Here is a 112,423-nt window from a genome sequence, read left to right on the forward strand (position 1 = left end):
GGCCGCCCCGTGACCGCGCTGCGCATCCTCGCCGAGGCCCACTGGCCGGACCCCGACCGGACCGCACCGGGCCGGCCCGACGCACTGCCCCCCGTACCGGGCTTCTCCGCCTCCTCGTTCAATCCCCTGGTGGCCGAGACCGCCGAACGCTGCCTGCGCGCCCACCACGGCACCGCCCCCGCCCCGGGCCGGACCGCACTGCTGCTGGCCAGCGCGGGCGGCGACCGCGCCACCGCGCGCGCCATCGACGAGGCCGCCGCCTCCGGGCGCCGGGTGCCGCCGCTGCTCTTCTTCCAGTCCAACCCCAACGCCGTCCTCGGCCACATCGCGGCCCGCTGGGGCCTCACCGGCCCCGTGGTGGCGATCAGTCCGGCCGGGTCGTCGCCCGGGCGGGTGCCCCAGGACGCCCTGGACCTGGCGGCGCTGCTCCTGACGGACGGCGACGCCGACCACGTCCTGGTCATCGCCGCCGAACAGGGCGAACCCGCCGGGGGGCCCGCGGCGGGCACCCCACCGGCGCCCGGGGCCGACAGCGGCACCGGCGCCGACCGTGCCCGGGACGCCGGGCCCACCACCGGGACCGGCCGGACCGGCGCCGACCGGGCCGTGGCCGTCCTGGTCACCACGGGCTGACCGCCCGGACCCGCGCCCCCACCGACCACCCGCACACCCCGCCACCCGCCGCACCCAGGCGCGAGCGGCCCCACACGCCGCGTCCCACCGCAGCACGCCCAGCACCATGGGAGGGATCAACCACCGTGAACAACCGCAGTATCCGCACCCTTCTCGCGGACGACCCGGACGTCGGCGCCGGCAACGTCCTGACCGGCCGACTGGCCCTGGGCCTCGGACTGGACGAACCACTGCTGACCTTCGACACCCCGGTGGACGACCACCCCGCCTGGCAGCCCTTCACCCTGCGCGAGCTCGACCGCTCCGTCAGGGCCCGGGCCGCGGCCCTGCACGCGCTCGGCATCACCCGCCGCGACCCGGTGGCGGTCTACGCCACGGACGCCGCCGACCACGTGCTGACCTTCCTCGCGCTCGCCCGGCTCGGCGCCGTCCCGGCGCTGCTCAACCCCAACGTCGACGGCGAGCGCGCCGCCCGCTACGTCGCCGGGCTCCGCCCGGTCGGCATCCTCGCCGACGCCGCGCACCTGGCCGCGCTGGCCGACCACGACCCCGGCGCCCCCGTCCTCCCGGAGATCTCCTCCCTCGGCGCGGGCGACCCGGACGGCGCCCCGGCGCCCTACCGGCACTGGTCCGGCGACCCGGTGGCGATCACCCATTCCTCCGGCACCACCGGCATGCCCAAGGCCGTGGTCCACTCGCACGCAAGCCTGTACGCGGCGATCCGCCACCGGCTGCGGCTGCCCCGCCCGCAGGGCCAGCAGCGGATGCTCAGCGCCCTGCCCGCCCCGCACGCCGCCACCCTGATCGCGGTCAACCTGGCCCTCAGCTCCCACACCGAACTCGCCGTGCTGTCGGCGCAGTCGGGAGCCGGCGTCCTGGACGCGATCGAGAGCTGGCGGCCCAGCGGCGTGGTCGGTTTCGCCGCCACCTGGGCCGAGCTGGCCCACCACGACCTCTCCAGGCGGGAGTTGGAATCCGTCGCGCTCTGGTGGAACACGGGCGACTGCGCCCACGAGGCGCACATCCGCCGCCTGATCGCCACCGGCAGCCGGGAGTCCGTCACCCGCCAGGGCCGGGTCCGCGCGCCCGGTTCGCTCTTCGTCGACGGCCTCGGCTCCACCGAGATGGGCCACTCGCACTTCTTCATCACCCACGGCCCCGGCACCGAGCGGTACGGCCGCTGCGTGGGCCGCCCGCACGCCTTCGTCGACTGCGAGGTGGTCGGCCCGGACGGCGAACCGCTCGGTCCCGGCGAGGTCGGCGAACTCGCCACCGCCTCCCCCACCCTGGCACTCGGCTACTGGAACGACTCGGTCACCACCTTCCGGACCAGGATCCGCGGCCGCTTCCTCACCGGCGACCTGATGTACCGGGACGAGGAGGGCTACTACTACCACGTCGACCGCGCCGTGGACTCGGTCGAACTCGGAGACGGCAAAAGGCTGTTCACCGCCATGTCGGAGGAGCGCGTGCTGACCGCCTGCCCCGACGTGGCCGACTGCACGGTCGTGGCGGTGCGTGACGGCGAGCAGGTCGTCACCGATGTGCTGCTGGTCCTGAGCGCGGACGCCGACCCGGCGGCCGACCGCACCGAGGCCGTCACCGCCGCCGTCGACGCGGCCGTCGCGGCCACCGTCCGCCGGGTGCTGGTGGTGGGCGGCGACGACATTCCGCTCGGACCGACCGGCAAGGTCCGCAAGGTGCTGCTGCGCCGGCGCCACCTCGACGCGGCGGCGGCCGCCCGATGACCGGCCTGCACGCGAGCACCCGTGCACGCACCACCGGGCGGCCGGGCGCCGTCGTCACCGGCATCGGCCTGGTCACGCCGGTCGGCCGCAAGCCGGCCGAGGTCTTCGAAGCCCTCGCCGCCGGCCGCTCCGGCATCCGCGCGCTGCCCGAGGAGCACGCCGCACACGGGTGGCTCACCGCCGCCGGCATCGCGCCGCCGGTGGACGGCCGCGAGGTGCTGCCGCCGACCGAGGCCCGGTGCGTGGACCGCTTCGTGCTGCTCGCCCTGGCCGCGGCCGACGACGCGCTCGCCGACGCCGGACTGGTGGTGGGCCGCGACGCCGACCCGCACCGCACCGCGGTGGTCCTGGCCACCGGCGGGGGCGGGCTGGAGACCTTCGAGCAGCAGTCGCACCGTCGGCTGGAGCGCGGCCGCCCCGGCGTCAGCCCGTACCTGCTGCCCGGCATGCTCTCGAACATGGCCACCGCCCGGGTCGCCATCAAACACGGTATCCGCGGCTTCAGTTCGGCGATCGTGACCGCCTGTGCGGCCGGAGCCCAAGCCGTCGCGGAGGGCCTGCGGCTGGTCCGGGCCGGCGACGCCGACGTGGTGGTGTGCGGCGGAAGCGAGTCCTCGCTGCACCCGACCGTCGCCGCCGCTTTCACCAACGCCCGTGCACTCTCCTCGGGTTGGGCGGATCCGGCGCAGGCCAGCCGCCCCTTCGACGCCCGCCGCAACGGCTTCGTGCTCGGTGAGGGCAGCGCCGTACTGGTACTGGAACGCGCCGGGCACGCCGACGCCCGCGGCGCGGCCGGCTACGCCGACCTGACCGGATGGGGCGCCTCCACCGACGCCCACCACCCCACCATGCCCCGTCCGGACGGGGCGGGCGCGGCCGACGCGATGCGGGCCGCCCTCGCCAACGCGGGTCTGACACCCGCCGACATCGGCTACGTCAACGCCCACGGCACCGGCACCAGGCTCGGCGACAGCGCCGAGACCGCCGCGCTACGCGCCGTCTTCGGGGAGCACGGCCCCGCGGTCAGCTCCACCAAGGGCGCCACCGGTCATCTGCTCGGCGCCGCAGGGGCGTTGGAGGCAGCGGTCACCGCACTGGCGGTGGCCCGGGGGACGCTGCCGCCCACGGTCAACCTCACCGACCCCGACCCGGCCTGCGCACTCGACCACGTGCGCGGCGCAGCCCGGTCCGCGCCGCTGCGGGCCGCGCTCAGCAACGCCTTCGCCTTCGGCGGCCACAACCTCAGCCTGGTCTTCGGCCCGGCGTCCACCCGGTCCGACCGCTAGGGCCTTCCGACGCCCCTGCCGGGCCCGGATCCCGCGCCGGTCCGGCGCCGCCACACCCGGCCACCCGTCCCACGCCACCCGGGGAGATCCCGTTGTCCATCCAGTCCATCACCCATGTCGAGTTCCACTGCGCGGACGCCGACCTGACCGCGGCCGGCCTCGGTGCCGACCACGGCTTCACCGTGGAGCCCGGCGTCCCGCAGCCGGACGGCCTGCGCACCGTCCGGCTGCGCCAGGGTTCCATCCGGCTGCACTTCCACTCGGCCGCCGACCCGGCCCACCCGGTGGCCCGGTACGCGGCCCGGCACGGCGACGGCGTCGCGGTGATCGCCCTCGGCTGCACCGACCCGCGGGCCTCGCTGGAGCGCGCGGAGCGGCACGGCGCCGTCGTGCTGGACCGGGCCGGCGGGCTGGTGGCCGGCTTCGGCGACCTGGCCCTGCGGTTCGTCTCCCAGCCGGAGCGGGCCGCCGCGGGAGCCGGAGCACGGGCCGGAGCAGCGGCCGCCCCCGGGTCGACCGCCGGGAAGGCGGCGGGACGGGCCACCGCCCCCCAGCCCGCCGGCGCGCTGCTGGAGGCCCTTGACCACGCGGCGATCTGCGTCCCGGCCGGCGAGCTGGCCCCCGCCGTCAGATTCTGCGAGGCGGCCCTCGGCCTGCACCGGATCTTCGGCGAGTACATCGAGGTCGGCGAGCAGGCGATGGACTCAAGCGTGGTCCAGAGCGCCTCCGGGGAGGTCACCTTCACGCTCATCGAGCCGGACACCACCCGCCGGCCCGGCCAGATCGACACCTTCCTGGCCGACCACGACGGCGCCGGCGTCCAGCACCTGGCCTTCCGCACCGCCGACATCGCCGCCGCCGTCCGGGCCGGCCGCGCCCGCGGCGTCGAGTTCCTCACCACACCGGGCGCCTACTACGACGCGCTGGCCGAACGGCTCGGCGGCACCGCCATCCCGGTCGGGACGCTGCGTGAGCTGGACGTCCTGGTCGACCAGGACCACGGTGGCCAGCTCTTCCAGATCTTCGCCCGCTCCACCCACCCGCGCCGGACGTTCTTCCTGGAGCTGATCGAGCGCCAGGGCGCGGGCACCTTCGGGACCGCCAACATCAAGGCCCTCTACGAGGCCGTCGAACGGCAGCGCGCCGCCGCCTCCGTCTGACCACCCCGACCACGACCCGACCAGTGACTCCGGTCCGCACCGCCGACCGGACGCCGCGACCAGAACAGGAGGCCCCACCCGTGACCACCGCGACCGCGTTCCACCTCACCGAGGCCGAGCACGCGCTGCTACCCACCCCCGAGGAGGTGGCCGGCTACCAGGAGCACGGCTGGTACCTCTCCGGCCGGCTCTTCGGTGACGAGGAACTGGACACCCTGCAGGCCGCCACCGAGAGGTACTACGAGGGCCACCGCGACCGCGAGCTGCCCGTCCGCCCGCCGAACCTCGCCTCCTGGGAGCCCGCGCACGGGTCCGTCCAGCGGCACAACGACTACGTGCACTACGAGAGCGACGCGATCGGCGCGATCCTGCGCAAGCCGCTGCTCGGGGCGGTCGCCGCGCTGCTCTCCGGCGCGGCGGAGATCCGGGTGTTCCAGGCCACCCTGATCTACAAGCCCCCGGTGCCCGAGGAGCCCACCAACCGGGTGCCCTGGCACTTCGACAAGCACTACTGGCAGACCTCCAGCTCCGAGCGGATGCTCACCGCGTTCCTGCCGTTCCACGACTGCCGCGAGGAGAACGGCACCATCACCATGGTCGACGGCAGCCACCGCTGGCGGGAGCTGGACTCCGGCGAGGACTCCACCCGGCACTTCGCCCGTCGCGACCGCTCCGAGCTGGAGGAGATCCTTGCGGCGAACGCCCGCTTCAACGGCCAGGAGGTCCGCAAGGTCCCGATGCTGATCCCGCGTGGGCACGTCAGCTTCCACCACTGCCGGACGTACCACGGCAGCGGCCCCAACCTCGCCGCCGCCCCGCGCCGCGCCGTCTCGCTGCACCTGCAGGACGGCGGCAACGAGTACCGCGGCCACACCCGGCCGGACGGCAGCCCGGTGGTCTACAACCACGACGTGGTGGTCCGGCGCACACCCGACGGCCGGCCCGACTACGCCGACCCGGAGATCTGCCCGACGGTCTGGCGGGGAGCCCTGTGACGACCGCGGAGTCGGCGGCCGGCCCCGCGCAGCCGGCCGCGATCGCACCCCTCGGTACCCCCGGGCAGCGGTACCGGATGCTGCGCCTGATCCGCGGCTTCGAGGAGTCGGCACTCGGTCTGGTCCGGAGCGGGGTGATCACCGGCGGCATCCACCCGTACATCGGGCAGGAGGCCGTCGCGGTCGGCGTCTGCGCCGCGCTCGGGCCTGCAGACCGGCTCACCTCCACCCACCGCGGCCACGGTCACGTCCTCGCCAGGGGCGCCGCACCGCACCGACTGCTCGCCGAACTGGCTGGCCGGGTAGGCGGGTTGAACAAGGGCCGGGGCGGCTCGATGCACGCCGCCGACCTCTCCCTGGGCATCCTGGGCGCCAACGGCATCGTCGGCGCCGGCGCGCCGATCGCGGTCGGCGCCGCCTGGGCGGCCCGGCAGGCCCGCGACGACGGGGTGGCGGTCTCCTTCTTCGGCGACGGCGCGCTCAACCAGGGCGTGCTGCTGGAGTCGTTGAACCTGGCCGCGATGTGGCGGCTGCCGGTGGTGTTCGTCTGCGAGAACAACGGCTACGCCACCACCCTGCCCGCCGCGAGCGCGGTCGCCGGCAGCGCTCTGGGCCGGGCCGCCGCCTTCGGGATCCCGGCGGTCGCGGTCGACGGGATGGACACCGAGGCCGTCCGGGCCGCCGCCGAGGAGGCGGTGGCCCGGGCCCGCGCCGGCGGGGGCCCCGGTTTCCTGGAGTGCCGCACCTACCGCTTCGAGGGCCACCACACCATGGAGCGCCGGATGAAGCTGCACTACCGCACCGCGGAGGAGGTGGCCGCCTGGCGCGAGCGCGACCCGCTGCCGCGCGCCGCCGCCGCGATCGGGCCGGCCGAGGCCGGTGCACTGGACACCGAGGTGGCGGCCGAGCTCGCGGCGGCCGAGCGGTTCGCACTCGCCTCCGACCACCCGGACCCGGACGGCGCGTCCGCGTACCTGTACGCGGACGGGCTGTGCCCGCGGGCGGGGGCGGGCGCATGAGCGAGCGCAGCGAGCGAGTCGTCGGAAGGGGCGGCTGGGCGCATGCCCCTGCCGAGCGAAGCGAGGCGGGCGCATGAGCGAGCGCAGCGAGCGAGTCATCGGAAGGGGCGGCTGGGCGCATGCCCCTGCCGAGCGAAGCGAGGCGGGCGCATGAGGCTCTCCTACACCAAGGCGCTCAACCGGGCGCTCGCCGACGAGCTCGCGGCGGACCCCGCGGTGTGCGTCTTCGGCGAGGACGTCGGTGCCGGGATGGCCGGCCCGACCCTCGGCCTGCTGGAGCGCTTCGGGCCCGGGCGGATCGTGGACACCCCGCTCTCCGAACAGGCCTTCACCTCGATGGCGATCGGCGCCGCCCTGTCCGGCCGCCGCCCGGTGCTGGAGTTCCAGATCCCCTCGCTGCTCTTCCTCGTCTTCGAGCAACTCGTCAACCAGGCACACAAGTTCTCGCTGATGACCGGCGGTCAGGCGGGCGTCCCGCTGACCTGCCTGGTCCCGGGCTCGGGCTCCCGGGACGGCTGGGCGGGCCAGCACTCGGACCACCCGTACAGCCTGTTCGCACACGCCGGGGTGAAGACCGTGGTGCCCGCCACCCCGACGGACGCCTACGGCCTGCTCCGGTCGGCCGTCCGCGACCCCGACCCGGTGGTGCTGTTCGCCCCGGCCGCCGCCCTGGCGGTGCGCGAGACCGTCACCTGGGAGCTCGCGCCGGTCCCGCTCGGCTCGGCCCGGGTGCACCGGTCGGGCACCGACGTCACGCTGGTCGCGGTCGGTCACCTGGTACACGACGCGCTGGCGGCGGCCGAGGATCTCGCCGACGAGATCTCGGTCGAGGTGTTCGACCCGCGCACCCTGCACCCGTTCGACTGGGCGGCCCTCGCCGCCTCGCTGGAGCGCACCGGCCGCCTGGTGGTGGTCGACGACTCGAACCGCAGCTGCGGCATCGGCGCCGAGGTGCTGGCCACCGCGGCCGAGGGGATGCGGCTCATCGCCCCTCCCCGCCGGGTCACCCGCCCGGACGGTGCGGTACTGCCGTTCGCCCCGTTGCTCGACCGCGCCCTCCAACCCGGCCGGGAGCAGTTGCGCCGAGCCCTTCGGGCCGTCGTGAAGTAACTCGGTTACTACGCAACCCCTTTGCTTCATGTGTATCTCGTGTCAGAATCCGGTTCCCCACGTGAAGGAGCTTCACATGTCCACCAACCGTTACCACTGGGACCGTTCGCACCCCGGCCTGACCGGCCTGCAACAGGCGATCGAACCGCTCCGCCGCGAAGTCGTTACCCACACCGTGTACGGCGGGCTCACCAGCATCGAGCGCGTGCGCACCTTCCTGGACCGGCACGTCTTCGCCGTCTGGGACTTCATGTCACTGCTGAAGAGCCTGCAGCGCGAACTGACCTGCGTCGACGTCCCGTGGGTTCCGAACGGGCCGACCGCCAGCCGCCGGCTGATCAACGAGATCGTGCTGGTCGAGGAGAGCGACGAGCTGGGCGAGGGGTTCACCAGCCACTTCGAGCTCTACGTCGAGGGCATGCGGCAGGCCGGTGCCGATCCGGGCCCGGTCGAGGAGTTCCTCGCACTGCTGGGCGCGGGCACATCGGTGCCGGAGGCACTGAAGGCCGCCGGGGTGCCGCAGGCCGCCGTCGACTTCACCGCCACCACCTGGGAGATCATCGAGAACGCACCGGTGCACTGCCGCGCGGCCGCCTTCGCGTTCGGCCGCGAGGACCTCATCCCGGACATGTTCGCCCAGGTGATCCGGATCGAGGACCCGGACGGCGCGCTCACCGTCTTCAAGGACTACCTGGCCCGGCACATCGAGGTCGACGGTGAGCAGCACACCCCGATGGCGATGCAGATGCTGATCGACCTCAACGGCGAGGACGAGGCCAAGTGGGCGGCCTGCGCGGAGACCGTCCGGCTCGCCCTGCAGGCCCGGGTGCGGCTCTGGACGGCGATCGAGGAGGCCTTCCCGGCCTGACCCCCGCCCCTGACCCCCGCCCCTGACGCCCGGCCCTGACGCCTTGGCGGGAACGGCGAGGGGGTGGCCGCACCGGCCGCCCCCTCCCGTGTGCCCGGCCCGCCGTCAGACCCGAATCCGCAGGTAGTGCGGCGTACGTCGGGCTGATACGGCGACAGGTGCCCGTGCTGGTTTGAGATGATCGAGGTTCTCTACGCCTAACCACTCAACCTGCAAGGACACCTGTCTGGTGAAGAAGATATCGCGTCGTCGTACCGCCTCCCGCACCTCCGGCGGGCGCTGGACCAGGTTGGACGCTCGGGTGGGTGGGGTGGACGGGTCGCTGACCGAGAACGGCGGCCTGGTGCTGGTGGCCGAGCTGGACCGGGTGCTGGGGGTCACGGCCGCTCTTGACGCCGGGATCGGGCCGGTCAAGGTACGTGATCGGGGCCTGTCGGGTGGGGAGTTTGCGCTGGCAACGGCGGTGGTTCAGCTGACCGGCGAGGACCACCTGGTCGGCTTCGACCGGCTGCGCGCGGACGTGGTGGGCGAGGGGCTGCTGCCCGCGCCACTCCCGGCCGCGACCACCGCCGCCACCTTGGCGGCACGCTTCGGCCAGGTGCAGCGCGAGGGCATCGAGACCGCGTGCGCCAAGGTCACCGCCCGCGCGCTCGCCGCGCTGCCGGCCAGGGATCGGGCCCCGATCCTGTCCGGGTCGGTCACTATCGACCTGGACGCCAAGGACGTCGAGGTGTTCTCCACCCGCAAGGAACGGGTCGTCCGCTCCTACAAGGGCGAGGTCTCGGGGCGGGTGCACGCCGCGCACTGGGCCCAGGCCGGCACCGTCCTGGCCGCCGATCTCCTCGACGGCCGCTCGGACGGCCGCACCGTCGCCCCTGCCCAGATCGACCGGGCCGTGGACGCCGTGCGCACGGCCGGAGCCACCGGGCAGATCCTGATCCAGGGCGATACGGGCTACTACGCGGGGAGGGTCGCCGAGAAGATCGTCGCCCGCCGGGCGCTGTTCAGGCTTGCCGTACCGCGAAGCCGACCGCTGTGGCGGGCGGTGGCCGCCGTGCACGTCGACGACTGGATCGACGCCCTGGACTACCCGGCCGCGCAGGTCGCACTGTTGGACTACGCGCCACCCGGCTGGCCCGAAGGCACCCGGGTGATCGCGCGACGGGTGCGCTACGACGCCGCCGAACTGTCCGCCGACCCGCGCTCGCGCCGCTCGCGCACCGTCGGCAAGGACCAGCTCGCCCTGGTCCTGGAAGGCCTGGAGGAACAGGCATACGCCTACTCGTTCATCGCCACCAACGAGCCGTTGGACCTGGACGAGGAGGTCGCGGTGGCGGAGTGGGAGTTCCGCCGCCGCACCAGGATCGAGGAACTGTTCCGCGACACCGCGCACGGAGCCGGACTCAACCACCTGCCGTCCGGCTCCCACGCCGTCAACAGCATGTGGATGTGGGGCGCGCTGCTGGCCTACAACCTCACCGCCTGGCTGCAGACGCTCGCCCCGATCGGCCGGGCCCGCCGCCGCATCGCCACCGTGCGACGGCTGCTGATCCGCCGCGCCGCCCGCTGGACCACGACCGCCCGCCGCCACGAACTCCACTTCACCGCCGAAGCCCGCGAGCTGATCGCCAACACGCTGGCCCGGATTCGAGCCCACCGGCACCTGACGGCCACCTGACCTACCGCCCCTACCGGCCCGAACCACCCATCCCCGCCCTGGAAAGCCGTCCACCCGGCACGACAGCCGGACCGTCGGCCTACCCGGAAACCCTGAACCCGGGCCAACGGCCAGCACAGAGATCAACTGACGGACCGTCGGCCACTACCTGCGGATTCGGGTCAGAGCACCTTCGGCACGGCGGCGGCCACGGCGGGCAGGCGGTCCGCCGCATCCCGGAAGCGGTGCAGCGCCGCGCGCCCCGCGGCGCCGCGCAGCCGGGCGGCCAGCCGCGCCGGCAGTACCACCGTGGTGAGCAGCCCGGCGCCGTGGAAGCCCTCGACGGTCCAGGACACCCATGGCAGCGGGTAGTTGGCGGCGGGGCTGAAGAACACCGGGCGCCACCCCTGGAAGGCCACCCGGTAGGCGCCGAACCGGCTCCAGTTGGAGAAGCTGAACCGCTTGCGCTCCGGGTCGAATCCCAGCGGCACGCACGCGCCGAGCCGGTCCCGGCCAAGGGCCTCCAGGAAGCTCAGGTTGGCACGGAGGTTGAGGTGGTCGGCGGTGAACTCCTCAACCGCAGAACGCAGTTCGGCGGCCAGCGCGGCCGGTCCGGCCTCGGGGCGCTGGGTGAGGTGGATCTCGCTGAGCAGATTGCCGACCAGGGCCGGGGGAAGGCCGAGCGGGCGGCGGACGTTGACCGGGACGGTCAGCCCGCGCGCCTCCGTGTCGCCGTCCAACTCCCTTATGGTGTGGACGACATGGGCGCAGAGTGCGTCACCGGTGGAGATCCGCCGGCCCGCCTCGGCGGTGAACCGCTCTCGCATCCTCGCGAGTTCGGCGTCACCGAAGTGGATCTGGACGGTCCGGTTGGCGCGCGGTCCGGCCGCCACCTCCCGGGCCAGCGCGGCGGCCTCGGCCGGGCCGGGCAACCGGAACCCGGGGCGGCCGCAGTCCCCGGCGGGAAGCACCTTGTCCAGCAGGGCGTCCTGGTCCGCGACCAGTTCGGCCTCGGGCAGCTCCTCGCCCTCCACGGCGGCGGACCAGGCGCGCAGCAGCAGCATGAAGCTGTGCAGGTCGCCGACGGCGTGGTGCCAGGAGCAGCCGAGCACCGTACCGCCGGCCGAGGGGCGGGTGATGCGGACGGTGAGCAGCGGCGCCCCGCCGGTCCGGGCAGCCGGGGCGTCCACCGGGTCGACCAGCTGCGCACCGGCCGCGCCGACCCGACCCATCGCCTCGGCGAGCGTGCCGTCGACGTCGTAACTGTTCATCGGCACACCGGAGTCGTCGCAGACGGCGGTCAGCGCGCCGGCCTCGGTGCAGAGCCGGCCGCCGAACACCGGGACCCGTTCCAGCGCGCGGGCGAGGCCGGCGGCGAGCCGGTCCTCGTCCAGCGTCTGTTCGTAGCAGAGGACGACGGAGACCGAGAGGTCGGCGAGCATGGTGTCCATCAGCCCGCAACGCAGCACCGCCCCGGAGGCCCGGCCGGCCCGGACGAGCCGGGATTCGCGCAACTGCGGCCAGAGGCTCATGGGTCCGTCCCGGGGGCTCGCGGTGAGTGGTGCGCAGCTCCCCTCGTCCCGGGGGCGGCACCCCGAACGATAGGGCAGCACGCCGAGCCGGATCCAGTGGTCCAGTCCAATTTCCTTACCCGCCCGGGCAGCCGACCCACCCGGTCCCGGTCCGTCGGACCGGCCAGGTCTGCCCGGCCGGACTAGAATCCGAGGCATGGGAGACCGCGCAGGCGCGTCGACCGCGCCGCCCCTGGTTCTCGTCACCGACACGGACTCGCAGCTGATCGATCCGCGCCGGGCGTACCACGTCGGCCGCGACCCGACGAGCGAGATCGTCCTCGACGACCCCCGGGTCTCCTGGCACCACGCCGTGCTCCGCGCCGACGACGGCCACTGGCTGCTCGACGACGTCGGCAGCACCAACGGCACCTTCACCGACGGCCGCCGGATCCAGCACGAGGACGTCGGCCCCGGCACCCGGCTGCGGTTCGGCGACGCGGCCGACGGACCGTCCGCGACCTTCGCCGGCCTGCCGGCCCCCGCGCCCGGCGAGCGGCCCTCGCTGATCGCCCCGCAGGCCTCCGGGGTCTTCCGCCAGCCCAGCGCCGTGATCCGGCTCCCGGGCCGCACGGTGCGCATCGGCCGGGCCGGCGACAACGACCTCGTCCTGGACGACCTGGTGGTCTCCCGCCACCACGCCGAGCTGCGCACCCTGCCGGACGGCGGCCACGAGATCGTCGACCTGTCCAGCCACAACGGCACCTACCTCAACGGTCGGCCGGTGGAGCGGGCGGCGGTCGGCCCCGCCGACATCATCGGCATCGGCCACGCCGCCCTCTGCCTGTCCGGCGACGAGCTGGTCGAGTACACCGACACCGGCGAGATCTCCCTGCACGTCCAAGGCCTGGTGGTCCGGGTCGGCCCCGACCACCGGGTGCTGCTGGACGACGTGGGCTTCCCGCTCGCCGAGAAGGCCCTGCTCGCGGTCGCCGGCCCCAGCGGCGCGGGCAAGTCCACCCTGCTCAACGCGCTCACCGGGCTGCGCCCCGCCGACGAGGGCACCGTCCTGTACGACGGGCGCGACCTCTACCGCGACTACGCCGAGCTGCGCCGCCGGATCGGACTGGTGCCGCAGGACGACATCCTCCACAAGGAGCTCACCGTCCGCCGCGCGCTCTCCTACGCCGCCGAGCTGAGGTTCCCCGGCGACACCGCCCGGGAGGAGCGCGAGGCCCGGGTCAACGAGGTGATCCACGAACTCGGCCTGGACGCCCGCACCGACCAGGTGATCTCCAGCCTCTCCGGCGGCCAGCGCAAGCGCGTCAGCGTGGCGCTGGAGCTCCTCACCAAGCCGTCGCTGCTCTTCCTCGACGAGCCCACCTCCGGCCTGGACCCGGGCATGGAGCGCTCGGTGATGCAGATGCTGCGCGGCCTCGCCGACGACGGCCGGACGGTGGTCGTGGTCACCCACAGCGTGCTGAGCCTGGACGTCTGCGACCGGCTGCTGGTGCTGGCGCCCGGCGGCCGGGTCGCCTACTACGGCCCACCGGACGAGGCCCTGCCGTTCTTCGGCTTCTCCGAGTGGCCCGAGGCCTTCGAGGCGTTCGAGAACGAGGACCACGCCGGCTGGCAGCGGCGGTTCCGCGAGTCCCCGCTCCACGAGCGGTACGTGGCCGGCGCCGCGCTGCCGCCCGCAGCGGTCCCGGCGCCCGTCCCCGCGGTGGGACCGGCCCGGGCCGCCCGCAGCCCGATCGGCCCGGAGAAGCCGCAGGGCTGGTTCGCCCAGCTCACCACCCTGGTGCGGCGGTACACCTCCGTGCTGGCCGCCGACCGGCTCTTCCTCACCGTGATGATCGCCCTGCCGTTCATCATCGGCATCATGTGCCGGGCCATGGCCGGCTCCCGGATCTCCTCCGAGAACGCGATCAACGTCGTCCTCACCCTCTGCATCGGCGGTCTGCTCACCGGCTCCGCCAACGCGGTGCGCGAGATCGTCAAGGAGCGGGCGATCTACCAGCGCGAGCGGGTGGTCGGCCTGTCCAGATCCGCGTACCTGGTCTCCAAGGTGGTGGTGCTGGGCACGATCACGGTGGTCCAGGCCGCCGTGCTGACCACCGTCGGCCTGGCCGGGGTTCAGCTGAGCCCGGTCCTGGCCAACGGGGTGCGGCTGCAGAGCGGGGTGGTGCTGCCGCCGCTGGTCGAGCTGATCATCGCCGTCGCGGCACTCTCCTTCTCGGCGATGATGCTGGGCCTGCTGGTCTCGGCACTGGTGCGCAAGGAGGAGGCCACCATGCCGATGCTGGTGCTCCTCGCGGTGGTGCAGATCGTCTTCAGCGGCGCCATGCTGAAGCTGTACGGAGTGCCCGGCCTGGAGCAGTTCGCCTGGCTGGTGCCGTCCCGCTGGGGCCTGGCGGCCATGGCCCAGAGCATCGACCTGCACACGGTCTTCCCGACCACCATCACCGCCGACCCGCTGTTCCGCCCGGACCGCACCACCTGGCTGCGCTGTCTGGGCCTGCTGGTGGCCCTGTCGGCGGCCCTGGGCCTCGCCGTGCTGGCCCTGCTGCGCCGGCAGGAGCCCGCGATCATGCGGAAGTGACGGAGTACGCGGAAGCGACGGAGGCGGCCCGGCGAGCGGCGGGCCCCGCCGAAGCAGTCAGGAGACAGGCAGCCGCCCATGGACGAGTTCGCGTTCCGCCCGACCCACGTCGCCGCGCCGGACGGGATGGCCACCTGGTCGGCGCCGGACCCGTCGCAGCCGTCGACGCCGCTGGACCCGCTGCTGCCGGTCCGGCTGATCGACCGCCGGGGCGACTGGGCGTACGTGCTCTGCTCCAACGGCTGGTCCACCTGGGTGGACGGCCGGCTGCTGGTCGCCCTCCCGGACACCCCGCCGGCCGCCGGCGCGCCCCCCGCCCGCACCGCCGACCCCCGGCCGACACTGGCCGAGGCCGAGGGCGCCCTCACCCGCTACCGCTCGCTGCTGGAGGACCTCGCGGCCGGCCAGGTCGACCTGGAGACCTTCCGGGAACGGGCCCGCGGCCTGCGGATCGGGCTGGTCGTCGACGGCGAGGCGCTCTGGGTGTTCGACGCGGCCCACGACCGCTGGTGCTACTGCGACGGGCTGCAGCTGCAGACCTACGCCGCCGCCGGCCGGCCGCGCTCCAACCCGAGCTCGGCCGGCGGCCCCGCCACCCCGCGCCCGCCCGTCGCCCCGGCGGCCCCGCACCCGCCGCCCGCCGGACCCGCAGGCCCGCCGGGCGGGTACGAACCGACCCGGACGGGTGAACCGTGAGCCCCCCGGAACCGCCGCCCGCCGCCTCCGGACCGCCGCCCCGCCCGCAGCGCGCCACCGAGGACGTCCCCAGCCTGCCCGCCGGCAAGGTGGGCCGCCGGGTGGCCGGCTACCGGCTGGAGTCCGAGATCGGCCGCGGCGGCATGGCCGTCGTCTACCGGGCCAAGGACCTGCGGCTGGGCCGGACCGTCGCGGTCAAGCTGCTGGCCCCCGAGCTGGCCCGCAACGAGGTGTTCCGCAAGCGCTTCATCCACGAGTCCGAGGCGGCCGCCGCGATCGACCACCCGCACATCATCCCGGTCTTCGAGGCGGGCGAGGCCGACGGCATCCTGTTCATCGCGATGCGCTACGTCGAAGGCGGCGACCTGCGCGGCCTGATCAGGCGGGACGGCCCGTTCCAGGTCGAGCGGGCGGCGCAGCTCGCCCTGCAGATCGCCTCCGCGCTGGACGCCGCGCACGCCCACGACCTGGTCCACCGGGACGTCAAGCCCGGCAACGTGCTGGTCGCCGCCGGCACCGACAGCGAGCACCCCGAACACCTCTACCTGGCCGACTTCGGCCTCACCAAGAAGTCGCTCTCGCTCAGCGGGCTGACCAACGTCGGCCAGATCGTCGGCACGCTCGACTACGCGGCGCCGGAGCAGATCTCCGGCCGCCCGCTGGACGGCCGCTGCGACCAGTACAGCCTCGCCTGCGTGGTCTTCGAGATGCTGGCCGGGGAGCCGCCGTTCCGCCGGGAGAGCGACCTCGCGTTGCTCTGGGCCCATCTCAACGACCCGCCGCCCAGCCTGCGCGAGCGCCGCCCCGACCTGTCCGACGCCGTGGACGAGGCGGTGGCCCGTGCGCTCGCCAAGTCACCCGAACAGCGGTACGAAGGCTGCCTGCCGTTCGTCGCCGGGCTGCGCGCCGCGATCGTCGCCTCGGCTGGCGAGGGGCGCGCTCCCGCCGAGCCCTGGCAGTGGGGCGGACCGCGGACCGAGGTGGTCGCGGCCCACGGCCCGACCGCGCCACCGGACGTCCCCGAGCCACCGTCCTGGGCGGCCCCGGTGGTCAGCCCGCCGACGCGCTGACCCGAGGACCCGAACCCCTCCCCCTGCCCTCACATCCCTTCCCCCTCCCGCCCTCCGGCCCTTCCGAACGCGGAGCCCCCATGAACGCCGTCAGCCAGGTCTTCGCCCTGATCGCCGCCGGAGTCCACGTGATCGTCTGGCCGCTGGAGAGCTTCCTCTACGGGCACCCGCGGGTGCGCTACCTGCTCACCGGCAGCACCGCGGACGCGCCCGAAGTCCGGCTCTGGCGCTTCAACGTGGGCTTCTACAACCTGTACCTGGCGCTCGGCCTCGGCGCGGGGGTGGCGGCGCTGCACACGGACGAAGTGGCCACGGGCCGCGCGCTGGTCCTGTTCGTGAGCGCCTTCATGATCGCGGCCGGAATCACTCTCTTCGCCTCCGAGCACCGGGTCTGGCGGGGGGCGCTCGCCCAGGCCGTGCCGCCGGCGGTGGTCATCATCGCCCACCTCGTGGCTTCCTAATGTCGTTGTCAAGCCGCTTCAGTTACCGGGAGTGCGACCTGGTAGCACCGCCGGTCACGGATGAGGGCCCACAGGACGTTGACGCGTCGGCGGGCCAGGGCCATCACGGCCTGGACGTGCTTCTTCCCCTCGGCGCGCTTGCGGTCGTAGAACGCTCGCGAGTTCGGATCGCAACGAATGCTCACCAACGCCGAGGTGTAGAAGACGCGTTGGAGCCTGCGGTGGTAGGCGGTCGGCCGGTGCAGGTTGCCGCTGACCTTGCCCGAGTCGCGGGGCGCGGGGGCAACGCCGGCGAACGCCGCCAGGGCGTCCGGGGACGCGAAGCTGTCGAGGCTGCCGCCGACCCCCGCCAGGAACTCGGCACCGAGCACCGTGCCGATGCCGGGGACGCTCTCGACTACCTCGGCGAGTTCGTGCTCGCGAAACCGGCCCTCGATGAGCTTGTCCATCTCGGCGATCTGCTCGTTGAGGGCCATCACCCCCTCGGCCAGGGTGTGGACCAGCCTGGCGATGGTCTTCTCCCCGGGGACGGAGGTGTGCTGGCGCTGGGCGGCCTCGACGGCCGTCTCGGCCAGGGCCCTGGCGTTGCGAACCTTGCGGTTGGCCAGCCACTTCGTGAGCCGCGTGACGCCGACGCGGCGGATCGCGGCCGGGGTCTGGTACTCGGTCAGCAGCTTGAGTGGTCCGGTGTTGGTCAGCTCCAGGGCCCTTTCGAGGGCGGGGAACATGCTCAGCAGGGTGCCGCGCAGACGGTTGACGGCGCGGGTGCGGTCCTCGACCAGGTCGGCCCGGCGGCCGGTCAACAGCTTGAGCTCGATCGCGGCCTCGTCGCCGGGGCGAATGGGCTGCAGGTCGCGGCGCATCCTGGCCTGGTCGGCGATCACGTAGGCGTCGCGGGCGTCGGTCTTGCCCTCGCCGCGGTAGCCGTCGGATGCCCGGTTCACCAGCCGGCCGGGGATGTACAGGACCTCCTGGCCGTGGGCGACGAGCAGGCTCAGCAGCAGGGCCGGCTCGCCGCCGGTCATGTCGATCGCCCAGGTCACCTCACGGCCGTCGGCCAGGGCGAGGACGTCACCGATCAGCTGCAGCAGCTCGGGCTCGTCGTTGGCGACCCGCCGCGACAGCAGGGTCTTGCCCTCGGTGTCCAGGGCCAGGCCGTGGTGGTGGCCCTTGCCACTGTCGATCCCCGCCCATATCCGGCTCATCGTGCTCCTGACGTGCGTGTTCGTTCTGTTCGTACCACGGACGACCTCGCCGGCATTGCTCTACTCAGCGACTTGCTCGCACTTCCTAATCGGCGGCCGAGTCGTCGTGGGGTGCCGGGCGGCGAAGCCTCGAAAGCCACGAGACGGCAGCCGACTGATAGCCACACCCAGCACCCCTGGGCGACCCAACCTTACGAGTGGCTCGATCAACCCAGCTCAGAAGGTAGAGCCGACTGAGCGGCCGCCCGCGGACGGGGCCGCCGTGGGCGCCGCACGGGCGCCGCCCCGCCCGCGCACGGCGGTCCCGGCCGCTCACGGGCCGGCGGGCGGCTCCACCTCGCCGCGCCGGCCGAGCCGGGCCGCCACCAGCCCGCCCAGGAAACCCGTCACCAGGCCCCAGCCCGCCGCCAGCGGGACGGCCACCCAGAGCTGCGGCTCCAGCACGAGCGTGCCGCCGCCCACGCCGGCCAGCGGGTTGGTCCCGCCGAGGACCGAGCCGAGCAGGTCGCCCAGACCGCCCTCGCCCACCCCGACGCCCAGCACCGAGAGCCCGTACTCGGCGTGGACCCTGGTCCAGACGCCCACCAGCAGCATCGCCACGGCCGCGGCGGCCGCCAGCCGGACGGCGTGCTGCCACGGCCGCACCCCGCGCGGCGCGCGGTAGGCGGCGAGGACGCCGGCGGCGAGCAGCAGGACGGCCGCCAGCGGGAGCAGCCACCAGGCCCGGCCGTCCTGCTCGGCGAGGGTGCCGAGGCTGACGGTGGCCTCCCGGCCGTCCGGAGCCCGCAGCACCTCGGCGAGCGGCTTGGGTACCGGCAGGCCGACCGCGCCCACCAGGTGGCCGTGCCACTCCGCGCCCGTGCCGACCCCGAAGGCGAGCCAGACCAGGTTCGGCAGCGCCAGGAGCAGGACCGCCGCCGTCTCCCGGGCGTTGCCGTGGACGGCGGCGGTGACCAGGCCGACGACCAGCCCGATCGCCACGTACGCGAGCAGCACCAGCAGCATCGCGAAGGCCGCCGGACGGACGGCCTGCTGGAACGGCACCAGGGAGCGCGGCAGCGGCGCCCGGCGGGAGACCGCGAAGGCGGCCGCCAGGACGACCAGCAGCCAGAGCAGTCCGAGGCCGATCGTGGTGGCCGCCTCGGCGTGGAAACCGACCTCGGGGGCGACCCCGAGGAGCCCGCCGATCTGTTCGGCGAGGTCGTTGCCGAGCGGGACGGCGAAGGTGTGCTCGGCGCCGACCGTCAGAAGGACGAGGGCGACCACCCAGACGGCCGCCGTCCGGCCCACCCGGCCGAGCAGTTCGCCGCCGTGCGCGACCGCGCGGAAGCGCAGCTGGCGCAGGAACACCTCCACCATGACCAGCGCCCCGACCAGCCCGACCGACAGCGGCATCGCAGTGATCCCGGCGTCCACCTGGGCGAAGAACCCGGCCCCGCCGTCGAGGCTCACCGTACCGCCGACCGCGAGGGCCAGCGTGGCGGCCAGCACGAAGGGGAAACCCCCCTCCGGCAGCGCGTCGGCGCCGGCCGCCCAGAGCCCGAGCGCGGCCACCGCGGCCATCGTGACGAGCCCGGCGAGGACGACCGCGAGCGCGTCCAGCCAGCCGCGCAGGAAGCCGGGCGGGCCCGGCACCGGGGTGGGGGGCTCCGGGTGCATGGGGGCTCCTTCCTGACGGGTTGGGCCGGTGGTCGGCGCAGCACGACGGGTACGTGATCGGCCCGCGAGCGGGGTGGGCCCGGGTGCGCCGCCTGTGCCCCGCTCACCGGGCTTCCGGCCACCGCGGGCCGCGCGTCCGCAACCAGGTTCACACCCGGGACCGACGGCCGCGCGCTGCGTGCGCCACCGCCACGCCCCTCGGGGGCGGGAGGCGAAGCGGGCCCGGGGCCGGACCCGGTGCCGAACCGGGCACGGCGCGCTCGCACGGACCGACTGACGGACGGACGGACGGCGGCAGGGGTGTGACCTGCTGTTGCGGCCCGCACACGGCGGGGGCAGAAATGGAAGCCAGTGGCAGGAGCCTTCTGTGCCGGCCGTTTCGCCGGCCGCCTGCGAAACGGAGCGTCGATGAGTTCCCAACCGCCCCCGTCCGGTCCGCCGTTCGGTCCGCCCTCCGGTCCCCCGTCCGGCCCGCTCTCCGGTCCCCCGTCCGGTGGACGCTCGGGCCCGCCCGGTCCCCCGTCCGGCCCATCCGGTCCGGGCAGCGCCGGCGGCGCCCCGGGCGGCCCGTCCGGTGGACGACCGACGCCCTGGTGGCGTTCCGGCCCCAAGCTGGCCCTGGTCGCCGGGACGGCGGTGCTGGCCGTGGTCGCGACGGTGCTGATCGTCAACAGCAACAGCGGTTCGTCCCCGAGCGACGCCATCCCGGCCGCCAACGAGGTGGCGCTGCAGCAGCCGAGCGATCCCGGTCCGGCACCGTTCACCCCCTCGGTGGAGACCGCCGCCGTCTCGGCCCCGCAGCCGACCACCGGCGCCACGACCACCACCGCCGCGGCGTCTCCGACCGGCATCCACAGCGTGCAGGGCTCCTCGGCCGGGCTCTACGCGGGGACGATGTCCAAGCCGAGCTGCGACGTAGAGAAGCTGATCTCCATGACGTCCACCGGCGACTCCGGCCGGGCCTGGGCCTCCGCCCAGGGGATCCAGCAGTCCGCCATCCCGAGCTACATGCGCTCGCTCACCTCGGCCTACCTGAGGGTGGACACCCGGGTGACCAACCACGGGTACAAGGGCGGCGCGGCGGTCGCCTACCAGTCCGTCCTCCAGGCCGGCACCTCCGTACTTGTGGACGCGCAGGGCGTGCCGCGGGTGCGCTGTGGCTGCGGCAACCCGCTGAAGCCGCCGGAGCTGGTCTCCGACGCCAAGTACACGGGCAAGTCCTGGACGGGTTTCCAGCCGTCCCAGGTGATCATCGTGGTCGCGGCGCCGCAGCCGGTGCGGGAGATCGTGCTGGTGAACGTCGAGACGGGCGGCTGGTTCGCCCGGGTGACCGGGCAGATCAAGGTGGAGGACACGCCGGTGAAGGCGCCCAAGGAGCTGGCGCCCGGCATCCCGCCGGCCGAGCCCATGGAGGTGGTCTCGCCCTCGGCCTCGGTCTCCGGCTCCCCGTCGGGCTCGACCTCGGTCTCCAGCACCTCGGGTTCGCCGTCCGGGCCGTCCTCCCCCGCCAGCACCGCCACCAAGGGCCCCACCACGGGTGGCACCTCGACGCCGCCGGCCTCCTCGGGCCCGCCGACGACGGCGACCGCCACGGCGACGGCGACGGTCACCTCGACCGCGACGGCCCCGACGACGGCGACGGCGACCGGCACCGCCACCACCACCGCCACCGCCACCGCCACGGCGACCACCACGGTGAGCAGCGGGTCGGCGACCGCCACGACGACGGCGACCGGCACCACCGGCACCACCCCCGCCACGGCGACCTGCGCCACCATCTCTCCGTCCACGCTGCCGCCCTGCAGGACGGCGTCGGGGACCGCGGCCAGCTGAGGCGGCCCCGTGACGTGACACGGCGGAGGGGGCCCGGACCCGTGTCCGGGCCCCCTCCGCCGTTCCCTGCCGCCGACCCTCCGTGCCCGCCCGGCCGCCCTGCCCACGGCCCCGTCCACCGGCCTGTGCCGTCCCCCGGGGGACGCACGCAACCCGTTCGGCTCAGCCCGAATCGTGGTTGTGCGCCGGTCTTCACAGACTCGTAAGGCGGGGGTGGACCCAACGGGGGTGGACTCATACTGGAGAGGCATCCCATGAGCATCGGTCTTCGCCGCGTCGTCGCGGCGACCGCAGTCGTTACCCTCGGTCTCGGTCTGGCGTCGTGCGGCAGCGCCAAGCAGTCCACCGGGACCACGTCGACGGGCGGCAGTGCGAGCGGAACCGCGGTGGGCGCGGTCCGGATCGGTCTGCTGCTCCCCGAGACCAAGACCACCCGGTACGAGCAGTTCGACCGCCCGCTGATCGAGCAGAAGATCAAGGAGCTGGCGCCGGACGCCCAGATCGACTACTACAACGCCAACGAGAACGCGACCACCCAGCAGACCCAGGTCGACACCGCCCTGACCAAGGGCGACAAGGTGCTGATCCTGGACGCGGTGGACTCCAAGGCGATCCAGTCCTCCGTCCAGAAGGCACACGACGCGGGCGTGAAGGTGATCGCCTACGACCGCCTGGCGCAGGGCCCGGTCGACTCCTACGTGTCGTTCGACAACAGGAAGGTCGGCGAGCTGCAGGGCAAGGCCCTCGTCGACGCCGTCGGCGACAAGGCGGACGCCGGCTCGATCATCATGATCAACGGCTCTCCCACCGACCCCAACGCGGCCGACTTCAAGGCCGGCGCGCACAGCGCGATCGACGGCAAGCTCAAGATCGGCAAGGAGTACGACACTCCCAACTGGGACCCGAACAACGCCAACCAGGAGGCCGCCGCCGCGATCACCGCGATCGGCGCCCCCAACGTGGTCGGCGTCTACTCGGCCAACGACGGCATGGCCGCCGGTATCTCCACCGCGCTCAAGGCCGCCAACCTCAGCGTCCCGCTGACCGGCCAGGACGCCCAGCTGGACGCCGTCCAGCGGATCCTCGCCGGCACCCAGACGATGTCGATCTACAAGCCCTTCAAGCCGGAGACGGACGCGGCGGCCACCATGGCGGTCACCTTCGCCCAGGGCAAGCCCCTCGACGAGAAGCTGGTGCCGGTGACGGTCACCAACGGCAGCGGCAACAAGGTGCCGGCCGACCTCATCACCCCGATCGTCCTGACCAAGGACAACATCAAGACCACCGTGGTCGCCGACGGCCTCTACACCGTTCCGCAGATCTGCACGCCCGACTACGCCGCCGCCTGCGCCGCGGCCGGCCTGTCGTAGCCGCGGGCGCTCCGCCCCGGAACACCCCAGGCCGTACCCGTAGCCGACGAAGCCCCGCCTTCCCGGGAAGGCGGGGCGAGGGAGTTGATCACTGTGGCAGGTGAGACCGTCCTGGCCCTGCGCGGGGTCTCCAAACGGTTCGGCGCCGTGCAGGCGCTCACCGACATCGAACTCGAAGTGCACGCGGGCGAGGTGGTGGCCCTGGTCGGCGACAACGGCGCCGGCAAGTCCACCCTGGTCAAGGCGATCGCCGGCGTTCACCAACCGGACGAGGGCGTCATCGAGTGGCACGGCAGGGCGGTGACCATCCACCGCCCGCAGGACGCCCAGCACCTCGGCGTCGCCACCGTCTACCAGGACCTCGCGCTCTGCGACAACCTCGACGTGGTCGGCAACCTCTTCCTCGGCCGCGAGATCCGGCGCTTCACCGTGCTCGACGAGGTCGAGATGGAGAAGCGCTCCCGCGAACTGCTCGACACGCTCTCGATCCGCATCCCGAGCGTGCGGATCCCCATCGCCTCGCTCTCCGGCGGCCAGCGTCAGGTGGTGGCCATCGCCCGCGCGCTGATCGGCGAGCCCAAGGTCGTGATGCTGGACGAGCCGACCGCCGCCCTCGGCGTAGAACAGACCGCGCAGGTCCTCGACCTGGTGGAGCGGCTGCGCGAACGCGGCCTCGGCGTGATCCTCATCAGCCACAACATGGCCGACGTCATGGCCGTGGCCGACACCGTCGCCGTGCTGCGCCTCGGGCGCAACAACGGCGTCTTCGACAAGCGCTACACCAACCAGGAACAGATCATCTCGGCCATCACCGGCGCCACCGACAACGCGGTGACCCGCCGACAGGCCCGCGGCACGGAGGGCTCCCAGTGAGCGAGAACACCCCGCCCGGGGGCGAGCCGGGACGCCACGTCCCGCTGCCCGAGGACAGCATGCCCAAGGGAGGCGTCAACGCCCCCGTCCCGGTGGCCGCCGAGGCCACCCCCGCCGTGGACCCCCGGCTGATCGTCCGCCAGGAGGGCATCAAGGGCTACCTCGGCGAGTTCCGCCGGCGGCTGAGCAGCGGCGAACTCGGCTCCCTGCCGGTCGTCCTGGCACTGATCGTGATCTGGGCCGTCTTCGGCAGCCTGAACAGCAGCTTCCTCTCCGCGCAGAACCTCTCCAACCTGTCCCAGCAGATCGTCGGCACCGGCATGATCGCGATCGGCGTGGTCTTCGTCCTGCTGCTCGGCGAGATCGACCTCTCGGTCGGCTCGGTCAGCGGCCTCTGCGCGGCGATCTACGCGGTGATGAGCGTGACGCACGGCGTCAACCAGTACGCCGCCCTCGTCTGCGCCCTCCTCGGCGGTGCCGTCGTCGGCCTGATCCAGGGCGTGTTCTTCGCCAAGGTCGGCGTACCGGCCTTCGTCGTCACCCTCGCCGGGAACCTCGGCTGGAACGGCGCGATGCTGCAGATCCTCGGCTCCAGCGGCACCGTCAACCTCCCCGGCAACGACATCGTCTCGCGCCTCTACAGCACCATCTACAGCCAGCAGATCGCCGCGTACGGCGCGGCCACGATCGGGGTGCTGCTCTTCCTGGCCGCCTCCCTCGCCGACACCCGACGGCGCCGGAGCGCGGGGGTCCCGTACCGGCCGGCGGCGGACATCGCGCTGCGCACGGTCGTCCTGGCGATCATCGCCTTCCTCGCCGCGTACACCCTCAACCAGTACAAGGGCCTGCCGCTGGCCCTGCTGATCTTCCTGATCTTCATCGTGGTGCTCGACTTCGTCCTGCGGCGGACCACCTACGGCCGTCAGGTGTTCGCGCTCGGCGGCAACATCGAGGGCGCCCGACGGGCCGGCATCAACATCTCCTGGACCCGGATCAGCGTCTTCATGATCTGCTCCACCATGGCGGCGACCGGCGGCCTCTTCCTGGCCGCCCAGATCCAGTCCGCCAGCCAGACCTCCGGCGGCGGCAACCTGCTGATGAACGCCATCGCGGCCGCCGTCATCGGCGGGACCAGCCTCTTCGGCGGCCGCGGCTCGACCTGGTCCGCGCTGCTCGGCGCGCTGGTGATCGGCTCGATCCAGTCCGGCATGAACATCGAGGGCCTGAGCAACGCGATCCAGTTCATGATCACGGGTGCGGTCCTGCTCGCCGCGGTGGTCGTCGACTCCCTCGCCCGCCGCACCCAGAAGGCCGCCGGCCGCGTCTGACGGCCCGTGCCTGCTGGATTCCGGACGGAGCCCCGACCGCTGCGGCAAGGTCACCACACCTGGCCCGCGGGCTTGGCGGGGCTCCGGAAGGGCGGCGTCGATGCTCGCGAAGGACCACGGGGCCGACTGGTTCCGACCGTCCGCCGTCCGTAGTCGTACGGAACACCCGGGTCGGCCGGGGCCTGCCGACGAACCCCGTTCACCCCACGTGCTCCAGGCTCGCGGGTGGGCGGGGGGCCCCGTGGAAGACCTGGCGTTCGTGCCATCGGCGGTGGCGGTCGGCGACCGGGGGGAGGCCGCGCTGCGGGCCGATGACGGGGCGGCCGGCGAGGGCGAGGACGTGCTGCCGGCTCGCCTCGCTGCGGCCGACGAAGCGCTGGGAGACGAGGATGCGGCGGTCCTCCCCCAGCCCCAGCACTCCCTTGTCGAACAGCTTGTGGTGCAGCGAGCAGAGGCAGAGGCCGTTGTCGACCTCGTCCGGCCCGTCGAGGGACCACCAGCGCACGTGGGCGGCCTCCAGGCCGACCGCGGTCGCGCCCATGGTGCCGTCGTAACCGCAGAACGCGCACTGGAACTCGTAGGCCGTGAGTATGAGATCACGCATCCGCCGGTCCCGCTGGCGCCGGGCCGCCCGGTCGGCCCCGCTCCCGGAACCGGTCTCCGCGAGTTCCAGGTCCAGGCCGACGGCTGCACAGAGCTCGCCGTGCAGGGACGACGGGAAGTGCGTGTCCAGCAGCACCCGGACCAGCCGCCCCAGCAACGTCGGCTCCTCGGCGAGGGCCGACCGCAGGCCGGGTGCGAGCCTGCCGGTCGCGCCGCTGGAACGCAGTACCCGGACCCCGTTCCCCGGGCTCCCGGCACCGTCGTCGGTCCTGACCTCCCACACACCATCGCTGACCAGGTGATGGAAGGGGTAGGCGGGCGTCGTCGGATGCGGCGGCCCGTACTCGGCGAGCAGCCGCTTGAGCTCCTCCTCGATCACGCTGTAGCGCAGCCCGCCCTGGGCGTCCCGCTGGTAGCTGCCGAAGGCGTACAGCAGCAACAGCGGCTTGTGCGGTGCCCGGACGTCGTTGTTCGTCCACCGCCGCAGCTTCGCCACCCGATCGAGCCAATCCATGGCCGTCAGGGTAGACGGCGGTGGGGACAGCGCCGGGTCAGGGGTCACCCGGTGAGGGCGAGTTCGGCGACGACGGCGCGGTGGTCGGTGCCCTGGAGGCGGTGTTCGGCGACCGAGACGGCGGTCAGGGCGTCGCCGTGCAGGACGTGGTCGATCTGGATCACCGGCGGGAGGTAGGGGAAGTCGTCGTTCTCCTCGGGCCACGTCGGCGAGACGCCACGGCCGAGCTCGGCGTGGGTGTCGGTGAGGCCGGTGGCCAGCAGGTCCCGCATCGGCGCGTGGTCGAGGGTCGCGTTGAAGTCGCCCAGGAAGACGGCGTTGTGGGTGCCGCCCGCGGAGGCCGCCGCCCGCAGCTCGGCGAAGTCGGCCGACCAGGCCGCGGCGTCGCCGAGCGGGTAGTAGGTGTGCACGGCGGTCAGCCGGACGGTCCGCCCGCCGACCGCGGCATCGGCGGTGACCTGCGCCCGCGCCGCCGCCGGGGCGGAGGCGTCCAACGGGGTCAGCGGGAACCGCGAGTAGAGGACGGTGTCGCGCCCCTCCGGCAGCTGGCGGTAGGGGAGCAACTCGGCGATCCCCGCACGCTCCAGTGCGGCCCGCGCGGGGCCCCAGAACTCTTCCAGAGCGAGGACGTCCACCCGCTGCTCGCGCACCAGGCGGATCAGCTCGGCGGCGTCGACCCGGCCCATGTACGCGTTGCTGGTGGCCACCCGCAGGCGTGGCGCGCCGGCCGCGACCGTGCCGCCCTCGGGTATGAACCGTGGTATAAGCCAGCAGAGTTGGAGCACGGCGAGCAGCCCGGCCACGCCCGCCACCCACCACGAGCGGAGCGCCAGCAGCGCGCCCAGCAGGACGAGGGTGCCCAGCGCCGCGTACGGCAGCGGCACCATGGGCACCGCCAGCGCCGTGCCGTCGTCCCAGCCGCCGAGGCGGACGACCGACAGCGCGGCCGGCAGGGCCAGCCCGAGTACGCAGATCCCGATCAGGACCCGCCTGGTCCACCCCCACCAGCCCGGCTTCGCCACGCCCACCGCCCGCTTCCCCACCCGTCACTCCTGTCGCCCACCCGTTCGACCTGCGACGGAAGACGCGGGGCGCCGCTCCACGGTTCCCGCAGGCACAAGGCGCGTGGGCAGGCCTGCGCGCGGAGCCGGCGGGCCCGCACTCCCCTCGTGCGCGGGCCCGCCGGCAGGGCCGGGAAGCCGGATCCCCGATGTCAGGCGGCGCCGAGGTGGGCGGCCCACTTGGCCCGCCAGGCGAGCGCGTCCGCGACGCCCTGGGCGATGTTGCGCTGCGCCGTCCAGCCGAGCAGCTCCCGCGCGGAGTCGACGGCGGCGTAGCAGCCGATGACGTCGCCCGGACGCGGGTCGGCCTCGCGGACGTCGAGCCGGGCGCCGACGGCCTGCTCGAAGGCGGCGACCAGTTCGCGGACGGTGGTGCCCTCGCCGGTGCCGATGTTGATCACGCGGTAGCGGTCGTCCGCGGACGGCTCGACCACCTCGTCGAACCGGGTGAGCGCGGCGACGTGGGCGTCCGCGACGTCCTGGACGTGGATGTAGTCGCGGATGCCGGAGCCGTCCCGGGTCTCCCAGTCGACGCCGGTGACGGTGAACGGCGTGCCGTCCGTGTAGGCCTCGATGAGCTTGCCGAGCGCGTGGGTGGGGTTGAGGTTCTGCAGGCCGGTGCGCAGCTGCGGGTCGGCACCGATCGGGTTGAAGTACCGCAGCGCGACGACGCGGATCCGCTCGGCGCCGTCGCCCTTGGTCCAGTCCTGGAGGACCTGCTCCATCATCTGCTTGGTGCGCGCGTAGGGGCTGTTGGCGGCGACCGCACAGGTCTCGTCCACCCGGGCGTCGGGCGTCGGCGCGTAGATCGAGGCGGAGCTGCTGAAGACCACCCGGGTACAGCCGTTGCGCTGCAGGGACTCCAGCAGCTCGACCGTCTTGCCGACGTTCTCGCGGTAGTAGAAGAGCGGCTCGGAGACGGACTCCGGGACGACGATGCGCGCCGCACAGTGCAGGGTGGCCGCGATGTCCGGGTGGTCGGCGAAGATGCGGTCGAGCAGTCCGGCGTCGGCGATGTCGCCCTGGAAGAACACGCGGCCCTCGACGAACTCGGCCCGGCCCTTGGAGAGGTCGTCGAGGATGACCGGCGTGATGCCCTGGTCGAGCAGTGCGGACGCGACGGTACTGCCGATGTAGCCCGCGCCACCAGTGATCAGGACCTTCTTCATACGCGGACGCTCCTAGCCTGGTCGGCCCTCCCGGTGACGGCCGTTACCTGCCTGGACGGTGGTTCGGGCGCGTCGGTTCCCGTGCGGACCCGGCGGGTGGATACGCGCGGCGGTCCGCGGAACACCACGGCCGGGGCCCTGAAGACCGACGCCCAGGACGCGCCCGGCGGTGGCCGGGCACGTCCTGGGCTCAGGAGCCGATCCGGACCGGGTTCGGAATCAGGGTCGGCAGCGGGATCGGAATCGGATCAAGAGGCCTTCTGGAGCGACCAGGACTGGTACGCCTGGCCGTTCGGCTTCTGCAGCTCCAGCAGCCAACCGCCGTAGTACCAACGGTTGCTGACGCCGAGCACCAGGTTGGAGCCCTCGGCGGTCAGCGTGACCCCGCCACCGGCGGTGGTCACCCGGAACTTCTGGCCGGCGGCGTCGGAGCAGGGCCGCTGCGCCAGGTACTGGCCGGCCACCGGGTTGCCACCGAGCTGCATGCACTTGTCCGAGCGAACGGACTTCATCCGGACGGTGCCGGAACCGGCGTCCTCGAAGGTCCACTTCTGGTTCGCGTAGCCGGTGCGCTGGTAGGCGATCGCCACCGTACCGTCGTTCATCGAGCTGCCCCAGAGGTCCGCGGCCTGGCCGGTGAGACCGTTCACCATGGTGTAGCGGGTCCCGGGCTGCGGCTGGCCCGCGTCCGAGAGGGTGCGGAAGCTGGCCGCGCGGCCGGGCTTCGAGACGGCACCCGCAGCGTCGCGGACGGCGATCGCGACGGTGTAGGCGGTGTTGGGAGCGAGGCGGACCAGTCCGACCACGGTGCCGCGGACGGTGCCGAGGGTCTGGCCGTTGAGCACCACGTCATAGCCGGTGGCGCCCTGGACGGCGGGCCAGCTCAGCATGGCGGAGATCTGGGTGACCTGGCTGGCCGTCACATCGGGTCCGGTGGTGCCGCCGCCGGTGGGCGAGGCGGTCGGCGAGGGCGAGCCGGTACGCGTGGGCGTGCCGGTCGGCGACGGGGTGGTGGTACCGGTGGGCGAGGGCGAGCGGGTCGGGGTCGGCGTGGTGGACCCGGTGGCGGTCGGGGACGGCGTCGGGGTCTGGGTGCGGGTCGGCGAAGCCGTCGCGGTGGGGCTCGGGTTCGGGTTCGGACCGGTGCCGCCGCCGGCGATCAGGAAGCGGTTGTTGGCGACGTTCCAGTGCGTGGCCAGGTAACTGCCGGGCGCAGGGGACGTGTTGTAGTAGTCGTCGTGGCGGCAGTCCAGGCGCGAGTCGCTGGCGTTGTCCGGGCAGACGGTCTTCATCGCCGGGTGGTACGGGGTGTCCGAGTAGCACATCAGGTCCCACTCGTCGACGCAGTGGCCGCCCTTGCTGGAGTTGGGCGCGCTGTTGCTCACCGCGCCCAGGTTGTGCCCGAGTTCGTGCGCGGCGGTGTGGCCGCCCCAGCAGCCGGAGTCGGTCCGCCCGTACGAGGGGCCGAAGTTGCTCAGGTTGTCCTGGCCCGGACGCTCGTCACCCGCGAAGGTGCCGATGCCGCAGTACACCTTGGCATCGGTGAACATCATGTACTTGCGGTCCTTGCGGTTGAACCCCTGCGCGGCGAGGGCCCGGTTGGTCGCGTTGAAGTCGGCGATCTCGGAGTCCGAGACCTGCACGTTCAGCACCGAGGCGGTGCAGTCGGACTCGGTGACGAAGCGGACGTGCCGGACACCGCCGGTCTCCTGGGCGCTGGCGTTGTAGATGACGTCGACGTCCGCGGCCCACTTCTTGAACGAGGCCAGGTACTGGGCGAAACGGTCGTTGCCCGGGGCGTGGACGTACACCACCTGCACCCGGTTGCCGGTGCTGCCGTCGCCGTCACAGACGACCGCGGACCCGCCGGCGGCGGGAGTGGTCTGCTGGGGCGCCGAGCCCGCGGCGGGCTCGGCGGCGGCCGCGGCAGTGGGCGCCTCGCCGACCACGGCCTTCTGGCCGACGTCGAGGACCTGCGCCGAGCCCTTGACCAGGTCGGCCGCGGCCGGCGGCTGGGCGTCGGCGGGCGGCGTCAGGCTCGCGGGCTGAACGGCCGTCGCCGTCACCGGCGCGACGTCCTTGCGGATGTCCACGTCCTTCGGCGGGGCGTCCGGCCCGTGGCTGCACTGCTGGCCGCCCGAGACCTCCAGCGAACCGGCGCACCGGTCACCGGTCGGCAGGGTGAGACCGGCGTAGACCAGACCACGATCCGGCTGGTCCTTGGGTATCTCGCGGATCGGCGTGGCCTTCTGGTCCCGGTGCGGGGCCGGCGCCTGGGTGGCGCCTTCGGCGGTGCCCGTCTCGCCCGCCCCGCCGTCGTCGGCGACCGACCCGGCCGCGACCGCCTCCGCCCGGTCGGCCGAACCCGCCACCGCCGCGACGTCGCTCTTGCCGGACGGCTCCAGAACAGTCTGGATCCCCAGCACGCCGGCGACCAGACCGGCCGTCACGGCGACCGCCACCAGCGCCGTGCGGCGCCCTGACCGGCGCCGCTTCCTGCGGCGGAGCTCCGAACTCCGGTGTCCCATGCCGCTCTCCTCTCCTCGTGCGACGGCCCGCGTGCCGCGTGGGCGGCTGCTGGGCCTTCCGACACTCCGGAGACCAGGAGGGGCGGGAGGGGATAACAGAAACATCTTTCGATTTTCGGGAAGAGTGGCGAGAAGCCGAACAGATGGGGGTGGTGAGTGCACGCCCGGTTCGCACACCGGCGCGTTCCAGGCCAGTTCGGGCCAGTTCGGGCCAGTCCAGGCCGGTCCGGTTCGCTCTGCGGCGAGTTGACGGCGGATCGGGGGGAGGGGACGGCTGCGGCGGAACCGGCCGGCCGACAGCAGGGGCACCAGGCACGGAAGCGCGGCGTGCGGAGGCGACTGCGCGCCGGCTCGGCCGTGGCCTCCGGGACGGGGCGGCCTCCGGGACGGGGTGGCGGGCGCGCGGGGGTCCGGCGGGCGCCCGAACCGGGGACGGCGGAACCTCCGGGCGCACGGCGGTGCCGGGGAGCGCGCTCGGGGGGTACGCGCTCCCCGGCATGGGGTGGCGACGGCCACCCGGCCGGGCTCTCCGGGGGTTCGGAATCCGGCTGCCGTGTCCGGAATGCTAGACCCGCCGGAGGACCGTGACCAGAGTCCTGACCAGCCAATATCCCGCCCAGGACATGCCATCCGGGCCGCCGCGCGGACCCCCTCGGCCCCACGCCGTTGCAGCCGTCACTGCGGATCCGGCGCGTCGGCCCCCGATCCCCCGAACCGGTGCACCGAAGGACACCGCCGACCTGGCCCGGGCCGTCCGTGCGACCCGAAACGGCCGGATCGGGTCGGTCAGGCCGCGACGCCCAACGGGCGGGGGCCCGACCGGGCGGCCGGCGCGTGCATGGCGGTGAGGGAGGCGGCCAGGCGGGCCGGATCGCCGGCCAGCCAGAGCCGCAGTGCGGCGGACAGCGCGCCGCTGGCCGGGCCGACCCGCACCCCGCTGAGCCGGGTCACGTGGTCGCCCACCAGCGGCAGGAGGTCGACCATCGGGGCCGGCAGCCAGAACGTCACCGCGCACGGCGCGGGACGGGCGAGGACCCGCACCAACCGGAGCGCGTGAGTGTCTCCGGTCAGCGCCGGGATGACGTCGAGCAGGCCGTCCACCGCGACCTCGGACACGTCGCTGCCGTGACCGTGCGCCAGCGCACGCAGCAGGGCCCGCTCGGCCGCGGTGATCCGGACGGTCAGCATGACGTCCTCGCAGTCCATGGTCCCTACTCCCGTCTTCCGCCCGGCGGTGTTCCGCCGGGCGCGCTTCGGTGGTGGTGCTTCGGTGGTGGTGCTTCGGTGGTGGCGCGCGGTGGTGGCGCGCGGTGGTGGCGCGCGGTGTGTCTCGGGTCGGTACCCGGGTGGCGCCGCCCCGCAGTTGCACGGCGGCGGTGGCCTTGCACCGGCGGTGGCTCGACCCCGCGCGGCCTCCGTCAGGCTTCCGGCCCGGCCGGTGCCTGCGGCCCTTCCGGTCCGGCCGCCCCCTCCGCTCGCAGCAGGCCGTAGTGCCCGTCGTAGCGGCGGTAGAGGACGCGGCCGCGGCCGTCGTCCGGGTCGGTGTGGAACACGAACGGCCAACAGGTGAGCCAGAGCCGCCGGGCCGCCTCGGCAGGGTCGAGCCGCGGCGCGGGGTAGGGGCTCTCGGTGAGCGGGCGTTCGCCGCCCCCGAACCGGGCCGCCGAGTGCGCCCGCACCAGCCGGAGCCCGCCGTCGACCGGCGCGCGGTGGACGACGCTGTCCTGGCCCGTGAAGGCGTCGACGAAGAGGTGGAACGTGTGGTCCAGGGCGAGCAGTTCGCGGACGGCCTGGTCGGGGGTGCGCAGCGCGGGCACCACCGTCTTGTACCGGACGATCTGCCGCTCGGCGAGCGGGCGCGGGGCGTACTGCGGGCAGTAGGCGCTCTGGTAGGCCACGGCGAGGCCGATGTGCCCCTGTTCGCGCAGCCGCGCGGCCCGGCCGGCCAGCGTGCCGAGGGCGACGTCCACCGCCTCGCGGACACTCGCGGCCGCCAACTGGACCCGGACGCGCCCGACCCCGTCCAGTTCCACCGAGCCCTGCGCCACGGCCGGCCGGGTCAGGGCCCGGTGCCGCAGCCGGGTGACCCGGACCCGGGCCGTGTGCGTGTCCGGGCCGAGTGCCGAGATCAGCTCCACCGCCTGGGTCCGGGCGTACTCGGCGTCCTCCCGGGGCAGTTCGCCACGGATCTCCACCCGCACGTCGGGAGCGGGCCGGTGGCGCAGACGGGTCATCAGGGTCCTCCTTGGTCAGGCACCATGCTGGACCCGGAGGAGGTCTCCGGCCGAGGGCCGAAAGACCCTCTTGTCCGGCCCGCCCTCCCCCGGACCGGTTCCCCGGACGCTCGACCCGGCCGTTCCGAGGCCTCGCCGGCTCCACGCCACCGGCCGCCCCGCGGAGCACCCGCCTCCACCGGCCACGGTCACCGCTCGCCACCACTCGCCGCCGCCGCCAGCGCCACCACCGCCACCGCCGCCACCCGCCGACGCGCCGACGGTGTCCGCCAAAGGAGTGATCCCCCAGAGTGCGGCGCAACGCCCTCCCGACCGGCGCGTTTCCTAAGGCGTGCGCCCCTCTGATGGTGGCATGCGCGGGGGTCAGCGTCAGCGCTGTCCGGCCCCCGGATACCGCCTGTCGCGGCGGCGGCTCCGGCGGTCCCGCCGCGCCGGTTCAATTTGGTGAGAGGCAGTGTCATGACCCTGACGACCGAGCTCCGCAGACCGGCCGTCCCGTCCGGGAGCACACCCCGCCCCGCCCCCTCGGGCCCTCCCCCGCTCGCGCCCGGCGCCGTCCCCGGCCTCGGCCACGCCCCCGTGCTGCTGCGCGACCCGCTCGGCTTCCTCGGCTCGCTGGCCCGCCACGGCGGCGTGGTCCGGATCCGGCTCGGACCGCGCACCGTCTGCGTGGTCACCGACGCGCGCCTGGTCCACACCCTGCTGGTCGCGTTGGCGCACGACTGCCCGCGCGGGGCCGTGCAGGACACCCTCCGGACGGCCTTCGGCGACGGCCTGCTGATGTCCGAGGGCCAGGCGCACCGCGACCGCCGCCGGATCGTCCAACCCGCCTTCGGCCAGGACCGGATGGCCGACTACCTCGCGGTGATGCACCGGGTGGCCGAGGAGCGCGCCGCGAGCTGGCGACCGGGCCAGGTGCTGGACGTCGCGAAGGAGATGAACCACCTCGCCCTCGACATCGTCACCAGGACGCTGTTCGACTCGCGGCTGAGCCAGGAGGCCGCGCTAGCCTTCCACCGGGCGCTGCCCGACATGGTGAAGGGCCAGATCGTCCAGTCGCTCTACCCGCACCCGGCGCTGGCGCGCCTGCCCCTGCCGGTCAACCGGCGCTTCGACGCCGCCGTCCGCGTCCTCAACCGGGTGGTCGACCAGGCGGTCAACGGCTCGGCCCGGCCGACGGGTCCGGGCGGAGCGGGCGACCGCGACGGCACCGGCGGCCGTCCGTTCGGCGGCGGGCCGGACCGGACCCTGCCCGGCCTGCTGCGCGCCGCCACGGACCCGGCCACCGGACACCCGCTCACCGAGGCGGACGTGCGCTCCGAGGCGATCACGATGTTCGGCGCGGGCACCGAGACCGTCTCCACCACGCTCACCTGGCTGATCGACGAACTGCTGCGCCATCCCCGGGTGGAGGCGAGGGTCCTGGCCGAGCTGGACGAGCACCTCCCCCCGGGAACCGTGCCCACACCGGAGACGCTCGCCCGGCTCACGTACACCCGCAGCGTCACCCAGGAGGTCGTCCGCCTCCACGCCCCGAACGCCTTCCTCATGCGGACCGCACGCGTGGCGGTGCAGCTCGGCCCGTACCGGATCCCGGCCGGCACCGAGCTGCTCTACAGCCTGACGGCCGTGCACCGCGACCCGCGGCTCCACCCCGAGCCGCTGCGGTTCCGCCCGGAACGCTGGCGGTCGGACGGCGACGCGGTCGGCAGCGGTCCGGCGACCGACGGGGGGCCGGCCGGTGGCGGACGGCAGGCGTTCCTGCCGTTCGGCGCGGGCAAGCACAAGTGCATCGGCGAGGCCTTCGCCTGGGCCGAGCTGACGGTGGCGGCCGCCGCGATCCTGCGCCGCTGGCGACCGACGGCGGTGGCGGGCGCCCGGGCCCGCGAGGTCGTGTGGACCACCGTCCAGGCCCAGGGCCTGCGCGTCCGGCTCGCCCCGCGTGCCGGCCGGCCCCCGCAGGGCACCCCCGCCCCGGGCAGCGGGGCCGGGGCGGAGGGACACGACACCCCGGGCACGCGCCGTACGCACCCCCGCGTCGCTCCCCCGGCGCTCGCCGCCCGCGCCGCACGAACCGCCGCCGTCCCCCGACCGGCCGGCCCCGCGGCACCCACCGCCGGGCCTCCGCCACGTGCGGCCGTCCGCCGCGCCCCCGACGAGCTGCGCGCCGCCGCCGCCCGGCACGACGACTGGATGCTCGGCCACGGCCTGGTCACCCCCGCCGACCTGCCGCGCTACCACGCCAACACGCTCCCCGAGCTGATCGGCCACGCCTACCCCCGCGCGCGCGGCGCCGAACTGGAACTCCTGATCGACGTCCTCGGCTGGTTCACCCTCCTCGACGACCGGTTCGACGGACCCCCCGGCCGCCGCCCGGCCGAGGCCCGCAGCCTGATCGAGCCACTGCTCGCGGTACCGACCGGCGACCGGGCCCCGTCGGCCGCCCCGGACGACCCCCCGCTACTGCGCTCCTGGCAGGAGCTCTGGCAGCGCCAGTGCGCGAGGATGTCCCCGGCCTGGCGCGAGCGGAGTGCCGTCGAGTGGCGGGCCTGCCTGGAGACGTTCCTCGCCGAGTCGCAGCACCGCGCCGCCCGCACCACCCCCGACCTGCCCGAGACCGTGCGGCTGCGCCGCCACGCCAGCTGCCTCTACCCGTTCATGAACATACTGGAGCGCGTCGAGGGCGCCGAGGCGCCGGCCCGGCTGCACGCCGATCCCGGCCTCCACACGCTGCGCGCCCACACCGCCGACGCGGCGACGCTCATCAACGACCTCCACTCACTCGAACGCGAGGAACGCCAGCCCGTGGCCGCCTTCAACACCGTCCTCACGCTGCAACGCGTCCGCGGCTGCACCCGCCGCGCGGCGATCCGGGCCGTCCGCGCCCGGATCGCCCGGCTGCGGGAGGAGAGCACGGAGCTGCGTCACCGCCTGCGGTCGCGGCACCCGGCCGGCCATTGGTACCTCGACGGCACCCGGGAGCTGGTCGACGGCGTCCAGGTCTGGGCCGGCACCAGCCGCCGCTACCGCCCCGGCGATCGGTGACGGGAGCCCGGCGACGGGCACTCGGCGCCGGACGCCGCGCTCGACGGTCTTGCCCGGCCGCCGCTCAGTACCGGTCGCCGAGCGCGGACGGCAACGGCACGAGGCCGGCGAAGAGGTGCGTGGCGAAGAGGTAGATGCCCGCGCGGACGAGCATGGCCTTGCGCCTGCGCCGCTCCTCCGCGGTGCCGTCGGAGCTGGCGCTGTCGGACATCGCCTGGGTCTCCTTCGGGCGGCGGGACCGCCGGGCGCCCGGAGCGGAGGGCGGCCCGGGCCCCCTTCCAGGGCCCGGGCCGCGCCGTACTGCGGAGGCGCCCGTTTCGTGCTGCGGACGCCTCCTCAGCAGATGACCGCCATCAGCAGGGGACGACGACGTCCAGGGTCACCGGAGCCGGGTTCCACGGGAACTTCGCAACGCTGAAAGCGGCGTGAACGGTCGAGCCGCAGGCCACGGCGCCGCCGACGCCCCGCACCTGCACGGTGCTGGCGGTGAACTGCGTGTAGCCGTTCACCGAACCGAGCGAGGCACCCCCGACCACCTGGCCGGACAGGCCGGTGATCAGCTCCTGAGGCTGCGGAGCCGGGCTGCCCGGGCTCGGCGGGCCCGCGAGGGAGATCTGACCGTACAGCTGGACCTGGTCACCGGCGATCTCGGCACAGACCTTGGTGGACAGCCCGGCCTGCAGGCCGGAGGCACCGCAGGTGACGGTGGTGGCGGCGGTGGCGGTCGCAGCACCGGCCTGGGGGGCGGCCAGCAGCGTCGCCGCACCGGCGACGCCGGCCGCGATCAGAGCGATTCGGTTCATCTGACTCTCCGTTCATCTCGCTAGGAAACCCAACCTGCCACATGTGACATTGCACAAACGGCAGGCCTCAACCCTGGCATGTGAATCGAATGTCCGAGTGGCGATCAGATCGAGAAATCACCCGACAGACCGGAAAACGACCTTGGATGGCGCGAATGCCGCCACCCGCTCCGCCCCCGTCGCGGGCCTGACGCCGCACGGCCCCCAACCGCCCCACCAGTCTTCACCGAGCCGTCACCTCACCGCCGGACGACCCGCTTCACCTGGCGCGGCGCACGTTCGCACCGGCTTCGACCCGCCCGCAGCGGCCACGGCCGGGGCCGGGCGGCCCGGCCCCGGCCCCGGCCCCGCAGACCGAATCGGTCACCGTGTCAGGGAGGAGCGGAGGTCGTCCACGCGGCGCAGGGCGGCGAGGAAGGCGGAGCGGTCGAGGCGACCGCTGTCGAGGGCGGCGGCGAGGGCCGCGGCCGCCTCGTCGCCCTGGGTGACGTCGCGGGCGGAGCAGAGCAGGAGGTCCATCCCGGCGTCCGCGGCGGCGACGGCGCGGGCCGAGGTGTCACCGTAGGGGGTGAGGGCGCCGGCCTCCAGGGCGTCGGTGACGGTGACGCCGGTGAAGCCCAGGCGGTCACGGAGCTCGCCCTGGATGGCGGCGGGCGAGAGGCCGGCCGGGCGCGCCGGGTCGAGGGCGGGGTAGACGGCCCAGGAGGCCATGACGAGGCGGACACCGGCGGCGACGGCCGCCCGGTACGGCTCCTCGCCGCGGGCGCGCAGCTCGTCGAGGGACACGGACAGCGTGACCGGGCCTTCGTCGGTGTTCTGGTCGCGCGGTGCGGCGCCGAGTCCGGGGAAGTGCTTGGCGGTGGCGGCCACGCCGAGGCCCTGGTGGGCGGCGAGGAAGGCGGAGCCCAACTTCCCGACCACAGAGGGGTCCTGGCTGTAGGAGCGCTCGCGGTGGTCGATGAAGTTGTCCGGCGTGTCGTAGACGTCGAGGACCGGGGCGAGGTTGACGTTGAGACCGGCGCCCGCGAGGTTGCGGGCGGCGCCGACGCCCGAACGGGCGGCCTCGCCGACCGGATCGGCCGCCAGGCCCGTACGGCGCGCGGAGAGCTCCGGTGCGCCGGGCAGTCGGCGGACCCGGCCGCCCTCCTGATCGGTCATCAGCAGAAGCGGCCGCGGTTCCGCCGCCTCGGCGGCGGCCCGACGCAACTGCTCCACTGCGGCGTGGAGCTGAGTGGGCGAGGTGATGTTCTCGCCGAACAGGATGACGCCGGCCGCGCGGCCCTCGCGAATGGCTCGGAGGAGGGCGGGCGGCGGGGTGGGGCCGGGGTAGGAGTAGACGATCCGACGACCGGCGAGCCGGCTGGAGTCCTCGGGCGGCACGACGGGCATCTCCTCCGTGACGGGTGGCACCGGCCGGTGCGACCCGCGTGCGGTGCCGGCCGGGGCCGGCGCCGGGCTCAGTGCGGTCAGCAGCAGTACGAGTGCCGCGACGTGTGCGGCCCGCCGAGGCGACGGCATGGTGACTCCCGGAAGGGGTGCGGGGCGGAACGATGGGAGAAGAGAAGGGACGGACGGGACGGGCCGGGGAACGCGGGCGTGGTCGATCCGGTCGGCCAGGGTATCGGCGCAGGGACCGCCGCCGCCCGCGCGCCGCGCCGGTGCCCCTGTCGGCCACCGCTCCCGCGGCCGCCTCACCCCCACCCGGGCTACCCGATCCGGCGAAGGAGCCGGCCCAGGATCGCGATTCCTTCCGTGATCCCACTCGCCGAGCCGGCCGCGTAGCCGAGGACGAGACCGGGCGGGTGCGGCAGACGGGCGTGCCAGGAGAGCGGCTGCACCTTGACGCCGTGGGCGAGCGCGGCTGTCGCGAGGTCGGTGTCGGAGCAGTCGAGGCCGGCCGGGAAGGTCACCATCAGATGCAGCCCGGCCGCCGCGCCGTGCACGACAGCACCCGGCAGATGGGCGTCGATCGCCGCGATCATCGCATCACGGCGGCGCCGGTGGCGCGGGCGCAACAGACGCAGGTGTCGCTCCAGCTCACCGGTCTCCATCAACCGGGCGAGGACGAGTTGGGGCAGGGCGGCGTTGCCGAGGTCGGCGAAGCGCTTGGCGGACAGCACGGCCTCGCGGTACCGGGTCGGGGTGAGCAGCCAGCCGGTGCGCAGGGCGGGGGCGAGCAGCTTGGAGACGCTGCCGGTGTAACAGACCTGTTCGGGGTGGACCGCGCGCAGCGCGGGCACGGGCGGGCGGTCGTAGCGGTGTTCCGCGTCGTAGTCGTCCTCCAGGACGAGACCGCCCTCGCCGGCCCAGCGGAGCAGTTCGCGGCGCCGCCCGCCGCCGAGCACCACGCCGGTCGGGAACTGGTGGGCGGGGGTGAGCAGAACAGCCGGGGCACCGGTGGCGCGCAGGGCGTCGACCCGGATGCCCTCGGCGTCGACCGGGACGGGTGGGGTGGCGGTGAGCCAGTGGCCCAGGTGCTGGCGGGTGCCGAGCGAGCCGGGGTCCTCGACGGCCACTTCGGTGACGCCGTCCCGGGAGAGGACCTGGCCGAGCAGGGTGAGGGCCTGGGCGGCCCCGGCGACGATCAGCACCTCGTCCGGGTCGGCGCGGATGCCCCGGTTGCGGGCCAGCCAGTGGGCGACGGCCCGGCGGAGTGCCGGTGTGCCGCGCGGGTCGCCGTAGCCGAGATCCTGGGCGGGCAGGTCGTCGAGGACCGCGCGTTCGGCCCGCAGCCAGGCCGCGCGGGGGAAGGCGGCGAGGTCGGGAACGCCCGGGGCGAGGTTGATCCGGGCGGGGGCGGCGCGCAGCACGTCGAAGCTCTCGGGGGCGGGCACGGTGTCGAACGGTGCGGGCGGCGCCGGGGCGGGTGGTGCGGGTGGCGGGGGCAGCGGTGCGGGGGCGGCCAGCACCACGGTGCCGCCCCTCCCCCGGCCGGCGATCTGGCCCTCCTCGGCGAGCCGCCGGTAGGCGTCGGTGACGACCCCTCGGGAGACCCGCAGCTCCACGGCGAGCACCCGGGTGGCGGGTAGTCGGCTGCCGGCGGGGAGGCTGCCGTCCGCGATGGCGGCGCGGAGCCGGGTGGCCAGCCAGTCGGCGAGTCCGCCGGGCGGGGCGGCGGCCGGGTCGAGTTGGAGGAAGTCGGTCCCGGCAGGTCCGGACGTCACGGCTTCGGCGGTGGTGGCGGCGGTGGCGTCGGCAGCGGGTCCGGCGGCGGGTTCGGCGGCGGGTTCGGCGCGACCTTTGGTCCTGTCCGCAGGCATCTCATTGGACCTGTTCACCGGTCCATTGTGCGGGCCAGGCTGGGGACATGACGACGACTACGACGACTACGACGGCGACCACGGCGACGGCGGACATGGTGACGGCCGCGGGCCGGGCGGGAACCACCGGGCCGACGGCCTCGCCGACCGGCGCTCCGGCCGGCACCGCGGCCGGCTCGCTCCGGGACACGACCGACCGCCCGACCGGCTACGTGCACGGCTATTCGGAGGCGGAGGCCGTGCGCCTCGGCGACCAGGCGAACACCCTCGTCGAGCTGCTGCACGCCGGCACGGCCTACCCGCCGGGAAGCCGGGTGCTGGAGGTGGGCTGCGGCGTCGGGGCGCAGACCGTCCACCTGCTCGCCGCCAACCCGGGAATGCACCTCACCGCGGTCGACGTCTCGGCCGACTCGCTCGCGCAGGCACGCGCCCGCGTGGCGGCGCTCGCTCCGGGCGCGCGGGTGGACTGGCACCACGGCGATCTGCACCGGCTGCCGTTCGTCGACGGCAGCTTCGACCACCTCTTCGTCTGCTTCGTCCTGGAGCACCTGGCCGACCCACCGGCGGCCCTGGCGGCGCTGCGCCGGGTGCTGAGGCCGGGCGGCACCATCACGGTCGTCGAGGGCGACCACGGCTCGACGTTCTTCCACCCGGAGAGCGGGGCGGCCCGGGCCACGGTGGACCACCTGGTCCGGCTGCAGACCCTCGCGGGCGGTGACGGCCTGATCGGCCGCCGGCTGCACCCGCTGCTGACCGGGGCCGGCTTCCGGGACGTCACCGTCCGCCCGCGCGCCGTGTACGCGGACGGGAGCCGCCCGGAGCTGGTGCAGGGGTTCACCCGGCGCACGTTCCTCGCGATGGTCGAGTCCGTCCGGGCCGAGGCGCTCGCAGCAGACCTCACCACGGCCGAAGCGTTCGACCGGGGCATCGCCGACCTGCGCCGGACGGCCGAGGAGGGCGGCACGTTCCACTACACCTTCTTCAAGGCACTGGCCGTCCGGCCCTGACCCGCCACGGTGCACACCGACCGCACCCGGCCTCCGGCGCGGACGGCGGTCACTCCGGGGCGGGGCCGCCGCGCCGGCTGGTGTCGCCGAGGTGGGTGAGCAGGGTGCGCAGGGCGTCCACCAGGGCCTCGGTCTGCGACTCGTCGAGGCCGGCGAGGACACGGTGCTCGGTGGCGAGGTGGTCGGGGAGGGCCCGGTCGATCAGCGCGTGTCCCTCGGGGGTGAGGGCGACGTCGCGGCTGCGGCCGTCGGAGCCGCTGGGGGTGCGGGTGACCAGGCCGCGCGCCTCCAGCCGGTCGAGGCGCTGGCTGATCGCCCCCGAGGTGACCATCGAGGACTCCAGCAGGCCGGTGGGGGTGAGGCGGTAGGGCGGGCCGCTGCGGCGCAGGGTGGCGAGCACGTCGAAGGAGGCCGCGTCGAGGTCGTGCTCGGCGAAGGTCTTCTTCAGCTCGGCGTCGACGAGACGGGTGAGTCGTTTGAGCCGTCCGATCACCTCCATCGGCGAGACGTCGAGGTCGGGGCGCTCCGCGCCCCACTGCCGCACCGCTCGGTCCACGTGATCTGCCACGCCGCCCACCCTAAACGATTGCTTAGCGGTGAGATACCTCACACCCCGCCAGCATGCCCGACCACCCTATTTGCCTTAGCGCTGAGATACATTGGCTTAGTGCTAAGGAATCGACTCGGAATCGTGCTCTTGACCGCTCTCGCCCCCGTCATCTGGGGGTCGACCTACCTCGTCACCACGGAACTGCTGCCGCCCGGTCGCCCGCTGCTCGCCGGGGTGCTCCGCGCCCTGCCCGCCGGGCTGCTCCTCGTCGCCGTCACCCGCCGCCTGCCGAAGGGGAGTTGGTGGTGGCGCTCGGCGGTCCTGGGCGCACTCAACATCGGCGTCTTCTTCGCCCTCCTCTTCGTCTCCGCGTACCGCCTGCCCGGCGGCGTCGCCGCCACCGTCGGCGCCGTCCAGCCGCTGATCGCCGCAGGTCTGTCGGCCGCACTGCTCGGCGACCGGCTCACGCTGCGGACCCTGCTCTCCGGCATCGCCGGCGTGGCGGGCGTCAGCCTGCTGGTCCTGCGGGCCGACGCCCAGCTCGACGCACTCGGCGTCGCGGCCGCACTCGGCGGTGCGGTCGTGATGGCCACCGGCGTCGTGCTCTCCAAGCGGTGGACCTCGCCGGCCCCGCTGCTCGCCACCACCGGCTGGCAGCTCACCGCGGGCGGTCTGCTGCTGGTCCCGGTGACCCTGCTGGTGGAGGGCCCGCCGCCGCCCCACCTCACCGGCTCCAACCTGCTCGGCTACGGCTACCTCGCCCTGATCGGTGCGGCCGTCGCGTACGGACTCTGGTTCCGCGGGCTCCGCGCGCTGCCGCCCACCTCCGTCACCTTCCTGGGCCTGCTCAGCCCGGTGGTCGCCACCACCCTCGGCTGGCTGGTCCTCGGACAGGACCTCGCTCCCGTCCAGGCGCTCGGCGCGGTGATCGTGCTCGGCTCGCTGGCCGCCGCCCAGATCCGCCGGCCGGCCCCGGCACCGACCACGGCCGGGCCGAAGCCGGCCCACCGGCCCTCCCCCGAATCGGCGACCGCTCCCGGCGCCCGGGCCTGACACCTCACACCGTCCGTACCCGGTCCTCCCGGACCGATCGACCCTCCCGAGGATCCCCATGCGTATCACCGTGTTCGGCGCAGCCGGCAACGTCGGCAGCCGGGTGGTGGCCGAGGCGCTCACCCGCGGCCACCAGGTCACCGCCGTCCTCCGCGATCCCGCCCGGCCACACGCCCTGCCGACCGCCGCCGTGACCGCCACCGGCGACGCCGCCGACGCCGAGGACGTCGCCCGGCTGTGCGCCGGTCAGGACGTCGTGATCACCGCCACCCGGCCGGCGCCCGGCAGCGAGTCCGAGCTGGCCGTCGCCACCAAGGGCCTGCTGGCCGGACTGGCCGGGACCGGCGTGCGGCTGCTCGCCGTCGGCGGCGCCGGGAGCCTGACCCTGCCGGGCGGCAGCGGGGCCACCGTCCTCGACGATCCCGGGTTCCCGCCCTCCTGGCGGCCGATCGCCCTCGCCTGCGGCGAACAGCTCGACCTGCTCCGGACCTCCACCGGGGTCGACTGGACCTACCTCAGCCCGGCCGCCCTGCTGGAACCGGGCGAGCGTACCGGCCGCTACCGCCTCGGGCGGGACGAGCTGGTCGTCGACGCCGACGGCCGGTCGGCCATCTCCATGGAGGACCTCGCGGTCGCCCTGGTCGACGAGGCCGAACGGCCGGCCCACCGCGGTCTGCGCTTCACCGTTGCGTACTGAGGCGCGGGACGGCGGTGGCGCTGACAGCGGCGGCGCCCACCACGGCCGCGGCCGCACGATCGCGCAGCGGCCGACGGGTCGGCGGCCCGCCGGTGGTCGACGGCGGGCCAGGTGGACGTGGGTGACGGCCGGGGGAGGCGACCATCCGGGTGACCCGGTAGCCGTCGACCGCCTCGCCCGGTTCGTCCGGCCGCCGCTCGTCACGGCCCGCGGGCGTCGGCGCCACGGCCGGGTACAGCTCGTCCACCGGCCCGGCCCGCAGGTACGGCTGTACGGTGGCCGCCCCGCCGCCCAGGTGTCCGTCCCGGCCCCCGGCCGCCGCGGAGGCCCGCTCCAGCAGCGGACCCACCGGCCCCGCCGTCCGGGGGGTGTCGCCTGCACCACCGGAAAGACGGGTGCGTGCACCATCGATCCGGCCGCTCCGGGCGACCAGGATCATCAACGTGAACCTGAGCGCTACGAACAACCCGACCGCTGCGACCGCGAACGCCGCCGCGTCCACGCGGCGCGCCCGGCGTCGGCGGGCACCGCTCGCCGCCCTGACCACCGTGCTCCTCACCGCCGTCGGCCTGCCCGTCGTCACCGGCGCCGGGCCGGCCTCGGCCGCACCAGGCACCGCCACCGTACGGGTCCCCGACCGCTACGCCCGGCAACAACTCGCCTGGCGCCCCTGCGCCGAGGCACCCGCGCTGGACTGCGCCGCGATGGCCGTCCCCCGCGACTGGCACCACCCGAACGCCGGGCCCGACGTCACCGTCGCGGTCTCCCGGCACCGGGCGACCGATCCGGCGAAGCGGCGCGGCACGCTGATGATGGCCGCGGGCGGGCCCGGCGGCGCCGGACTGCTGCGCCCGGACGGCCTCGTGCGCGCCGCACCGGCCCTCGGCGCGGCGTACGACGTGGTCGGCTTCGACCAGCGCGGGGTCGGCCACAGCACCCGACCGACCTGCCAGACCCCGGAGGAGTTCCGGGACTTCCTCGCCGGAGACTTCCGCGACGACACCCCCGCCGACCGCGCCCGCGTCATCGCCCGCTCCCGCAAGCTGGCGGCCGACTGTGAACGACGCAGCGGAGGCCTGCTGCCGTACCTGACCACCGAGCAGACCGTCCGCGACCTCGACCTCTTCCGCACGCTGCTCGGCGAGCGACGGATCAGCTACTACGGCCCCTCCTACGCCACCATGATCGGCGCGTACTACGCGACGCTCTTCCCGCAGCGGGTGGAGCGGATGGTGCTGGACAGCAACATCGGCTTCGACGGCTCCTGGGAGCGCTTCGAGCTCGGACAGCCGATGAGCTTCCAGCGCCGCTTCGAGGAGGACTTCCTCCCCTGGCTGGCCGCGCGCGACAGCACCTACCACTACGGCGCCACGGCCGCCGCGGCGAAGACGCACTGGGAGCAGCGGCGCGCCGCCCTGCACGACACCCCGCTCACCGACGGCGCACTCACCGTCGGCCCCAACCAGCTGGACAGCGGGACCATCCAGGCCCTCTACCAGGAGAAGAACGGCTTCCCCGCGCTGGCCGCCGCCCTGGCGGCGCTCGACGACTGGCCGGCCGCGGACCCCGTCGGCCGGCAGGCCGCGAACCAGCTGTTCGGCCGGTACCTCTCGCCGGAGTTCCTCGCCGAGTACTTCGCGGTGACCTGCGCCGACACGCCGTGGACGCGCGACCTCACGACCTGGGCGGACCGCGGCGCCGAATACACCGCCCGATGGCCGCTCGCGGGGGCCCGGACGCTCGCGTTCTCGGCGGTCTGCGCCTCCTGGCCGACGCCGACGGCGCCCCGGGTGCGGGTCACGGGCGCTGGTCTGCCGCCGACGCTGATGCTCAACTCCGTGCACGATCCGGCCACCTACTACGAGGCGGCGCTCGGTGCACACCGGGCGCTGCGCGGATCGCGCCTGGTCACGGTCACCGGCAACGGCGACCACGGCCAGTACCCCGGCCCCAACGACTGCGTCCGCGACCTCGTCGAGTCCTACCTGCTGGCCGGTCGGACACCCGTCCGGGACGTCAGCTGCGCAGCGCCACAGTCGTCCTGATCGCTGGGCGGCTGCGGGCGGTCGCCGGCGGCGCGGACCACCGGCCTCGGCCGTGCACCGTCCCCGCCGGGCACGGCGGTGGCCGCCGGAGAGGATCCGGCGGCCACCGAGGGCGTCAGCAGGGCGGGGGCGCGGGTGCGTGGGCGGCGCGGGGCGGTGTCAGGGGCGTTCCAGGGTGATGGAGTTGACCGGGGTGAGGTCCGCCCAGACACCGTTCTGGGCCGGCATGTCGTAGTTGCAGTTGGTGCCGTTGTAGCCGAGGCAGAGGTGGGCGTGGGCGCCGCCGGACTGGTTGTTGAGGACCCAGTGCCAACCGGTCTTGTTCTGCAGGTTGTGGGCGCCGTAGCTCCAGAAGACGTCGGTCGGCGGGGTGGAGGTGGGGGCGCCCTCGCCGTAGATGCAGACCGCCCCGTACGGGCAGCCGTCCCAGGCCCCGTCGGCCTGGGCGCCGGTGGCACCCACGGTGGTGACGGCGGCGGTCGCGAGCGCGAGCGCGGCGGCGGCGTGGAGGATCTTGCGCATGGTGGATCTCCTCTGATGTGGCTGGTCCGGCCAGTGCTCATCAGCGTAGGAGCGGCCCGGCGGCAGCGGTCCCTGACGGATGACAGGGTGGCGGTGCCGCAGGTGGGGGCCGCCGCCGGGGCCCGGCATCCGGGCAGACGCCGGGCTGGCGCGGCCCGGTGCGACGACGGCACGCCGCCGTCGCACCGGCCACCCCGCCGGCGGCCGGGCCCCGCTCCCGCTCGGGAACGGGACCCGGCCGGCGGCCCGCTACCGCGGCGCCCGGGCGTAGCCGGCGGGCCTGGCGGCGAAGGTGCCCCGGCCCTGGGTACGACTGCGCAACCTGGTCGCGTAGCCGAAGAGTTCGACCAGCGGCACGACGGCCGTCACGGCCACCGTGCCGCCCCGCGGTGCCGAGCCGTTCACCCGGCCGCGGCGCGCCGCGAGGTCGCCCAGTACACCGCCGACGGCGTCCTCGGGCACGGTCACCGTGACCTCGGTGACCGGCTCCAGGAGCAGCGGGCGGCAGCGTCGCAGCGCCTCGCGCAGGGCGAGGCGTCCGGCGGTGCGGAACGCCAGGTCCGACGAGTCCTTGGCGTGGGTGGCCCCGTCGGTCAGCGTGACCACCACACCGGTGACCGGGTGGCCGCCCAGGGGCCCCTCGGCCAGCGCGTCGCGGCAGCCGGCCTCGACCGCCTGGACGAACTCCTTCGGCACCCGCCCGCCGGTGACGGTGGAGCGGAATTCGAACCCTTCCGGCTCCTGGTCGCCGTCGCCACCCGCCAGCGGCGCCACGTCGAGGACGACATGGGCGAACTGGCCGGCACCGCCGTCCTGTTTGACGTGCCGGTAGACCAGGCCGGTCACGCCTGACGAGACGGTCTCCCGGTAGGCGACCTGCGGCCGTCCGACGGTGACCTCCAGTCCCCGAGCGGTCTGACGGATCTTCTCCACCGCGACCTCCAGGTGCAGTTCGCCCATGCCGGACAGCACCCGCTGACCCGTCTCCGGGTCGGTGCGGACCAGCAGCGACGGGTCCTCCTCGGCCAACCGGGCCAGCGCTGTGGCCAGCCGGTCGGTGTCGATGGCGTGCCGCGCCTCGACGGCCACCGTGACCACCGGGTCGGCGGTGACGGTCGGCTCCAGGACCAGCGGCTCGGCGGGCGTGCAGAGCGTGGCGCCCGCGCGGGCGGCCTTCGCCCCGACCACGGCGACGATGTCGCCGGCGGTCGCCGACTCGGTCTCGGCGTGCTTGTCGGCCTGCACCCGCAGGATCCGGGCGATCCGCTCGGTGCGCCCCGTTCCGGCGTCCAGCACGGTGTCCCCCTTCCGCAGTGTGCCCGAGTAGATCCGCAGGTAGGTGAGCCGGCCGGTGGCGGTGGCGTTCACCTTGAACACCAGGCCCGCGAACGGCCCCGCCGGGTCGGCGACGCGCTCCTGCTCGGCGCCGTCGTGCTCGCCGCGCACGGCGGGCACGTCGAGCGGCGAGGGCAGGTACGCGGTCACGGCGGCCAGCAGCGGCTCGATCCCCCGGTTGCGGTAGGCCGAACCGCAGAGCACGACCACGGCCTCGCCCGTGCGGGTGAGGTCGCGCAGGGCGGCGGCCAGCGTGCCGGGAGCCAGCGACCCGTGGTTGCAGAACTCCTCCAGCGCGCCCGGGTGCAGCCCGGCCACGGCCTCGTCGAGCGCCCGACGGCGCCGTTCGGCCTCCTCCCGAAGGTCCTCGGGCACGGGGCCCTCGCGGTAGCCGTCCGGCCCGGGACCGGCCGCCCAGGTGAGGGCGCGCATGCCGAGCAGGTCGACCACGCCGGTGAATCCGTCCTCCCGGCCGATCGGCAACTGGACGGCCAGCGGCGCCGGATGAAGCCGTTCCCGGATGGAGGCGACCGCGGCGTCGAGGTCGGCGCCGGCGCGGTCGAGCTTGTTGACGAACGCGATCCGCGGCACGCCGTGCCGGTCCGCCTGGCGCCAGACCGACTCGCTCTGCGGTTCGACGCCCGCGACGGCGTCGAACACCGCCACCGCCCCGTCGAGCACCCGCAGCGAACGCTCCACCTCGTCGGCGAAGTCCACGTGGCCCGGCGTGTCGATCAGGTTGATCCGGTGGCCGTCCCAGGAGCAGCTGACGGCGGCGGCGAAGATGGTGATGCCGCGGTCGCGCTCCTGCGGGTCGAAGTCGGTGACGGTGGTGCCGTCGTGGACCTCGCCGCGCTTGTGGGTGGCACCGGTCAGGAAGAGGATCCGCTCGGTGACGGTGGTCTTGCCGGCGTCCACGTGAGCGAGGATGCCGAGGTTGCGAACGGTGGCGATCGCGGCGGTGGCGTTGGTCGTGGTGACGAGGTCGGTGCGCATGGCCCGGTGCCTTTCATGGCGTGACGAGGGGTCGGACTGCGCGATTCACCGCGACGACGGCGCCGACGGGGCACGGCCGGGGAAGTCACGGCCGTACGGGACACCGCCCTCCGCCCACCCGGAGCGACCCGCGCGTGCGGGCGCCGATTGCGGGCGCCGTCGGCGGGAGCCGATCCGGCCACGAGCTGAGGAGGACGTGCGGTTCAGGCGTTCGTCGCGGACCACCGGTGCCGGCCGCGCAGCGGGCACCGGGTGCACGAGGACACCAGGATCACCTCGTACCGGGACGAGGGAACGACGACAGCGGTGCGGTAGCGCACGACCGGTCCCTCCCTGTACTCGTCACGGTGCGCCGCCCCCCGGACCGGTGGGCAGCGCGTCTCCGGGAGCCGAGTGTAGGGAGGGCGCCACACCGCAGTCACCGGGTTTTCCACGCCCGGCCCACGGACGATCGACGCACCGCAGGCCGAGGCCTGCAGGGTCCACGGTTGTCCAGGCCGGTGGAATCACCGTGGAGTTGGGCACCAGCCTTTCGCGCCGCGCCGCGCCGCACCCCGTCCCGGCTCCACACCCGCCCGGACTCCTGTCACGGAACCGCCGGCACCGCAGTGCGGAGAAGTGGTGGATCCGCCGCGCGCGCAGCACCAGGGCCGCCCGCCTGCGCGGGGCGGCGCGGCGCCGCCGACAGCGCCGACCGCTGGTCGGACCGGGCGAACCCGCCCTCCGGGATCGCCGTGTCCGGGACGGTGCCGTCGTTCCCACGAGCACCTCGTCACTCACCCCGACACCGGGGGCGCTCCGAACCGCTTCCTCCATCATCCGGGGGGGCGTGGACCCATCGGACGATCATCGGTTCGGTCCGTTGGCGCTACTGTGCCGGGGTGAACAGCAGCAATGACCTTCCCGACCGGGACGGCCGACCCGAACCGCTGAGGCCGGTGTGGCCGCGCAATCTGGCGCTCTCGCTGGCCGCGGCGGTGGCCGCGTACGGCGTGATGACCACCGTGGGCTCCTCGGAGGAGGGCGACTCGGGCCACCGGGCGGCCTCCGCTCCGCCGGCCGTCGCCGTACCGACCGCCGACCGACCCGTCGCGTCACTGGACCGGGTGTTCCCCGCCGAGGTGAAGGCGGCCGACGGCACGGTCTACACCCGAGTGACCGCCAAGACCCGGCTCTCCTGCCCGCCGGAGGGGTCGGTGGGCCCGCGGCTCGCCGGCCTGCTCAAGCAGGGCAAGGGCTGTGCCGGTGAGCAGACCGCGCTCTACCGGGACGGCCACGACAATCGGTTCAGCCTGGTTGTGTTCACCCTGTGGGACCCTCGGGACACCGCCCACGTGCTCATCGAGCTGGCCAAGGCCGCCGGCGACCCCCAGGTTCCCGCGCAGGCAGCGCCGATCGGGTGGGGCCTGCCCGCCCTGCCCGCCGACAGCGGCCGGGTGCAGTCCTTCGCCGGCGTCGACCGCGTCCTGGTGGTGGGGCTCGGACAGTGGTCCGACGGCCGGAAGGCCGACTACCAGAAGCTGGCGGACCGGCTCCAACTCGTCCTGACCGGCGTCACCGAGAACATCGGGCCCCACACGAGCGGGGTCTAGCAACGCGGGGCCCGGGCGGCTGTGAGGCCTTCGGGAACCCGAACCCCTGGATCAACGCGAAGGCCGGCGGCAGCGTCCGGCTCCGGCCGGTGATCGTGGGCTCCGGCGATCCACCGGGCGCCGTAACGGCCGACCGTCGGGGCCACCGACGACCGCAGCCGCCGGACTCCGAACGGCCGTGCCCCGGGGAGACGCCTCCCCGGGGCACGACCCGCGGACAACGCTCAGTTCCGGCGGCTGCGTTGGCGCAGCCAGGCGAGGCCAGCGATCAGGCCGACCGCCCCGCCCGTACAGAGCTTGACGGCGCCCTTGGCGAGCAACCAGCCCAGACCGGGCATCGTCCAGCCCAGCCAGTGGAAGACGACCAGCAGAACCGCCGCCGCACCGAGCGCCGCCACCACGCCGACGGCGACGGTCACCCCGGTGGAGAGTTCGCGTTCCTCGGGCTCCGTCACGCCCACGTCCTTCGTACCCCCATGGTCCATGAAGCCGATCCTAACCTCGGGTCAGCGCGGCGCGTGGTGGTGGGTGTCGCCGGTGTGCTCGCCGGTCTCGTGATCGGGGAAACTGACGGCCAGGGTGGCCCGGTACTCGAAGACGTCGTCGCGGTGGCCCGGCACGCGTGCCCAGGCCAGCGAGTGCACCTCCGCGTCGGGTGCCTGGCGGCACCAGGCGGCCGCCTCCTCCAGGGCACGGGCCGCCGAACGGCCGGTGCAGACGACGGCGGTGTAGGCGGCGACCGACACGTCGCCGCCACCGCAGCGGGCGCCCCGGGAGACGGCCCGGACCGCGGCCGCGGCATGGGTCAGGTCACGCGCCAGGTCGTCGACCACCCGGGGTGGCGCCGGCAGGACTTGGCCCTCCGCCACGGTCTCCGGCAGGTTCGTGCTCACTGTCAGGGCCTCCGTCCGCCTGGTCACGGGATCCGCCGGGCGCGGATCCGCCTGGTCACCGGCCCAAGAATGCCGGGCGGCCGTTCCTGGCATGGCCACTTTCGCCGGAACGTCACCCGTCCGGGGAGCCGATGGTGTAGAGCTCGACCACGGCCGGTGCTCCCTGCCAGGGCCGCCGCCCGAGCGGCCAGGTCAGCCCGGATCGCGGCGGACACCGGCCGGAGCCCACCGGGCGAATGCGAACCGCCCGCGTGCTGCCGGGTACCACCGCGCGCCGGTTCGGCCTCCGGCCGCACCCGGTTGGTGCCGCGTTCACCAGGGGGCGGACGCAGCGGATGGCGGACGCCCGGCGGGACGGGCCGGCTCGGCCCGCCCGACCGTCGTCCGCTCGCGTGTCCGTCGTCCCCGGCTGTCACGCGGCTGTACAACACCCTTTACAGGAAAGGGAGATATCGCGAGCGACCGGCCACTACGATCCTGTGGCGTCCCAGTCCGCTGCACCGGCGGGCGTCAGCGGAGGGGGTTCCCGTGCAGCTCCATGCGTCATTCCGACAGCAGCGCCGACACCTCTGGCTGCCGGCCCTGGCGCTCGCGGGCGCCGCGCTGGCCGGGTGTTCGTCCGGCAGCGGCAAGGTGGTGGCGGCCTCCCCGGCGGGCTCCGCCTCCACCGGCTCCGCCACCACCGTCCCCGGCGCCACCACCGCACCCCCCGGTTCGGCCCCGGCCGCCCCGACGGCCGCCCCGACGGCCGGCTCGACGGCGGCCCCGACCGCAGCCCCCGCGGCGTCACCCGGCTCCGACGCCACCGGCGCCGGAGCCGGTACCGGCGCCGCAGGCTCCCGCCCCGAGGACGCCTGCACCCTGCTCGTGCCGGCCCAGGTTTCGGCCGTCATCAACACGGTGGAACCGCTCAACACCACCCACCCCGACGCGGCGTCCGGCGGCAGCCCGGTCTGGGGCTGCACCTGGGGCAACCGCCAGTCCTACGCCTCCCTCCGCGAGGTCGCACCCGGCGTCCTCGCCTCCGTCAAGGCGGACCCCGCGAGGTCGGTCGCCCCGCTGCCCGGGGTCGGCACCGAGGCCGTGATCGCGACCCGCAAGGACCACACCCACCCCGTTGCCCTCTTCGTCACCGGCGGCCGCACCTACGAGGTCGAGGTGGTGAAGGACCGCGGCCCGGGCGACGCGGTCAACGCCGGGCTGGAGGCGGCGGCGGAGGGCAGCCTGGCCCTGGTGTTCGCCGAGTCGCTCGGCGGCTGACGGCCGCCCCCGACCCGGTCCGGTCCGGGGCGTCCCCCGGCCCGGACCGTTCGATGGCGGCCGGGGGCGCCGGGCGGCGCAGCCGGTTCCCTCCGGGGCGTGAACGGGACCGGGGCCGGAGCGGCGGGCGGATGCGGGCGCGGCGCGGTCGTTCACAGAATGGCCCACGGCGCCGTACCCCGTAGTCCCCCGAAGCCAAGGCGGATCGTATGAGCCGACTCCACCCACCCCCCGCCCGGGCCGTCCGGCGCAGGGCCCTCCCGTCCCGTTCCGGGACCGCCCTCCTCTCCGGACTGGTCCTGCTCGCCCCCGCGGCCGCGGCCGGGACGCTGGTCGGCGCGATACCCGCGCGGGCCGACAACCCGACCATCTCGCTCAACTCCCTGCGCACCGCGTGGGACGCGGCCGAGCCCAACCTCGGCCCGGCACAGGTCTCGGCCTCGGACTTCGGCCGCCGCTGGTCCACCGCTGTCGACGGCGCGGTGTTCGCGCAGCCGCTGGTGGCGGGTTCGACGGTGGTGGTGGCCACCGAGACCAACCACGTCTACGGTGTGAGCGCCGCCGACGGTCGGATCCTGTGGCAGCGCGCGCTCGGCACGCCCGTGCCGTCCTCGACGGCCTGCCTCTCCCCCGGTACCGGCATCACCTCGACGCCGGTGTACGACAAGGCGACCGGGACCGTCTACCTGGTGGCCAAGTCCAGCGAGAACGGCGCGCACTTCTCCGTGCACGCCCTCGACGCCGCCTCGGGCGCCGAGCGCAGCGGCTGGCCGGTCACCGTCCAGGGCGATCCGGTCAACAGCCCCGGCGTCCCGTTCAACCCGGACACCTCCGCGCAGCGGGCCGGGCTCCTGCTGCTGAACGACGCGGTGTACTTCGGCTTCGCCTCGGACTGCGGCGTCGGCACGTACGTCGGCCACGTGGCCGGCGTCAACACCTCGACGCGCAGGCTGACCCTCTGGTCCACCGAGTCCGGCTCCAAGTCGCAGAACGGCGGCGTCTGGATGAGCGGCGGCGGGCTGGTCTCGGACGGCTCCGGGCGGATCTTCATCGCGACCGGGAACGGCGCCGGCGAGGGCTCGTCCCCACCGAAGGGACCGGGCGACAAGCCGCAGGGCCACTTCGCCGACTCCGTGGTCCGGTTGGGCGTCAACGCTGACGGCAGCCTCGCGCCGAAGGACTTCTTCAGTCCGTCCAACAACCGCCAACTCGACCACGACGACCTGGATCTGGGTTCCGGCGGCCCGGCCGCGCTGCCGACCGGCTTCGGTACCTCCGCGCATCCGCACCTGCTGGTGCAGGTCGGCAAGGACGGGCGGATCTTCCTGCTGGACCGCGACAACCTGGGCGGCATGGGCCAGGGGCCGAACGGCACGGACGCGGTGGTCGGAACGACCGGCCCCTACAAGGGCGTCTGGGGCCACCCGGGCGTCTGGGGCGGTGACGGCGGCTACGTCTACACGATCGAGAACTACGGGTCGCTGCGCGCGCTCAAGTACTCGGTGAACGGCAGCGGCAACCCGCAGCTGACCAGCGCCGGGACGAGCGCCGAGGGCTTCGGCTACGCCTCCGGCTCCCCGGTGGTGACGTCCAACGGGACGACGAGCGGCTCGGCGCTGGTCTGGCTCATCTACTCCGGCACCGGGCCGGGCGGGCAGAACGGCGAACTGCGGGTCTACGACCCGGTGCCGGTCAACGGCACGCTGAAGATGCGGCGCAGCTTCCCGCTCGGCACGGTGACCAGGTTCTCCGTGCCGGCGACGGACAACGGGCGGGTGTTCGTCGGCACCAAGGACGGCCACCTCATCGCCTTCGGCCGCACCTCCTGAGCCGACGGCCCCAGGAGGACACGACCCCGCCCCGGGCCCGCGTGCCGGCCGGGGCCGGCCGCCGCCCGTCACCCGTTCGAGCGCGATTGTCCGCGGATCGCGCGGTTCGGACCGGCGGCCGGGCCCGGCGGCTCGTAGCGTCCTGACCCAGGGGGCGCACGCGCCCCCTCCCCCAGTTCCCCCGGCCCGAGGAGGACCGATGCAGCAGAACACCCAGCCCCGCCCCGCACCCGCCGCACCCCCGGCGCGCCCGGCCGACACCGCCAGACCCCGCTGGTCCGCGCCGGCGGTGGAGTGCCACCGCACCGGGGCCGAGGTCACCGCGTACGCCGGACGGGCCGCCCAGTGGCGCAACCGCTGACCCGCGAACGCTTCGCGGCCAGGCTGCACGACCTGCGCGGACGGTACTGGGACACCCACCCGTTCCACCTGCGCCTGCACTCCGGTGGCTGCACGCCACCGGAGTTGCGGCGCTGGGTCGCCAACCGCTGGTACTACCAGCTCTGCCTCACCCGCAAGAACGCCGCCATCATCGCCAACTGTCCGCTGCCGGAGGTCCGGCGGGCCTGGGTGGAACGGCTCGGCTACCAGGACGGGCCGAACGGCGACGAGGGCGGCCTGGCCGACTGGCTGGTGCTGGCCGAGGCGGTCGGCCTCGACCGCACGGAAGTGACCGACGAGCGGCACGTCGCGCGCGGGGTGCGCTTCGCCGTCGACGGCTACCTGCACTTCTGCCAGACCCGACCGTGGACCGAGGGGGTCGCGGCGGCGCTCACCGAGATGTTCTCGCCCGACCACATGGCCCGGCGGGTGACCGCGTGGCGCACCCACTACGCGTGGATCGACCCGGCCGGGTACGCCTACTTCGAGCACCGCATCCCCACCGCCCGCCGGGACAGCGCCCGCACCCTGGAGCTGGTCCTGGACCACTGCACGACGGCCGCGCAACAGCAGGCCGCAGTGGAGGCGCTGGCGTTCAAGTGCGAGGTGCTGCGCGCCATGCTGGACGCCGTCGACTACGGGCCCGACCGGTGACCCCCGCCGTCCCCTCGACGCCGGCCGACCGCGCCGCCGGCACCCCGGCGGCACCGGTCACCCCTCCTGCACCGACCGGCCGCACGGCCCCGACCGCCGACCCGCCGTCCGTGCTGCGGCCGGGGCTGCGGCCCGGCGTGCGGCTGGTGCACGACCCGGTCCGCGACCGGGCCGTGCTGCTCCACCCCGAGGGCGTCCTGCTGCTCAACGACAGCGCCGCCGCCGTCCTGCGGCACTGCGACGGCCGGCGCGACGCCGATCGGATCACCACCGACCTCACCGCCGAGTACGACGGGGTGGACGGCGGCCACGTGCGCGATCTGCTGACCGACCTCGCCGGACGGCGGCTGCTCGCCCTCGACGGCACCGGCGCGCCGACGAGGCCGCAGCCGGCCGCCGGACTGCCCGGCGCCGCCGGCCGCGGGCCCGCGCCGCTCGGCCTGGTCGCCGAACTCACCTACCGTTGCCCGCTGCAGTGCACCTACTGCGCCAACCCGGTCGAGCTCGCCCGCTACCGGGACGAGTTGACGACCGAGCAGTGGCTGCGCATCCTCGACCAGGCCCGCGGGCTGGGTGTGCTGCAGGTCCACCTCACCGGCGGCGAGCCGCTGCTCCGCCGCGACCTGGCCCGGCTCGTGGCCCACGCCCACGGCCTCGGCCTCTACACCAACCTGGTCACCAGCGGCCTGCCGCTGGACGGCGCCCGCGCCGCCGAACTGGCCGGGGCGGGTCTGGACCACGTCCAGCTCTCCGTCCAGGACGCCGACCTGCGCCGGGCCGACGCCGTCGCCGGGCTCGCCGCGCACGAGCGCAAGCTCGCCGCGGCGGCGCTGCTGACCGGCGCGGGCCTGCCGCTGACCGTCAACGCGGTGCTGCACCGCGGCAACCTGCCGCGCCTCGGGGCGCTGGTCGAGTTGGCCGTGGCGCTCGGCGCCGACCGGGTCGAGCTGGCGCACACCCAGTTCTACGGCTGGGCCTGGCGCAACCGGGCCCACCTCGCCCCCGACGAGGCCCAGGTCCGGCAGGCCGAGCGGGACGTCGCCGCCGCCCGCGAGCGCCACGGCGAGCGGATCGAGATCGTGCACGTCGCCGCCGACCACCACGGCGGCACCGTCAAGCCGTGCATGGACGGCTGGGGCATCCGCCAGCTGGTCGTGGCGCCCACCGGCGACGTGCTGCCCTGCCTGGCCGCCGCCCAGCTGCCCGGACTGCCGGTGCCGAGCGCCGTCACCACCGGGCTCGCCGCGATCTGGCACGACTCCCCGGCGTTCAACCGCTACCGGGGCACCGACTGGATGCCCGAGCCGTGCCGCAGCTGCGCGCTGCGCGAGGTCGACCACGGCGGCTGCCGCTGCCAGGCCTTCCAGTTCACCGGCGACGCCGGCGCCACCGACCCGGCCTGCCGGCTCTCCCCGGACCACCACCTGGTGACCGGACCCGCCCCCGCCGACACCCCGGCACCCGTCCCACGGAGGCTGCGCTGAAGATCCGGATCCTCGGCACCGCCGCCGGCGGCGGGCTGCCCCAGTGGAACTGCGGCTGCGCGGGCTGCGCCGTCGCCCGCCGCACCGGCGCCGCCCGCACGCAGGACTGCCTGGCCGTCAGCGCCGACGGCGCCGCCTGGTACCTGGTCAACGCCTCCCCCGACCTGCGCGGCCAGCTCCTGGCCGCCCCCGAGCTCGCCCCCGAGCCCGGCAGCCGCGAGACCCCGCTACGCGGCGCGCTGCTCACCAGCGCCGAACTGGACCACACCCTGGGCCTGCTGACCCTGCGGGAGGCCGCCGCCCTCACCGTCCACGCCGCCCTACCCGTGCGCTACGCCCTGCACTCGGGCTTCCCGGTCGGCCCGCTGCTCGCGCCGTACACCAAGGCCCGCTGGCACACCCTCGTCCCCGGCCAGGCCGTCGAGCTGGACGGCGGGCTGCGCGCGGAGCCGCTGGCGCTCGGCGGCAAGCGTCCCCGGTACGCGGCCGACCTGCCCGGCGAGGGCTGGGAGGGCCGGTCGGACTGGGTGGTCGGCTACCGCTTCACCGCCGCCGGCAGCCGTTCCTGCGCCGTGTACGCACCCGGGCTGGCCGGCTGGACCCCGGCGGTCGACGCGGCGGTGGCCGGTGCGGACGTGGTGATCCTGGACGGTACCTTCAGCACCGACGACGAACTGGCCGGGCGCACCGGCGGCGCACGCACCTCCCACGGCATGGGCCACCTGGCGGTCCGGGACTCACTGCCCCATCTCGCCCGCCTCCCCGGGCCCCGCTACCTCTACACCCATCTCAACAACACCAACCCGCTGGCCCACCCGGGAGCCCCCGGCACCGAGGCGCTGGCCCGGGACCTCGCCGCGGCCGGCGCCGCCGTCGCCGAGGACGGGATGCTGATCGAGGTCTGATCCCGGCCCGGCGGCGGGGGTCCGGGGAGGCGGGCCCGGCCGGTCGAGGCCACGGCGCATCGCGGCCCCGGGGGGGGTGCGTCACGGTCGGCCCTCGCCGGTCGGACCCGCCGCCACCTGCACGTTCGTCGGACGGTGACGCCGTGCGCAACCTTTCGCCGTCCGCACCGCGTCAGATCGTCGTGATACTAATCAGCCCGGGGACGCGAGCTGTCATGCACCGTCAGGCACCATGCCTGCGGACGGTCCGTTCCGCGGCAGTCCGAACGGTCACGGGGAGGGGCACGGCATGAGCGCAGGACAGGGCGGCGATCGTCCGACGGAGCGCCGGCTGCGGCTGGGCAAACGGATGGCGGGGACGGCGGCGGTGTTCACCGCACTGGCGGCGCTGACGGGCTCCCAGGCGACCGGCCTCGGCCTGGCCCCGGTCGCCGCGGCAGACGCGTCGCAGCCCACCGGCGCCGCCACGGCCACCCAAGCCGTCGCCACCGGCGTGCCCGGTGCCGCTCGCCCGACGCTCCCGAACGCGCCCGGCGGGCCAGGCACACCCGTCGACGGCGGCGGTCCCGTCCCGCTGCCGCAACCGCCCACCGCGCTGCCCGGCGACCCGTCGGCCGGCCCGTTCCGCACCGGTCCCGCACTGCCGGAGACCGTCTTCGCCGCCTACCGGCAGGCCGAGACCGCCCTGGCGCAGCGCTCGCCCGGCTGCCACCTGCCCTGGCAGCTGCTGGCCGCGATCGGCGAGGTCGAGTCCGGGCAGGCCGGCCGCGGTGCCGTGGACGCCGGAGGAACGACGTACCGGCCCATCCTCGGGCCGGTCCTCGACGGCAGGGGCTTCGCCGCGATCCCGGACACCGACGGCGGCCGCCACGACGGCGACCGGGTCTGGGACCGGGCCGTCGGTCCGATGCAGTTCATCCCCTCCACCTGGGCCCACTGGGGGGTGGACGCCAACGGCGACGGCACGGCCGACCCCAACAACATCTTCGACGCCGCGCAGGCCGCCGGCCGCTACCTGTGCGCGGGCGGGCGCGACCTCGCCGACCCGGCGCAGCTCGACCGGGCGATCCTCGGCTACAACCACTCCGACGAGTACCTGCGGACCGTCAAGAACTGGATGGCCCACTTCGGCACCGGGACGGCGACCACCGTCCCGAACCGTCCGGCCCCGGCCGCCACCATCGCGCCCACCACACCCGCCGCGCCGGTCTCGCCCACCGCGCCCGTTCCCTCGGCGCCGGCTCCGTCGACCACCTCCTCGCCGTCGACCGCGCCGGCCACGGCGTCCCCCTCGGCCACGCCGGGTTCGAGCACCAGCCCGAGCCCGACCACCTCGCCCAGCCCGACCACCTCGCCGAGCGGTCGGCCGAGCGCGAGCACCTCGCCCAGCGCGACCCCGACCGGAACTCCGACCGGCACCCCGACCACGACGCCCAGCGGTACGCCGACGGCCACGCCCACCGCCTGCCCGGTGCCCACCCCGTCGGCCACCGGTACCCCGGGCCCGACGGCCTCCCCGTCGGCCACCGCCACCACGGCGGGCGCCACGCCCACGGCCACCCCGTCGGTGACCGCCACGGCGTCGCCCACCACCCCCGGCTGCCCGAGCCCGTCCCCGACGCCCACCGCGTCCGCCTCCGCCACCACACCCTCCACGGCCGCCCCGTCCACGAACGCCTCCCCCTCGGCCGCGCCCTCGCCGTCGGCCCACTGACACCGCGCAGAACGGGGGGACCGGGCCCACCCGGATCCCCCCGCTTCCGCGTGCCTGCCGTCTGACGGGTCGCGAGGAGGCGGCCACCCGGCACGCCGGCGGGCGGTCAGTTCCCGCCGAACCCGCCGTCGCTGTCGCCTTCGCCGTCGTTCTCGTGATCGTCGTTCTCGTCGTCGTAGCGGATGCCGGCTTCGCGGTCGCGCTGCTCCTGAAGCCTGACCGGGAGGTCCGGGTCCCAGTCGGAGGTGCGGGGCAGCTCGGGCCCGTCCGGGCCGAGGCGGACCACGGGTTCGACCCGGACCAGGCGGAACCGGCGCTCGCCGGCGGACAGTTCGTGGCCGCGGTCGGCGTCGAGGCGGTCGGCGGCGGCCGCGTACCGGGCACGCTCCTCAGCGGTCAGCCGGGGCAGCATCCGCGGGGCGAAGTCGCGCAGGTAGGCGGCCAGGCTGTCACGGGCGGCCTGGGGGGATTCGCAGGCCGCGGTCATCGGCACCCAACGGCCCTTCGCGTGTTCGGCGACGGCGCAGTGCACCGGCAGGACGAGGACGTTCGGGTACAGGTGAGAGGCGAGCCGGGCATCGGCCCGGACGTCCTCGGGGATGCCGTGGCCGGCCGGGACCAGCGCCGACATGTCCAGCCGGAGGATGCCGTCGACCGGCAGGACGGCGGCGGCCGGGTCGATGACGAACCCGCGCACCCGGGACGGCGCGCGGTGGCCCTTGCCGACGTCGGCCGCGTCGGGGTCGGTGGGGCGCGGCGGTTCGATGCCCTCGGGCCCGGAGCGCAGTACCTGCTCGGCCCGGAAGATGCGGTACTCCCGGCCCGCGACGGCGATCTCGTCCAGCGCCTCCCAGTCCATCCGCCGGTACGCGGCGGTGTACGCGGCGCGCTCCTCCGCGGTGATGTCCCAGGAGGCGGCGAACGGTTGGCCGGGCTCGGTCCGTGCCCAGCAACGGAACCGGTGGCCGAGGTCGTCCCGGGCCATCTGCGGGGTGGTGGAGTGGAAGTCCAGGATCCGCCAGGCACCCGGACCGACCCGCTCCACGCTGCCGAAGACGGGCGGCATCATCATCAGCCGGGGGTACTTCTCCCGGGACTCCCAGGCCTCCAGGCCGACCACGGCGGCCACCGGGTCGTCGGTGGCGCCGACCCGGATGGTGAGGTGCGCGGGCAACTGCACGGCGTCGTCGTCCATGCGGCCAGTGTTAGCGGACCGGTCGAGCGCGTCGCAGCGATATCGCGGAAGTCCACCCGCCCGAGCACCATCGGTGGCACGCTCCCCGCGGGGCGGCCCGCCGGTGTCCGGAGGCGACCGCTGCACGACCGCCCCGGGTCCGCGACCCACCGCGGTGCGGGCGCCCGGTTCGCGGCCCGGACCGCAGCGGACGCGGGGCCCGTCCGGGGGGAGATCGGACGGGTCCCGCGCCGCCGTTCGGGGGTTGACGGCGCGGAGCGGCGGCCGGCGGCCGTCCGGTCGGAACCGCCGGCCTCCCGGCAGTGCCCTGCCGGCGCTCGTCAGAGGTGCTTGACCAGCTCCGGCATCAGGTCCTGGAAGGTCCGGCCGCTCGCCGGCTGGCCGATCGCGGCCATCTGCCAGCCGTTCCCGACGCGCTGCACCTTCGCCATGATCTGCGCGGTGTACGGGCCGCCGCCGGTGAGCGTGTACCGGGCGAGCTCCGCACCGGTGTGTTCGTCGACCAGCCGGCAGAAGGCGTTCTCGACCTCCTGGAAGGTCTGCCCGGTGAAGGAGTTGACGGTGAAGACGATCTGGTCGACCGCAGCCGGCACCCGGTCGAGGTCCACCGTGATGGACTCGTCGTCGGTGGCGTCGCCCGCACCACCGGTCAGGTTGTCGCCGCTGTGGCGGACCGAGCCGTCGTTGCTCTGGAGGTGCTGGAAGAACACCACGTCCACCGGCTTGCTCCCGGCGAAGAGCACCGCCGACGCGTCCAGGTCGATCTCCTGGGAGGCCAGCAGCTTGGCGAAGAAGCCCTTCTTCTGCGCGGCGCGCCAGCCGAGCCCCATCCGGATCACGCCCAGCCGGCCACCGCCCGCCTTCTCCAGGCTCAGTTTCTGCCCCTTGGCCAGCGAAACGCTCATCGCGCCCTCCTCATTCCTCCGCCTGCCGGCTTGAATCTACAGCACTGTAGAGACCGGCCGCGTCCGGGGCTCCTCGCGCGGTCCGCCTCCCCTTGGATCACGTACCCCGCTCCGACGATCCACACCACATGGTTCGACCACGCCGCTCGGAAGACAGGATCATCCGAGCACACCGAGGCGGCGGGCGGCGACCGACACACCGCAGCGCAGCGGGGCCGGCCCACCGTTCACCGAACCCGACGGGCCCGGCCCCGACCCGGCCCGCCCGCTCGGCGTCAGGCGGTGCGCTCCAGCCGTACCAGGACGTCGATCGCCTCCGTCCGCTGCGGCGCGCCGGCGCCACCCCCGGTGGCCCCGGCGACCCCGGCGACCCCGGCGACCCCGGTGACGGCGGCCGACCGGTGGCCGCCCTCGACGTCCACCAGCCGCCGGACGCGCTCGGCCCGGACCGTGTGCAGCCCGGCACCGTCGAGGTCGGCGAGCACGTCGTCCGGGGTGTAGAGGACGCTCGGGTCCTGCGGACCGCCGACGCCCGAGGTGAGGTTGGTGCTGTCGTGGGCGATCACCAGCAGGGTGCCGCCGGGGGCGAGCGCGGCGGCGGCCCGCACGAGGGCGGCCCGGCGGTCCTCGGCGGGGAGCTGCAGGTAGGCGACCAGCACCAAGTCGTAACCCTCCGACGAGGCTTCGAGCTCGCGGGCATCGCCGTGCCGCCAGGTCAGCCGGTCCGCGACCTCGTCGGGCAGGTCCGCGGTGAGCCGCTCGGCCCGCTCCAGCACCACCGGGGAGAAGTCCAGGCCGGTCACGTGCCAGCCCCGGCGAGCCAGCCAGATGCTGTTCCGGCCCTCCCCGGCGGCGACGTCCAACGCCCGGCCCGGGGCCAGGTCGGTCAGCTCGCGAACCACCCAGCGATTGGGCTCGGCGCCCCAGACCAACTCGCTCGCGGCGTAGCGCTCGTCCCAGTCCCGGCTGTCCATGGCTCTCCTCCACTCGAAGGGGCTGCTCCCGTACGACACCGTACCGGCGGGGCCGTCCCGGAGCGCCCTGCGGCGGCCGGACAGTAACCGGGCCCGTGGCTGCGGCGTGGAACCGTCCACCGGCCGGACACCCTTGACGGCGAATATTGGTCCAGTCCAATCTGTGGTGTCGTGGCGCGGCCGGACGACGGCCCGGTCCGCGCCGGTTCGCCGTACGCAAGCACGCGCAACCCGCCCGGTCGCCCCCACAGCGACCGGTTCGGCTCCCCCCGGCCCGCCCCGGGCCATCGCACCGCCGGAAACCCCACTCATCCGGAGGACACCGCATGCACGACCGCGCCATGCCCGCGCGCCCCGCCGCCGCAGCACGCCACCGGGCCACCGCTCCACGCCACCGGGCCACCGCCCTGGCCCTGGCCGCCACCCTCACCACCGGCAGCGCGGCCCTCGCGCTCACGCTCGACACCGCCTCGGCCGCGCCGGTCGACCTGCTGGCCAACGCCGGCTTCGAGACCGGCACCCTGACCGGCTGGACCTGCACCAACGGATCCGTCGTCACCGCACCCGTGCACAGCGGCGGTTACGCGCTCAACGGAGCCGCCTCGACCACCGACACCGCCCAGTGCCAGCAGACCGTCACCGTCCAGCCGAACACCCGGTACACCCTCTCGGGCTGGGTGCAGGGCAGCTACGTCTACCTCGGGGCCACCGGGGCGAGCGTCAACTCCCAGACCTGGACTCCCGACGCGACCGGGTGGACGCAGCTGAGCACCACCTTCACGACCGGGGCCGCCACCACCTCGGTGACCGTCTTCACCCACGGCTGGTACGGCACCGGCGCATACCGCGCGGACGACCTCGCCCTGACCGGTCCGGGCGGGTCGACCAGCAGCACCAGCCCGACGGCCTCGGGGAGCCCCACCGCGTCCGGCAGTCCGACCGCCTCCAACAGCCCCACCGCATCGAACAGCCCCACCGCATCGGGCAGTCCGACGGCCTCCGGGAGCCCGACCTCCTCCAGCAGCCCGACGGCGACTGCCACCGCCACGTCCACCGCGACCGGCCCCGCCGGCGACGGCAAGGTCACCACTCCCACCGGCGTCACCGTCACCAAGGTCACCCACAACGCGGTGGTACTCAGCTGGAAGCCGTCCACGCCGACCGGCGGCGACGGCCCGGTCGCCTACCGGGTCTACTCGGGCGACCGGCTGGTGGCGACCTCGATGGGCACCTCGGTGGCCGTCAGCTCGCTGTTGCCCGCCACCTCCTACGGCTTCACCGTGCAGGCGTACTCGGGCAGCCACGGCTCCGCCCAGTCGGCCCGGGTGGGCACCACCACCTCGACCGCTCCGGCCGCCACACCGTTCCGCTCGGCCTACTTCGACCAGTGGGGCGTCTACGAGAACGCGTACCACGCCAAGAACGTCGACACCAGCGGCGCCGCGGGCAAGCTGGACGTCATCACCTACGCGTTCGCCAACATCCACCCGACCACGCACACCTGCTTCCAGGCGGTGAAGGCCTCCGACTCGGCCAACGAGTCCAACCCCAACGCCGGCGACGGCGCGGGCGACGCGTACGCCGACTACCAGGCCGACTACAACGGCGCCGCCAGCGTGGACGGCACGGCCGACACCTGGGAGCAGCCGCTCAAGGGCAACTTCAACCAGCTGCGCCAGCTGAAGGCCAAGTACCCGAGCCTTCGGCTCACCATCTCGATCGGCGGGTGGACCTACTCCAAGTACTTCTCGGACGCGGCCGCCACCGACGCCTCCCGCAAGGCCTTCGTCTCCTCCTGCCTGGACATGTTCCTCAAGGGGAACCTGCCGACCGGCGTCGCCGGTGACGCCTCCGGCGGTCCGGCCTCGGCGGCCGGGCTCTTCGACGGCGTGGACCTCGACTGGGAGTACCCGGGTTCGGCCGGCGGCCACACCGGCAACCACTACTCCCCCGCCGACAAGCAGAACTTCACCCTGCTGCTGAAGGAGTTCCGCACCCAGCTGGACGCCCTCGGCAACGCCCAGGGCAAGCGGTTCCTGCTGACGGCGGCGCTGCCGAGCGGCCAGGACAAGATCGCCCTGTTGGAGACCGACAGGATCGGCGCCTACCTCGACTACGCCGACGTCATGACCTACGACATGCACGGCGCCTGGGACGCCAAGGGCCCGACCAACCACCAGGACCCGCTGCACGACAGCCCGAACGACCCGACCACGCCGATCACTCCGGGCACCCGCAGGTACAACGTGGACACCACGCTCGCCGCGTACACCACCGGCCTGCCGGAGTACGGCATCCCCGGCGGGTTCCCGACCGGCAAGCTGGTGCTGGGCATCCCCTTCTACTGGCGCGGCTGGACGGGCGTCCCGGCCGGCTCCGCCTTCGGCCTGTACCAGAGCGCGACCGGTCCGACCCCGGCCAAGCCGCTCAGCGCGGAGGCCGGCCTGGCCGCCTGGAAGGAGCTCAACGCCACTGCCGCCACCACACACTGGGATCCGGTGACCGAGAGCTCGTGGGTCCACGACGGCACCAACTTCTGGACGGGTGACACCCCCCAGGCGATCCGGGCACGCGGCGCGTACGCCAGGAGCAAGGGGCTGGCCGGGATGTTCGCCTTCTCCCTGGAGAACGACGACGCCTCCGGCACCCTGCTCGACGCGATGGACAGCAGCCTGCACTGAGGCCCCGGATCCGGCAGGACCGGACGGGAGAACACGCGACGTACCGTCCGACGCACCGACTCGACGGAACGGCGGGGGCCGCGCGGACCAGGGCGGTCCGCGCGGCCCCGGCTGCTCGGCGCCCCGGCACCGGGTCGGCCGTCCCGCGGCGCGCCACGCCCGGGCGGCAGCGGAGCAGGCGCCCGACCGTCAGCCGGGCGCCGCGCAGCGCACCGTGCCGGTGCAGCGCCTGGACGGCGTAGGTCGAACAACTCGGCGTGTACGGGCAGCAGGCCGGCCGCTTCGGGCTGACCTCGGTCCGGTAGTACCGCACCGCGCCGTACAGCACGCGCGCCGCGAACCCGCCCGGCACGGGCGCGGCCGGATCCGCGCCCGTGCCCCGGCGGCCACCGCGGCCGCCCGTCAGGGTGAACCGGACCCCCGCGGCCGTCATCACCGGGACGAGCGCGATCAGGCAGGGGTCGCCGAGCTCGCAGCAGCAGTCCACCCCGTCAAAGGCGTCCGACCGGTCGCGGCCCTTCTTCCTGTTCCGCCGCTTGTACGCCAGCCACTCCCGCCGCTGCGCCTTGCGTCGGCGGCGCTCCTTCTCCGGCAGCCACCACCACGCCCGCTCGGGACGGTGCGGCGGGAACTGGGCGCCCGGAGCGGGCGTCGGGTAGGTCACGACCGGTGTTCCTCTCGGCATGGCCGGAGCCGGTCCCCGACGGGCCGATCAGGCTATCCGAGCACGCCGCGGCAGCGGTACGTCAGTCCTGACCGCCGCCCAGGGCGGGGAACAGGTCGGTGAACGGCTGGGTGGTCACCGAGACGCTGCGGCCGAACGGGTCGTCGAAGTCCCAGATCAGGAAGAGCAGGAAGGCGATCAGCGCACTGAACGCCCCTGCCAGCAGCAACTCCCGGTAGGAGCGCCGGATCTGCAGGGCGAAGACCATGCCGACCGTCACCACCGCCCCGACGATCAGGCCGAACCAGACCACGCCGGGCATGGTGGGGCCGGCGTTCTGGCCGCGTGCGTTGCGCGCGTCGTCGGCGACACTGATCCGGTCCACGATCGGCTGGTAGGCCTGGGCCTCGAGGTCGCTGGCCGGTGTGCGGGTGGCGACGTCCTGGCGCAGCTTGTCCAGCAGCTCGGTGCCCCGGGCGGAGACCTCACCGTGCTCGCGCATGTACTCCCACTCGACGTCCACGACGTAGGAGACGTAGGCGTCCACGTCGGCCTGGACTTTGTCGCGGAACTCGACCGGGTAGACCTGGGCGCGCTCGCTGACCTCGTGCAACGACTGCGCCTCGCGGAACACGTCGTCCTGGGCCGCGCTGCGCGCCTCCCAGACGCCGGCGATGGCGAGGCCGAGCACGATCGCGTAGACCACGCCGATCATCATCGTCATGTACTCGATGACGTCGGGTGTCTCGTCGGTATCCTCGTCCTCGCTGACCCGGCGGTGCCTCAGCAGCACCACCGCCACCACGACGGCACAGGCCGCCGACATGGCGATGGCCAGCGCCAACCACTCGGACATGGGAACTCCTCTCCAGGGTTAGGGATTTCATGGGCGGGGACCGCAGCCACCGCTCGGCGGGACCGGTCCGCGGCGCGACCCGTTCGCGGGAACGACGGCGTCTGCGACGGCGCCCGGTTCGGCCGGGCACCGTCGGACGCCGTTCGCGTGGCCGCGACGAGCGCGATCGGCTGCGGCCGTGGTCGCCGGGGAGCGGTGCGGTCGGGCGCCGGGGCCACCGGCAGCCGGGCGGGTGGGACGGGTACTCGCGGCCCAGGTCTCCGGCGAGTTCCCGGCGGGAGTCCTCCGGGGCCCGCCGCGATCCACCGGGTGCGGTCAGGACCTGCCGGAACCGCCGCGGCCGGACCGGCCGCGCGGTCGCAGGGCCGCCGCCGCGAGGACCGCCGGCACGGTGACCACGAGCATCGTCCTGGTGGTCGCGCCGCCGTGGTGCCGCTCGGGCGCCTGGACCGGCGGGGCGAGCGGCACCTTGGCCGGCCTCGCCGCCGGCTCCGGCCGCACGGGGCCGGGGGCGGGCGGGCTCTGGCTCGGTTCCGGCGGGGCCGGGGGCTCGGGCGCCGGCGCGGGCGGCGGGACGGCCGGTCGTACGGTCGGCTTCGGCGTGGGTTTCGGCGTGGGCCGGGGCGACGGAGGCGGCGGGGTCGGCCGCGGCGTCGGCGGGGGCGCGGGCTGCGGCGGCACCGGCGCAGCGGTGGGCGGCGGTGTCGGCACGGGCGCGGGGGTCGGCACGGGCGCCGGGGTCGGCGTCGGGCTGGGCTTCGGTGTCGGGCTGGGCTTCGGTGTCGGCTTGGGGGTGGGGGTCGGTGTCGGTTTCGGGGTCGGGCTGGGACACGGCGGCGTCGGGGTCGGCGTCGGGCACGGGTGGTGGCCGGGCTTCGGGTGCGGCTCGGGGTGGTGCGGTTTCCCCGAGTGGCCGACCGTCACCCCGGCCGCCACGTGGATGTCGACGTCGACGTCCACGCCGCCGGGACCGACCGACACCGAGACCTCCGTCCCGGTCGAGACGCAGGTCTCGACCATCGGCCCGTGCGATCTCCCGCCACCCTGGTGTTCGGACGCCCGGGCACCGGCCGCACCGCTCAGCAGGGCGCAGAGTGCGGCCATCCCGGCCGCGGCACCGGCCAGCCGGGCACGTCGTCCACGGACTCCGCCGCCGCCGTCCAGCACGATCAGGTCTGCGGTCACGGCTGGCCGTCCACCGGTATCCGTCGGGGCTGCTGGGGCTGCGGCATGGGTTCCATGCACCTCTCGCGTCGCGGGGAACGTGGGAACGGCACCGGTCGGGACCTCGCCCACGGAGCCTCGTCGGCCGGCAACCTCCCCGGGAAGGTCCGCCCGACACCGGACGGCCCGCCTCGTGGGGCGGGCCGTCCGACATCAGGTGAAACGATCTTGCGGCCGTCCGGTTACGGGCGGACCGGATTCGGGCGCGGCCGCCGGTGGAGGCGGCCGCGCCACCGCTCAGTGGCGGCCGTGGGCGATCTCGACGTTCTCCAGTACGCCGACCGCGTCCGGCACCAGGATCGCCGCGGAGTAGTAGGCGCTGACCAGGTAGGAGATGACGGCCTTCTCGTTGATCCCCATGAACCGGACCGAGAGGCTCGGCTGGTACTCGTCGGGGATTCCGGTCTGGTGCAGACCGATGACGCCCTGGTTGTCCTCCCCGACTCGCATCACGAGGACGGAGCTGGTGTTCTCCTTGGTGATCGGGATCTTGCTGCACGGCAGGATCGGGACGCCGCGCCAGGCCGGCACCTGCTGCCCGCCGAGGTCGACATGGTGCGGGTAGAGGCCGCGGGCGTTCAGCTCGCGCCCGATCGCCGCGATGGTCCGCGGGTGGGCGAGCAGGTAGTCCGGGTCACGGCGGCGGCTGAGCAGCTCGTCGAGGTCGTCCGGGGTGGGCGGGCCGGAGTGGGTCTGGATCCGCTGGTCGAAGTCGGCGTTGTGGAGGAGGCCGAACTCCGGGTTGTTGATGAGTTCGTGCTCCTGGCGCTCGCGCAGCGCCTCGATGGTCAGCCGCAGCTGGTGCTCGGTCTGGTTCATCGGCTGGTTGTAGAGGTCGGCAACCCGGGTGTGCACCTTGAGCACGGTCTGCGCGACGCTCAGCTCGTACTCGCGCGGCCTCAGGTCGTAGTCCACGAAAGCGCCGGGCAGCTCGTACTCGCCGTGGTGGCCGGCCGACATGGCGATCTCGGCCTCACCGCGCTCGTTCTGGCGCTGGAGCGGCAGCGCCAGGAACTCGCGGAGGTGCGCCTGCAGCGCGGGCGAGCCGTCGCGGATGGCCTCGAAGTCCCGGCGGGGCAGCGAGAGCACGGTACCGGCGGTGGCGGTCTTGGCCGTGAACTCCCAGACGGCGTCGGGGTCGAGGACCGCCTGCTCGCCGAACCGGTCGCCGTCGCCCAGGACGCCGACGACGGTCTCGTCACCGTACTTGCCGGTGCCGATCTGGTTGACCTTGCCGTGGGCGATCAGGTAGATCCGGTCCGCCGCGGCACCGCGCTCGGCCAGCACCTCGCCCGGGCCGAAGTCCTGCTGCTCGCAACGGTCGGCGAGGGCCATCAGCACGTCATCGTCGTCGAAGCCGCGCAGCAGGGCCAGCTCGCCGAGCTCGCGCGGGATCACCCGCACCTCGGATCCGGTCTTGATGAACTCGATCCGACCGTCACCCACGGTGTACGTGAGGCGGCGGTTCACCCGGTACGCGCCACCGGCGGCCTGCACCCAGGGAAGCACCTTGAGCAGCCAGCGGGAGGTGATCTCCTGCATCTGGGGCGCGGACTTGGTGGTCGTGGCGAGATTGCGGGCAGCAGCGGTGGTGAGGCTCGACTGCTGCGGCACCTGCTGTGTCCCCGGGTTGGTGTCCACCGGCATCGGCAGGGTTCTCCTTCATCTGGTCAGGTCACGCCGACCCGCCCGGCCAAGCCGTGTCGGATCGTCAGATAGGCTTCATGGTGGGGGTGTTGGCGAAATACTGCGATGCGCTCCGCCTTCTCGGGCGGCCCACCGGGAACCCTAGATCACCGATCCCCGACCCACCCGGAGCGGGCCGCAAGTGACGCCCGATAGGGTGAATCTCGACCATGGAGAGGTTGGAATCCGTCAGCCGCCTCTAGACGGATCCTCGATTCCCTGCGCACGCGAAACACCCACAGGTCGGAACCACCCCTCCCACCCGAACGGATCGACGATGCGGCCCGCAGGCCGGACTCCCGCCCGCGAGGAGCCGGTACGCGTGTTCAACCTTCGAACGCCGGGCCGCTACCTGGACTAATCGCAGTGCACGGGCTTCAGCCCGGTGGTGAAGCGATTCTGAACCCTGCTCTGACCTGTGCGGTGGGCACCCTCCCGCACTGTGGACGGTGCCCACCGCAGACCGTCAAGCCGGACGGTTCTGCTGCTCGATGTACTGCCGGACTATCGACAGCGGCGCGCCGCCGACTGATCCGGCGAAGTACGAACCGGACCACAGACGCTGTGCCCGCCAGTAGTGCTTGACCAGCTCGGGGTACTCCTGCCGCAGCCGGCGCGAGCTGACGCCTTTGAGCGAGTTGACCAGCTTGGACAGGGCGACCTTCGGCGGGAAGTTCACCAGCAGGTGGACGTGGTTGTTCTCGCCGTTGAACTCGACCAACTCCACCTCGAAGTCGGCGCACACGTCCCGCATGATCTCTTCGAGCCGGGTCAGATGCCGCTCGGCGAACACCTTGTGACGGTACTTCGTCACGAAAACCAAGTGCGCATGCAGGGCGAAAGCGCAGTGCCGACCAGTGCGGATGTTCTGATACTCGGCCATAAACCAAAATGGTACGGTGCTGACCGTGCAGCTCAGGTACAGCTTCCGCGTGTACCCGAACGGGCCTCAGCGTTCCGCGCTGGCCAGGGCGTTCGGGTGTGCACGGGTGGCCTTCAATGATGCCCTCCGGGCACGTGAGACCGCCCGCGCCGCCGGGCTGCCGTTCATCCCGTCCGGCGAGCTGTCCAAGCAGCTCACGGCCGCGAAGAACACCCCCGAACGGGCATGGCTCGGCGAGGTGTCCGCCGTGGTGCTGCAACAGTCCCTCCGGGACCTGGACACCGCCTACCGGAACTTCTTCGACGGCCTCAAGGGCATGCGCCCGAAGATGGGACCGCCCCGGTTCAAGTCCCGCAAGGACACCCGGCAGGCGATCCGCTTCACCGCGAACGCCCGATGGAAGATCACACCGGGCGGCGACCTATCGCTGCCGAAGATCGGCGACGTGCGGGTGAAGTGGTCCCGCGCCTTGCCGTCCGTGCCATCCTCGGTGACGGTGATCAAGGACAGCGCAGGCCGGTACTTCGCCAGCTTCGTTGTCGAGACGGACCCCGAGATCCTTCCCGAGACCGAACCGGTCACCGGTCTCGATCTCGGCCTCGGACACTTCGCCGTCCTCTCGGACGGGCGGAAGATCGACGCCCCGAAGTTCCTCCGGCGCGCAGAGAAGAAGCTCAAACGCGCACAGCAAGCCCTGTCCCGTAAGGCCAAGGGCAGCAAGAACCGCGAGAAGGCCCGTCACAAGGTCGCTCGCAACCACGCACGGGTGGCCGACGCCCGGCGCGAGTTCCACCACCAGGTCTCCACCGGACTGATTCGCGAGAACCAAGCAATCGCGGTGGAAGACCTGGCGGTCAAGGGACTCGCCCGCACACGGCTCGCCAAGTCCGTGCACGACGCCGGATGGTCGGCGTTCGTCACCATGCTGGAGTACAAGGCCGCGAAGTACGGCCGGAACCTGATCAAGATCGGCCGCTTCGAGCCGACCTCCCAGGTTTGCTCCCACTGCGGCGTCAAGGACGGCCCCAAGCCGCTGAACATCCGCGTCTGGCAGTGCCAGGCGTGCGGCGTCTGGCTGGACCGGGACGTCAACGCCGCCGTCAACATAGCCACGGCCGCCGGACTGGCGGTGTCAGCCTGTCGAGCGCGGGTAAGCCGGGGACCCGTCCCCGCACAGCGCGAAGAAGCAGGAACCCACCGAGACGGTCAGACGACCGTGGTAGGAATCCCCGCCCTTTAGGGCGGGGAGCGGAAGTCAAGGGGTGGGCGGTGTCACCCGACGGCGGCGCCGAGGGCGGTGGCTCCGGTACCAGAGCGAGCCGACCACGCAGGGGACCACGACCAGGGCGAGCGCCAGCACCGGCCAGCGGCTCTCCGCCAGCCGGACGTCGGTGGCCAGCAGGAAGAGCACGGTGCCCACCGGGACGAGCACCGACAGCAGGGCCTGGAAGGTGGCCGCGACGAGGCCGGGGTCGGTCCGCGACCGACCGGGTTCCAGCCACCCGGCCGCGTGGCCGCCGAAGTAGTACGAGACACCCGTGGCCGCGACACGGTCGGTGGCCCGGTTGTACGAGTACGCCATGTACGGGAGCCACACCAGCGGCGCGACCGTCCCGATCAGCAGGACCACCCCCACCAGTGCCCACTCCGCGGCGGTGCGCCAGCGGGACGGCGGTGGATCGGCACCCTCGCTGGTCAGTCCGAGCAGGCGGGCCATCCGCCACATCAGGTACCAGAACGAGCGCCACCGACCCGTCGCGGGCGCCGCCGGAACCGGTTCCGGCGGCGGGGCGGATTCGGGCGCGGGCCCTGCGGCGGGCCGGGCTCCGGCGGCGGGCCCGTCGGTCAGGCGCTCGCCGCCGGGCTCGGCTCCGGCCTCCGGGCCGGGCCGGCGCCCGTGCCCGGCCGCGGATCCGGGCACGGCCGCTGCGTCCGTCCCCGGTTCGGTGGCGAGCGCCCGCTCGGCGGCCTCGACGTCGGGGTGGACCCCCTGGAGCACCATGAGCTCGGGGATTCGGGCCCGGTCCGCCGGGTCCCGCCCGGCGAGGGCGGCGAGTTCCAGGAGGAGCTGCCCCTGGGCCAGCAGGGCCGTGCAGAACGCGAACGGGACCAGCCAGAGGAACGGCCCGCCGACGAACGCCCCCTCACTCGTGCTGACCCGGCGGCCGCGCTCGACGACGAGCCCCACCAGCTCGTCCGGCGCGGCATCGGGGTGCGCCGCCCGGAGCGCGGCGACCCGACGGGCGGCCCGCGGGCCGCGGTGGCGGACGGCGAAGACGGCCAGCGTCTCGGGCAGCCGGGACGGGCGCTCCCGGATCGAGCGCACCAGTTCGCCGACCGGGGGCTCCGGCGCTTCCCGCGCGTCCCGGTCGGTCTCCTCGCTCCGGCCCCTCGGCTTCATCCCTTCACTCCGGACCCGGCCCCCGCAGCCGGGTTCCCCGGCCACTGTCAGCAGCCTAATCGGGCCGGGGCCACCGCGCCGGGCAGGGCCGGGGCCACCGCGCCGGGCAGGGCCGCGGCACCCGGTCAGGCGATCTCGAAGCCGTGCCGCGCCCGGTCGAAGCGGCCGCCGGCCAGGTCCTCCCCGGTGATCCAGAACGAGACGTTGACGCACTCGCCCCAGTCCACGTCGAGGGCCGCGTTCTCGATCTGGAGCAGCGGCCGGTGGTCGGCGGGGCGGCCGGTGTCGGTGTCGCACCAGCCGAGCACCCGCACGTCCGGGCTGGGCAGGTGGTCGCGGAAGTCGGCCGCGAGGTCGAGGGCGATCATGAAGTCGTCCGGGAAGAGGTTCTCCAGCTCGCGGTCCTGGTAGGAGGGCGCGGAGAGCTCCCAGCGGGCCCGCACCGGAACGGCCGGGACGGCGGGCCTGCACTGGTCCTGCTCCGGTGCGGGCCGTGGCGCCGAGCCGGCCGGCACGTGCAGGACCCGGCAGCCGCGGCCGGAGAAGTCGGACAGCCACTCGTCGTGGAAGAAGAGCAGCAGCCCGTGGTCGGGCAGCGGCCAGTCGCCGCCGGGGCCGGTGGCGCGGAAGGACGCGGCGAGCCCGGAGCAGTCGAGCTGGGCGAGGAACTGCATCGGCCGCCCGCCGAACTCCGGCCAGTCGGTGCCTGCCGGCAATGCCGGCAGGCCGCCGAGCTGGCCGCCGGACGGGGCCGTGCCCGATCCGGCACCCGCGGCGGCGCCGGCACTCGGGGCGACGTCGGCGTCGCCGCCGTCCGCGGGGACGAGGACGAGGGAGTGGCGCAGCAGCCGGTCCACCAGCGGCGCCGTCTCCTCGCCCGCCCGCCCGCGGATCGCGGCGTACACGGCGTAGGGCAGCGGTATCCCGGGCGGCTCGTCGGCACCGGCCCCGACCGCGGTCCAGGCAGCGGGCGCGGCGACGGCCGCCGGGTCGGCGGCGGCCCCGGCGCCGGAAGTGGAGGCGGGCGCGGCCGCGGGCGCGGGGCTCGCGGGCGACGTGTCGGACTCGGCGGCGGGTCCGTCGGTGGTCAGCGGTTCGGCCATGGGCCCAAGCCTGCCATCCGGCACCGACAACCCCTGCAGGTGCGGTGCGGACAGCCCGTCCGATGGACCCCGGGGCCGGACCGGGCCCCGGACGAATGACCCGTCAGGTGCCGGAACGGGGGCTGCCCGGCACCTGACGGGGGCTTGGCGGAGACTCCCGGCCGGGAGCTCGCGGGGGGACGGGGACGGGGTGGTTCAGGCGGCGCAGGCGACCTCGTTGCCCGGGACGTCGAAGATCCCGGAGTCCGCGGCCGCACCGGACTGGTACTCGTAGTAGAGGTACGTGTAGAAGTCGATCCGCGTGCCGGATCCGCAGGCCGAGTCGGCGGCGATGTCGTACGTGAGCGTCACGGTCGTGGTGGCACCCGCGGCGACCGGAACCGTGTGGTGGACCAGCCCGCTCGTGGCGCCGGTGTCACAGCTGGCGACGTTGCCGCCGCAGGCGGAGAACGCGTACTTCAGGCCGGTGGCCTGGCTGGTGCCGTAGGTCGGCTGGATGGACTGGTAGACGAACCGCACGGGGGTGTCGTGCGGGTTCGTCAGCGTCAGGGTGAGGGTCACCGAGGATCCCGGGGTCGCCGTCGCCTTGTCGGAGCTGACGGACAGCAGCGGGGTGTCGGCCTGGGCGGGAGCGGCCGACAGGAACAGGCCGAGGAGGAGGGCCAGGACCGCGGCAAGACCGAAACGGCTCATGAATGATGTGCGCATGACCAAAGAGCGTAGGGACCGCCGCCGGCTCCGGCGCCCGGCTCCGCCCCGGCCCGTACGGGCATATGACGGCGGAGCGGACGCGGCGGGCCATTCCCTTCGCTCCAGGAGGCGAAGGGACCGCCGGAAACGGCGGCACCCCTTTACTCTCCCGCCCAGCCGGCGTCCCACCGGCGTCCCACCGGCTCGGGGCGGCGGGGGCCGGGCCGGGGCTCAGACCGGCGGGGGCAGGATGTCGCAGAGGGTCGCGACGGCCGTCTGATAGGCGTGGTCCGGAGGAGTGGCGTACCCCACCACCAGGCCGTCCGTCGCGGGCATCTCCTCCGGGCCGATCCCCGGGTGGCGGTAGTCTGCCAGCCCGTCGACGGCCAGGCCGTGGTACGCGGCCGCCTTCAGGACGGACCGCTCGGTGCCCGGGACGAGCCGGAGCACGGCGTGCAGGCCGGCCGCGATGCCGGACACCTCGATGTGCGGCGCGCGCCCGGCCAGCGCCGCCACCAGGTGGTCACGGCGATCACGGTAGCGACGGCGCATCCGCCGGACGTGCCGGTCGTAGCCGCCGGACCCGATGAACTCGGCCAGCGTCAGCTGGTCGAGCGCGCTCGACCAGGCCTCCCGCTCCCCCTTCGCCGCCAGCACCCGGTCCACCAGGTGGTCGGGCAGGACCATCCAGCCGAGCCGCAGTGCCGGGGTCAGGCTCTTGCTGGCCGTACCGAGGTAGACCACCCGCTCCGGGTCCAGCCCCTGCACGGCGCCGACCGGCTGCCGGTCGTAGCGGAACTCGCCGTCGTAGTCGTCCTCCAGCACCAACCCGCCGTGCCGGCGCGCCCAGTCGACCACCGCCGCCCGCCGGGAGGCGTGCAGTGGTCCGCCGGTCGGGAACTGGTGGGCCGGGGTGAGTAGCACCGTCCGGACCTTCTTGTGCGTCACCAGTCCGTCGATCCGCGCGCCGTGCTCGTCCAGCGGCAGCGGCACGGTGGACACCCCGGCGCGGGCCAGCAGCCCCCGGTGGAAACCGAGTCCGTACGCCTCGACGGCCAGCGGGCCGCTTCCGGGCGACGGCAGCACGGCGCCCGCCCCCTCGTACAGCAGCCGCAGTGCATGGGCGAAGCCGGAGCAGATGACGATCCGGTCCGGGTCGGTGCGCACCCCGCGGGCCCGGGCGAGGTAGTCGGCGAGGACGGTGCGCAGCTCGCGCCGCCCCTGCGGGTCGCCGGGCCCGAAGGCCTCGTTGGGCGCGGCGGTGAGCGCGCGGCGCGCGGCGGCGAGCCAGGCGGTGCGCGGGAAGGAGGACGCGTCGGGCTGCCCCTGCCGCAGGTCGTGCGAGGGGCGCTGCACCCGGGGTGGACGGCGGCCGCCGGTCGGGGCGACGGGCTCGGCGCGGTCGGCCACGGTGGTTCCCGAGCCCTGTCGTGCGGTGAGCCAGCCCTCGGCGACGAGTTCCGCGTACGCGTCGGCGGCGGTGTTCCGGGCGATGCCGAGGTCGGCGGCGAGCGCGCGGTACGGCGGCAGCCTGGTCCCGGGGGCGAGCCGACCGCTGCGGATCGCCTCGCGCAGCGCGGCCATCAGCGCGGCGCGACGGCCGCCGGCGGCGGGCAGTTCGAGGTGCAGATCGCTGCCGGACGTGGTGGCGGTCGAGGTGTCCGTCATGGTCACGAACCCTATCGGGGACGACCGGCGGCCCCGGCGGCGAACGGCGCCGCCTCCGGGCCGGGGCCTGTCCTCGCCGCACCGACGTGCCCCGCCCTGCTGCGACCGGGGACCCGCCCCGCTGGGGCCACCGCGCCCGTCGGAGTGCTCCGACCGGGTGGCCGGGCTCCGGCATCGGGGTCTCTTCGCGCCTGCATTCGAGTGGCTTGGGGGGTGGATCGTGTTCATTCCGGCGTGTCGGCTGGCTATTCCTTCCGCATGACCAACACCAGGAAGTACCTGATCGCCGCCGGTTTCAGCGCCGCGCTGGCCGTCCTCTCCGCCGGCCCCGCCTTCGCCGCCGACCTCGACACGCCCAGGTACAGCTCGCCCAGGGCCGCAGACCCGCTGGCCTCCGACGCCGACCTGCTGGCCTCCGACGTCGCCGCGATGGCCGCCGCCGACGCCGCGGTGGCCGCCGCCGACGCCGCCGCGATGGCCGCCGCCCTGCTCGACGGCTCCGGGTCCGGCACCACCTGCATCAACACCGGCAGTGCCACCGCCACCGGCATAGTCACCGATTCCCCGGGTGTACTGTCCGGCAACCAGATCCAGATCCCGATCAACCTCCAGATCAACGTCTGCGGCAACAGCGTCTCGCTGCTCGGCGGATAGGCCTCCGCCGGCATCACCCACCCCTACTCCCCTCTCCCCCTGTTCAGCCGAAGGGCTGCGGGCCCGGCTCCCTGCCGGCCCGCAGCCCTTCCTCCGTGTTCGCGCCGGGGCACGCGGCGGCGGCCGGCTACGGCACGACGGTCACCGGCCAGCGGCCCGCCTTGACCAGCCGCACCGCGACCGAGCCGATCAGGCGGTGGCCGGCCCGTTCCGAGGCCCCGACGACCACGGCGTCGGCCCGCAGCTCGTCGGCCAGCCTGGCCATGCCCGCGAACGGGTCGCCCTGGACGGTCACGAAGCGCCAGTCCAACCGCCAGACGTCGCTCAGCCGGCGCTCGGACTCGCGCAGCGCGGCCAGCAGCTCGTCGGCGATCTCCTGGGTGGTTTCGCCGACGGCCGCCCCCGCGAGCGCCGTGGCCGCCCCCAGGACGGGCTGTACGTACACCACGGCCAGGGTGGCGTTCTGCCGCCGCGCGAGGCCCGCGGCATAGGCGGTCGCACGCCAGGAGGAGTCGGAGCCGTCCAGCCCGGCCAGGATCATCCGCGGCCCGTCCGTCCCCAGCTCGAATCCGGCCGGTGCCGCCGCCTCCGGGTCCTCGGGGCCCCCGACGGCCCCTGCATCGCTCTCGTAGGTCATGTCCCGAGGCTATGCCGGGCACGCCCGGTGACGGCTCGGGCCACGACGGGTGAGGACTGTGGTGCGGGCCACCCCCGGACGACCGCACCACCACCGACTCACACACCCGCCGGCACCGGGACGTCACACACCGTCGACGATGTGCCCGGCCTCACGGCCACACCCGTGTGACACGAACCACTCCGACACCACATTCGATCTCGAAAAACGGGACATACACCTTCAAACCAACACAAAACCTTGATCGATACCTCAGGTAACCACCCCCCGACCAGCCCAAACCTCAGAATCCTTGAAACACCCCACCCACCCCCGTAACTTCGAACCCGTTGCACCGAACACCACCACCCAGGCGGCCCCCGGCCCCAGGACGACCCGGTGCCCGACCACGCGAGCCACACCCCCCCGAAACCACCCCCCCCCAGGGCCTGGTTCCACACGCCCGCACACCCCCTTCCGAAAGGAACCCCCCATGGCCATCCGTAACGAGACCACCACCGCCACCACCACCAAGCGCCGCAACCGCGTCCGCATGGCACTCATGGCCGGGGCCCTCACCGCCCTGCCGGTGGCCGGCCTCGTCACGGCCAACACCGCCTCCGCCGCCCCCGCCTCCGTCTGGGACAAGGTCGCCCAGTGCGAAGCCACCGGCAACTGGGCCATCAACACCGGCAACGGCTTCTACGGCGGCCTCCAGTTCACCTCCAGCACCTGGGCCGCCTTCGGCGGCACCGCCTACGCCCCCCAGGCCCACCAGGCCACCAAGGCCCAGCAGATCGCCATCGGTGAGAAGGTCCTCGCCGCCCAGGGCCCCGGCGCCTGGCCCGTCTGCTCCGTCAAGGCCGGCCTCACCAAGTAACACCCCCACCCCACCACACCCCACCGGCCCCACGAACAACGGCGTCCCGGCACACACCCCCAGATCCGCCCCCCGGGACACGCCAGCCTCGCGCCGGGCGCCGTACGAGGCGCCGTCGGGTTCCGCTCAGACGGGCTGCCAGAGCTCCACCCGGTTGCCAGCGGGGTCGGTGACCCAGCCGAACCGGCCGACGCCCTCCACGTCCTGCGTCTCCTCCGCGACGTCCGCCCCCTTGGCGCGCAACTGCGCGAGCATCGCGTCCAGGTCGCGGACCCGGAAGTCGAGCATGGTCTGCTGGGCGCGGGACCCGAAGTAGTCCGTCCCCGACTCGAACGTCGCGAAGACCGTCGGCCCGGCCTCCTGGCGCCACAGGCCGTACTCGTCGAAGTCCACACCGAGGCAGTCGCGGTACCACGCGCTCAACACCTCCGGGTCGGCGGCCCGCAGGAAGTACCCGCCGATTCCGAGCACACGTTCCATGCCGTCATCCTGCCAGGACGGGGATCGCGCGGCCCCGCGCCGCACCGTCGCCCGTCCCCTGCTCCCGTGCGAAGCCGGGGCGGCGGGCACTCGTCCGAGCACCCGCCGCCCCGTCAGGAATCCGCCGCCAAGGCGACGAGCGGTGTCAGCAGCCCATCGGGACCGCCGCCACCGAGACCTTCGGCGCAGCGCCCGCGGCCACGACACCGCAGCCCGCCCTCTGATCGGCCGCGTAGTAGCGCAGCGCCGGCCAGGTGCTCGGGCCCACGAAGCCGTCCGGGCTCAGCCAGTGCTTGGACTGGAAGTCGGCGACCGCGGACTGGGTCTTCGGCCCGTAGTAGCCGTCGGCCGTGATGCCGTAGCCCAGGCTCTTGAGCGCGCACTGGGCCTCAAGGGCCGCGTAGCTGAAGGAGCCGCCGACCGGGACGGTGGTGTTGCCGTCGTAGTAGTCGTACGAGGCGAAGTAGCCGGAGTAGCCGCCGACCGACTGGTAGCTCTGGTACCGCTGGCAGCCGTACGTGGCGGCCGACGCGTTCGTCGCGGTCAGCACGCCCGCACCGGCGAGCAGTGCGGCCGACAGGGCCACGGCGGCCATCCTCTTCATGACGCGCATGTCCATCTCCCCACTCATCAAGTGTCGACAATGGCCCCGCCTGCGGAGCCGCCCTCCACTGTGGGACACCTGCGAGTCCGGCTGCACGCCCGAGCGCCCCTGAGACGTCTCTACTTCCCACCACCACGCTGACCAGGGCTTTGAGAGGCTTCTCAGAAGAATCGGAGACGCACCATCAGTTGACTGGGACGTCATGTGAGACACGGACATGAGCACTTGCTCACCATCCCGGGGCTCGGCTGCCGGATCCGGCAGGGAGACGGCGAACGCCCCCGCCGCTGCGCGGCGCAGCGACGGGGGCGCACCGGGGCGGCAGTCCGGAGCGGACCGATCACCGCCCATGTGGACGTCACCGCATCATGTAGACGCTGTCCATGAATTCGATGATCTGCTGGTCCGTCAGGCGCTGGCCGTTGCGGTGGCCCATCGCGAGGTCGGCCTCGCTGATCATGCCGACCAGCCGGTCGCCGTCGATCACCGGGATGCGGCGGATCTGGTGCTGTTCCATCTTCTTGAGCACCGTGTCCATGCTGTCCTCGGCGCGGACGCAGTGGAGGTGGCCGGCCATGTCCATCGCCATCATGTCGGCCGGGTTCTTGCCCTCGGCGATACATCGGATGACGATGTCGCGGTCGGTGATGATGCCCTTCAGCTTCTGGTCGTCGCCGCAGATCGGGAGCGCGCCGACGTTCATGTCGCGCATCATCATGGCGGCTTCGGCGAGAGTCTGGTCGGCGCGGATGCACTGGGCGCCGGTGTGCATGATGTCTCGGGCAGTGGTCACTGGGACTCCTTGTCAGGTCGCTGCCCCCGAGTACCGGGTGTTCCGGTGCGATCACCATAAGCAACAGTTCCGGCTCCCGCGAGCCGCGGGCCCGGGGCTGCGAGGAGAGGCGGGCGAGTCGTGGTGGGAGGCGCGCGGGCCTTCACGCGAGCCGGTGGCGGTGCCGCCACCGGTGCCGGCTGCGCGGCGGCGGCCGATACTGGGGGCGTGACGCACGATCTCGCCGATGCCGTCGACGAAGCCGTGCGGGTGCGGCCCGCGACGGCGCTTCGGCCCTACGTGGCCTGGTACTCGGGCTATCGCCAGCGCGGGATCGGGCCCGCCGTCCACCGCGGGCTGCCGTCGCCGTACCTGACCTTGATCCTCACGCTGGACGAACCGCTCACCGTCGCCGAGCACCCCGATCCGGCCCAGCCGGGCGACGACTACGCCACCCTGCTCGGCGGGCTGCACACCCGGCCCGCACTGATCACGCACGACGGTCGGCAGTCCGGTGTCCAGATCGCGGTCCATCCGCTGGCCGCCCGCGCGCTGTTCGGCCTGCCGGCCGGCGAGCTGGCCGGTCTGGACGTTCCCGCCGAGGCGGTGCTCGGGGCCGAGGGCCGGCGATTGCAGGAGCGGCTGCGGGAAGCCGGCGACTGGCCGGCGCGCTTCGCCGTGCTGGACGGCGCCCTCCTGCGGGCCGCACGCCCGTCGGGGCAGGTTCCGGCCGAGGTGCTCTGGGCCTGGCAGGCCCTGCGGCGCAGCGATGGGGCGCTGCCGGTGGCGGCGCTGGCGCGGGAGACCGGCTGGAGCAGTCGGCACCTGCAGGACCGGTTCCGGCGCGAGACGGGGCTGACTCCGAAGGCCGCCGCCCGGGTGGTCCGGTTCGCCCGCGCCCGGCATCTGCTCGGCGCCCCCGGCCCGGTGCCCCGCTTGGCGGATCTGGCCGTCCGCTGCGGCTACTTCGACCAGGCACACCTGGCCCGCGAGTTCCGTGCCCTGGCCGGGTGTGCGCCGAGTGTCTGGCTGGCGGCGGAGGGGGCGGACGCCGCGAAGTTCCGAAACGTCCAAGGCGGGGCAGGCGCGCCCGCACCAGAGTGGGAGCTCTGACAGCCGCTCGGGGGCCGTACCGCGGCCGCACCGGCCGGCCGACCGGAACAGCACCGGGCCCGGGTCTCACGCTCAGGCCCCTGGCCCGGGCCCACGCCCCACTCAGAAGGAGTTCGCCATGGACACCGACGTTCCCGCTCCGGACGCCAAGACGCCCCCGCCGCAGGTCTGGCCCAGCCTGCGGGCCCGTGACGCCCGCGCGCTGATCCGCTTCCTGGCGGAGGCCTTCGGCTTCCAGGAGGTGGTCGCCCACGGCGAGGGCGACTTCGTCGCGCACGCCGAGCTGGCCTGGCCTGAGGGCGGTGGCGTCATGCTCGGCTCCGACCGGCCCGGACCCGAGGGCAGCGACATCTGGCCGGGCCGTCCGGGAGGCTTCACCGCGTACGTGGTCACGGCCGACCCGGACGCGGTGCACGCACGCGCGGTCGCCGCCGGGGCGCGGATCACCACGACACTGCACGAGACCGACTACGGGTCGCGGGACTTCGCGGCCGCCGACCCCGAGGGCAACCGCTGGTACTTCGGCACCTACCCGGGTGCGCCGCGCCCCGCGGCCGGCTGAGGCCGTGACGTCCCGGCAGGCCCGGGCCGCGGCGGCGGCCCGTGGTCGCCCCTCCGAACCGCGTCCGTCCCGCGAGGGCCCGGCCGACGGGAGCGACCCGGTGGAGCGGCTGCGGGCGATCTGCCTGGCGTTGCCGGCGGTGGAGGAACGGGAGAGCCACGGGGAGCCGACCTGGTTCGGCGGCACGGGCCGGCGGGCGCGGGTGTTCACCATGCTCGCCGACCACCACCATGACGACCGGCTCGCGTTCTGGTGCCCCGCACCGGCCGGAGCCCAGGCGGCGCTGGTCGCGGAGGACCCGACGTGCTTCTTCCGCCCCCCGTACGTCGGCCACCGTGGCTGGGTCGGCGTCCGCCTGGACGTGGACCCGGTCGACTGGGCCCGGGTCGAGGACCTGGTCACCGACGCCCACGCCCTGGTGACCGGTTGACGCCGGGACCGCGCCCCACCGGAACGCTCGCGGCGGTGCAGCCGCCGGCGCGGACGGGCCGGAGGGGCCGGGCACTGCTCGCGCCGCGGCCGGTGCACGGGCAGACTGGCTGCGCAGGCCCCGCGAGCTCCGGCGCGGGCCGGCGCAGCGCAGCCCCGCGACTCGGAGGCGGCCATGCCGCAGATGGTGGTGGACGGGCGCACCCTCGCGCTCTCGCACCTCGACAAGGTGTACTACCCGCGTACCGGCACGCCCAAGGGCGAGGTGCTCCGGTACTACGCGGCCGTGCACACCGCACTGCTGCCGCACCTGCACGACCGTCCGGTCTCCTTCCTGCGCTGTCCGGACGGGGTGGAGGGCGAGGTGTTCATCGCCAAGAACCCGCCCGCCGGAACGCCGCGCTGGGTGCGGACGGTCGAGGTGCCGAGCAGCAGCGGGGACCTTCGCCAGGTGGTGCTGGACGACGGCGCGGCGCTGCTCTGGGCGGCCAACCTGGGGTGTCTGGAGCTGCACGTGCCGCAGTGGCACGCGGCCGCCCCCGGCCTGGCGGACCGGCTGGTGCTGGACCTCGACCCGGGCGAGGGCGCCTCGGTGCTGACCTGCCGGACGGTGGCCGGCCTGCTGCGCGAGCGGCTGGCGGCGGACGGGCTCGACTGCTGGGTGAAGACCTCCGGATCCAAGGGGCTGCACCTGCTGGCGCCGATCGAGCCGACGCCGAGCAGCCGGGTCTCCGCGTACGCCGGGGCGCTGGCGGCCTCGCTGGAGGCAGAACACCCGGAGCTGGTGGTGCACACCATGGCCAAGGCCCGCCGCGCCGGCCGGGTGTTCGTGGACTGGTCGCAGAACTCGGCCAGGAAGACCACCGCCGCGCCGTACACCCTTCGGGCCCGGCCCCGGCCGACCGTGTCGACTCCGGTGTCGTGGGCGGAGCTGGAGCAGGCCCGGACGGCGGAGGACCTGGTGTTCACCCTGGCCGAGGTACCGGGCCGGGTGGCCGGGCTGGGCGACCTGCTCGCCCCGCTGCTCGACCCGGACCGCGCCCGCCCGCTCCCAGGACCGGAGAAGCCGGGCCGGGCCCACGAGCGGGTGTCCTCCCCCGGCCCCGGACCCACCGCCGCCGCCCCTGCCGCCGCCGCTGCCGCCGCCGCGCGGGCGTCCGAAGCGGGCTCCGCCCCCGCCCGACCGGCACCCATGCGCACCCGCTCGCCGCTGGTGCTGGATCCGCCCGTCGAGGTGATGCGCCCGGCGGCCGTCACGGCGGTGCCGCCGACGGACGGGCTGGACGGGTCCGGCGTGCTGTACGAGCTGAAGCTGGACGGCTTCCGCTGCGTGGCCTTCGCCCGGGGGGAACGGCCGCCGTACCTGCAGTCCCGCTCCGGCCGTGACCTCGCCGCCGAGTTCCCGCCGATCGCGGCCGCCGTCGCCCGGCTGCCCGCGGGATCGGTGCTGGACGCCGAACTCGTCGCCTGGCGCGAGGGGCGGTTCGCCTTCGAGGAGCTGCTGCGCACCCGGCAGGCCCGCGCCGCCGAGTCCACGGCGCTCGGCCTGATCGTCTTCGACCTGCTGGCGCTGCCCGGGCGGGACGTCCGCCGGCTGCCGCTCGCCGACCGTCGGCGGCTGTTGCTGGCGTCGCTCGCCGACGTACCGCCGCCGATCCAGCCGGTGATGGCCACCACCGACCGGGGCGAGGCACTGACGTGGATGGAGCAGCTTGCCGACGCCGGCGTCGAGGGCCTGGTCTGCAAGGCGGCCGGCTCCGCCTACCGCCCGCGCGGCGCCGGCCGGGTATGGGTGAAGTACCGCCGCAGCGACACCCTCGACGCGACCGTCCGCGCCGTGGTGGGCTCCGCTGCCCGGCCGGAGGCGCTGGTGCTGGAGCTGGACGACGGGCGGGTCGTGCTCTCCTCGCCGCGGCTGACGCCCGTGCAGGCCGGCCGGGTCGCCGAGGCGGTGCACGGCCGGCTCGGCAGGGCGGTCCGCGATCCCGAGCACGGGAGTGTCCGCCCGCTCACCGCTCCGTTGCGGGCGGAGGTCGCCGTCACCCGGCGCCCGCCGACGGCGGCCTTCGTGCGGTTGCGCGGGGACTGACCCGGGGCGTGCCCGGATCCGGACTGTCGTCCCCTCTGCCCCGGGGGGTGGGACTCGGGGCGTGCCCGCACCCGACTCGTCACGCCGCCCGTCCGGCCCCCCTGCCCGGCGCGTGGCGCTTGCCCGGCGCGTGGCGCGAGGGATCGGGCGCGTGTGCGGTCGGCCACGGCGGCTTGACGCCGCTGGGACGGGCGTGGGTGAACTCGGTGACGAAGGTGTCGACGAAGGCTGGGAGGTCGGCGGGCTTGCGGCTGGAGACCAGGACGCCCGGGCCGTCCCGGCACACGTGCACCTCCTCGTCCACCCACCGGGCACCGGCGTTGACCAGGTCGGTGCGGATGCTCGGCCACGAGGTGAGGGTCCGGCCGCGCACCACGTCCGCCTCGACGAGCGTCCAGGCGCCGTGGCAGATCACCGCGACCGGCCGGCCCGCCTCGCAGAGGGCGCGGACGAAGCCGACGGCCCGGCCGTCCGCCCGCAGGTGGTCCGGGTTGGCGACGCCGCCGGGCAGGACCAGGGCGTCGTAGTGGGCCGGGTCGGCGGCGCCGACGACGTCGTCCACCGGAAAGGTGTCGGCCCGTTCCAGGTGCTTGAACGCCTGCACGAGCCCGGCCCGCGTCGAGACCAGCCGGGGCGTCCCGCCGGCCTCCGCCACCGCCTGCCACGGGGTGGTCAGCTCGACCTGTTCGGCGCCCTCCGGTGCGACCAGGAAGGCGACGGACCGGCCGATCAGCGTGACCAGCGGCGGCATCGCGAACTCACCTCGCGTAGTGGTCGGCCAGGACGGAGCGGCCGTGCTCGGTGAGTTCGACGGCGGCCGGCGGCGGGGCGGAGCGGACGCGGGCCCGCGGGCAGTCCAGGTGGACCACCAGCTCCAGGTGGTCGATCCGCGCCACCAGCCCCACCGGTACGAGCAGCCGGGTGCCCCGCACCCACGGACCGGCGTCGACCACCAGGTGGTCCCCGGCGTCCTGTTCGACCCGGCCCAGTGGGCCGTCGGTCGCCTCCACCTCGTACCCGACCAGGTTCAGGTCGGCGGCGTGGTGGGAGCCGGGCCGGTACTCCCACAGTTCGGTCGTCATGACACTCACGCCTCCGGCCGGTCCCAGGGCCTGCGCTCCGGCGGGTCCTGACGGTCACGGCCGTCGCCGCGGTCACGGCCGTCGCGCCGGTCGAGGCGCGTCCACCAGCCCCCGCCCGTACGGCCGGTGCCGTCCGCCCGGTCCCCGTCCGTGCGACCGCCCCCGGCGGAGCCGCCCTCGGCGCCGGGACGGCGACGGCGCAGCACCACCGCGACGCCGAACGCGATGCCCACGCTGGCCGCCCAGACGACCGCGACGGTGACCACGGCCGCCGTGGTCGGAGCGCGCACGCCGATGCTGAGGCAGATCGCCGACATCACCAGCGCGGTCATCAGCACCCCGGGCGGGACCTTGCGCGCCGCGCCCTGCAGCACGGTCCGGACCCGGCTCGGCTGTTTGGCCCCCATGGTGCTCAACCGCCGGTCCAGCTTGGTGTCCTGGCGCAGATCGCACTCGATCTCCTCCAGGAGCCGTCGCTCCCGACCGCTCAGTGCGGGTCCGTCCATCTCGGTCACCTCCGACACTTCCGGTGACGTCGTTCTCGCATCCGGGCGGATGCCCGGTTCAGGGGTGCGTCAACCGCCTCGGCCGGCCGGTGCGGCAGCGGCGGCGGTCGGACGGCAGGCCCCGAAGGCCCGCGGGCGGGCCAACAGGCTGTCGTCCAGCACGTGCAACAGGGCGACGGCGTCGTGGTGCACCTCCGCCGCGCCTGCCGCCAGCAACTCGGGTCCGCGTGCGGCGGCGGTCTCCAGCGCGACGCAGGGGACGGCCGCACGACGCGCAGCCAGGACCTCGGGAACGCTGCCGGCGACGAACACGGCGTGCGACGGCTCGCCGTCGACCAGGTCGAGCGCCGCCCCGACCGGGTCCGCGCCGGGCGCGGCCACGGTCAGCGCCGGGGCCCCGACCGGACCGGGCCCGGTCAGCACCACCGTCCAGCCCCGGGCATCGCACTCGCGCAGCAGCTCGGCCTCACCGGATGCCGGCGGCCGCACCGCGACCGGGGCACCGGTGTGCGGCGCACCGCGCCAATCGGTACCGAAGAGTGCCGCCGAGATGACCGTCATGGCCCACCGTTCCCATTCCGTGCCACGCACGGGCGCGCCCTTCCAGGTTAGGCCCCCGCCCCACCGCGCGCCCGGCCACGGAGCGCCACCACCGGCTGTCGGCGCCCCGCTACAGGCGGACACCCCTGTCCGCCGGGTCATCGGCGGCGGGCCCGAGCGGAGCGGACGAACGGGCGTCGTCCGCGTGGCTCTCGCCGGCCGTGGTGTGCCGGTCGACGGTCCTCGTCGGCCTGAGCACGTACCTCTCACCCCCCGCCGAGCGGCGTACGGGCGGCGGCGGCACCGCCGGCGCCGCGGCGCTGTTCGTGCTCCACCTCCGCGGTTCGGTCGACTCGGTCCCGGGCGGTTCGGTGGAGGACCGCGACCCGGTCGCGGTCCGCCGAGGGTCGGACCTGCTGACGATCGGAGCGGTCGCCGGTGCTGAGCGGGCTGCTCTTCCCGCAGCCCCGGCCGGACCCGCGCCGCCACACCTGGGGGCTGCCCCGCAGCCGGTCGCCGGGCCCGCGGCACCCGCGCCGGTCGTCAGGAGTGGTCGGAGTCGTACACGTCCTCGCAGGCCCGGCGGTTCTTGATGCCGTCGAACTCGACGCAGAGCTCGCCGGAATGCTCGAACCAGCCCCACTCCGCGCTGAGGGTGCCGCCGTGACGGGTCGCCCTCTGCGGGTAGTGCACCTCGTGGCCGCTGAGGAAGAGGCGGGCCGTGCGCTCGTTCACGCCGGCGGGCGGGTTGGTCCAGATCGCCACCGCCTTGTCGACATGGGTACCGACGCCCTCGACCCGGATGCACACCTGCGGGCCGCCCTCGATCGGGTGGTGGGTGCAGGCGCTGGAGGAGCGGGTGGCCGCCCCGGCCTGCGGCCCGGCGAGGATCGGGATCGAGGCGGTGGCGGCGACGACCGCCGCCGCGACGAAGCGACGCAACAGGGGTACTCCTCGGCCGGCGGACACGACTGCCCCGACCAACGCCCCTCCGTCCATCGGCGTTGCGGCCGCCGGCCGACCTTCACCCGGCCGGCCCCCCGGCGTGACGTTCGTCGGGTCGCCGCGCGCGAGGCGGGCGCGGCGCGGAGCCCGGGCGACCGGGCGGACGTGCGACCGGGCAGGCCCGTGGGCCTGGGGGCGGGACGACGACCCCGCCGCTACACCGGCTCGGGGTCGGTGGCCAGCCGGGCGTGCAGATGCTCGTCGTGGTACTCGCCGTCGCCGAAGCGGTAGGAGGCGCGCAGCGTCCCCTCCGCCGGATAGCCGCAACGCTCGGCCACCCGGCAGGACGCCGTGTTGCCGACCGCGTGGGCGATCTCGATCCGGCGGGTGTCCGCCGTGGCGATGCCCCAGCTGGTGACGGCCCGGGTGGCGCGGGTGGCGACGCCGCGGCCGCGGGCGGCCGGCAGCAGCCAGTAGCCGATCATCGCGAGCCCGTCGGCCCGGTCCGTCCAGCGCAGCGCGACGTTGCCGAGCAGGTCGCCGTCGGTGCCGTCGACGACGGCGAAGGCGGCGGCGTTGCCGGAGTCCCAGCCGGCCTCCCACCGGTCGAGGTAGGCCTTCGCCCCGGCCGCGTCGGTGGCACGGATCGGGTTCCAGAGTGCGATGGACGGGTCGATCGACGCCTCCAGGAGGCGGGCCACCACGCCGCCGCGGACCTCCGTCCGACGGCCCCAGGGGCGGAGGACGATGTCGCCGAGGTCCAGCGTGACGGGGACGAAGGCACGCTGGTCGGAGATGGATTCCACGGTGCTCATCCGGCCTTCCTACCCCGCCTTCCGCCCGCGGCGCCAGCGGATTTCCGGCACCATCGGGCGGCCGCCTCCGTACCGGAACGGGGCGGCGGACGCCCGGCCCGCGTGCGGGCATCGCGGCATGACCGAGGTGTTCACCGCCCACGCGGCCGAGTCGGGCGGCGCGGAGCCGGCGGCCGTGCGGCCCGCGCGGGCGGGGCGAGGTGGCCGTCGCCGACCAGCCCGAGCGCGTTCCAGCCGGACCTGGCCGGGCACGTGCGGCCGCCCCGGCCCGCCCGCGCGCCCCTACCGGCTGCTCGGAGCCACCTTGCCGAGGAGGTGCAACAGCTTGTCCAGCGAGTCCCGGGAGTTCGGCTCGGTCAGGTTGACCATCAGGCGGAAGAGCCCCTTCAGCAGGGCCGGATGGCCGAGCCCCACGGCACCGGCCGCGCCGATCAGCTTCGGGCGCCCGAGCACGTCGGCGGCGAGCCGGCCGAGCGCGAAGTAGCCGTCGTAGGCGGCGCGCAGCGCCTGCGGGTAAGCGCGCAGGGCGAGGTCGCGGCCGCGGTCGGTGCGCCGGGCGAGCGCCTGGACGATCGTCTCGGCGGCGTACCGGCCGGACTCCATCGCGTACGCGATGCCCTCGCCGGTCGCCGGACTGACCGTGCCGCCGGCGTCGCCGACCAGCAACAGGCCGTCGGCGTAGTGGGGTCGGCGGTTGAGTCCCATCGGGAGGGCGGAGCCGCGGACCGGTTCGGTGACGCTCTCCGGGGTGTATCCGTACTCCGGGGGCAGGTCGGCGCACCAGCGGCGGAGCAGGTCCCGCCAGTCCACCTCGTGGGCGACGGCGGCGGTGTCCAGCACGCCCAGGCCGACGTTGGCGGTGCCGTCGCCCATGCCGAACACCCAGGCGTAGCCGGGCAACAGGCGGCGGCCCGGGTCGCGCGGGTCACGCAGGTCGAGCCAGGCCTCCAGGTAGCGGTCCTCGTGCCGCGGCGTGGTGAAGTACGTCCGATAGGCGACTCCCATCGCCCGGTCGGTGCGGCGGTAGCGCTTCATGGCGAGCGAGAGCCGGGTGGAGTTGCCGTCGGCCGCGACCACCAGCGGCGCGCGGTACGAGACCGGTTGCTTCTCCTCCCCGAGACGGGCCGTCACGCCGGTGATCCGGCCGGTCCGCTCGTCGATCAACGGGCCGCCCACGTTGGCTCGTTCGACCAGCCTGGCGCCGGCCGAGGCGGCGCGGCGCGCGAGCAGTTCGTCGAAGTCGGCGCGCCGGCGGACCACTCCGAAGGGCGGATAGGCGGACAGCTGCGGCCAGTCCAGTTCGACGGTGCGGTTCCCCGCGACCAGGCGCAGCCCGCGGTTGTGCAGCCAACCCGCGTCCTCGGAGACGTCGATGCCTAGGTCGATCAGTTGTTTGACGGCGCGCGGGGTGAGACCGTCGCCGCAGACCTTCTCCCGCGGGAAGGCCGACTTCTCCAACAGCAGCACGTCCAGCCCCGTGCGGGCCAGGTGGTAGGCGGCGGTGGAGCCTGCGGGGCCCGCGCCGACCACGATCACGTCGGCGCTGTCCCGCCCCCGCACGGGGTCTGCGGCGGAGCCGGCGTCGGACAACTGCTGCTCTGGGCCGGGCATCACGTACTCCCACGGGTCGGATCGGCTGCGGAACCAGCGGAATCGGCGGAATGAAGCGCAATCAGCGGTCTCAGACGATAGGGAAAGCGGCCTCCGCGCCGCGCCCCGACACGCGGACCCGCCCCGACGACCGGTCGCTACCGGCCATCGGGGCGGGCCCGGTCGGGCGGCGCACCGGGGTCCTCCGACGCAGCCGCGCGACGGACGGCCACAGCGGCCACCGGGGTGTCCGGCTCGCGGTCAGAGGCCGCCGTTGACGACCGCGCTGGAGACGGCGCCGCGGCGCACGTTCCACTTGGCCAGGATCTTGTCGTACTCGCCGTTGTGGATCAGGTTGTCCAGCGCCTTCGCCAGCACGTCCCGCAGCGCGGTGTTGTCCTTGGCGACGGTGATGCCGTAGGGGCCGGCCTGGAGGTAGTTGGTGTTGGCCAGCTGGAACGTTCCGGCACGACCCGGCTGGGTGGTGTTGTACTGCGCCACCGGGTAGTCGTTCAGGTCGGCGGCCGCCGCGCCCGAGGCGACCTCGGCGAGCGCCTGGTCGTCGTCGTCGAAGCGGTGGATCTGCAGCGACTTGCCGGACCGCTGGCAGGCCGGGACCTGCCGGGCGGCCAGCTCGTCCTGGACGGTGCCGCGCTGGACGGCGACCGCGCGGCCGCAGAGGCCGTCCAGGCCGGAGAGGTTCAGCGGGTTTCCGGCCTTCACCACCATGACGGTGCCGGAGCCGAAGTAGTCGACGAAGTCGACCCCGGGGTCGGCCCGGCGGCCGTCGTCGGCGGCGCCGAGCTGGCGCTGCTTGGTGTCGATGACCGCGGACATCGCCAGGTCGATCCGCTTGTCCTGGACCGCCGGAATCAGCTTCTCGAACGGCATGTCGACGAACTCGGTCTTCACGCCGAGCAGGCCGCCGATCGCCTTGGCGAGTTCCGGGTCGATCCCGGCCGGCGAGGCGTTCGAGTCCCGGAAGTCGACCGGGGGGTAGTTGAGGTAGGAACCGATCTTGAGGGTTCCGGCGGAGCGGACCTCCTTGGGCAGCCGGGCGTGCAGGTCGTCGCTGCTGCCGGCGGCCGGGGTCACGCCGCCGCCGCAGCCGGTGAGCAGCAGCCCGCCCGCGCCCAGCGCGGCGGCGGTGCGCAGCGGGGACCGGGAGCGGGCGGAGAGGGCGACGGCCGGGGCAACGGCGGGCGCGGACGTGGACACGGGACGGGAAACGGAAGGAATGCGGGTGTGGTGCATCGCGATGCGTCTTCTTCGCAGGTGAGGGAGTGCGTTCGGGGAGACGCCGCGCCGGAGTGCCTGCCGGGTACGCAGTGCGGACCGCATCGCCGTGTGCCCTTGATCGGGCCGCCCCGGGGTGAGGGGGCGGCCGTCGGCGGAGGTCCGCCGTCGGGGGCGGTCGGGGTCATCCTCGCACCCCGGCCGGCGGCCCGCACCGCCGGGGGCGGGCCGCCGGCCGGTCGGAGAGGAAGGCCCCGGGCGGGCGCGGGACGGTGCGCCGGGCGGGCGCAGAGGGGAGCATCCGGGCGCGCGCCCAGGCGTCGCACATCACGCACACAATCGGGTGACCGGATCGTTGCACTGGACTATCCACCGCAATTGGGGTGACGAAGCGACAATCCGATCAAATCGACCTTGCGTCCCGGCGGCAGCTGAGGGACCTTAGGCCCTCTCGTTCACCGTCACATTCCGTCACCGGACCGGCGGGACGGACGGGGGCCCTCCCACCTGCCGCGCAGGCCCTTCCGGGCCGCCGACCCACGATGGAACCAGCATGCGCATCCGCTCCACCGCGGCGCGATCCCTCGTCGCCGTCCCCACCGCCGCCGCTCTGCTGCTGCTCGCCCCGACCGCGCAGGCCGCCGCCGGCGGCAAGCCCGCCAAGGGCAACAACGGCACCGTGAAGATCCACGACGCGGCGACCGGGCAGGAGGACACCCGGAACGAGCCCAAGGTCTGCACGTTCTACCTGGACTCCTTCGGCTTCGACCCCGGTCAGGACGTCATCTGGCTGATCGCAGAGGTCCACGACAAGAGCGAGACCGCGGTGGCTTACGGCGACCTGCCGGTCGACGGCAAGGGCCACGTCCGCACCGAGGACATCAACCTCCCGGACGGCCACTACAAGCTGTACTGGGCCTCGGTCGAGATGACCGACGGCAAGCTGCCGGCCGAGCCGGAGCTCAACAACCCCAAGCACAAGGTGTTCAAGGTGGACTGCGGGGGCAGCACCCCGACGCCGACTCCGACCAAGCCCACCGGCAAGCCGTCGCCGAGCGCCACCCCCACCAAGACCGCCACCCCGACGCCGACCGCCACCCCCACCGTGACGGCCACCCCGACGCCGACGGCCACCCCGACGCCGACCGCCACGACGACGCCGACCGCCACGACGACGCCGTCGCCGAGCGCCACCCCCACCATGACGGCCACCCCGACGCCGACCGTCACCCCCTCGGTCACCCCGTCCGCCACCCCCACCGTGACCGCGACCCCCTCGGCCTCGCCGTCCGCCACCGCCTCGCCGTCGGCCGTGCCGACCACCAAGGCCCCGACCTCCGGCCCGTCCACGCCCCCCACCGCCACCGTCCCGGTGCAGACCCCGCCGGCCGGCACCGTGGTCAACCCGGAGAAGCCGCTGATCATGCCCGCCGCGGCCAGCGTTCCGACCCCGATCACGGGCGCCGCCCAGACCGGCAAGGACCTCGCGTCCACCGGTAGCGACGGCACCCTGCTGGTGGCGGGCGCCGGCACCGCGCTGCTGCTGGCCGGCGCGGGCGCCGTGGTCTACACCCGCCGGACCCGCAAGTCCTCCTGACGCCAGGCAGGACCGCGAAGGGCGGGCCGGTGACCACCCGGTCGCCGGCCCGCCGCCGTATCTCCCCTGGGCCGCTCCCGTCGCGGGGGGCGGGAGCGTCTCAGGGGTTCACCGCGCGCACCACGTAAGCCGCCAGGACGGTCGGCCCGTACCGCAGGAGCCACACGATGGCCGCGAAGGCCGGCTTCCGCGGTGGAGAACTGCGGGCCGGGCGAGCTGGTGGTGAGGGTCCGCAGGACCAGCCCGAGCGTGGCCGCCCGGAAGCAGGCCACCAGGCCCACCCCGGCCGGTCAGGTCCCGTTTCCCGGTCGGGACGGGGGCGACGAAGGCCGGCACGGGGACGACGACCGTCCACTGCGCGGCGACCGCACGGGGCTTCGGGAACACGCGGTCACGATCGCAGACCGGCCGCCGCGCAACGTCGCCGGGGCCCGACCCGGTGCGACCAGGCTCATCGGCCCGCCGGAGGGCCGTCCCGCCGGTCAGCCACCGTACTCGGCGAGATAGCCGAGCACCTTCGTGACGTGCGGTCGGACCCGCTCGGGGACGCCGCCGGCCTCGGCGACGGTCTTGTCGCTCGTCCGGTAGCCGGCCGCGACGAGGGCGGGCAGGTCGGCGGTGAAGCCGCGGTGCTTGAACTGCTGGTCGAGCCAGCAGACGTAGTTTCCCATCGAGACGATCGCGTCGGCCGGGTCCATGTAGTCCTTCACGCCGTCGTGGTCGCCGTCCTGCGCCCAGGCGTTGAAGACCGAGGGCGTCCACATGGCGACGCCGTACTCACCGGACTCCGGCCGGGCGGCCTGCGGGTCGAAGCCGCTCTCGGCCTTGAGCACGGCCGCGATCAGCACCGGGGTGATCTCCGGCTCCGGGCAGCGGCGGGCGGCGTCCTCGATCGGCCCGCGCAGCGCCGCGGGCACGTCCGAGCCCGCGGGGATGGCACCGGCGGACGGGGGCCGGCCCGAGGACGGGACGGCCGGACGGCCTGCCGGTTGCGCCGTCACGGCCGGGCCCGGCGTGGAGCCGTCCGCGGCGGGCGGGGCGGACGTCGGCTCGGGCGCGCCGGCCAGGGCGAGCAGCACGGCGGCCACCGCGGCCAGGCCGCCCGCGCCGGCCACCGCCCCGACCCGCTGTCCGCGCCTCGTCGCGACGGCCCGTCGGTCGCCGCTGCCGCCCCGGCTGCGCTGACCGCCCCGACCACCCAGGCCGCCCCGACCGCCCGCCGGCGGCAACAGGGCCGCGAGGTCCACCCGCGCCCGTTCCTCCCGGTCCGCCGCCAGGCAGGCCGCCACCACCGGCCGCCACCGCTGCGGCAGCGCGTCGTCGAGCCGCAGCGGCGCCGCGCCGCGCGCGTACGCCTGGGCGGCGAGCGCACGCGCCCGGGCGGTGGCGCCGAGGAACGGGTGCAGCCCGCCGGTGAGCAGCTGGTGGGTGAGGACGCCGAAGGCCCAGACGTCCGCGCTCGGCCGCAGGGCGACGCCGCGCGCCCCGGTCCGCTCGGACCACCACTCGGGCGGGACGTGGTCCGGCGAGCCGAGCGGCGGGGCGTAGGCGTGGGTGCCCTCCAGCTCGGCGGTGAGGCCGAAGTCGGCGAGCTTGGCGGTGCCGTCCGGCATCAGCAGGACGTTGCCGGGTTTCAGGTCCCCGTGCACCCAGCCCGCGGCGTGCATGTGGGTCAGGCCGGCGCAGACCTCGGCGAGGAGCCGGTCCGCGTCCGGGACGGCGGTGCGCGGGCGGGCGGCGGCGAGGACGTCCTGGAGGCTGCGGGCGGCGCGTTCCATGACCAGCGCCACCGCGCCGTCGAGCTCCTGATGTGCGGGGTCGTCGACCGTGACGACGGCGAGGGTGCGGATCAGGTGGGGGTGGTCGGCCCGGCGGCTGAACCGCGTCTCGCTGCGCGCGATCTGCGCCATGGTGCGCCGCTGCCCCGGGCTGAGCCGGGCCGGGCCGAGGAACTTGACCGCGACCTCCCGGGGTTCGCCCGTTCCGTGCGCGGCGTAGACGCTGCCCCAGGCGCCGGCGCCGATCTGATCGCCGATGCGGTAACCGGCCACCCGGTAGCCGGGCGGCACCGGGCAGCGGGGGTCACCCACCGGCTCCGGAGGGTGCGGCTCACCGGGCCGGCCGGTCGCTCGCACGGCGGGTCAGCGCCCGTCCCGGGGCGGGAGCAGGGCCAGGTGCTCCTCCCGGACGAGGTCGAACTTCAGTGCCAGCGCGACGAGTTCCTCGCGCTTGCCGCCGCTGCGCGGACCCGGCGCGGCAGCCTCCCCCGGCGCCTCGCGCAGCCGGAGCTTGGTCGCCACCAGGTAGTCGATGTGGTAGTTGACGGCGGAGCGGGCGAGCCCGCGGCAGGACGGCAGGGCCCGCAGCCGCTCCACCACCTCGGTGGCCCCGGGGACGACGGCCGCCGAGGGCGAGCGCAGCCGCGGCTCGCAGAGGGCGAGCAGGACGAGGAAGTACTTGGAGGTGGGGTCGAGCGCGAACGGGCTGACCGTCAGCTCTCCGGAGCCGGCGACCGGTTCGCCGACCAAGTAGGCGTGCTGGGGGGCGAAGACCTTGAAATCGAGGGGTCCGCCGAGGGTGGGCAGCAGGACGCGGGAGAACTCGAAGGGCACCGGCGCGCCGATCCGGCCGGGAGCGACCTTGACGTGCTCGCCGGCGCCTTCCAGGTTCTCCACCACGTAGGTCGCGGAGGGGCTGAAGTTGGAGAGCCGCCAGTAGTCCTCGGCCGCGGTGACCTCCCCGGCGCGGCGCGAGATGCCCTGGTCGGCGAGCGGGATGGCGGCGGGCCGTCCCGGCTCGCCGCGCCCGAACTCGGCGCTCTCGCCCGGACCCAGGTGCAGCAGGGCGGGCTTGGGCGGCGCCGGGCGCCGGCCGACGGCAGCGGGGTGCGCGGGACCGGCGCAGGACCGGACGGACCTCCCGCCGGACGCGGTCTCCGGGCGGGGACAGGGCAGTTGGACGATGACCGTGTCCATCCGGACCACCTCCGCGGATCGGGTCGATCGTAGCCGTCCGAACCCCCTCCCGCGGGCACGCCACCCGGACGAGTGAACGCCGGTGCGGCGCGCGCGTCCAGCCGCTCCGACCTGGCGTCAAACACATGATTTGTAAGCGTAGTTGACGGACAGTTGAACGCCTCGGAACGGGCAGTGACACATCATCCGGTTGCAGCACGTAGTTGAACCGTCACCTTGAGTGTGATGCAGCGCACATATGTCACACGTTCGAAATATGCAAGACTCATCCCACCCAGTGAGATTCCCTTTCTTTCCAAGGAGGTTCACATCATGCGCGCTCGGATCGCAGCTCTGATGGTCGCGGCGGCAGGTATCACGGCGGCGACGATCGCCCCCGCCGCGGCGGCGGCCACGTCCGCCGAGACCGGTGCAGCCGCCTGCACCGCCGTGGTCGACCGGCCCTGCGTCTGGCAGGAGAAGGACGGCGGGGGCGTCGTCGGCGTCGCGCAGTTCTCCGCCGCCGACCCGGGGCAGCTGACGATGGTCCAGGTCGAGGTCCGCACCCAGAAGGCCTGGGGCAGCCCGTGGATCACCACGGCCTCGGCGACCACCATCACCACCGGTCTCGTCAAGGCGGTCACCCCGCGGGTCTCCACCCACGACCTCAAGATGGTCTGCGCCACCGGCGGCCCGGCCCTGGACGCCACCCGGCGGGTGACCACCTGCACCGGGCCGTTCTGACCCCACCACGCGGGTGGACGGTGGTCCGTCAGCGCGGCCGACGGTCGCGGCCCTGTCGCCGCGTGGCGCGATGAGGTCCCCAGCGGGCCTGGCGGGTGAGAATCCGTCGCCGTCGTTCGGGTGAAGGCTCCCGGTCGACGCTGGACGAGGTGAGGCCCGCCGGGGCCGGCAGCGAACAGTGAAGCCGGCCCGGGTCGGGGGCCGGGTGGGGATCGGGACGGCGGGCAGCAGCCCCGGCCCCCTCCCCGGCCCCCCTCTCCCAGCAGCACCTCCAGGAACCTCCCAGCCCGCACTCAGGCCGGGGTCCCGTCGACAATGCGCCAACCTCCCGCCGAACGCCGACCGGCCGGTGCAACCCTCGTCGGAGCACGGGATTTTGCACTACTTTGGGAATTCACCCGGGTGGGGCGGGCCGCCCGTCCGGCTGGCACATGCCGACACGGCGGAGCCAGCCCGCGCACCGTGCACCACCCCCCGCCACCGGCAGGACCTACGGGACGAAGGGGGAGCGTGCCGATGCCCGAGGGACCCACGCATTCGACCGGGGCCGACGCCGGCCCGACCACCGGCCCGGACGGCGCGAACCGCCGACGGGTGACGACCGGCCAGGACCCGCACAAGACCGGCCATCTGCGCGACCACGCGGGGCAGACCCCGACCGCGCAGGCCGGGCCCGGCCTGCGCGGACGCCTCGCGGACCGGCGGGGCACCGTCGACGCCCTGCTCCGCCGCTCCCCGGCACAGCCGCTGTTCCGCCTCCTGGCGACCCGCCGGCTCGCCGTCCTCGCCTACCACGGCGTCGAGGACCCGCGGACCTTCGCCCTGCAGATGGCCCGGCTGGTCCGGATCGCCCGCCCGGTCTCCCCGGCCCGGGTCGAACAGGCCGTCCACGACGGCCGCCCGCTGCCCGCCCGCAGCGTGCTGGTCACCTTCGACGACGGCGACCGCACCGTCCTCACCGAGGCCCTGCCGGTGCTGACCAGGCTGCAGATCCCGGCCGTCGCCTTCGTGGTCACCGAGCACATCGACGGCGACCGGCCGTTCTGGTGGTCCGAGGCCGCCTTCCTGGCCGCCCGTGGCGGCACCGCCCGCAGCCTGGCCGGCTGCGCCCCCGGCGCGGTGGTGCGCCGGCTGAAGACCCTGCCGGACCCCGACCGCCGCACCGCGCTCGCCGAACTGCGGGAGAGCGCCGGCACGCGCGCGCCCCGGCAGGAGCAGCTCACCCGGGACGACCTGCTGACGCTCCGCCGCTCCGGGGTGGCGATCGGCAACCACACCGCAGGCCACCCCTGCCTGGACCTCTGCGAGGACGACACCGTCCGGGACGAGATCACCCGCTCCCACGACGCGCTCACCGGCTGGCTCGGCGGCGAGGCGCCCACTGCCTTCGCCTACCCCAACGGCAACTTCGACGGGCGCGCCGACGCCCTGCTGCGGCGCCTCGGCTACCGCATCGGCTTCCTCTTCGACCACCGGCACGACCGGCTGCTGCCCGGACAGGCGCTGCGGATCAGCCGTCTTCGGGTGAACTCCGCCACCAGCCGCGACCGGTTCGACACAATTCTCTCCGGGCTTCATCCGGCCGTGCACCGGCTACGCGGAGGAGCCTGAACAGCACTGGGAGGTTGGGGTTTTGGGGATCACCGAGAGCGGGACGCCGGCCGGCGGAGGACACCGCACGGACGGCAGGAGCGGCAACGCCCCGGGGGCGGAAGCGGTGCTCGGCACAGCTGTCCGGGCGCGCCCGGCGGACGGGGCGGCCGCCCGGCCGGTCCGCTACCACTCCCCCGCCCTGCCGGTGGACGTGCTCGACGGCTGGCGGTCGCTGGCGGCCGCCGATCCGGCCGGATCGTGGTTCACCACGCCCGAGTGGGCGCTCTCCTGGTGGGAGACGCTCGGCACGCAGCAAGGGACGGGCGAGGTCACCGTCTGGCGCGAGGCGGACGGCCGGGTCTCCGCGGTCGTCCCGCTGCTGCGCACCCGGCGCCGCCTCCACCCCCGCGCGCCGCTGAGCGTCCCCTGCCTCACCGTGCTCGGCTCCGGCCCGGGCGCCGCCGACCACTGCGGCTTCACCGCCGTGCCCGAGCGGCGCGCCGAGGTCGCAGACTGGCTGCGGAGGCGGGGGCGCCGGGCGACACTCCTGCTCACCGACCTCGACCCGGAGCAGACCGGACTGCTGCCGCCCGGCGCGGTGGAGACCGGCCGCACCCCCTGCCCGCGCGCCGACCTCACAGCCGGACCGGACGCGCTCGGCTCCCGCCGGTTCCGCGCGAACCTCCGCCGGTACGGACGGAAGCTGGCCGCCGAGGGGATCACCTTCCGCTGGGTCGCCCCGGCCGCCGGGGAGGGCGAACTCGCCGAGCGCACCGAACTGTTGCACACGGTCCTGTGTCTGCACCGGCAGCGGCGGGCCGCACTCGGCCTGCCGACCACCTTCGACGCCGCCCGCGCGCCGCTGCACCTGCGCCTGATCGAGCGCGCCGCCGCCACCGGTCGTGGCGAGGGGCCGGCCTTCCTGGTCGCCGAGCGGGCGGGCGAGGCGGTCGGCGTGCTCTACGGGTTCCAGTGGCGTGACACCTTCGCCTACTACCAGATCGGCTGGGACCAGGCCTGGGCGCCGCTGCGGCTCGGCACGGCGGTGATCGCCGAGGCCCTCCGGGCCACCGCCGGGCAGGGCCTGGCCACCTTCGACTTCCTGCGCGGCACCGAGCCGTACAAGTACCGGTTCGACGCGGTGGACCGGGAGGACGTCTCCTGGCTGGTTCCGCACGGGCTCTCCGGAGCGTTGCTCGGCCTCAAGTACCGCACCAAGGCTGCCCGCAGGGGCTGACGGCCGGCGCCGGCGGTCCTGCGCCCCTCTGGCCCGGGCGTCACCGCTGCGCCGCGGCGGTCACCGGCGGCGGCCCTTCAGCCAGCCGGCGAAGGCGTCCAGGGCGGGCTCCGGGCCGCGGCGGCCGACGCCGATCCGGAACCGGTCGGTCGGCGTGGGGGTGAGCCCGGAGCGGAAGATGCTCGCGGGCAACAGCAGCACACCGGCCTCCTCCACCAGCCCGGTGCAGAAGTCCTCCACGCCGTCGGCCCCGAGGTAGCGCGGGTAGGCGACGCAACCGCCGTCCGGGGCCTGCCAGTCGAACAGCTCGGCGAACCCGGCGAAGAACTCGTCGAAGAGCGGCAGGTTGGCGGCGATGATCGCGCGGTTGCGCTCCAGGATCCGCTCGCGGTTGCCGATCGCGATCCGGGCCAGGATCTCACTGGGTGCCGAGTTGCAGATCGTGGTGTAGTGCTTGGCGCGTTCCAGCCGCGAGCGCAGCTCCCGGTCCCGGCAGGCGATCCAGCCGATCCGCAGGCCGGGCAGGCCGAGCGACTTGGAGGTGACGTTGAGCGAGAGCGCGCGCTCCGAGAGGTCCGCGGCGTTCGGCAGGGTACGGGCCGGATCGCGCTCCAGGCCGCGGTAGACCTCGTCGCTGAACAGGTGGATGCCGCGCTCGTCGCAGAGTTCGACGAGGCGGGTGAAGTCCGCGGCGCCGATCACCGCGCCGGTGGGGTTGTTGGGGAAGTTGACCGAGACCACCCGGGTGTTCGGGCGCAGCGCGGCGGCCACCTCGTCCAGGTCGAGCGACCAGCCCCGGCCGGCGTCCAGGGCGACGCCGGTGACCTCGCAGAGCGAGAGTGGGACGGTCTCGGCGGACTGGTAGTTGGGGGTCACCACGACCGCGTGGTCGTCCGGGCCGAGCAGGACCTGCATCGCCAGGTTGAGCCCCTCCTGCGCGCCGCCGAAGCAGATCACGTCGTCGGCCTCGACCCGCTCGTACATGCCGGCGACGGCCCGGCGCAGGCCGGGGTCGCCGAAGGTCTCGGTGTAGCCGAGGGTGAGGGTGTCCCAGGCGTGCCGGTCCTCGGGGCTCGCGAGGTCGAGCAGTTCGGACATCGCCATGGTCTGCGCGTCGGAGGCGGTGAGGTGGTGGCGTGCGGTGAACTCCCAGCGGGAGAAGTAGGTTTCCAGCCGGAAGTCGGGGAGCTTGGTCATCGCGTCGTCCTGGGTTGTGCGGCGGGTCGGGGGGCGGGATCGGCCTCGGGGCCGGAAGCAGGGCGGGGGGCGGAGTCCGGCTCCCGCTCGGGGTCGGGGTCGACGGCGGAGTCGGGGTCGACGGCGGAGTCGGGGTCGACGGCGGAGTCGGGGTCGCTGCCGGGGCCGGCCTTGAGGTCGGCGAGCAGGGTGTAGACGGTGGAGCGGGACACCTTGAGCGCCGTGGCGACGGCCGGCACCGCACGGCGCACCGCGAGCACCCCCGCCTGGTCGAGCCGGCGCAGCACGGCGATCCGGTCCTCGCGGGTGAGCCGCTCCGGCGGGCGGCCGTGGGCGCGGACGTAGCCGCCGATGACCTCGTTCATCCGCTCCGTCCAGTCGCGCTCGAAAAGCGGGGCGGGGCGGGGCGCGGTCGGGGCGGCGAAGGCGGCCAGCAGCGCCGAGGCCTGCTCCAGTGGGCCGCGGTCGAGGTTGACGCAGAGCACCGCCGAGGGCGCGCCCTCGGCGTCGCGCAGCACGGCGCTGACCGAGGAGAGCCGCCGGCCGTCGGGCAGCAGCTTCGGGTAGGGCCCGTAGACGTCGGGCGCGGACGGTCCCAGCCGGTCGAGCTCGCCGAGCAGCGACGGGTCGCCGAGGGCGCGCGCGGTCATCGGGTTCCAGACGGCCAGCACCTCGTCCCGGACGGCGTCGTGCAGCACCACCTCGGCGTACGGCCCGAGCAGCAGCGCGACGGCCTGGCAGACGGGCGACCAGGCCTGGACGCGCGGGTCGGGGGTCTCTGTGGTCATGTCTGGACTGTACGTCCAGTCTGGACGATTCGTCCAGAGCGATCCGAGCCCGGAACGGCGACCGCCCCCTCCCCGGGTGCGGGGAGGGGGCGGTCACGCGGGCGCAGCCGCCGCTCAGCTGCAGCTCAGCTGCGCGAGGCTGGAGGTGCAGGTGCGGGACGCCTTGTCGTTGGCCGGGACCGGGTCGGTGGGCGCGCTCGCGGTGCGGACGGCCGACACGGTGAAGGTCCGGCCGAGGTTGAACAGCCCGACGTGCAGCGAGAGGTGCCGGGTGGTGCTCGCGCCCGACGCCAGCGGCGTGGCGAGCGTGCAGGTCAGCCGGCCGAGGGTGACGGTGCAGTCGGTGGAGGAGGCGATCATCCCCACGGGCAGGTCGGCGGTGACCGTGGCCGAGGCGGCCGCGTTCGGGCCGTGGTTCGTCACCGTGAGGGTGTAGTCGACCCGTCCGGTGAGCAGCCCCCCGACCGGGGTGGCGCCGAGCGTGACGGCGAGGTCGGCGCTGGGTGCGACGTAGGTGTACCGGTCGGCGGCGACGGGCGCACTGGTGCCGCCGGGGGTGGTGACCCGGACGTCGACGGCGCCGGCCGCGGAGGCCGCGGGCGCGGTGGCGGTGCAGCTGGTCGCGGTACAGGAGAAGGCGGTGGCGTTCCCCGCCGCGCCGAAGCTCACCGCGGTCGCGCCGGCGAGGTCGGTGCCGGTGACGGTGACGGTCGTACCGCCGGCCTGCGGTCCGGAGGTCGGGCTGATCCGGGTCACCGCGGGCACCGGCAGCGGGAAGCCGAGCACGGTGACCGTCCCGCCGGTGAAGTCGGCGAGGTAGCCGCGCCGCCCGTCGCGGGTGAGCGCGAGGGTGTACGGGCTGGCACCCACCGGGACGGTCGCCGACACGGCGAGCGTGGCCGTGTCGATGACGCTGAGCGTGTCGTCGGCGTAGTTGGAGGCGTAGGCGTGGCGACCGTCGGGCGCGAGGGCGACGGCGAACGGGTTGGTGCCGACCGTCACGGTGCCGGTGACGGTGCGGGCCGCCGGGTCCAGGACGCTCACGGTGGAGTCGCCGCCGTTGCCGGTCCAGAGCCGGGAGCCGTCGGAGCTGAGCGCCAGCCCGAAGACCCCGTGGCCGACGGGGATGTGCGCGCCCACCGTGCTGCTCGCGGTGTCGATCACCTCCACCGACTGGGCGCCCGAGGCGGCCACGTACACGTGCGCGCCGTCCGGGGCGACGGCCACGCCGTGCGGCTCCGCGCCGACGGCGACGGTGGCGGTCACGGTGTTGGTCGCCGTGTCCAGCACGCTGACGGTGGCGTCGCCGGCGTTGGTCACGTACGCGTGGGCGCCGTCGGGGGCGACGGCCACGCCGAAGGCCCCCTCGCCCACCGGGACGGTCGCGGTGACGGTGTTGCTCGCGGTGTCCACCACGCTGACCGTGCCGTCGAGGTGGTGGGTCAGGTAGGCGTGCCGCCCGTCCGGAGCCATGGCCACCGCGTACGAGCCGGTGCCCGCGGTGAAGGTGGCGGCGACGGCGTCGGTGGCGGTGTCAAGGACGGTCACGGCCCCGCTGCTCTGGCTGGCGACGTAGGCCCGGGCGCCGTCCGGTGCCAGTGCGACGCCCGCCGGATAGGGCGCGACGGGCACGGTGGCGGTGACCTTCGGCGGCGGCGCGGCCGCCGCGGCGGTACCGGGCTGCGCCAGCAGCGCGGCCGTCGCCGCGCCGGTGGCGGCCACGGCCGTCCAGGCGCGGCGGGGTGAACGACGTATTGTCACGAGGGGTTTCTCCAGGCTCGTCGGGGGACGGGGCGGGTGCGCGGCACGGTGACCCGTGCTGCACGGTGGCGGCTCCGTGATCGACCGGAGCCGCACGAAGCGTAGAAGCCTGCTTGACTTACCGTCAGTACTTGATCGTCTTTGTTGCCAAGTGTTCGGAATTGGTCGCAATCCGACGCGGGCGTCCGGGCCTGCCGTTCACCTCGCCGCCCGGGCGCCGGCCCTCTCCGGCCGCAGCGCCGCACCGGCCACCGGTGGCGGCCCACCGCCGGTCGGGCGCAGCCTGGAGGGAGTCGGACGAGCCCCCGGGGAGCGGTCATGGACGAGATCGACGTGCTGGTGGTGGGCGCGGGACCGGTGGGGCTGACGGCCGCGGCCGAGCTGCGGCGCCACGGCGTCGACTGCCGGATCGTGGACCGACTGACCGCCCCGCAGCACTACGCCAAGGCGGTCGGCGTCCAGCCGCGCACGATGGAGGTCTGGGACACGATGGGCCTGGTCCGCGCGGCGCTCGACGAGGCCGTGCCGATGCTCGGCCAGTTCCTCTTCTCGGACGGTGAGCCCGGTCCGCGGATCGACCTCGTCCTGCCGCCGGACGTGCCGTACTGCTTCGCCGCCATGCCGCAGTACACGACGGAGCGCCTGCTCGGCGAGCACCTCTCGGGCTTCGGCACCCACGTCGAGCGCGGCACCGAGCTGGTCTCCCTGGAGCAGGACGCCGACCACGTCCGGGCCGGTCTCCGGGGCCCGGAGGGGCCGCGGGAGGTACGGGCGCGCTACGTGGTGGGCTGCGACGGCGCCCACAGCCCGGTGCGGAAGGCCGCCGGGCTGGCCTTCGAGGGCGACGCCTTCCCCGAGCAGTACATGCTGGGCGACGTCGAGGTCGACTGGGACCTCCCGCCCGGGTACGGCATCCGGTGCACGCACCACGACGGCGAGGGGCGGGTCGACGACGTGCTGGTCTGCATCCCGCTCCCGGGGAGGGGTCGCTACCGGATGTCGATGATGGTGCCGGACGAGCTGGCCGCCGACCCGGCGGGCGGCGTTCAGCACGGGCTGGAGGGCGGTCGCGCGCCCGAGCTGCGACACATCCAGGCCGTGCTCGACCGGCTCTCCCCCCAGCCGACCCGGGCCTCCTCGCTGCGCTGGTCGTCCACCTTCCGGATCAGCCACCGCCTCGTGGACCGCTACCGGGCGGGCCGTCTCTTCCTCGCCGGCGACGCCGCGCACATCCACCCGCCGACCGGGGCCCAGGGCATGAACACCGGTATCCAGGACGCCTACAACCTCGGCTGGAAGCTGGCGCTCGCCGTGCGGGGACTGGGCGCGCACGACCTGCTCGACAGCTACCACGCCGAGCGACACCCGGTCGGCGAGGAGGTGGTCGGGCGGACCGTGCGGCATGCCAGGGCAGCGGGCGTGCCGGCCGACGCCGAGGACGTCGGCACCGCGCTGCGGCGGGAGGCACAGCTGCTGGTCGGGTACCCGGACGGCCCACTGACCGAGCCGTCCCCGGAGGCCGCGGACGCCGCGCCGGGCCGCCCCGCGCCGGGCGACCGGGCGCCGGACTGCCGCGGCCTGGAGCGCGACCTGGCGACCTACCCGGTCCGCCTGTTCGACCTGCTGCGAAGCCCGCGGCACACCCTGCTGTTCCACGTCGACCCCGGAGCCCCCGACGACCAGGTCACCACCTGCGCGGTCGCCGCCCTGTCCGCGGCCCACGGGCAGCTGGACGTCTATGCGGTGCTCGCCCCCGGCGCGCCGGCGCCGCAGTGGCGCCTGCCGTCGGTGCGCGACGCCGCGGCCGAGTTCGCCGCCGCGTACCGGCCCCGCCCGGGGGAGGCCTTCCTCGTCCGGCCCGACGGGTACCTGGCGGGCCGCTTCGCCCCACCCACCCCGGAGCGCCTGGCCACCTGCCTGCGCCGGACGTTCGCGGCCGGGTGAGGCCCGCGGCTGCGAGAGCCACCTCGGGCCGTGGCCACTCTTCAAGAAGTGAACAGATTCAGACTTAAGAGCCTCTTACGGTTTCAGACATTGACGTGTCCGGGCCCGGGCGGGAGGGTGGCGGCCGGGCGGTGCAGTCCGCACCGCCGCCCCACCCCCACGCCCCCGGAGCCCTCGTGATCACTCGTCGGACCATGCTCGGCGCCTCCGTCGCGGCCCTGACCGCACCCACGCTCCTCGCCCTGTCGCAGACCGCGGACGGCAGCACCACCCCGCAGCGGCTCGATGTCGACCTGGTCAACACCGTGTCCTCCCAGCCGGTCTACGCCTACGTCCTCGGCCTCGACCCGGCCCAGGGCAACAGCTGGGCCTTCCTCCGCTCCGACGGCAGCACGCTCTACCACCCGCCCTCCCCGACCTCGCCGGGCGCGCCGCTCGGCGCGGACTGCGCCATCGCACTGGGTGCGGCCGGCGGCTCCCCCCGCCGGATCCGCCTGCCGTACCTCTCCAGCGGGCGGATCTACTTCTCCGTCGGCCGCGAGCTCGTCTTCCGGATCAACCCCGGCCCGGGCATCGCCCTGCCCTCGGTGAGCAACCCCACCGACCCCAACATCGGTACGTCCTACGGGTTCTGCGAATTCACTTACGGGCCGGACCAGTTGTACGCCAACATCAGCTACGTCGACTTCGCCGCCGTCCCGATCGCCTTCGACCTCACCACCGGCGACGGGCGCCAGAGCGTCAGCGGCCTGCCCGTCGGCGGCCTGGAGTCGGCCGCGAACGCCCTGCGCACGCAGGCGGCCCGGGACGGCGGCGACTGGGCCCGGCTGATCGTGCCGGACTCCGCCGGCCGGACAGTGCGCATCCTCAGCCCCAACACGGCGATCAGCGCCGATCCGTCGCTGTTCAACGGCTATCTGGACGGCTACCTCACCGCCGTGTGGGAGAAGTACCGGAGTACCGACCTGGTGATCGACACCCAGGCCGGCTGGGGCACCGTCACCGGCCGGGTGAGCAACGGTGTGCTCGCCTTCCCCGGCATCGGCGGCTTCGCCAAGCCGTCCACCGCGGCCGTCTTCAACTGCAGCTCGGCGCCGTTCACCACCGGCAACGACCTGATGGGCAACCTGAGTGCGCGGCTCGCCGCCGCGCTCAACCGCACCACCCTGCTGGACAATCCGCACCAGCCGAACGGCGAGAACCCGGCCGCCTTCTACACCGCGGCACGCACCAACCACTACGCCCGCGTCCTCCACGCGGCCAACCCCGACCACCTCGGCTACGCCTTCCCGTACGACGACGTCCATCCGGTCGGCGTGGACTTCGAGGGCAGGGTGCAGTCGGCGAGCCCGCGCCTGTTCTCCGTCACCGTCGGCGGCGGCCGAGGTTCGGCCGACCCCACGCCGTCGCCGCAGCCCGGCGGCGGGACGAGCGCGTTCGGCACCATCCAGGCCGAGTCCTACAGCTCGCAGTCAGGCACCGCGGTGGAGAAGTGCGGCGACACCGGCGGCGGCCAGGACGTCGGCTGGATCGCGAACGGCGACTGGCTCGGCTACACCCGCGTGGACTTCGGCAGTTCCGGCGCGACCCGGTTCCGGGCCCGGGTCGCCTCCGGCGCCGCGCCCGGGGTCAGCGGGCTGGTCCAGGTACGGCTGGACAGCCCGGCCGCCGCACCGGTCGGCAGCTTCGCCGTCGCCGGCACCGGCGGCTGGCAGAGCTGGCGGACGGTGCCCACCGACATCGCCCGGACCACCGGCACGCACACCGTGTACCTCACCTTCGCCAGCGGACAGAGCGCCGACTTCGTCAACCTCAACTGGTTCACGTTCGGTTAGGACGTCCTCGCGTCGGACCTCCGGACGCCGACGCCTTGGGGCGCTGGTGGCCCGGGGGGCTCCGACGCCGTCTCAGCGAGGCGTGGAGACGGCGCGCCCACTGCCCACCTCGGCCGCACCGACCTGGCCGCACAGAGCGTCGGGAAGGTCGACGCCCGCCTCTGCCCCTTCTGCCCCATCCCCTCGGGAGGGGTCGTGACCGGCTCGCAGAGCACCGGCAGCTGCGCGGGCAATCAGCAGGGACTCGGCCGGAGGACGCTCCGCCGTGGAGGGCAGGAGCTCCTCGGGGCCCGCGCCCGGTCGCGAGGGTGCGCCGAAGGCGTGGAGGAGGGTGCCGTCGGAGACGAGCAGGGGAGAGTGGACGGTCCGGCGCCGACGGGGACGGGACGTCAGACGGTGCCGAGCTCGCCCGTGCGGACGCCGGCGATGAACGAGCGCCAGGCGTCGGCCGGGAAGACGAGCGCGGGGCCCCCGGGGTCCTTGGAGTCACGGACCGGGACGACGCCCGGGAGGCTCGCGGAGATCTCGACGCACTGCCCGCCGTTGTTGGAGTACGAGGACTTCACCCAGGACGCGCCGGAGAGATCGGGGTTCATGGGGCTAGCTCCTTCCGAGCCTTGTGGATCAGTGCCAGGGATGCCGCTTTGGGCAGGGCTTCCACCACCAGCTGATCGTACTCCCTCTCCCATGCCGTGATCGTTTCGCGCTTGCGCTCCAGATGGCCGTGCGCGTGTGATTCGGCGTAGCCGACGACCGAGCCGTCCGGGAGGTCCAGCAAGGTGATCGGCATAGTGAAGGGCAGGTGTTCGCCCAGGTGGAAGGGCGCCACCTGGAGGGTGATGTTCGGCCTCGCCGCGAGCTCAGCGAGGTGGTCGAGCTGCTTGGCCATGACGGCCTTTCCGCCGACCGTCCTGACCAGACAGCTCTCGTCGAGCACCGCGTGGATCAGCGGCGGCTTCGCCCGCTCCAGGAGGCGCTGCCGGGCGGCCAGGAAGTCGACCCGGTGCTCCGCCGCCGACGGGGTGATCGCCCCGCGCTGGACGGCCGCGCAGGCCAACGCCTCGGCGTACTCGCGCACCTGGAAGAGGCCCGTGACGATCGTCAGGGCGAGTTCCCGCAGCCGGCGGCACCGGGCCTCGGCGTCCGCGAACTCGGGGAAGCCCTCCAGCAGGCTCGCCTTCGCGTACCGGCGCCAGAGTTCGTAGAACGTCCCGCCCGTGTCGAACACCTCGTCGGCTTTGACGGCGAAGTTCTTTGTTGGAGCACGCTTCGCTCGTTCGACGTACGACACAAGCGTGTTGGAGTACCCCATCCGCTTCGACAGGCCGACCTGGGACCAGCCCCGCGCCCGCCGTGACCTGTGGAGTTCCTGCCCGAACCGGATCGCGGGCGAGGAGAGGACATCAACTGCCTGCTGTTCCATGGAGACTGAAGACCTTTCACATGACCAACTGGTCAACGGTGGAACCCTGGCCATCGTACGACCCGCCGGGCCACCATGGCTACACCCGGTGAGATGTCCGGGACTCAGAGCGACAATGGGAGACTTCATGTCCAGCTGCCCCCGCATGCCCGCGCACTCGCCGACGGTGGGCGAGGTCGTCCGGGACCTCGCCCACCGGACCGCCACGGGCGCCCCCGCCGAGGGCGTCTACATGGACACCCTCAACGGGCTGGCCTACCTCCGGCCCGAACCCGGCGGCTGCGAGTGGACCACCGGCCCGGAGTACGTCCAGCGGCTCGAACGCCCCCGCTACCTCGTCGTCCAGCACCCGAGCCGGCCACGCGCCAACGACACGGTGGCGTGAGCGTCGTCGCCGGCCCGCCGGACAGCCACGGCCCGCCCCGGGCCGTCACCGCCATCCGCCGGGAGTGACGCGACCGGCCCGCTTCCCCCCGCCCGGATCGCGGCCTCCGCGCGATCCGGGCAGGGTCCCTCACGTCCTGCACGAGGAGGCCGATCACGCCTCACCCACGCACTCCCCCGCCGACTCCTCGATCGTCACGCCGCCCGGGGAGTACGGCCCGAGGTCGCGGAAGAAGCGCGCCGCGTCGATGACGGCCTCGGGCGGGTGGACGCCCGGACGGCGGGCGGTACCGTCCAGGACCTGGGCCAGTCCGAGGGCGAGCGGGACGCCGGTGGCGAGGGCCATGTCGGCGAGCAGCCGGGGCGGGTCCTCGGTCGGGCGGGCGAGGACGGTGACCGGGCGGCCGTCGCGCCGCCCGGTGGCCGCGGCGAAGAACGGGGGCAGGCTGCCGGGCCCGCGGTAGGCAGCGGAACGCACGCCCGCCGAGAGGGCACGACCCAGCGGCTCCCGGGTCAGCGCGACGGCTGCCGCCTCGTTGTCCAGCCTGCCGCGGTCGAGGTCGCGGCGGAGCCCGTCCAGGAAGGCGACGGTGCCACGGGTGACCACCATCAGGCAGGCCGCGTCGCCGCGCGGCCCGAAACTCCGGTGCAGGGTGACCGGTTCGGGATGGCCGACGGTGTACGCGGTGCCGCTTCGGCCGCCCGGCAGGGCGAGGGTGACCGGTCGCAGAGGCGGGCGCCGGACCAGCGCGCCCTGCTCGACGGCGGCCACGGTGCCGCTGATCTGCTCCATCCAGTGGATCGCGGCGGCGCCCGGGCCGCCGCCCGGAACGGTCAGGTTCTCACCGGCGTCCGGAACGTCGACCGGCCAGGCGGTGTAGAGGTCGTCGAGGGCGTCGAGCCGCTCGACGGCGAGCACGGCGAGCAGGTTGGAGACACCCGGGCTGGCGCCCATGCCGAGCACCGCGGTGACGCCCGCTTCGCGTGCCGCGCGGTCGAGTTCGAGCATCCGGACGGTCGGCTCCCAGTCGTCGCACAGGTCCAGGTAGTGGGTGCGCTGCCGAACGGCCGCGGCCAGGACGGTCGGACCGAAGCGGTAGTAGGGGCCGACGGTGTTGAGCACGACGTCCGCCTCACCGAGCGCGGCATCCAGCTGCCGGGAATCGGTGAGGTCGAGATGACGGGCCGACAGCCGCGCGTGACCGGCGGGAAGTTCGGAGACCAGACTCCGGGCGGCCGCGATGTCACGGTCCGCGACGACCAGTTCGGCCACGCCCGGCAGGGTCGCGGCGGTGCGGACGGCCACCGCGCCCATGGCACCGGCGCCGCCCAGGGCGAGGATCCTCATCGCCGCCCTCCCGTCGGGGTGAAGGAGTCGGCGTAGCGCCGCAGTTCGTCGAGGTAGCCGTCGACGTAGATCGAGCGGGGCGCGGCGAGCACGGTCAACAGGCCCTCGACCTCGTCGTCCTCGACCTCGGGCCGGACCAGGTTGTGGTTGGCGTCCTCGTGCTTGACGACGGTCAACTGCCCTGGTGCGGTGAGGATCCGGCGGTAGCCGGCCTCGGTGTCGGCCGCGTCGACGTTGCGGTCCTTGCCGCCGAGCACGAGCAGCACGGGCACCTTGAGCGCGGCCAGGTCGGCGGTGGCGTCGGCGGTGAAGTTCCGGCCGATGAAGCGCCAGCGCTCCGGCGTCAGGTCCTGCAGGTCGGCGCCGACGGCGGCGCGCGCCTGCTCGTACGTGGCGCCCCTGCGCAGCTGTTCGTTGACCCGCTCACGGCGGGCGAGTTCGGCGTCGATCCGGCTCTGCGGGGCGTGTTCGTGGGCGAGTTCGGCGAGCAGGTTGTAGCGGCCCTGCTGAAGCCAGTTGACCGCCGGGGAGACGGCGATCACGAACCGGACGTCGGGCACCCGGTCGGCCACCTTCGGAAGCACCCAGCCGGCCTGGCTGATGCCCCAGAGACCGATCCGCCCTGGGTCGATGCCGGGCTGCGACCTCGCCCAGGCGATCGCGGCGGCGGCCTCGGCGGCGCGGTCGTCCATGCTCTGGTCGAGCCAGTTGCCGGGGGCGCCGCCGACGCCGGGCTTGTTCCACGAGAGCGAGGCGTAGCCGGCCCTGGCCAGGGACTCCCAGATCGGCCGGTACGCCGAGTCGCGGGTGGCGTCGGCCGGCCCGTCGCCGTGGACGAAGACGACGAGGCCGAACGGCCCGTCGCCGTGCTCAGGCCGGGCCAGCACGCCGTCCAGCGGCTGGGCGCCGCCGGTGATGGCGACCCGCTGTTCCCGCAGGTCGTAGCTGTTCTGGTAGGCGACCCAGCCGACGGCGGCACCTACCGACAGGACCACGGCCAGCAGCGAGCCCAGTAGCCATCTGAACCAGGTGCGCCGCAGCATCGAACCTCCATAAACTATCGAACAGAGAACTATCGTTTTGACTTCGATAGTTTTGAGCCTACTACACTCCCTGATGGAAGGGAGCGGCTGTGATCACGGAGGAACCGAGGGCCGAGGTGCCGACCAGGACGCTGGTCGAAGGCCTGGTCCGGGCGGACGGCACGGTGGACGCCGGCGAGCTCTACGACGTGGCGGGCGCGCTGGGGATGTCCGACCAGCAGGTGCGGCTCTGCATCAAGCGGATGGCCGCCGAGGGCCTGCTGGTCCAGGAGGGACGCGGGCGGCGAGCCGTGCTCCGCGAGAGCACCGAGGCCCGGCGCAGCGCCGAGCCGGAGGTCGACTTCGTCCGGCACATGTACGCCCAGGACGCCGGGCTCGCCCCCTGGGACGGTCGCTGGCGCCTCGCCGCCTTTGCCGTCCCCGAGCCGGCGCGCCAGGCCCGTGACGCACTGCGCGAGGCGCTGGTCCGGCTCGGCGGCGCGGCCGTGCAGGGCGGCGTCTACGTCTGCGCCAACAACTGGGAGCCGTACGTCGAGGCCGAGGCCGACCGGCTCGGCCTGCGGGACCGGCTGACCCTGCTGACCACCGACGACCTGCGGATCGCCGGCGAGTCCGACCCGATCACGCTGGCCCGTCGGCTCTGGCCGCTGGACGAACTCGCTCACGGGCACCGCAGGTTGGCCGGCATCGCGGACGCGCGGTGCGCCCGGCTGGCCGGTCCGTCCGTCCCGGACCGGACCGAACGGCTGGCCGTCACGGTCGAGTTGGCCGCCGAGTTCACCCGGGCCGTGGCCGCGGACCCGCTGCTGCCGCCCGAGCTGCTGCCCGAGCCGTGGCCCGGCGCGCAGGCGCGCGCCCTGGTCGCCGAGTGCTGGCGGCTGCTGCTGCGGGCCGAGCGCGACGATCCGGCCCCCGGGCCCAGGCTGTTCCACCGCTACGAGCAGGCGCTCCGGGAGATCACCGGCGAGGTGGGCGGGGCCGGGGTCTGAGCACCGGTCCCGCCCCCGGAAGGCGGACGGCGGCCGCTCCCGCGCCTCGAAGACGTGGGAGCGGCCGCCGCGGGCACTACGTCAGAACTGCTCCACCCAGTACGGCTGGACGGTCATCCAGCCGTTGCCGGTGGCACCGTTGAGACGGCCGGAGCTGGTCCGGGCCAGGGTGTACCAGGACTCCACGTAGTCCGGGTCGTCGGTCCACCACGAGCTCGGCAGGGCGGCGAGCACCGCGTTGACCAGCGGGATGTACGCGCCCTGGTCGGCGATGGTGAGCAGTACGGCGGCGACGGCCTGGGCGAGGGCCAGGTAGTTGGTGTCGCCGTCGTCCTCCATCAGGACCACGTCGGCCAGGTTGTACTTGTAGTTCGACCAGTTCACCAGGATCTGGTTCGGGTTGTACACCGTGCCGTCGTAGCGCAGGTAGGGCATGGCGACCGAGTCGACCCGGACCTTGCCGTCCTGCCCGAATCCCGTGACCAGGCTGAACATCTCGGCCGCGCCCTTGAACCACGGCTCCTG

The 112,423-nt window shown here is 74.4% G+C and carries 98 protein-coding genes and 2 pseudogenes (2 of these 100 running past the window's edge); 48 read left to right on the forward strand and 52 right to left on the reverse strand.

Features of this window, described 5'->3' with window-relative positions:
• From ACF9IK_RS03405 to ACF9IK_RS03450, 10 genes are all read left to right on the forward strand, one after another.
• Window positions 1-13: the 3' end of a beta-ketoacyl synthase N-terminal-like domain-containing protein gene (locus ACF9IK_RS03405; protein ID WP_395292745.1), read on the forward strand. The gene continues 1,130 nt to the left of window position 1, outside the view; the window shows 13 of its 1,143 coding nt (coding positions 1,131-1,143); the start codon falls outside the window, past its left edge; its stop codon occupies window positions 11-13.
• The gene (locus tag ACF9IK_RS03410; protein ID WP_395292746.1) at window positions 10-633 is read left to right on the forward strand and encodes a beta-ketoacyl synthase N-terminal-like domain-containing protein; all 624 of its coding nucleotides are present in this window, start codon (window positions 10-12) and stop codon (window positions 631-633) included. Before ACF9IK_RS03405 ends, ACF9IK_RS03410 begins: the two co-directional genes overlap by 4 nt.
• 125 nt (window positions 634-758) lie before the next feature.
• Entirely contained in the window at window positions 759-2,381 is a 1,623-nt protein-coding gene (locus ACF9IK_RS03415; RefSeq protein WP_395292747.1) for a class I adenylate-forming enzyme family protein, read from the forward strand.
• Window positions 2,378-3,667, forward strand: coding sequence for a beta-ketoacyl-[acyl-carrier-protein] synthase family protein (locus tag ACF9IK_RS03420; protein ID WP_395292748.1), 1,290 nt, complete (start codon window positions 2,378-2,380; stop codon window positions 3,665-3,667). The genes ACF9IK_RS03415 and ACF9IK_RS03420 overlap by 4 nt, the downstream gene beginning before the upstream one ends.
• Before the next feature lie 92 nt (window positions 3,668-3,759).
• Complete coding sequence (hppD, locus tag ACF9IK_RS03425) at window positions 3,760-4,827, forward strand: 4-hydroxyphenylpyruvate dioxygenase (protein ID WP_395292749.1); 1,068 nt, start codon at window positions 3,760-3,762, stop codon at window positions 4,825-4,827.
• An 80-nt stretch (window positions 4,828-4,907) separates the two neighbouring features.
• On the forward strand, window positions 4,908-5,822 hold the full coding sequence (locus ACF9IK_RS03430; protein WP_395292750.1) for a phytanoyl-CoA dioxygenase family protein: 915 nt from the start codon (window positions 4,908-4,910) through the stop codon (window positions 5,820-5,822).
• A complete protein-coding gene (locus ACF9IK_RS03435; protein WP_395292751.1) occupies window positions 5,819-6,841 on the forward strand; it encodes a thiamine pyrophosphate-dependent dehydrogenase E1 component subunit alpha in 1,023 nt (340 codons plus the stop codon). The genes ACF9IK_RS03430 and ACF9IK_RS03435 overlap by 4 nt, the downstream gene beginning before the upstream one ends.
• A gap of 150 nt (window positions 6,842-6,991) precedes the next feature.
• Window positions 6,992-7,951: an alpha-ketoacid dehydrogenase subunit beta gene (locus ACF9IK_RS03440; RefSeq protein WP_395292752.1), complete on the forward strand. Its 960-nt coding sequence runs from the start codon at window positions 6,992-6,994 to the stop codon at window positions 7,949-7,951.
• A gap of 76 nt (window positions 7,952-8,027) precedes the next feature.
• Window positions 8,028-8,819: a DUF3050 domain-containing protein gene (locus ACF9IK_RS03445; protein ID WP_395292753.1), complete on the forward strand. Its 792-nt coding sequence runs from the start codon at window positions 8,028-8,030 to the stop codon at window positions 8,817-8,819.
• 229 nt (window positions 8,820-9,048) lie between these two features.
• Window positions 9,049-10,497, forward strand: a complete 1,449-nt coding sequence (locus ACF9IK_RS03450; protein ID WP_395292754.1) for an IS1380 family transposase — start codon at window positions 9,049-9,051, stop codon at window positions 10,495-10,497.
• Between the two features lie 161 nt (window positions 10,498-10,658).
• Here the strand turns inward: ACF9IK_RS03450 and ACF9IK_RS03455 are convergent, their stop codons facing one another.
• A complete protein-coding gene (locus ACF9IK_RS03455; protein ID WP_395292755.1) occupies window positions 10,659-12,008 on the reverse strand; it encodes an acyltransferase in 1,350 nt (449 codons plus the stop codon).
• A gap of 196 nt (window positions 12,009-12,204) precedes the next feature.
• Between ACF9IK_RS03455 and ACF9IK_RS03460 the strand changes: the two genes are divergently transcribed.
• The 4 genes from ACF9IK_RS03460 (at window position 12,205) to ACF9IK_RS03475 (ending at window position 16,816) form a co-directional block, all read left to right on the forward strand.
• Entirely contained in the window at window positions 12,205-14,589 is a 2,385-nt protein-coding gene (locus ACF9IK_RS03460) for an FHA domain-containing protein (protein WP_395292756.1), read from the forward strand.
• Window positions 14,590-14,667: 78 nt separating this feature from the next.
• Window positions 14,668-15,285 (forward strand): hypothetical protein, encoded by a 618-nt coding sequence (locus tag ACF9IK_RS03465; RefSeq protein WP_395292757.1) that lies wholly within the window; start codon window positions 14,668-14,670, stop codon window positions 15,283-15,285.
• Window positions 15,282-16,355 (forward strand): serine/threonine-protein kinase, encoded by a 1,074-nt coding sequence (locus tag ACF9IK_RS03470; RefSeq protein ID WP_395292758.1) that lies wholly within the window; start codon window positions 15,282-15,284, stop codon window positions 16,353-16,355. Before ACF9IK_RS03465 ends, ACF9IK_RS03470 begins: the two co-directional genes overlap by 4 nt.
• An 80-nt stretch (window positions 16,356-16,435) precedes the next feature.
• The gene (locus tag ACF9IK_RS03475; protein WP_395292759.1) at window positions 16,436-16,816 is read left to right on the forward strand and encodes a DUF1304 domain-containing protein; all 381 of its coding nucleotides are present in this window, start codon (window positions 16,436-16,438) and stop codon (window positions 16,814-16,816) included.
• 8 nt (window positions 16,817-16,824) lie between these two features.
• On the opposite strand, the gene ACF9IK_RS03480 is transcribed toward ACF9IK_RS03475, so the two are convergent.
• Together ACF9IK_RS03480 and ACF9IK_RS03485 are read right to left on the reverse strand one after the other, a co-directional pair.
• Entirely contained in the window at window positions 16,825-18,021 is a 1,197-nt protein-coding gene (locus tag ACF9IK_RS03480; RefSeq protein ID WP_395292760.1) for an IS110 family transposase, read from the reverse strand.
• A gap of 312 nt (window positions 18,022-18,333) precedes the next feature.
• Window positions 18,334-19,680 (reverse strand): streptophobe family protein, encoded by a 1,347-nt coding sequence (locus ACF9IK_RS03485; RefSeq protein ID WP_395292761.1) that lies wholly within the window; start codon window positions 19,678-19,680, stop codon window positions 18,334-18,336.
• A gap of 408 nt (window positions 19,681-20,088) precedes the next feature.
• Between ACF9IK_RS03485 and ACF9IK_RS03490 the strand changes: the two genes are divergently transcribed.
• The 4 genes from ACF9IK_RS03490 to ACF9IK_RS03505 all read left to right on the forward strand — a co-directional run bounded on the left by ACF9IK_RS03490 (window position 20,089) and on the right by ACF9IK_RS03505 (window position 25,084).
• Window positions 20,089-21,513 (forward strand): DUF6777 domain-containing protein, encoded by a 1,425-nt coding sequence (locus ACF9IK_RS03490; RefSeq protein WP_395292762.1) that lies wholly within the window; start codon window positions 20,089-20,091, stop codon window positions 21,511-21,513.
• Window positions 21,514-21,767: 254 nt separating this feature from the next.
• On the forward strand, window positions 21,768-22,883 hold the full coding sequence (locus ACF9IK_RS03495) for a sugar ABC transporter substrate-binding protein (RefSeq protein WP_395292763.1): 1,116 nt from the start codon (window positions 21,768-21,770) through the stop codon (window positions 22,881-22,883).
• Between the two features lie 93 nt (window positions 22,884-22,976).
• Window positions 22,977-23,756: an ATP-binding cassette domain-containing protein gene (locus tag ACF9IK_RS03500; RefSeq protein ID WP_395292764.1), complete on the forward strand. Its 780-nt coding sequence runs from the start codon at window positions 22,977-22,979 to the stop codon at window positions 23,754-23,756.
• Window positions 23,757-23,815: 59 nt separating this feature from the next.
• On the forward strand, window positions 23,816-25,084 hold the full coding sequence (locus ACF9IK_RS03505) for a sugar ABC transporter permease (RefSeq protein WP_395298459.1): 1,269 nt from the start codon (window positions 23,816-23,818) through the stop codon (window positions 25,082-25,084).
• 199 nt (window positions 25,085-25,283) lie between these two features.
• On the opposite strand, the gene ACF9IK_RS03510 is transcribed toward ACF9IK_RS03505, so the two are convergent.
• The 6 genes from ACF9IK_RS03510 to ACF9IK_RS03535 form a co-directional block, all read right to left on the reverse strand.
• Complete coding sequence (locus ACF9IK_RS03510; RefSeq protein WP_395292765.1) at window positions 25,284-26,201, reverse strand: phosphorothioated DNA-binding restriction endonuclease; 918 nt, start codon at window positions 26,199-26,201, stop codon at window positions 25,284-25,286.
• A gap of 44 nt (window positions 26,202-26,245) precedes the next feature.
• Entirely contained in the window at window positions 26,246-27,244 is a 999-nt protein-coding gene (locus ACF9IK_RS03515; protein WP_395292766.1) for an endonuclease/exonuclease/phosphatase family protein, read from the reverse strand.
• Window positions 27,245-27,414: 170 nt separating this feature from the next.
• Complete coding sequence (gene galE / locus ACF9IK_RS03520; protein WP_395292767.1) at window positions 27,415-28,431, reverse strand: UDP-glucose 4-epimerase GalE; 1,017 nt, start codon at window positions 28,429-28,431, stop codon at window positions 27,415-27,417.
• 248 nt (window positions 28,432-28,679) lie between these two features.
• Window positions 28,680-30,959, reverse strand: coding sequence for an RICIN domain-containing protein (locus ACF9IK_RS03525; RefSeq protein WP_395292768.1), 2,280 nt, complete (start codon window positions 30,957-30,959; stop codon window positions 28,680-28,682).
• A 786-nt stretch (window positions 30,960-31,745) separates the two neighbouring features.
• The gene (locus tag ACF9IK_RS03530; protein WP_395292769.1) at window positions 31,746-32,165 is read right to left on the reverse strand and encodes a hypothetical protein; all 420 of its coding nucleotides are present in this window, start codon (window positions 32,163-32,165) and stop codon (window positions 31,746-31,748) included.
• A 212-nt stretch (window positions 32,166-32,377) separates the two neighbouring features.
• A complete protein-coding gene (locus ACF9IK_RS03535) occupies window positions 32,378-33,193 on the reverse strand; it encodes a sigma 54 modulation/S30EA ribosomal C-terminal domain-containing protein (protein ID WP_395292770.1) in 816 nt (271 codons plus the stop codon).
• Between the two features lie 459 nt (window positions 33,194-33,652).
• Here ACF9IK_RS03535 and ACF9IK_RS03540 point away from each other — a divergent pair, with 459 nt between their 5' ends.
• On the forward strand, window positions 33,653-36,238 hold the full coding sequence (locus ACF9IK_RS03540) for a cytochrome P450 (RefSeq protein ID WP_395292771.1): 2,586 nt from the start codon (window positions 33,653-33,655) through the stop codon (window positions 36,236-36,238).
• Between the two features lie 64 nt (window positions 36,239-36,302).
• On the opposite strand, the gene ACF9IK_RS03545 is transcribed toward ACF9IK_RS03540, so the two are convergent.
• The 4 genes from ACF9IK_RS03545 to ACF9IK_RS03560 all read right to left on the reverse strand — a co-directional run bounded on the left by ACF9IK_RS03545 (window position 36,303) and on the right by ACF9IK_RS03560 (window position 40,301).
• Complete coding sequence (locus ACF9IK_RS03545; RefSeq protein ID WP_395292772.1) at window positions 36,303-36,449, reverse strand: DUF6126 family protein; 147 nt, start codon at window positions 36,447-36,449, stop codon at window positions 36,303-36,305.
• Window positions 36,450-36,591: 142 nt separating this feature from the next.
• Entirely contained in the window at window positions 36,592-37,041 is a 450-nt protein-coding gene (locus ACF9IK_RS03550) for a hypothetical protein (protein WP_395292773.1), read from the reverse strand.
• 363 nt (window positions 37,042-37,404) lie between these two features.
• A complete protein-coding gene (locus tag ACF9IK_RS03555) occupies window positions 37,405-38,559 on the reverse strand; it encodes a glycoside hydrolase family 3 N-terminal domain-containing protein (RefSeq protein WP_395292774.1) in 1,155 nt (384 codons plus the stop codon).
• Window positions 38,560-38,747: 188 nt separating this feature from the next.
• A complete protein-coding gene (locus ACF9IK_RS03560; protein WP_395298460.1) occupies window positions 38,748-40,301 on the reverse strand; it encodes a PLP-dependent aminotransferase family protein in 1,554 nt (517 codons plus the stop codon).
• Between the two features lie 47 nt (window positions 40,302-40,348).
• Between ACF9IK_RS03560 and ACF9IK_RS03565 the strand changes: the two genes are divergently transcribed.
• On the forward strand, window positions 40,349-41,308 hold the full coding sequence (locus ACF9IK_RS03565; protein ID WP_395292775.1) for a methyltransferase domain-containing protein: 960 nt from the start codon (window positions 40,349-40,351) through the stop codon (window positions 41,306-41,308).
• A gap of 49 nt (window positions 41,309-41,357) precedes the next feature.
• On the opposite strand, the gene ACF9IK_RS03570 is transcribed toward ACF9IK_RS03565, so the two are convergent.
• Window positions 41,358-41,876 carry a MarR family winged helix-turn-helix transcriptional regulator gene (locus ACF9IK_RS03570; RefSeq protein WP_395292776.1) on the reverse strand — a complete coding sequence of 173 codons (519 nt, stop codon included), beginning with the start codon at window positions 41,874-41,876 and terminating at the stop codon, window positions 41,358-41,360.
• A gap of 123 nt (window positions 41,877-41,999) precedes the next feature.
• On the opposite strand from ACF9IK_RS03570, the gene ACF9IK_RS03575 reads away from it, so the two are divergent.
• Both ACF9IK_RS03575 and ACF9IK_RS03580 read left to right on the forward strand, forming a co-directional pair.
• A complete protein-coding gene (locus tag ACF9IK_RS03575) occupies window positions 42,000-42,911 on the forward strand; it encodes an EamA family transporter (RefSeq protein ID WP_395292777.1) in 912 nt (303 codons plus the stop codon).
• Between the two features lie 58 nt (window positions 42,912-42,969).
• Complete coding sequence (locus ACF9IK_RS03580; protein WP_395292778.1) at window positions 42,970-43,608, forward strand: NAD(P)-dependent oxidoreductase; 639 nt, start codon at window positions 42,970-42,972, stop codon at window positions 43,606-43,608.
• On the opposite strand, the gene ACF9IK_RS03585 is transcribed toward ACF9IK_RS03580, so the two are convergent.
• Window positions 43,592-43,957: a hypothetical protein gene (locus tag ACF9IK_RS03585; RefSeq protein WP_395292779.1), complete on the reverse strand. Its 366-nt coding sequence runs from the start codon at window positions 43,955-43,957 to the stop codon at window positions 43,592-43,594. The two genes, ACF9IK_RS03580 and ACF9IK_RS03585, sit on opposite strands and share 17 nt — an antisense overlap.
• Before the next feature lie 94 nt (window positions 43,958-44,051).
• Here ACF9IK_RS03585 and ACF9IK_RS03590 point away from each other — a divergent pair, with 94 nt between their 5' ends.
• On the forward strand, window positions 44,052-45,653 hold the full coding sequence (locus tag ACF9IK_RS03590) for an alpha/beta hydrolase (RefSeq protein WP_395292780.1): 1,602 nt from the start codon (window positions 44,052-44,054) through the stop codon (window positions 45,651-45,653).
• A 159-nt stretch (window positions 45,654-45,812) separates the two neighbouring features.
• Here the strand turns inward: ACF9IK_RS03590 and ACF9IK_RS03595 are convergent, their stop codons facing one another.
• Together ACF9IK_RS03595 and fusA are read right to left on the reverse strand one after the other, a co-directional pair.
• Window positions 45,813-46,175, reverse strand: a complete 363-nt coding sequence (locus tag ACF9IK_RS03595; protein WP_395292781.1) for a hypothetical protein — start codon at window positions 46,173-46,175, stop codon at window positions 45,813-45,815.
• Window positions 46,176-46,424: 249 nt separating this feature from the next.
• A complete protein-coding gene (gene fusA, locus ACF9IK_RS03600) occupies window positions 46,425-48,506 on the reverse strand; it encodes an elongation factor G (protein ID WP_395292782.1) in 2,082 nt (693 codons plus the stop codon).
• 881 nt (window positions 48,507-49,387) lie between these two features.
• Here fusA and ACF9IK_RS03605 point away from each other — a divergent pair.
• Window positions 49,388-50,098, forward strand: coding sequence for a hypothetical protein (locus tag ACF9IK_RS03605; protein ID WP_395292783.1), 711 nt, complete (start codon window positions 49,388-49,390; stop codon window positions 50,096-50,098).
• Between the two features lie 224 nt (window positions 50,099-50,322).
• Here the strand turns inward: ACF9IK_RS03605 and ACF9IK_RS03610 are convergent, their stop codons facing one another.
• Together ACF9IK_RS03610 and ACF9IK_RS03615 are read right to left on the reverse strand one after the other, a co-directional pair.
• On the reverse strand, window positions 50,323-50,583 hold the full coding sequence (locus tag ACF9IK_RS03610) for a hypothetical protein (RefSeq protein ID WP_395292784.1): 261 nt from the start codon (window positions 50,581-50,583) through the stop codon (window positions 50,323-50,325).
• Between the two features lie 21 nt (window positions 50,584-50,604).
• A complete protein-coding gene (locus ACF9IK_RS03615; protein WP_395292785.1) occupies window positions 50,605-50,991 on the reverse strand; it encodes a hypothetical protein in 387 nt (128 codons plus the stop codon).
• Between the two features lie 528 nt (window positions 50,992-51,519).
• Between ACF9IK_RS03615 and ACF9IK_RS03620 the strand changes: the two genes are divergently transcribed.
• From ACF9IK_RS03620 to ACF9IK_RS03650, 7 genes are all read left to right on the forward strand, one after another.
• A complete protein-coding gene (locus ACF9IK_RS03620; protein ID WP_395292786.1) occupies window positions 51,520-52,251 on the forward strand; it encodes a hypothetical protein in 732 nt (243 codons plus the stop codon).
• Window positions 52,252-52,460: 209 nt separating this feature from the next.
• Complete coding sequence (locus tag ACF9IK_RS03625; protein WP_395292787.1) at window positions 52,461-54,080, forward strand: PQQ-binding-like beta-propeller repeat protein; 1,620 nt, start codon at window positions 52,461-52,463, stop codon at window positions 54,078-54,080.
• 199 nt (window positions 54,081-54,279) lie between these two features.
• On the forward strand, window positions 54,280-54,441 hold the full coding sequence (gene pqqA, locus ACF9IK_RS03630; RefSeq protein WP_395292788.1) for a pyrroloquinoline quinone precursor peptide PqqA: 162 nt from the start codon (window positions 54,280-54,282) through the stop codon (window positions 54,439-54,441).
• Complete coding sequence (pqqC, locus tag ACF9IK_RS03635; protein WP_395292789.1) at window positions 54,426-55,115, forward strand: pyrroloquinoline-quinone synthase PqqC; 690 nt, start codon at window positions 54,426-54,428, stop codon at window positions 55,113-55,115. The genes pqqA and pqqC overlap by 16 nt, the downstream gene beginning before the upstream one ends.
• Window positions 55,112-56,599 (forward strand): pyrroloquinoline quinone biosynthesis protein PqqE, encoded by a 1,488-nt coding sequence (gene pqqE, locus ACF9IK_RS03640; protein ID WP_395292790.1) that lies wholly within the window; start codon window positions 55,112-55,114, stop codon window positions 56,597-56,599. The genes pqqC and pqqE overlap by 4 nt, the downstream gene beginning before the upstream one ends.
• A gap of 8 nt (window positions 56,600-56,607) precedes the next feature.
• Window positions 56,608-57,504: a pyrroloquinoline quinone biosynthesis protein PqqB gene (gene pqqB / locus ACF9IK_RS03645; RefSeq protein ID WP_395298461.1), complete on the forward strand. Its 897-nt coding sequence runs from the start codon at window positions 56,608-56,610 to the stop codon at window positions 57,502-57,504.
• 289 nt (window positions 57,505-57,793) lie between these two features.
• The gene (locus ACF9IK_RS03650; protein ID WP_395292791.1) at window positions 57,794-59,218 is read left to right on the forward strand and encodes a lytic transglycosylase domain-containing protein; all 1,425 of its coding nucleotides are present in this window, start codon (window positions 57,794-57,796) and stop codon (window positions 59,216-59,218) included.
• A gap of 106 nt (window positions 59,219-59,324) precedes the next feature.
• Here ACF9IK_RS03650 and ACF9IK_RS03655 read toward each other — a convergent pair whose 3' ends face one another.
• The 3 genes from ACF9IK_RS03655 to ACF9IK_RS03665 form a co-directional block, all read right to left on the reverse strand.
• Complete coding sequence (locus ACF9IK_RS03655; RefSeq protein WP_395292792.1) at window positions 59,325-60,413, reverse strand: DUF5954 family protein; 1,089 nt, start codon at window positions 60,411-60,413, stop codon at window positions 59,325-59,327.
• Between the two features lie 320 nt (window positions 60,414-60,733).
• A complete protein-coding gene (locus ACF9IK_RS03660; protein ID WP_395292793.1) occupies window positions 60,734-61,318 on the reverse strand; it encodes a TerD family protein in 585 nt (194 codons plus the stop codon).
• A gap of 275 nt (window positions 61,319-61,593) precedes the next feature.
• A complete protein-coding gene (locus tag ACF9IK_RS03665) occupies window positions 61,594-62,292 on the reverse strand; it encodes a class I SAM-dependent methyltransferase (RefSeq protein ID WP_395292794.1) in 699 nt (232 codons plus the stop codon).
• A gap of 326 nt (window positions 62,293-62,618) precedes the next feature.
• On the opposite strand from ACF9IK_RS03665, the gene ACF9IK_RS03670 reads away from it, so the two are divergent.
• Window positions 62,619-64,973, forward strand: coding sequence for a glycosyl hydrolase family 18 protein (locus ACF9IK_RS03670; protein ID WP_395292795.1), 2,355 nt, complete (start codon window positions 62,619-62,621; stop codon window positions 64,971-64,973).
• A 139-nt stretch (window positions 64,974-65,112) separates the two neighbouring features.
• On the opposite strand, the pseudogene yidD reads toward ACF9IK_RS03670, so the two are convergent.
• The 4 genes and pseudogenes from yidD to tnpA form a co-directional block, all read right to left on the reverse strand.
• Window positions 65,113-65,658: pseudogene (gene yidD, locus ACF9IK_RS03675) on the reverse strand (membrane protein insertion efficiency factor YidD); the annotation flags it as partial.
• Between the two features lie 61 nt (window positions 65,659-65,719).
• Window positions 65,720-66,493: a hypothetical protein gene (locus ACF9IK_RS03680; RefSeq protein WP_395292796.1), complete on the reverse strand. Its 774-nt coding sequence runs from the start codon at window positions 66,491-66,493 to the stop codon at window positions 65,720-65,722.
• 1,461 nt (window positions 66,494-67,954) lie between these two features.
• Entirely contained in the window at window positions 67,955-69,364 is a 1,410-nt protein-coding gene (locus ACF9IK_RS03685) for a family 2B encapsulin nanocompartment shell protein (RefSeq protein ID WP_395292797.1), read from the reverse strand.
• Between the two features lie 505 nt (window positions 69,365-69,869).
• Window positions 69,870-70,286: an IS200/IS605 family transposase gene (gene tnpA, locus ACF9IK_RS03690; protein WP_395292292.1), complete on the reverse strand. Its 417-nt coding sequence runs from the start codon at window positions 70,284-70,286 to the stop codon at window positions 69,870-69,872.
• 25 nt (window positions 70,287-70,311) lie between these two features.
• Between tnpA and ACF9IK_RS03695 the strand changes: the two genes are divergently transcribed.
• Window positions 70,312-71,526 carry an RNA-guided endonuclease InsQ/TnpB family protein gene (locus tag ACF9IK_RS03695; protein WP_395298428.1) on the forward strand — a complete coding sequence of 405 codons (1,215 nt, stop codon included), beginning with the start codon at window positions 70,312-70,314 and terminating at the stop codon, window positions 71,524-71,526.
• A gap of 15 nt (window positions 71,527-71,541) precedes the next feature.
• Here ACF9IK_RS03695 and ACF9IK_RS03700 read toward each other — a convergent pair whose 3' ends face one another.
• The 4 genes from ACF9IK_RS03700 to ACF9IK_RS03715 all read right to left on the reverse strand — a co-directional run bounded on the left by ACF9IK_RS03700 (window position 71,542) and on the right by ACF9IK_RS03715 (window position 76,148).
• Window positions 71,542-72,687 carry a hypothetical protein gene (locus ACF9IK_RS03700; RefSeq protein WP_395292798.1) on the reverse strand — a complete coding sequence of 382 codons (1,146 nt, stop codon included), beginning with the start codon at window positions 72,685-72,687 and terminating at the stop codon, window positions 71,542-71,544.
• A gap of 125 nt (window positions 72,688-72,812) precedes the next feature.
• Complete coding sequence (locus ACF9IK_RS03705) at window positions 72,813-73,790, reverse strand: DUF1963 domain-containing protein (protein WP_395292799.1); 978 nt, start codon at window positions 73,788-73,790, stop codon at window positions 72,813-72,815.
• A 195-nt stretch (window positions 73,791-73,985) separates the two neighbouring features.
• Window positions 73,986-74,498 carry a hypothetical protein gene (locus ACF9IK_RS03710; protein ID WP_395292800.1) on the reverse strand — a complete coding sequence of 171 codons (513 nt, stop codon included), beginning with the start codon at window positions 74,496-74,498 and terminating at the stop codon, window positions 73,986-73,988.
• A 213-nt stretch (window positions 74,499-74,711) separates the two neighbouring features.
• The gene (locus ACF9IK_RS03715) at window positions 74,712-76,148 is read right to left on the reverse strand and encodes a PLP-dependent aminotransferase family protein (RefSeq protein WP_395292801.1); all 1,437 of its coding nucleotides are present in this window, start codon (window positions 76,146-76,148) and stop codon (window positions 74,712-74,714) included.
• 258 nt (window positions 76,149-76,406) lie between these two features.
• Here ACF9IK_RS03715 and ACF9IK_RS03720 point away from each other — a divergent pair, with 258 nt between their 5' ends.
• Window positions 76,407-76,802, forward strand: coding sequence for a chaplin (locus ACF9IK_RS03720; RefSeq protein ID WP_395292802.1), 396 nt, complete (start codon window positions 76,407-76,409; stop codon window positions 76,800-76,802).
• A gap of 127 nt (window positions 76,803-76,929) precedes the next feature.
• Here the strand turns inward: ACF9IK_RS03720 and ACF9IK_RS03725 are convergent, their stop codons facing one another.
• On the reverse strand, window positions 76,930-77,343 hold the full coding sequence (locus ACF9IK_RS03725) for a universal stress protein (RefSeq protein ID WP_395298462.1): 414 nt from the start codon (window positions 77,341-77,343) through the stop codon (window positions 76,930-76,932).
• A 568-nt stretch (window positions 77,344-77,911) separates the two neighbouring features.
• Here ACF9IK_RS03725 and ACF9IK_RS03730 point away from each other — a divergent pair.
• Window positions 77,912-78,298: a transglycosylase family protein gene (locus tag ACF9IK_RS03730; protein ID WP_395292469.1), complete on the forward strand. Its 387-nt coding sequence runs from the start codon at window positions 77,912-77,914 to the stop codon at window positions 78,296-78,298.
• 126 nt (window positions 78,299-78,424) lie between these two features.
• Here the strand turns inward: ACF9IK_RS03730 and ACF9IK_RS03735 are convergent, their stop codons facing one another.
• The 3 genes from ACF9IK_RS03735 to ACF9IK_RS03745 form a co-directional block, all read right to left on the reverse strand.
• Window positions 78,425-78,778: a VOC family protein gene (locus ACF9IK_RS03735; RefSeq protein ID WP_395292803.1), complete on the reverse strand. Its 354-nt coding sequence runs from the start codon at window positions 78,776-78,778 to the stop codon at window positions 78,425-78,427.
• Window positions 78,779-78,923: 145 nt separating this feature from the next.
• Entirely contained in the window at window positions 78,924-79,391 is a 468-nt protein-coding gene (locus ACF9IK_RS03740) for a peptidoglycan-binding domain-containing protein (protein ID WP_395292804.1), read from the reverse strand.
• Between the two features lie 349 nt (window positions 79,392-79,740).
• Window positions 79,741-80,175, reverse strand: a complete 435-nt coding sequence (locus tag ACF9IK_RS03745) for a CBS domain-containing protein (RefSeq protein WP_395292805.1) — start codon at window positions 80,173-80,175, stop codon at window positions 79,741-79,743.
• Between the two features lie 207 nt (window positions 80,176-80,382).
• Between ACF9IK_RS03745 and ACF9IK_RS03750 the strand changes: the two genes are divergently transcribed.
• From ACF9IK_RS03750 to ACF9IK_RS03770, 5 genes and pseudogenes are all read left to right on the forward strand, one after another.
• Complete coding sequence (locus ACF9IK_RS03750; RefSeq protein ID WP_395292806.1) at window positions 80,383-81,267, forward strand: helix-turn-helix domain-containing protein; 885 nt, start codon at window positions 80,383-80,385, stop codon at window positions 81,265-81,267.
• Window positions 81,268-81,385: 118 nt separating this feature from the next.
• The gene (locus ACF9IK_RS03755) at window positions 81,386-81,829 is read left to right on the forward strand and encodes a VOC family protein (RefSeq protein WP_395292807.1); all 444 of its coding nucleotides are present in this window, start codon (window positions 81,386-81,388) and stop codon (window positions 81,827-81,829) included.
• A 4-nt stretch (window positions 81,830-81,833) separates the two neighbouring features.
• A complete protein-coding gene (locus tag ACF9IK_RS03760; protein WP_395292808.1) occupies window positions 81,834-82,259 on the forward strand; it encodes an MmcQ/YjbR family DNA-binding protein in 426 nt (141 codons plus the stop codon).
• Between the two features lie 174 nt (window positions 82,260-82,433).
• Window positions 82,434-83,312 (forward strand): annotated as a pseudogene (ligD, locus tag ACF9IK_RS03765) (non-homologous end-joining DNA ligase); the annotation flags it as partial.
• A gap of 183 nt (window positions 83,313-83,495) precedes the next feature.
• On the forward strand, window positions 83,496-84,347 hold the full coding sequence (locus ACF9IK_RS03770) for a DNA ligase (protein ID WP_395298463.1): 852 nt from the start codon (window positions 83,496-83,498) through the stop codon (window positions 84,345-84,347).
• A 79-nt stretch (window positions 84,348-84,426) separates the two neighbouring features.
• Here ACF9IK_RS03770 and ACF9IK_RS03775 read toward each other — a convergent pair whose 3' ends face one another.
• From ACF9IK_RS03775 to ACF9IK_RS03810, 8 genes are all read right to left on the reverse strand, one after another.
• Window positions 84,427-85,098 (reverse strand): type 1 glutamine amidotransferase domain-containing protein, encoded by a 672-nt coding sequence (locus tag ACF9IK_RS03775; protein WP_395292809.1) that lies wholly within the window; start codon window positions 85,096-85,098, stop codon window positions 84,427-84,429.
• A 7-nt stretch (window positions 85,099-85,105) separates the two neighbouring features.
• On the reverse strand, window positions 85,106-85,429 hold the full coding sequence (locus ACF9IK_RS03780; protein ID WP_313767150.1) for a PRC-barrel domain containing protein: 324 nt from the start codon (window positions 85,427-85,429) through the stop codon (window positions 85,106-85,108).
• A gap of 5 nt (window positions 85,430-85,434) precedes the next feature.
• Complete coding sequence (locus ACF9IK_RS03785) at window positions 85,435-85,935, reverse strand: hypothetical protein (protein ID WP_395292810.1); 501 nt, start codon at window positions 85,933-85,935, stop codon at window positions 85,435-85,437.
• Between the two features lie 69 nt (window positions 85,936-86,004).
• Window positions 86,005-86,496 (reverse strand): hypothetical protein, encoded by a 492-nt coding sequence (locus ACF9IK_RS03790; RefSeq protein WP_395292811.1) that lies wholly within the window; start codon window positions 86,494-86,496, stop codon window positions 86,005-86,007.
• 522 nt (window positions 86,497-87,018) lie between these two features.
• Window positions 87,019-87,417: a hypothetical protein gene (locus tag ACF9IK_RS03795; RefSeq protein ID WP_395292812.1), complete on the reverse strand. Its 399-nt coding sequence runs from the start codon at window positions 87,415-87,417 to the stop codon at window positions 87,019-87,021.
• Window positions 87,418-87,635: 218 nt separating this feature from the next.
• Window positions 87,636-88,235 (reverse strand): GNAT family N-acetyltransferase, encoded by a 600-nt coding sequence (locus ACF9IK_RS03800; RefSeq protein ID WP_395292813.1) that lies wholly within the window; start codon window positions 88,233-88,235, stop codon window positions 87,636-87,638.
• A gap of 282 nt (window positions 88,236-88,517) precedes the next feature.
• Entirely contained in the window at window positions 88,518-89,846 is a 1,329-nt protein-coding gene (locus tag ACF9IK_RS03805; RefSeq protein ID WP_395292814.1) for a geranylgeranyl reductase family protein, read from the reverse strand.
• Window positions 89,847-90,086: 240 nt separating this feature from the next.
• Entirely contained in the window at window positions 90,087-91,043 is a 957-nt protein-coding gene (locus ACF9IK_RS03810; protein WP_395292815.1) for an ABC transporter substrate-binding protein, read from the reverse strand.
• Window positions 91,044-91,614: 571 nt separating this feature from the next.
• On the opposite strand from ACF9IK_RS03810, the gene ACF9IK_RS03815 reads away from it, so the two are divergent.
• A complete protein-coding gene (locus tag ACF9IK_RS03815) occupies window positions 91,615-92,658 on the forward strand; it encodes an LPXTG cell wall anchor domain-containing protein (RefSeq protein WP_395292816.1) in 1,044 nt (347 codons plus the stop codon).
• Window positions 92,659-93,140: 482 nt separating this feature from the next.
• Here ACF9IK_RS03815 and ACF9IK_RS03820 read toward each other — a convergent pair whose 3' ends face one another.
• Both ACF9IK_RS03820 and ACF9IK_RS03825 read right to left on the reverse strand, forming a co-directional pair.
• Window positions 93,141-94,748, reverse strand: a complete 1,608-nt coding sequence (locus tag ACF9IK_RS03820) for a protein kinase domain-containing protein (protein WP_395292817.1) — start codon at window positions 94,746-94,748, stop codon at window positions 93,141-93,143.
• Window positions 94,749-94,799: 51 nt separating this feature from the next.
• A complete protein-coding gene (locus ACF9IK_RS03825; RefSeq protein ID WP_395292818.1) occupies window positions 94,800-95,633 on the reverse strand; it encodes a serine/threonine protein kinase in 834 nt (277 codons plus the stop codon).
• A 312-nt stretch (window positions 95,634-95,945) separates the two neighbouring features.
• Here ACF9IK_RS03825 and ACF9IK_RS03830 point away from each other — a divergent pair, with 312 nt between their 5' ends.
• The 3 genes from ACF9IK_RS03830 to ACF9IK_RS03840 all read left to right on the forward strand — a co-directional run bounded on the left by ACF9IK_RS03830 (window position 95,946) and on the right by ACF9IK_RS03840 (window position 99,186).
• Window positions 95,946-96,356, forward strand: a complete 411-nt coding sequence (locus ACF9IK_RS03830) for a hypothetical protein (RefSeq protein ID WP_395292819.1) — start codon at window positions 95,946-95,948, stop codon at window positions 96,354-96,356.
• Between the two features lie 516 nt (window positions 96,357-96,872).
• Complete coding sequence (locus tag ACF9IK_RS03835; protein WP_395292820.1) at window positions 96,873-97,967, forward strand: polysaccharide deacetylase family protein; 1,095 nt, start codon at window positions 96,873-96,875, stop codon at window positions 97,965-97,967.
• A 106-nt stretch (window positions 97,968-98,073) separates the two neighbouring features.
• The gene (locus tag ACF9IK_RS03840; RefSeq protein ID WP_395292821.1) at window positions 98,074-99,186 is read left to right on the forward strand and encodes a GNAT family N-acetyltransferase; all 1,113 of its coding nucleotides are present in this window, start codon (window positions 98,074-98,076) and stop codon (window positions 99,184-99,186) included.
• Window positions 99,187-99,246: 60 nt separating this feature from the next.
• On the opposite strand, the gene ACF9IK_RS03845 is transcribed toward ACF9IK_RS03840, so the two are convergent.
• From ACF9IK_RS03845 to ACF9IK_RS03855, 3 genes are all read right to left on the reverse strand, one after another.
• Window positions 99,247-100,383 carry an aminotransferase class I/II-fold pyridoxal phosphate-dependent enzyme gene (locus ACF9IK_RS03845; protein ID WP_395292822.1) on the reverse strand — a complete coding sequence of 379 codons (1,137 nt, stop codon included), beginning with the start codon at window positions 100,381-100,383 and terminating at the stop codon, window positions 99,247-99,249.
• Window positions 100,380-101,171: a helix-turn-helix transcriptional regulator gene (locus ACF9IK_RS03850; protein WP_395292823.1), complete on the reverse strand. Its 792-nt coding sequence runs from the start codon at window positions 101,169-101,171 to the stop codon at window positions 100,380-100,382. The genes ACF9IK_RS03845 and ACF9IK_RS03850 overlap by 4 nt, the downstream gene beginning before the upstream one ends.
• Window positions 101,172-101,285: 114 nt before the next feature.
• Window positions 101,286-102,932: a cytochrome D1 domain-containing protein gene (locus tag ACF9IK_RS03855; protein WP_395292824.1), complete on the reverse strand. Its 1,647-nt coding sequence runs from the start codon at window positions 102,930-102,932 to the stop codon at window positions 101,286-101,288.
• Between the two features lie 318 nt (window positions 102,933-103,250).
• Between ACF9IK_RS03855 and ACF9IK_RS03860 the strand changes: the two genes are divergently transcribed.
• Both ACF9IK_RS03860 and ACF9IK_RS03865 read left to right on the forward strand, forming a co-directional pair.
• The gene (locus ACF9IK_RS03860) at window positions 103,251-104,876 is read left to right on the forward strand and encodes an FAD-dependent monooxygenase (RefSeq protein ID WP_395292825.1); all 1,626 of its coding nucleotides are present in this window, start codon (window positions 103,251-103,253) and stop codon (window positions 104,874-104,876) included.
• Between the two features lie 176 nt (window positions 104,877-105,052).
• Complete coding sequence (locus ACF9IK_RS03865; protein WP_395292826.1) at window positions 105,053-106,711, forward strand: beta-1,3-glucanase family protein; 1,659 nt, start codon at window positions 105,053-105,055, stop codon at window positions 106,709-106,711.
• A gap of 389 nt (window positions 106,712-107,100) precedes the next feature.
• Here ACF9IK_RS03865 and ACF9IK_RS03870 read toward each other — a convergent pair whose 3' ends face one another.
• Window positions 107,101-107,307 carry a DUF397 domain-containing protein gene (locus ACF9IK_RS03870; protein ID WP_395292827.1) on the reverse strand — a complete coding sequence of 69 codons (207 nt, stop codon included), beginning with the start codon at window positions 107,305-107,307 and terminating at the stop codon, window positions 107,101-107,103.
• Window positions 107,304-108,134 carry a helix-turn-helix domain-containing protein gene (locus tag ACF9IK_RS03875; RefSeq protein WP_395292828.1) on the reverse strand — a complete coding sequence of 277 codons (831 nt, stop codon included), beginning with the start codon at window positions 108,132-108,134 and terminating at the stop codon, window positions 107,304-107,306. Before ACF9IK_RS03875 ends, ACF9IK_RS03870 begins: the two co-directional genes overlap by 4 nt.
• 127 nt (window positions 108,135-108,261) lie before the next feature.
• Here ACF9IK_RS03875 and ACF9IK_RS03880 point away from each other — a divergent pair, with 127 nt between their 5' ends.
• Window positions 108,262-108,519: a hypothetical protein gene (locus tag ACF9IK_RS03880; protein WP_395292829.1), complete on the forward strand. Its 258-nt coding sequence runs from the start codon at window positions 108,262-108,264 to the stop codon at window positions 108,517-108,519.
• A gap of 153 nt (window positions 108,520-108,672) precedes the next feature.
• Here the strand turns inward: ACF9IK_RS03880 and ACF9IK_RS03885 are convergent, their stop codons facing one another.
• Window positions 108,673-109,866, reverse strand: coding sequence for a saccharopine dehydrogenase family protein (locus tag ACF9IK_RS03885; RefSeq protein ID WP_395292830.1), 1,194 nt, complete (start codon window positions 109,864-109,866; stop codon window positions 108,673-108,675).
• On the reverse strand, window positions 109,863-110,909 hold the full coding sequence (locus ACF9IK_RS03890; RefSeq protein ID WP_395292831.1) for an alpha/beta hydrolase family protein: 1,047 nt from the start codon (window positions 110,907-110,909) through the stop codon (window positions 109,863-109,865). Before ACF9IK_RS03890 ends, ACF9IK_RS03885 begins: the two co-directional genes overlap by 4 nt.
• A gap of 89 nt (window positions 110,910-110,998) precedes the next feature.
• Between ACF9IK_RS03890 and ACF9IK_RS03895 the strand changes: the two genes are divergently transcribed.
• Window positions 110,999-111,898 carry a PaaX family transcriptional regulator C-terminal domain-containing protein gene (locus ACF9IK_RS03895; RefSeq protein ID WP_395292832.1) on the forward strand — a complete coding sequence of 300 codons (900 nt, stop codon included), beginning with the start codon at window positions 110,999-111,001 and terminating at the stop codon, window positions 111,896-111,898.
• Between the two features lie 81 nt (window positions 111,899-111,979).
• Here ACF9IK_RS03895 and ACF9IK_RS03900 read toward each other — a convergent pair whose 3' ends face one another.
• On the reverse strand, window positions 111,980-112,423 hold the 3' portion of the coding sequence (locus tag ACF9IK_RS03900) for a DUF3103 family protein (RefSeq protein WP_395292833.1). It continues 675 nt past the right edge of the window; 444 of the gene's 1,119 nt are visible here — the last part of the coding sequence; the start codon falls outside the window, past its right edge; its stop codon occupies window positions 111,980-111,982.

Origin of the sequence: Kitasatospora hibisci (assembly GCF_043950205.1) — a bacterium.
Lineage (GTDB): Bacteria > Actinomycetota > Actinomycetes > Streptomycetales > Streptomycetaceae > Kitasatospora > Kitasatospora hibisci.

What these genes read in the sequence shown, in the direction of transcription:
- ACF9IK_RS03785 (WP_395292810.1), bottom strand. Translation starts at nt 85,935, where the DNA reads ATGGACGGACCCGCACTGAGCGGTCGGGAGCGACGGCTCCTGGAGGAG.
- ACF9IK_RS03770 (WP_395298463.1), top strand. Translation starts at nt 83,496, where the DNA reads ATGCGCCCGGCGGCCGTCACGGCGGTGCCGCCGACGGACGGGCTGGAC.
- ACF9IK_RS03805 (WP_395292814.1), bottom strand. Translation starts at nt 89,846, where the DNA reads ATGCCCGGCCCAGAGCAGCAGTTGTCCGACGCCGGCTCCGCCGCAGAC.
- ACF9IK_RS03815 (WP_395292816.1), top strand. Translation starts at nt 91,615, where the DNA reads ATGCGCATCCGCTCCACCGCGGCGCGATCCCTCGTCGCCGTCCCCACC.
- ACF9IK_RS03485 (WP_395292761.1), bottom strand. Translation starts at nt 19,680, where the DNA reads ATGCACCCGGAGCCCCCCACCCCGGTGCCGGGCCCGCCCGGCTTCCTG.
- ACF9IK_RS03670 (WP_395292795.1), top strand. Translation starts at nt 62,619, where the DNA reads ATGCACGACCGCGCCATGCCCGCGCGCCCCGCCGCCGCAGCACGCCAC.
- ACF9IK_RS03735 (WP_395292803.1), bottom strand. Translation starts at nt 78,778, where the DNA reads ATGGAACGTGTGCTCGGAATCGGCGGGTACTTCCTGCGGGCCGCCGAC.
- ACF9IK_RS03650 (WP_395292791.1), top strand. Translation starts at nt 57,794, where the DNA reads ATGAGCGCAGGACAGGGCGGCGATCGTCCGACGGAGCGCCGGCTGCGG.
- ACF9IK_RS03440 (WP_395292752.1), top strand. Translation starts at nt 6,992, where the DNA reads ATGAGGCTCTCCTACACCAAGGCGCTCAACCGGGCGCTCGCCGACGAG.
- ACF9IK_RS03540 (WP_395292771.1), top strand. Translation starts at nt 33,653, where the DNA reads ATGACCCTGACGACCGAGCTCCGCAGACCGGCCGTCCCGTCCGGGAGC.
- ACF9IK_RS03625 (WP_395292787.1), top strand. Translation starts at nt 52,461, where the DNA reads ATGAGCCGACTCCACCCACCCCCCGCCCGGGCCGTCCGGCGCAGGGCC.
- ACF9IK_RS03530 (WP_395292769.1), bottom strand. Translation starts at nt 32,165, where the DNA reads ATGGACTGCGAGGACGTCATGCTGACCGTCCGGATCACCGCGGCCGAG.
- ACF9IK_RS03550 (WP_395292773.1), bottom strand. Translation starts at nt 37,041, where the DNA reads ATGAACCGAATCGCTCTGATCGCGGCCGGCGTCGCCGGTGCGGCGACG.
- ACF9IK_RS03875 (WP_395292828.1), bottom strand. Translation starts at nt 108,134, where the DNA reads ATGGAACAGCAGGCAGTTGATGTCCTCTCCTCGCCCGCGATCCGGTTC.
- ACF9IK_RS03490 (WP_395292762.1), top strand. Translation starts at nt 20,089, where the DNA reads ATGAGTTCCCAACCGCCCCCGTCCGGTCCGCCGTTCGGTCCGCCCTCC.
- ACF9IK_RS03560 (WP_395298460.1), bottom strand. Translation starts at nt 40,301, where the DNA reads ATGCCTGCGGACAGGACCAAAGGTCGCGCCGAACCCGCCGCCGAACCC.
- ACF9IK_RS03825 (WP_395292818.1), bottom strand. Translation starts at nt 95,633, where the DNA reads ATGGACACGGTCATCGTCCAACTGCCCTGTCCCCGCCCGGAGACCGCG.
- ACF9IK_RS03555 (WP_395292774.1), bottom strand. Translation starts at nt 38,559, where the DNA reads ATGCCGTCGCCTCGGCGGGCCGCACACGTCGCGGCACTCGTACTGCTG.
- pqqA (WP_395292788.1), top strand. Translation starts at nt 54,280, where the DNA reads ATGCAGCAGAACACCCAGCCCCGCCCCGCACCCGCCGCACCCCCGGCG.
- ACF9IK_RS03420 (WP_395292748.1), top strand. Translation starts at nt 2,378, where the DNA reads ATGACCGGCCTGCACGCGAGCACCCGTGCACGCACCACCGGGCGGCCG.
- ACF9IK_RS03665 (WP_395292794.1), bottom strand. Translation starts at nt 62,292, where the DNA reads ATGGACAGCCGGGACTGGGACGAGCGCTACGCCGCGAGCGAGTTGGTC.
- ACF9IK_RS03510 (WP_395292765.1), bottom strand. Translation starts at nt 26,201, where the DNA reads ATGGATTGGCTCGATCGGGTGGCGAAGCTGCGGCGGTGGACGAACAAC.
- ACF9IK_RS03655 (WP_395292792.1), bottom strand. Translation starts at nt 60,413, where the DNA reads ATGGACGACGACGCCGTGCAGTTGCCCGCGCACCTCACCATCCGGGTC.
- ACF9IK_RS03725 (WP_395298462.1), bottom strand. Translation starts at nt 77,343, where the DNA reads ATGATCCTGGCCGGGCTGGACGGCTCCGACTCCTCCTGGCGTGCGACC.
- ACF9IK_RS03715 (WP_395292801.1), bottom strand. Translation starts at nt 76,148, where the DNA reads ATGACGGACACCTCGACCGCCACCACGTCCGGCAGCGATCTGCACCTC.
- ACF9IK_RS03660 (WP_395292793.1), bottom strand. Translation starts at nt 61,318, where the DNA reads ATGAGCGTTTCGCTGGCCAAGGGGCAGAAACTGAGCCTGGAGAAGGCG.
- ACF9IK_RS03720 (WP_395292802.1), top strand. Translation starts at nt 76,407, where the DNA reads ATGACCAACACCAGGAAGTACCTGATCGCCGCCGGTTTCAGCGCCGCG.
- ACF9IK_RS03730 (WP_395292469.1), top strand. Translation starts at nt 77,912, where the DNA reads ATGGCCATCCGTAACGAGACCACCACCGCCACCACCACCAAGCGCCGC.
- ACF9IK_RS03505 (WP_395298459.1), top strand. Translation starts at nt 23,816, where the DNA reads ATGCCCAAGGGAGGCGTCAACGCCCCCGTCCCGGTGGCCGCCGAGGCC.
- ACF9IK_RS03780 (WP_313767150.1), bottom strand. Translation starts at nt 85,429, where the DNA reads ATGACGACCGAACTGTGGGAGTACCGGCCCGGCTCCCACCACGCCGCC.
- ACF9IK_RS03880 (WP_395292829.1), top strand. Translation starts at nt 108,262, where the DNA reads ATGTCCAGCTGCCCCCGCATGCCCGCGCACTCGCCGACGGTGGGCGAG.
- ACF9IK_RS03565 (WP_395292775.1), top strand. Translation starts at nt 40,349, where the DNA reads ATGACGACGACTACGACGACTACGACGGCGACCACGGCGACGGCGGAC.
- ACF9IK_RS03700 (WP_395292798.1), bottom strand. Translation starts at nt 72,687, where the DNA reads ATGAAGCCGAGGGGCCGGAGCGAGGAGACCGACCGGGACGCGCGGGAA.
- ACF9IK_RS03460 (WP_395292756.1), top strand. Translation starts at nt 12,205, where the DNA reads ATGGGAGACCGCGCAGGCGCGTCGACCGCGCCGCCCCTGGTTCTCGTC.
- ACF9IK_RS03870 (WP_395292827.1), bottom strand. Translation starts at nt 107,307, where the DNA reads ATGAACCCCGATCTCTCCGGCGCGTCCTGGGTGAAGTCCTCGTACTCC.
- ACF9IK_RS03455 (WP_395292755.1), bottom strand. Translation starts at nt 12,008, where the DNA reads ATGAGCCTCTGGCCGCAGTTGCGCGAATCCCGGCTCGTCCGGGCCGGC.
- ACF9IK_RS03775 (WP_395292809.1), bottom strand. Translation starts at nt 85,098, where the DNA reads ATGCCGCCGCTGGTCACGCTGATCGGCCGGTCCGTCGCCTTCCTGGTC.
- ACF9IK_RS03610 (WP_395292784.1), bottom strand. Translation starts at nt 50,583, where the DNA reads ATGGACCATGGGGGTACGAAGGACGTGGGCGTGACGGAGCCCGAGGAA.
- ACF9IK_RS03740 (WP_395292804.1), bottom strand. Translation starts at nt 79,391, where the DNA reads ATGCGCGTCATGAAGAGGATGGCCGCCGTGGCCCTGTCGGCCGCACTG.
- ACF9IK_RS03680 (WP_395292796.1), bottom strand. Translation starts at nt 66,493, where the DNA reads ATGTCCGAGTGGTTGGCGCTGGCCATCGCCATGTCGGCGGCCTGTGCC.
- ACF9IK_RS03860 (WP_395292825.1), top strand. Translation starts at nt 103,251, where the DNA reads ATGGACGAGATCGACGTGCTGGTGGTGGGCGCGGGACCGGTGGGGCTG.
- ACF9IK_RS03475 (WP_395292759.1), top strand. Translation starts at nt 16,436, where the DNA reads ATGAACGCCGTCAGCCAGGTCTTCGCCCTGATCGCCGCCGGAGTCCAC.
- ACF9IK_RS03545 (WP_395292772.1), bottom strand. Translation starts at nt 36,449, where the DNA reads ATGTCCGACAGCGCCAGCTCCGACGGCACCGCGGAGGAGCGGCGCAGG.
- ACF9IK_RS03525 (WP_395292768.1), bottom strand. Translation starts at nt 30,959, where the DNA reads ATGGGACACCGGAGTTCGGAGCTCCGCCGCAGGAAGCGGCGCCGGTCA.
- fusA (WP_395292782.1), bottom strand. Translation starts at nt 48,506, where the DNA reads ATGCGCACCGACCTCGTCACCACGACCAACGCCACCGCCGCGATCGCC.
- ACF9IK_RS03890 (WP_395292831.1), bottom strand. Translation starts at nt 110,909, where the DNA reads ATGCTGCGGCGCACCTGGTTCAGATGGCTACTGGGCTCGCTGCTGGCC.
- ACF9IK_RS03755 (WP_395292807.1), top strand. Translation starts at nt 81,386, where the DNA reads ATGGACACCGACGTTCCCGCTCCGGACGCCAAGACGCCCCCGCCGCAG.
- ACF9IK_RS03445 (WP_395292753.1), top strand. Translation starts at nt 8,028, where the DNA reads ATGTCCACCAACCGTTACCACTGGGACCGTTCGCACCCCGGCCTGACC.
- ACF9IK_RS03835 (WP_395292820.1), top strand. Translation starts at nt 96,873, where the DNA reads ATGCCCGAGGGACCCACGCATTCGACCGGGGCCGACGCCGGCCCGACC.
- ACF9IK_RS03465 (WP_395292757.1), top strand. Translation starts at nt 14,668, where the DNA reads ATGGACGAGTTCGCGTTCCGCCCGACCCACGTCGCCGCGCCGGACGGG.
- ACF9IK_RS03790 (WP_395292811.1), bottom strand. Translation starts at nt 86,496, where the DNA reads ATGACGGTCATCTCGGCGGCACTCTTCGGTACCGATTGGCGCGGTGCG.
- ACF9IK_RS03685 (WP_395292797.1), bottom strand. Translation starts at nt 69,364, where the DNA reads ATGCCGGTGGACACCAACCCGGGGACACAGCAGGTGCCGCAGCAGTCG.
- ACF9IK_RS03595 (WP_395292781.1), bottom strand. Translation starts at nt 46,175, where the DNA reads ATGCGCAAGATCCTCCACGCCGCCGCCGCGCTCGCGCTCGCGACCGCC.
- tnpA (WP_395292292.1), bottom strand. Translation starts at nt 70,286, where the DNA reads ATGGCCGAGTATCAGAACATCCGCACTGGTCGGCACTGCGCTTTCGCC.
- ACF9IK_RS03830 (WP_395292819.1), top strand. Translation starts at nt 95,946, where the DNA reads ATGCGCGCTCGGATCGCAGCTCTGATGGTCGCGGCGGCAGGTATCACG.
- ACF9IK_RS03800 (WP_395292813.1), bottom strand. Translation starts at nt 88,235, where the DNA reads ATGAGCACCGTGGAATCCATCTCCGACCAGCGTGCCTTCGTCCCCGTC.
- ACF9IK_RS03705 (WP_395292799.1), bottom strand. Translation starts at nt 73,790, where the DNA reads ATGGCCGAACCGCTGACCACCGACGGACCCGCCGCCGAGTCCGACACG.
- ACF9IK_RS03480 (WP_395292760.1), bottom strand. Translation starts at nt 18,021, where the DNA reads ATGAGCCGGATATGGGCGGGGATCGACAGTGGCAAGGGCCACCACCAC.
- ACF9IK_RS03850 (WP_395292823.1), bottom strand. Translation starts at nt 101,171, where the DNA reads ATGACCACAGAGACCCCCGACCCGCGCGTCCAGGCCTGGTCGCCCGTC.
- ACF9IK_RS03535 (WP_395292770.1), bottom strand. Translation starts at nt 33,193, where the DNA reads ATGACCCGTCTGCGCCACCGGCCCGCTCCCGACGTGCGGGTGGAGATC.
- ACF9IK_RS03845 (WP_395292822.1), bottom strand. Translation starts at nt 100,383, where the DNA reads ATGACCAAGCTCCCCGACTTCCGGCTGGAAACCTACTTCTCCCGCTGG.
- ACF9IK_RS03495 (WP_395292763.1), top strand. Translation starts at nt 21,768, where the DNA reads ATGAGCATCGGTCTTCGCCGCGTCGTCGCGGCGACCGCAGTCGTTACC.
- ACF9IK_RS03885 (WP_395292830.1), bottom strand. Translation starts at nt 109,866, where the DNA reads ATGAGGATCCTCGCCCTGGGCGGCGCCGGTGCCATGGGCGCGGTGGCC.
- ACF9IK_RS03710 (WP_395292800.1), bottom strand. Translation starts at nt 74,498, where the DNA reads ATGCGCACATCATTCATGAGCCGTTTCGGTCTTGCCGCGGTCCTGGCC.
- galE (WP_395292767.1), bottom strand. Translation starts at nt 28,431, where the DNA reads ATGAAGAAGGTCCTGATCACTGGTGGCGCGGGCTACATCGGCAGTACC.
- ACF9IK_RS03580 (WP_395292778.1), top strand. Translation starts at nt 42,970, where the DNA reads ATGCGTATCACCGTGTTCGGCGCAGCCGGCAACGTCGGCAGCCGGGTG.